This window comes from Streptomyces sp. NPDC015131 (assembly GCF_043079975.1).
Lineage (GTDB): Bacteria > Actinomycetota > Actinomycetes > Streptomycetales > Streptomycetaceae > Streptomyces.
The window spans coordinates 593,611-705,016 of record NZ_JBIBVB010000003.1; the positions used below are offsets into that span (position 1 = coordinate 593,611).

At 73.6% G+C, this 111,406-nt stretch carries 106 protein-coding genes and 2 pseudogenes (2 of these 108 running past the window's edge); 47 read left to right on the forward strand and 61 right to left on the reverse strand.

The features are described 5' to 3' along the window. On the reverse strand, positions 1-859 hold the 5' portion of the coding sequence (locus tag ACF08D_RS13905; protein WP_392222825.1) for a cystathionine gamma-synthase. 296 nt of this gene lie to the left of the window's left edge; 859 of the gene's 1,155 nt are visible here — the first part of the coding sequence; its start codon is at positions 857-859; the stop codon falls past the left edge of the window. A 59-nt stretch (positions 860-918) separates the two neighbouring features. Between ACF08D_RS13905 and ACF08D_RS13910 the strand changes: the two genes are divergently transcribed. From ACF08D_RS13910 to abc-f, 3 genes are all read left to right on the forward strand, one after another. Further along, positions 919-2,028, forward strand: coding sequence for a hypothetical protein (locus ACF08D_RS13910; RefSeq protein ID WP_392222826.1), 1,110 nt, complete (start codon positions 919-921; stop codon positions 2,026-2,028). Between the two features lie 126 nt (positions 2,029-2,154). Next, positions 2,155-2,817: a peptide-methionine (S)-S-oxide reductase MsrA gene (gene msrA / locus ACF08D_RS13915; protein WP_392223193.1), complete on the forward strand. Its 663-nt coding sequence runs from the start codon at positions 2,155-2,157 to the stop codon at positions 2,815-2,817. Positions 2,818-2,990: 173 nt separating this feature from the next. Continuing rightward, on the forward strand, positions 2,991-4,616 hold the full coding sequence (abc-f, locus tag ACF08D_RS13920) for a ribosomal protection-like ABC-F family protein (RefSeq protein WP_392222827.1): 1,626 nt from the start codon (positions 2,991-2,993) through the stop codon (positions 4,614-4,616). Between the two features lie 27 nt (positions 4,617-4,643). On the opposite strand, the gene ACF08D_RS13925 is transcribed toward abc-f, so the two are convergent. Further along, the gene (locus ACF08D_RS13925) at positions 4,644-5,687 is read right to left on the reverse strand and encodes an NAD(P)-dependent alcohol dehydrogenase (RefSeq protein ID WP_392222828.1); all 1,044 of its coding nucleotides are present in this window, start codon (positions 5,685-5,687) and stop codon (positions 4,644-4,646) included. 128 nt (positions 5,688-5,815) lie between these two features. Between ACF08D_RS13925 and ACF08D_RS13930 the strand changes: the two genes are divergently transcribed. Continuing rightward, positions 5,816-6,676, forward strand: a complete 861-nt coding sequence (locus tag ACF08D_RS13930; protein WP_392222829.1) for a helix-turn-helix domain-containing protein — start codon at positions 5,816-5,818, stop codon at positions 6,674-6,676. Between the two features lie 102 nt (positions 6,677-6,778). Here the strand turns inward: ACF08D_RS13930 and ACF08D_RS13935 are convergent, their stop codons facing one another. After that, positions 6,779-8,047, reverse strand: a complete 1,269-nt coding sequence (locus tag ACF08D_RS13935) for an Ig-like domain-containing protein (protein WP_392222830.1) — start codon at positions 8,045-8,047, stop codon at positions 6,779-6,781. Positions 8,048-8,261: 214 nt separating this feature from the next. Then, positions 8,262-8,633: a hypothetical protein gene (locus ACF08D_RS13940; RefSeq protein WP_392222831.1), complete on the reverse strand. Its 372-nt coding sequence runs from the start codon at positions 8,631-8,633 to the stop codon at positions 8,262-8,264. 106 nt (positions 8,634-8,739) lie between these two features. On the opposite strand from ACF08D_RS13940, the gene ACF08D_RS13945 reads away from it, so the two are divergent. Beyond that, the gene (locus ACF08D_RS13945; RefSeq protein ID WP_392222832.1) at positions 8,740-9,015 is read left to right on the forward strand and encodes a hypothetical protein; all 276 of its coding nucleotides are present in this window, start codon (positions 8,740-8,742) and stop codon (positions 9,013-9,015) included. A gap of 37 nt (positions 9,016-9,052) precedes the next feature. On the opposite strand, the gene hutH is transcribed toward ACF08D_RS13945, so the two are convergent. The 5 genes from hutH to ACF08D_RS13970 all read right to left on the reverse strand — a co-directional run bounded on the left by hutH (position 9,053) and on the right by ACF08D_RS13970 (position 14,957). Next, positions 9,053-10,594, reverse strand: a complete 1,542-nt coding sequence (gene hutH / locus ACF08D_RS13950) for a histidine ammonia-lyase (RefSeq protein WP_392223194.1) — start codon at positions 10,592-10,594, stop codon at positions 9,053-9,055. A gap of 64 nt (positions 10,595-10,658) precedes the next feature. Beyond that, positions 10,659-11,870, reverse strand: coding sequence for a diguanylate cyclase domain-containing protein (locus tag ACF08D_RS13955; protein WP_392222833.1), 1,212 nt, complete (start codon positions 11,868-11,870; stop codon positions 10,659-10,661). Positions 11,871-11,946: 76 nt separating this feature from the next. Then, positions 11,947-12,735 (reverse strand): enoyl-CoA hydratase/isomerase family protein, encoded by a 789-nt coding sequence (locus tag ACF08D_RS13960; RefSeq protein ID WP_392222834.1) that lies wholly within the window; start codon positions 12,733-12,735, stop codon positions 11,947-11,949. 29 nt (positions 12,736-12,764) lie between these two features. Then, positions 12,765-13,940, reverse strand: a complete 1,176-nt coding sequence (locus ACF08D_RS13965; RefSeq protein ID WP_392222835.1) for an adenylate/guanylate cyclase domain-containing protein — start codon at positions 13,938-13,940, stop codon at positions 12,765-12,767. A gap of 153 nt (positions 13,941-14,093) precedes the next feature. Continuing rightward, entirely contained in the window at positions 14,094-14,957 is an 864-nt protein-coding gene (locus tag ACF08D_RS13970) for a biotin--[acetyl-CoA-carboxylase] ligase (RefSeq protein ID WP_392222836.1), read from the reverse strand. 111 nt (positions 14,958-15,068) lie between these two features. On the opposite strand from ACF08D_RS13970, the gene ACF08D_RS13975 reads away from it, so the two are divergent. From ACF08D_RS13975 to ACF08D_RS13990, 4 genes are all read left to right on the forward strand, one after another. After that, on the forward strand, positions 15,069-16,670 hold the full coding sequence (locus ACF08D_RS13975; protein ID WP_392222837.1) for an acyl-CoA carboxylase subunit beta: 1,602 nt from the start codon (positions 15,069-15,071) through the stop codon (positions 16,668-16,670). Positions 16,671-16,678: 8 nt separating this feature from the next. After that, on the forward strand, positions 16,679-16,885 hold the full coding sequence (locus ACF08D_RS13980; protein ID WP_392222838.1) for an acyl-CoA carboxylase epsilon subunit: 207 nt from the start codon (positions 16,679-16,681) through the stop codon (positions 16,883-16,885). 80 nt (positions 16,886-16,965) lie between these two features. After that, a complete protein-coding gene (mmpB, locus tag ACF08D_RS13985) occupies positions 16,966-17,094 on the forward strand; it encodes a morphogenic membrane protein MmpB (RefSeq protein ID WP_392222839.1) in 129 nt (42 codons plus the stop codon). A 25-nt stretch (positions 17,095-17,119) separates the two neighbouring features. Beyond that, positions 17,120-17,728, forward strand: coding sequence for a Maf family protein (locus ACF08D_RS13990; RefSeq protein ID WP_392222840.1), 609 nt, complete (start codon positions 17,120-17,122; stop codon positions 17,726-17,728). Positions 17,729-17,739: 11 nt separating this feature from the next. Here ACF08D_RS13990 and ACF08D_RS13995 read toward each other — a convergent pair whose 3' ends face one another. Continuing rightward, the gene (locus ACF08D_RS13995; protein ID WP_392222841.1) at positions 17,740-18,207 is read right to left on the reverse strand and encodes a hypothetical protein; all 468 of its coding nucleotides are present in this window, start codon (positions 18,205-18,207) and stop codon (positions 17,740-17,742) included. A gap of 358 nt (positions 18,208-18,565) precedes the next feature. Between ACF08D_RS13995 and ACF08D_RS14000 the strand changes: the two genes are divergently transcribed. Together ACF08D_RS14000 and ACF08D_RS14005 are read left to right on the forward strand one after the other, a co-directional pair. Further along, complete coding sequence (locus tag ACF08D_RS14000) at positions 18,566-20,320, forward strand: acetyl/propionyl/methylcrotonyl-CoA carboxylase subunit alpha (RefSeq protein WP_392222842.1); 1,755 nt, start codon at positions 18,566-18,568, stop codon at positions 20,318-20,320. Between the two features lie 121 nt (positions 20,321-20,441). After that, entirely contained in the window at positions 20,442-21,050 is a 609-nt protein-coding gene (locus ACF08D_RS14005) for a TetR/AcrR family transcriptional regulator (RefSeq protein ID WP_392222843.1), read from the forward strand. A 47-nt stretch (positions 21,051-21,097) separates the two neighbouring features. On the opposite strand, the gene ACF08D_RS14010 is transcribed toward ACF08D_RS14005, so the two are convergent. Both ACF08D_RS14010 and ACF08D_RS14015 read right to left on the reverse strand, forming a co-directional pair. Then, complete coding sequence (locus tag ACF08D_RS14010; RefSeq protein WP_392222844.1) at positions 21,098-22,060, reverse strand: DeoR/GlpR family DNA-binding transcription regulator; 963 nt, start codon at positions 22,058-22,060, stop codon at positions 21,098-21,100. Between the two features lie 178 nt (positions 22,061-22,238). Further along, positions 22,239-23,678, reverse strand: a complete 1,440-nt coding sequence (locus tag ACF08D_RS14015; protein WP_392222845.1) for an NAD(P)H-quinone dehydrogenase — start codon at positions 23,676-23,678, stop codon at positions 22,239-22,241. Positions 23,679-23,817: 139 nt separating this feature from the next. On the opposite strand from ACF08D_RS14015, the gene ACF08D_RS14020 reads away from it, so the two are divergent. The 4 genes from ACF08D_RS14020 (at position 23,818) to ACF08D_RS14035 (ending at position 28,334) form a co-directional block, all read left to right on the forward strand. Beyond that, the gene (locus ACF08D_RS14020) at positions 23,818-24,255 is read left to right on the forward strand and encodes a gamma-glutamylcyclotransferase (RefSeq protein WP_071965776.1); all 438 of its coding nucleotides are present in this window, start codon (positions 23,818-23,820) and stop codon (positions 24,253-24,255) included. A gap of 204 nt (positions 24,256-24,459) precedes the next feature. Then, complete coding sequence (locus tag ACF08D_RS14025) at positions 24,460-25,284, forward strand: purine-nucleoside phosphorylase (RefSeq protein WP_392222846.1); 825 nt, start codon at positions 24,460-24,462, stop codon at positions 25,282-25,284. Positions 25,285-25,377: 93 nt separating this feature from the next. Beyond that, positions 25,378-27,018, forward strand: coding sequence for a phospho-sugar mutase (locus ACF08D_RS14030; protein ID WP_392222847.1), 1,641 nt, complete (start codon positions 25,378-25,380; stop codon positions 27,016-27,018). 158 nt (positions 27,019-27,176) lie between these two features. Beyond that, positions 27,177-28,334, forward strand: a complete 1,158-nt coding sequence (locus ACF08D_RS14035) for a hypothetical protein (RefSeq protein WP_392222848.1) — start codon at positions 27,177-27,179, stop codon at positions 28,332-28,334. 4 nt (positions 28,335-28,338) lie between these two features. Here ACF08D_RS14035 and ACF08D_RS14040 read toward each other — a convergent pair whose 3' ends face one another. Next, on the reverse strand, positions 28,339-28,926 hold the full coding sequence (locus ACF08D_RS14040; protein ID WP_392222849.1) for a PH domain-containing protein: 588 nt from the start codon (positions 28,924-28,926) through the stop codon (positions 28,339-28,341). A 192-nt stretch (positions 28,927-29,118) separates the two neighbouring features. On the opposite strand from ACF08D_RS14040, the gene deoC reads away from it, so the two are divergent. The 3 genes from deoC to ACF08D_RS14055 are packed head-to-tail and all read left to right on the forward strand — an operon-like array spanning position 29,119 to position 32,403. Beyond that, positions 29,119-30,063, forward strand: coding sequence for a deoxyribose-phosphate aldolase (gene deoC / locus ACF08D_RS14045; protein WP_392222850.1), 945 nt, complete (start codon positions 29,119-29,121; stop codon positions 30,061-30,063). Positions 30,064-30,068: 5 nt separating this feature from the next. Beyond that, positions 30,069-31,502, forward strand: a complete 1,434-nt coding sequence (locus tag ACF08D_RS14050) for an aldehyde dehydrogenase family protein (protein WP_392222851.1) — start codon at positions 30,069-30,071, stop codon at positions 31,500-31,502. Continuing rightward, the gene (locus ACF08D_RS14055) at positions 31,495-32,403 is read left to right on the forward strand and encodes an aldehyde dehydrogenase family protein (RefSeq protein ID WP_392222852.1); all 909 of its coding nucleotides are present in this window, start codon (positions 31,495-31,497) and stop codon (positions 32,401-32,403) included. Before ACF08D_RS14050 ends, ACF08D_RS14055 begins: the two co-directional genes overlap by 8 nt. A 99-nt stretch (positions 32,404-32,502) precedes the next feature. Here the strand turns inward: ACF08D_RS14055 and ACF08D_RS14060 are convergent, their stop codons facing one another. Then, positions 32,503-32,865 (reverse strand): hypothetical protein, encoded by a 363-nt coding sequence (locus tag ACF08D_RS14060; RefSeq protein ID WP_392222853.1) that lies wholly within the window; start codon positions 32,863-32,865, stop codon positions 32,503-32,505. 120 nt (positions 32,866-32,985) lie between these two features. On the opposite strand from ACF08D_RS14060, the gene ACF08D_RS14065 reads away from it, so the two are divergent. Next, complete coding sequence (locus ACF08D_RS14065) at positions 32,986-33,651, forward strand: uridine kinase (RefSeq protein WP_392222854.1); 666 nt, start codon at positions 32,986-32,988, stop codon at positions 33,649-33,651. A gap of 163 nt (positions 33,652-33,814) precedes the next feature. Here ACF08D_RS14065 and ACF08D_RS14070 read toward each other — a convergent pair whose 3' ends face one another. Continuing rightward, positions 33,815-34,540 (reverse strand): SigE family RNA polymerase sigma factor, encoded by a 726-nt coding sequence (locus tag ACF08D_RS14070; protein ID WP_392222855.1) that lies wholly within the window; start codon positions 34,538-34,540, stop codon positions 33,815-33,817. A gap of 149 nt (positions 34,541-34,689) precedes the next feature. On the opposite strand from ACF08D_RS14070, the gene afsQ1 reads away from it, so the two are divergent. From afsQ1 to ACF08D_RS14095, 5 genes are all read left to right on the forward strand, one after another. After that, entirely contained in the window at positions 34,690-35,367 is a 678-nt protein-coding gene (gene afsQ1 / locus ACF08D_RS14075; protein ID WP_392222856.1) for a two-component system response regulator AfsQ1, read from the forward strand. Beyond that, on the forward strand, positions 35,364-36,938 hold the full coding sequence (locus ACF08D_RS14080; protein WP_392222857.1) for an ATP-binding protein: 1,575 nt from the start codon (positions 35,364-35,366) through the stop codon (positions 36,936-36,938). Before afsQ1 ends, ACF08D_RS14080 begins: the two co-directional genes overlap by 4 nt. Next, positions 36,925-37,539, forward strand: coding sequence for a hypothetical protein (locus tag ACF08D_RS14085; protein ID WP_392222858.1), 615 nt, complete (start codon positions 36,925-36,927; stop codon positions 37,537-37,539). Before ACF08D_RS14080 ends, ACF08D_RS14085 begins: the two co-directional genes overlap by 14 nt. A gap of 99 nt (positions 37,540-37,638) precedes the next feature. Beyond that, entirely contained in the window at positions 37,639-38,217 is a 579-nt protein-coding gene (locus ACF08D_RS14090; RefSeq protein WP_392222859.1) for a VanZ family protein, read from the forward strand. Between the two features lie 80 nt (positions 38,218-38,297). Beyond that, a complete protein-coding gene (locus ACF08D_RS14095; RefSeq protein ID WP_073753831.1) occupies positions 38,298-38,498 on the forward strand; it encodes a PspC domain-containing protein in 201 nt (66 codons plus the stop codon). Between the two features lie 72 nt (positions 38,499-38,570). Here the strand turns inward: ACF08D_RS14095 and ACF08D_RS14100 are convergent, their stop codons facing one another. Together ACF08D_RS14100 and ACF08D_RS14105 are read right to left on the reverse strand one after the other, a co-directional pair. Continuing rightward, on the reverse strand, positions 38,571-38,903 hold the full coding sequence (locus tag ACF08D_RS14100) for a hypothetical protein (RefSeq protein WP_392222860.1): 333 nt from the start codon (positions 38,901-38,903) through the stop codon (positions 38,571-38,573). Positions 38,904-39,042: 139 nt separating this feature from the next. Then, the gene (locus ACF08D_RS14105; protein WP_392222861.1) at positions 39,043-40,197 is read right to left on the reverse strand and encodes an adenosine deaminase; all 1,155 of its coding nucleotides are present in this window, start codon (positions 40,195-40,197) and stop codon (positions 39,043-39,045) included. A gap of 99 nt (positions 40,198-40,296) precedes the next feature. Here ACF08D_RS14105 and ACF08D_RS14110 point away from each other — a divergent pair, with 99 nt between their 5' ends. After that, positions 40,297-41,067: an alpha/beta hydrolase family protein gene (locus ACF08D_RS14110; protein WP_392222862.1), complete on the forward strand. Its 771-nt coding sequence runs from the start codon at positions 40,297-40,299 to the stop codon at positions 41,065-41,067. A 7-nt stretch (positions 41,068-41,074) separates the two neighbouring features. Here ACF08D_RS14110 and ACF08D_RS14115 read toward each other — a convergent pair whose 3' ends face one another. Continuing rightward, the gene (locus ACF08D_RS14115) at positions 41,075-42,034 is read right to left on the reverse strand and encodes a LysR family transcriptional regulator (protein ID WP_392222863.1); all 960 of its coding nucleotides are present in this window, start codon (positions 42,032-42,034) and stop codon (positions 41,075-41,077) included. 62 nt (positions 42,035-42,096) lie between these two features. Here ACF08D_RS14115 and ACF08D_RS14120 point away from each other — a divergent pair, with 62 nt between their 5' ends. From ACF08D_RS14120 to ACF08D_RS14130, 3 genes are all read left to right on the forward strand, one after another. Continuing rightward, positions 42,097-43,386: an MFS transporter gene (locus tag ACF08D_RS14120; RefSeq protein WP_392222864.1), complete on the forward strand. Its 1,290-nt coding sequence runs from the start codon at positions 42,097-42,099 to the stop codon at positions 43,384-43,386. Between the two features lie 80 nt (positions 43,387-43,466). Further along, a complete protein-coding gene (locus ACF08D_RS14125; RefSeq protein ID WP_392223195.1) occupies positions 43,467-44,114 on the forward strand; it encodes a L,D-transpeptidase family protein in 648 nt (215 codons plus the stop codon). 68 nt (positions 44,115-44,182) lie between these two features. Then, positions 44,183-45,151: a sigma-70 family RNA polymerase sigma factor gene (locus ACF08D_RS14130; protein WP_392222865.1), complete on the forward strand. Its 969-nt coding sequence runs from the start codon at positions 44,183-44,185 to the stop codon at positions 45,149-45,151. On the opposite strand, the gene ACF08D_RS14135 is transcribed toward ACF08D_RS14130, so the two are convergent. The 12 genes and pseudogenes from ACF08D_RS14135 to ACF08D_RS14190 all read right to left on the reverse strand — a co-directional run bounded on the left by ACF08D_RS14135 (position 45,102) and on the right by ACF08D_RS14190 (position 58,303). Continuing rightward, positions 45,102-45,431, reverse strand: coding sequence for an STAS domain-containing protein (locus ACF08D_RS14135; RefSeq protein ID WP_392222866.1), 330 nt, complete (start codon positions 45,429-45,431; stop codon positions 45,102-45,104). The genes ACF08D_RS14130 and ACF08D_RS14135 overlap by 50 nt on opposite strands. A gap of 114 nt (positions 45,432-45,545) precedes the next feature. Next, positions 45,546-46,823 (reverse strand): thymidine phosphorylase, encoded by a 1,278-nt coding sequence (locus ACF08D_RS14140; protein WP_392222867.1) that lies wholly within the window; start codon positions 46,821-46,823, stop codon positions 45,546-45,548. Positions 46,824-46,942: 119 nt separating this feature from the next. Then, positions 46,943-47,332 (reverse strand): cytidine deaminase, encoded by a 390-nt coding sequence (locus ACF08D_RS14145; RefSeq protein ID WP_392222868.1) that lies wholly within the window; start codon positions 47,330-47,332, stop codon positions 46,943-46,945. Beyond that, positions 47,329-48,600 carry an ABC transporter permease gene (locus ACF08D_RS14150; RefSeq protein ID WP_392222869.1) on the reverse strand — a complete coding sequence of 424 codons (1,272 nt, stop codon included), beginning with the start codon at positions 48,598-48,600 and terminating at the stop codon, positions 47,329-47,331. The genes ACF08D_RS14145 and ACF08D_RS14150 overlap by 4 nt, the downstream gene beginning before the upstream one ends. Then, positions 48,597-49,703 (reverse strand): ABC transporter permease, encoded by a 1,107-nt coding sequence (locus tag ACF08D_RS14155; RefSeq protein ID WP_392222870.1) that lies wholly within the window; start codon positions 49,701-49,703, stop codon positions 48,597-48,599. Before ACF08D_RS14155 ends, ACF08D_RS14150 begins: the two co-directional genes overlap by 4 nt. Continuing rightward, a complete protein-coding gene (locus tag ACF08D_RS14160) occupies positions 49,700-51,235 on the reverse strand; it encodes an ABC transporter ATP-binding protein (protein ID WP_392222871.1) in 1,536 nt (511 codons plus the stop codon). The genes ACF08D_RS14155 and ACF08D_RS14160 overlap by 4 nt, the downstream gene beginning before the upstream one ends. Positions 51,236-51,517: 282 nt before the next feature. Then, a complete protein-coding gene (locus tag ACF08D_RS14165; protein ID WP_392222872.1) occupies positions 51,518-52,561 on the reverse strand; it encodes a BMP family protein in 1,044 nt (347 codons plus the stop codon). A 304-nt stretch (positions 52,562-52,865) separates the two neighbouring features. Further along, complete coding sequence (locus ACF08D_RS14170) at positions 52,866-54,086, reverse strand: amidohydrolase (protein WP_392223196.1); 1,221 nt, start codon at positions 54,084-54,086, stop codon at positions 52,866-52,868. A gap of 206 nt (positions 54,087-54,292) precedes the next feature. After that, positions 54,293-55,351 carry a hypothetical protein gene (locus ACF08D_RS14175; RefSeq protein WP_392222873.1) on the reverse strand — a complete coding sequence of 353 codons (1,059 nt, stop codon included), beginning with the start codon at positions 55,349-55,351 and terminating at the stop codon, positions 54,293-54,295. Then, positions 55,348-56,232 carry an N-acetylneuraminate synthase family protein gene (locus tag ACF08D_RS14180; RefSeq protein WP_392222874.1) on the reverse strand — a complete coding sequence of 295 codons (885 nt, stop codon included), beginning with the start codon at positions 56,230-56,232 and terminating at the stop codon, positions 55,348-55,350. The genes ACF08D_RS14175 and ACF08D_RS14180 overlap by 4 nt, the downstream gene beginning before the upstream one ends. A 104-nt stretch (positions 56,233-56,336) precedes the next feature. Continuing rightward, positions 56,337-57,026 (reverse strand): annotated as a pseudogene (locus ACF08D_RS14185) (cytidylyltransferase domain-containing protein); the annotation flags it as partial. Further along, on the reverse strand, positions 57,023-58,303 hold the full coding sequence (locus ACF08D_RS14190) for a DUF6716 putative glycosyltransferase (RefSeq protein WP_392222875.1): 1,281 nt from the start codon (positions 58,301-58,303) through the stop codon (positions 57,023-57,025). The gene ACF08D_RS14190 and the pseudogene ACF08D_RS14185, both read right to left, overlap by 4 nt. A gap of 178 nt (positions 58,304-58,481) precedes the next feature. Here ACF08D_RS14190 and ACF08D_RS14195 point away from each other — a divergent pair, with 178 nt between their 5' ends. Continuing rightward, positions 58,482-59,459 (forward strand): glycosyltransferase family 2 protein, encoded by a 978-nt coding sequence (locus ACF08D_RS14195; RefSeq protein WP_392222876.1) that lies wholly within the window; start codon positions 58,482-58,484, stop codon positions 59,457-59,459. Further along, entirely contained in the window at positions 59,456-60,784 is a 1,329-nt protein-coding gene (locus ACF08D_RS14200) for a polysialyltransferase family glycosyltransferase (RefSeq protein ID WP_392222877.1), read from the forward strand. The genes ACF08D_RS14195 and ACF08D_RS14200 overlap by 4 nt, the downstream gene beginning before the upstream one ends. A gap of 116 nt (positions 60,785-60,900) precedes the next feature. Here ACF08D_RS14200 and ACF08D_RS14205 read toward each other — a convergent pair whose 3' ends face one another. Both ACF08D_RS14205 and leuE read right to left on the reverse strand, forming a co-directional pair. Then, entirely contained in the window at positions 60,901-61,728 is an 828-nt protein-coding gene (locus ACF08D_RS14205; RefSeq protein WP_392222878.1) for a MerR family transcriptional regulator, read from the reverse strand. A gap of 71 nt (positions 61,729-61,799) precedes the next feature. After that, positions 61,800-62,462 carry a leucine efflux protein LeuE gene (gene leuE, locus ACF08D_RS14210; protein ID WP_392222879.1) on the reverse strand — a complete coding sequence of 221 codons (663 nt, stop codon included), beginning with the start codon at positions 62,460-62,462 and terminating at the stop codon, positions 61,800-61,802. 197 nt (positions 62,463-62,659) lie between these two features. Between leuE and ACF08D_RS14215 the strand changes: the two genes are divergently transcribed. Beyond that, on the forward strand, positions 62,660-63,508 hold the full coding sequence (locus ACF08D_RS14215; protein WP_392222880.1) for a peptidoglycan-binding protein: 849 nt from the start codon (positions 62,660-62,662) through the stop codon (positions 63,506-63,508). 208 nt (positions 63,509-63,716) lie between these two features. Here the strand turns inward: ACF08D_RS14215 and ACF08D_RS14220 are convergent, their stop codons facing one another. The 9 genes from ACF08D_RS14220 to ACF08D_RS14260 all read right to left on the reverse strand — a co-directional run bounded on the left by ACF08D_RS14220 (position 63,717) and on the right by ACF08D_RS14260 (position 71,879). Then, a complete protein-coding gene (locus ACF08D_RS14220; protein WP_392222881.1) occupies positions 63,717-64,799 on the reverse strand; it encodes a hypothetical protein in 1,083 nt (360 codons plus the stop codon). Next, positions 64,799-65,494 (reverse strand): RNA polymerase sigma factor, encoded by a 696-nt coding sequence (locus ACF08D_RS14225; RefSeq protein WP_392223197.1) that lies wholly within the window; start codon positions 65,492-65,494, stop codon positions 64,799-64,801. The genes ACF08D_RS14220 and ACF08D_RS14225 overlap by 1 nt, the downstream gene beginning before the upstream one ends. Positions 65,495-65,759: 265 nt before the next feature. Beyond that, complete coding sequence (locus tag ACF08D_RS14230) at positions 65,760-66,479, reverse strand: hypothetical protein (protein ID WP_392222882.1); 720 nt, start codon at positions 66,477-66,479, stop codon at positions 65,760-65,762. Next, the gene (locus ACF08D_RS14235; RefSeq protein ID WP_392222883.1) at positions 66,476-67,036 is read right to left on the reverse strand and encodes an RNA polymerase sigma factor; all 561 of its coding nucleotides are present in this window, start codon (positions 67,034-67,036) and stop codon (positions 66,476-66,478) included. Before ACF08D_RS14235 ends, ACF08D_RS14230 begins: the two co-directional genes overlap by 4 nt. Positions 67,037-67,142: 106 nt before the next feature. Beyond that, the gene (locus ACF08D_RS14240; protein WP_392222884.1) at positions 67,143-67,394 is read right to left on the reverse strand and encodes a DUF397 domain-containing protein; all 252 of its coding nucleotides are present in this window, start codon (positions 67,392-67,394) and stop codon (positions 67,143-67,145) included. After that, positions 67,391-68,215, reverse strand: a complete 825-nt coding sequence (locus ACF08D_RS14245; protein WP_392222885.1) for a Scr1 family TA system antitoxin-like transcriptional regulator — start codon at positions 68,213-68,215, stop codon at positions 67,391-67,393. The genes ACF08D_RS14240 and ACF08D_RS14245 overlap by 4 nt, the downstream gene beginning before the upstream one ends. Before the next feature lie 188 nt (positions 68,216-68,403). After that, positions 68,404-69,267, reverse strand: coding sequence for a hypothetical protein (locus ACF08D_RS14250; RefSeq protein ID WP_392222886.1), 864 nt, complete (start codon positions 69,265-69,267; stop codon positions 68,404-68,406). A 319-nt stretch (positions 69,268-69,586) separates the two neighbouring features. Continuing rightward, positions 69,587-70,096: a hypothetical protein gene (locus ACF08D_RS14255; protein WP_392222887.1), complete on the reverse strand. Its 510-nt coding sequence runs from the start codon at positions 70,094-70,096 to the stop codon at positions 69,587-69,589. Between the two features lie 133 nt (positions 70,097-70,229). Beyond that, the gene (locus ACF08D_RS14260) at positions 70,230-71,879 is read right to left on the reverse strand and encodes a family 20 glycosylhydrolase (RefSeq protein WP_392222888.1); all 1,650 of its coding nucleotides are present in this window, start codon (positions 71,877-71,879) and stop codon (positions 70,230-70,232) included. A gap of 86 nt (positions 71,880-71,965) precedes the next feature. Between ACF08D_RS14260 and ACF08D_RS14265 the strand changes: the two genes are divergently transcribed. From ACF08D_RS14265 to ACF08D_RS14300, 8 genes are all read left to right on the forward strand, one after another. Then, positions 71,966-72,628 (forward strand): 2-oxo-4-hydroxy-4-carboxy-5-ureidoimidazoline decarboxylase, encoded by a 663-nt coding sequence (locus tag ACF08D_RS14265; RefSeq protein WP_392222889.1) that lies wholly within the window; start codon positions 71,966-71,968, stop codon positions 72,626-72,628. Between the two features lie 135 nt (positions 72,629-72,763). Then, positions 72,764-73,144, forward strand: a complete 381-nt coding sequence (sdhC, locus tag ACF08D_RS14270) for a succinate dehydrogenase, cytochrome b556 subunit (protein ID WP_392222890.1) — start codon at positions 72,764-72,766, stop codon at positions 73,142-73,144. An 8-nt stretch (positions 73,145-73,152) separates the two neighbouring features. After that, positions 73,153-73,632 (forward strand): succinate dehydrogenase hydrophobic membrane anchor subunit, encoded by a 480-nt coding sequence (locus ACF08D_RS14275; RefSeq protein WP_392222891.1) that lies wholly within the window; start codon positions 73,153-73,155, stop codon positions 73,630-73,632. Between the two features lie 22 nt (positions 73,633-73,654). After that, the gene (gene sdhA / locus ACF08D_RS14280) at positions 73,655-75,409 is read left to right on the forward strand and encodes a succinate dehydrogenase flavoprotein subunit (protein WP_392222892.1); all 1,755 of its coding nucleotides are present in this window, start codon (positions 73,655-73,657) and stop codon (positions 75,407-75,409) included. Beyond that, a complete protein-coding gene (locus ACF08D_RS14285; RefSeq protein WP_392222893.1) occupies positions 75,409-76,167 on the forward strand; it encodes a succinate dehydrogenase iron-sulfur subunit in 759 nt (252 codons plus the stop codon). Before sdhA ends, ACF08D_RS14285 begins: the two co-directional genes overlap by 1 nt. 177 nt (positions 76,168-76,344) lie before the next feature. Continuing rightward, entirely contained in the window at positions 76,345-77,541 is a 1,197-nt protein-coding gene (locus ACF08D_RS14290) for a cytochrome P450 (protein WP_392222894.1), read from the forward strand. Positions 77,542-77,552: 11 nt separating this feature from the next. Then, positions 77,553-77,744, forward strand: coding sequence for a ferredoxin (locus tag ACF08D_RS14295; RefSeq protein ID WP_392222895.1), 192 nt, complete (start codon positions 77,553-77,555; stop codon positions 77,742-77,744). Between the two features lie 48 nt (positions 77,745-77,792). After that, positions 77,793-78,572: a TetR family transcriptional regulator gene (locus ACF08D_RS14300; protein WP_392223198.1), complete on the forward strand. Its 780-nt coding sequence runs from the start codon at positions 77,793-77,795 to the stop codon at positions 78,570-78,572. Here the strand turns inward: ACF08D_RS14300 and ACF08D_RS14305 are convergent. Together ACF08D_RS14305 and ACF08D_RS14310 are read right to left on the reverse strand one after the other, a co-directional pair. Beyond that, entirely contained in the window at positions 78,538-79,863 is a 1,326-nt protein-coding gene (locus ACF08D_RS14305) for a metallophosphoesterase (RefSeq protein WP_392222896.1), read from the reverse strand. The genes ACF08D_RS14300 and ACF08D_RS14305 overlap by 35 nt on opposite strands. 12 nt (positions 79,864-79,875) lie before the next feature. Further along, entirely contained in the window at positions 79,876-80,118 is a 243-nt protein-coding gene (locus tag ACF08D_RS14310; RefSeq protein ID WP_392222897.1) for an SCO4848 family membrane protein, read from the reverse strand. 85 nt (positions 80,119-80,203) lie between these two features. Here ACF08D_RS14310 and ACF08D_RS14315 point away from each other — a divergent pair, with 85 nt between their 5' ends. Then, positions 80,204-81,499 (forward strand): D-alanyl-D-alanine carboxypeptidase family protein, encoded by a 1,296-nt coding sequence (locus ACF08D_RS14315; protein WP_392222898.1) that lies wholly within the window; start codon positions 80,204-80,206, stop codon positions 81,497-81,499. On the opposite strand, the gene ACF08D_RS14320 is transcribed toward ACF08D_RS14315, so the two are convergent. The 4 genes and pseudogenes from ACF08D_RS14320 to ACF08D_RS14335 form a co-directional block, all read right to left on the reverse strand. Then, a complete protein-coding gene (locus tag ACF08D_RS14320; protein ID WP_392222899.1) occupies positions 81,432-82,334 on the reverse strand; it encodes a YihY/virulence factor BrkB family protein in 903 nt (300 codons plus the stop codon). The genes ACF08D_RS14315 and ACF08D_RS14320 overlap by 68 nt on opposite strands. Continuing rightward, positions 82,322-82,763 (reverse strand): annotated as a pseudogene (locus ACF08D_RS14325) (GtrA family protein). Before ACF08D_RS14325 ends, ACF08D_RS14320 begins: the two are co-directional and overlap by 13 nt. Beyond that, positions 82,724-83,635, reverse strand: a complete 912-nt coding sequence (locus ACF08D_RS14330; protein ID WP_392222900.1) for a decaprenyl-phosphate phosphoribosyltransferase — start codon at positions 83,633-83,635, stop codon at positions 82,724-82,726. The pseudogene ACF08D_RS14325 and the gene ACF08D_RS14330 overlap by 40 nt, the downstream one beginning before the upstream one ends. After that, positions 83,628-84,296 carry a phosphatase PAP2 family protein gene (locus ACF08D_RS14335; protein ID WP_392222901.1) on the reverse strand — a complete coding sequence of 223 codons (669 nt, stop codon included), beginning with the start codon at positions 84,294-84,296 and terminating at the stop codon, positions 83,628-83,630. The genes ACF08D_RS14330 and ACF08D_RS14335 overlap by 8 nt, the downstream gene beginning before the upstream one ends. A 180-nt stretch (positions 84,297-84,476) precedes the next feature. On the opposite strand from ACF08D_RS14335, the gene ACF08D_RS14340 reads away from it, so the two are divergent. Together ACF08D_RS14340 and ACF08D_RS14345 are read left to right on the forward strand one after the other, a co-directional pair. Then, positions 84,477-85,856, forward strand: a complete 1,380-nt coding sequence (locus ACF08D_RS14340) for an FAD-binding protein (protein ID WP_392222902.1) — start codon at positions 84,477-84,479, stop codon at positions 85,854-85,856. A gap of 70 nt (positions 85,857-85,926) precedes the next feature. Then, positions 85,927-86,697, forward strand: a complete 771-nt coding sequence (locus ACF08D_RS14345) for a decaprenylphospho-beta-D-erythro-pentofuranosid-2-ulose 2-reductase (protein WP_392222903.1) — start codon at positions 85,927-85,929, stop codon at positions 86,695-86,697. 33 nt (positions 86,698-86,730) lie between these two features. Here the strand turns inward: ACF08D_RS14345 and ACF08D_RS14350 are convergent, their stop codons facing one another. Continuing rightward, positions 86,731-87,321 (reverse strand): 2'-5' RNA ligase family protein, encoded by a 591-nt coding sequence (locus tag ACF08D_RS14350; RefSeq protein WP_392222904.1) that lies wholly within the window; start codon positions 87,319-87,321, stop codon positions 86,731-86,733. A 156-nt stretch (positions 87,322-87,477) separates the two neighbouring features. Beyond that, entirely contained in the window at positions 87,478-88,491 is a 1,014-nt protein-coding gene (trpS, locus tag ACF08D_RS14355; protein WP_392222905.1) for a tryptophan--tRNA ligase, read from the reverse strand. Positions 88,492-88,696: 205 nt separating this feature from the next. On the opposite strand from trpS, the gene rocD reads away from it, so the two are divergent. Then, positions 88,697-89,899 carry an ornithine--oxo-acid transaminase gene (rocD, locus tag ACF08D_RS14360; RefSeq protein ID WP_392222906.1) on the forward strand — a complete coding sequence of 401 codons (1,203 nt, stop codon included), beginning with the start codon at positions 88,697-88,699 and terminating at the stop codon, positions 89,897-89,899. Between the two features lie 98 nt (positions 89,900-89,997). Here rocD and ACF08D_RS14365 read toward each other — a convergent pair whose 3' ends face one another. Next, the gene (locus tag ACF08D_RS14365; protein WP_392222907.1) at positions 89,998-91,404 is read right to left on the reverse strand and encodes a PLP-dependent aminotransferase family protein; all 1,407 of its coding nucleotides are present in this window, start codon (positions 91,402-91,404) and stop codon (positions 89,998-90,000) included. A gap of 47 nt (positions 91,405-91,451) precedes the next feature. Between ACF08D_RS14365 and ACF08D_RS14370 the strand changes: the two genes are divergently transcribed. After that, positions 91,452-92,003, forward strand: a complete 552-nt coding sequence (locus ACF08D_RS14370; protein WP_392222908.1) for a carboxymuconolactone decarboxylase family protein — start codon at positions 91,452-91,454, stop codon at positions 92,001-92,003. Positions 92,004-92,048: 45 nt separating this feature from the next. Here the strand turns inward: ACF08D_RS14370 and ACF08D_RS14375 are convergent, their stop codons facing one another. Then, positions 92,049-93,116, reverse strand: a complete 1,068-nt coding sequence (locus tag ACF08D_RS14375; protein WP_392222909.1) for a GNAT family N-acetyltransferase — start codon at positions 93,114-93,116, stop codon at positions 92,049-92,051. Between the two features lie 153 nt (positions 93,117-93,269). On the opposite strand from ACF08D_RS14375, the gene ACF08D_RS14380 reads away from it, so the two are divergent. Beyond that, entirely contained in the window at positions 93,270-96,125 is a 2,856-nt protein-coding gene (locus tag ACF08D_RS14380) for a SpoIIE family protein phosphatase (protein ID WP_392222910.1), read from the forward strand. A 57-nt stretch (positions 96,126-96,182) separates the two neighbouring features. On the opposite strand, the gene ACF08D_RS14385 is transcribed toward ACF08D_RS14380, so the two are convergent. From ACF08D_RS14385 to ACF08D_RS14405, 5 genes are read right to left on the reverse strand one after another with little or no spacing between them, the layout of a single operon-like run. Further along, positions 96,183-97,139, reverse strand: a complete 957-nt coding sequence (locus ACF08D_RS14385; RefSeq protein WP_392222911.1) for an ABC transporter substrate-binding protein — start codon at positions 97,137-97,139, stop codon at positions 96,183-96,185. A 1-nt stretch (position 97,140) separates the two neighbouring features. Further along, positions 97,141-99,045: an ABC transporter permease subunit gene (locus tag ACF08D_RS14390; protein ID WP_392222912.1), complete on the reverse strand. Its 1,905-nt coding sequence runs from the start codon at positions 99,043-99,045 to the stop codon at positions 97,141-97,143. Beyond that, complete coding sequence (locus tag ACF08D_RS14395) at positions 99,042-100,133, reverse strand: glycine betaine/L-proline ABC transporter ATP-binding protein (RefSeq protein ID WP_392222913.1); 1,092 nt, start codon at positions 100,131-100,133, stop codon at positions 99,042-99,044. Before ACF08D_RS14395 ends, ACF08D_RS14390 begins: the two co-directional genes overlap by 4 nt. Then, entirely contained in the window at positions 100,133-101,695 is a 1,563-nt protein-coding gene (locus ACF08D_RS14400; RefSeq protein ID WP_392222914.1) for a GMC family oxidoreductase, read from the reverse strand. Before ACF08D_RS14400 ends, ACF08D_RS14395 begins: the two co-directional genes overlap by 1 nt. 43 nt (positions 101,696-101,738) lie before the next feature. Beyond that, positions 101,739-103,223 carry an aldehyde dehydrogenase family protein gene (locus ACF08D_RS14405; RefSeq protein WP_392222915.1) on the reverse strand — a complete coding sequence of 495 codons (1,485 nt, stop codon included), beginning with the start codon at positions 103,221-103,223 and terminating at the stop codon, positions 101,739-101,741. A gap of 279 nt (positions 103,224-103,502) precedes the next feature. Here ACF08D_RS14405 and ACF08D_RS14410 point away from each other — a divergent pair, with 279 nt between their 5' ends. After that, on the forward strand, positions 103,503-104,771 hold the full coding sequence (locus ACF08D_RS14410; protein WP_392222916.1) for an acyltransferase family protein: 1,269 nt from the start codon (positions 103,503-103,505) through the stop codon (positions 104,769-104,771). A gap of 18 nt (positions 104,772-104,789) precedes the next feature. Here the strand turns inward: ACF08D_RS14410 and ACF08D_RS14415 are convergent, their stop codons facing one another. From ACF08D_RS14415 to ACF08D_RS14430, 4 genes are all read right to left on the reverse strand, one after another. Further along, positions 104,790-105,779: a malate dehydrogenase gene (locus tag ACF08D_RS14415; protein WP_392222917.1), complete on the reverse strand. Its 990-nt coding sequence runs from the start codon at positions 105,777-105,779 to the stop codon at positions 104,790-104,792. A gap of 216 nt (positions 105,780-105,995) precedes the next feature. After that, on the reverse strand, positions 105,996-107,150 hold the full coding sequence (locus ACF08D_RS14420) for a DUF2690 domain-containing protein (protein ID WP_392222918.1): 1,155 nt from the start codon (positions 107,148-107,150) through the stop codon (positions 105,996-105,998). Positions 107,151-107,531: 381 nt separating this feature from the next. Continuing rightward, complete coding sequence (locus ACF08D_RS14425; protein WP_392222919.1) at positions 107,532-108,368, reverse strand: DUF3017 domain-containing protein; 837 nt, start codon at positions 108,366-108,368, stop codon at positions 107,532-107,534. A gap of 35 nt (positions 108,369-108,403) precedes the next feature. Then, on the reverse strand, positions 108,404-109,264 hold the full coding sequence (locus ACF08D_RS14430) for a bifunctional methylenetetrahydrofolate dehydrogenase/methenyltetrahydrofolate cyclohydrolase (protein WP_392222920.1): 861 nt from the start codon (positions 109,262-109,264) through the stop codon (positions 108,404-108,406). 267 nt (positions 109,265-109,531) lie between these two features. Between ACF08D_RS14430 and ACF08D_RS14435 the strand changes: the two genes are divergently transcribed. Continuing rightward, a complete protein-coding gene (locus ACF08D_RS14435; RefSeq protein ID WP_392222921.1) occupies positions 109,532-110,122 on the forward strand; it encodes a hypothetical protein in 591 nt (196 codons plus the stop codon). A gap of 85 nt (positions 110,123-110,207) precedes the next feature. Here the strand turns inward: ACF08D_RS14435 and purH are convergent, their stop codons facing one another. Next, positions 110,208-111,406, reverse strand: partial view of a bifunctional phosphoribosylaminoimidazolecarboxamide formyltransferase/IMP cyclohydrolase gene (purH, locus tag ACF08D_RS14440; protein ID WP_392222922.1) — the 3' portion only. It continues 355 nt past the right edge of the window; 1,199 of the gene's 1,554 nt are visible here — the last part of the coding sequence; the start codon falls outside the window, past its right edge — the gene reads right to left on this strand; it ends in the stop codon at positions 110,208-110,210.

The window sequence follows — 111,406 nt, forward strand, 5'->3', positions numbered from 1 at the left end:
GCAGGCCCGGGTAGAGCACGGAGGTGACCTTGGGGTGCCGGGTCAGCATCTCCGCCACCCGGGTCGCGTTCTCGCTGTGCCGGTCCATGCGCACGGCCAGCGTCTTGATCCCGCGCAGCACGATCCACGAGTCGAACGGCCCGGCCACCGCGCCCATCGCGTTCTGGTGGAAGGCCAGTTCCTCGCCGAGCGTCTCGTCCGCGACCACCAGCGCGCCGCCGACCACGTCGGAGTGCCCACCCATGTACTTGGTCAGCGAGTGCACGACGACGTCCGCGCCGAGCGCCAGCGGCTGCTGGAGGTAGGGGCTGGCGAAGGTGTTGTCGACCACCAGCTTCACCCCGGCCGAGCGGGCCACGTCCGCGAGGGCCGCGATGTCGGTGATGCCCAGCAGCGGGTTCGACGGCGTCTCGACCCAGATCGCCTTCGTACGGTCGGTCAGCGCGTCGCGCACCGCCGCCGGGTCGGAGGTGTCGGCCACCGACCACTCCACGCCCCACCGCGCCACCACCTTCGCGAACAGGCGGAAGGTGCCGCCGTACGCGTCGTTGGGGATCACCACGTGGTCGCCCGGGGCGAGCAGCGTGCGCAGCAGGCAGTCCTCGGCGGCCAGGCCGGAGGCGAAGGCCAGGCCGCGCCGCCCGCCCTCCAGCGCCGCGAGGTTCTCCTCCAGGGCGCTGCGCGTGGGGTTGGCGCTGCGGCTGTACTCGTAGCCGCCGCGCAGACCGCCCACACCGTCCTGCTTGTAGGTGGACACCTGGTAGATGGGCGGGACGACCGCGCCGGTCAGCGGGTCGGCGGTGTTGCCCGCGTGGATGGCGCGGGTCTCGAAGTTCTGGTGGGTGTGCTCGTCGCTCATGGGGCCCGAGCGTAGTCCCGGCGGCCCGGGTCCCCGCGCGCGTCCGGGACAATGGACGCATGGAGATTCTCTGGTTCCTGCTCGCGTTGGGTCTGATCGGCATGGTGCTGGCGCCGTGGCTGATGCGCCGCCGGTCCGGCGGGGGCATCCGCCTCGTCCCGCCCGGGTCCCCGGACGCGGCCGACCCGAGCGCCTACGGCTTCGTGCGCCAGGAGCACCTGGACGTGCGGATGCCGGGCCCGGACGAGGACCTCCTCGACGTCCTGGACGTGGTGCAGCGCACCCAGGACTGGCGGGCCGCCTCCCAGTTGCTGGCCGGCACCGGCAAGGACGGCGAGGTGCGCTGGCAGCGCGTGCAGGCGTTCGCGGGCGCCGCGTCGCTGGAGCTGGCGCAGCGGCCGGGCGAGGGCGGCGCGTGGCTGCGGGCCTGGCGCAGCGAGAAGCCGAAGGACCCGGGCGGGGCCGCGGTGCACGCCGAGTTCCTGGTGCAGCAGGCGTGGCGGTCGTCGTCGGCCGGCTCGGACGACTTCCGGATCATCCTGGAGGAGGCGCGCACGGTCTGCGAGCAGGCCGCGCTGCTGGCCCCTGGCGACCCGGTCCCGTACATCACCGAGCTGGCCGTGGCGCGCGGCCTCGGGTACTCCCACGAGCAGTTCGACCAGGTGTGGGCGAAGGTCATCGACCGGGCCCCGCAGCACATGGGCGCGCACCTGGCGGCGCTGCACTACTGGTGCGAGAAGTGGCACGGCTCCCGGAAGGACGCGGACCGGTTCGCCACCTCGGCCGCCGCGCGCGCCCCGCAGGGGTCGCTGCTCGCCGCGCTGCCGCTGTTCGCGGTCTTCGAGCACCTGCCGGAGGTGGCGATGGTGCAGAACCTCTACGCCACCGAGGTGGTGTCCAAGGCGATGGAGGGCGCGCTGTACGCGGTGCACTCGGCCCGCCCGGACGACCCGATGCTGGCGCACGTCCGCCATCTGCTGGTCCACTTCCTGGTGGGCGCGGAGCGCTGGTCGGAGGCCATGCACCAGCTGGTCCACGTGGACGGCCACATCGGCGCCCTGCCGTGGACGCTGTCGGAGGACCCGGCGGCGCAGTACGCCGTGTACCGGGCGCTGGCGGTGGCGGGGTACGAGGCGAACGGCGGCAGCCCCGCGACGCTGTCGCGCTGACGGGCGGGCGCGCGGGAAGCGGCTCCGGCGGGAGTGGCCGGGGCCGAGGGGCGGGGGCGCGCGGCGGAATTCCGGCGGGCACGCGCGCGTTGTGCGGGTGCCGCCCTCGTGAAGGAGACGACTGTCATGCTGTTCGGCCGCACCCCCGTGCTCCCCACCCCGGACCAGGCCCTGCCCGGCCGCCCGGAGCCCGGGTTCACCGTCCCCTCCCGCCACACCGTCCTCGGCAACCCGCTGCTCGGCCCGTACCCGGCCGGGCTGGAGGTCGCGGACTTCGCCCTGGGCTGCTTCTGGGGCGCCGAGCGGAAGTTCTGGCAGACCGAGGGCGTGTGGACCACCCTCGTCGGCTACCAGGGCGGCCACACCCCGAACCCCACCTACGAGGAGGTCTGCTCGGGGATGACGGGCCACACCGAGGTCGTCCGCGTGGTCTTCGACCCGTCGGTGGTGCCGTACACGGCGCTGCTGAAGCTGTTCTGGGAGTCCCACGACCCGACCCAGGGCTTCCGCCAGGGCAACGACGTCGGCACCCAGTACCGCTCGGCCGTCTACACCCACTCCCCGGCCCAGGCCGAGGCCGCCGCGTCCTCCCGCGCCGCGTACCAGCGGGTGCTGAACGGCTCCGGCTACGGGGAGATCACCACGGAGATCCTCCCCGCCGGCGAACGGCCCTTCCACCCGGCCGAGCCGTACCACCAGCAGTACCTGGACAAGAACCCCGGCGGCTACTGCGGCATCGGCGGCACGGGCGTCTCCTGCCCGATCGGCGTGGCCCCCGCCGGGGGCTGAGGCCGGGCCGGGCCGCCCCAGGCCCGTAAATCCGCTGGAGCCCTCGCGCCCGGGTGCCTACACTCGGGCGCATGGGTTCGTACTACTTCTTTCTCTGATTCCGGGCGCGGACGCCACGGGCGTCCTGTCACGCACCGTCCTGCCCGCCCCCGGACACCTTCAGGGAAAGAACCATGCGCGAGCGCGCCCACGACCCTTCTCAGCTCACTCTCCAGGACGTCTCCAAGGCGTACGGGGACAGGTCCGTCCTCGACGGCGTCACCCTCACCGTCCGGCCCGGCGAACGGGTCGGGGTGATCGGGGAGAACGGCTCCGGAAAGTCCACCCTGCTGCGGCTGCTCGCCGGGCGTGACGTCCCCGACGGCGGCGAGGTGACCGTCCGCTTCCCCGGCGGGATCGCGTACCTCGCGCAGACCCTCGACCTGGACCCGGCGGCCCGCGTACGCGACGCCGTCGACGCCGCGCTCGCCGGGCTGCGGGCCATGGAGCGGCGGCTGCGCGAGGCCGAGGCGGCCCTCGGGGAGGCGTCCGAAGAGCAACTGTCCGCGTACGGAGAGCTGTTGAGCGCCTTCGAGGAGCGCGGCGGCTACCTCGCGGACGCCCGGGTCGACGCGGCCCTGCACGGGCTGGGCGTCGGGCACCTGGGGCGGGACCGGCCGCTGGGCTCGCTGTCCGGCGGGGAGCGGTCCCGGCTGGCGCTGGCCTGCGCGCTGTCCTCGGGCGCCGAGCTGCTGCTGCTGGACGAGCCGACCAACCACCTGGACGGCGAGGCCATGTCCTGGCTGGAGGACCGGCTGCGGGCGCACCGGGGCACCCTGCTGGCCGTGACGCACGACCGGGCGTTCCTGGAGGCGGTCGCCACCGCGATCCTGGAGGTGGACCGGGACACCCGCACCGTGAGCCGGTACGGCGACGGCTGGGCCGGCTACCGCGCCGCGAAGGCCGCCGCCCGCCGCCGCCGGGAGCAGGACCACCAGGAGTGGCTGGACGACCTCGCGGCGACCGGGGCGCTGGTCGAGGCGGCCGGGCAGCGGCTCGCGGCATCCGGGAAGGACCCGCGCGAGGGCTTCGGCAAGCACCGGCGCTCGCACGAGGCGAAGCTCTCCGGCCGGGTCCGGGCCGCGCGCCGGCGGCTGGAGCGGCTGCGCCGGGAACCGGTCCCCGCCCCGCCCGAGCCGCTGCGCTTCACGCCCCGGCTGAGCGCCGGGGACGGGGCCGGGGGCGACGGGACCGCCGTCGAGCTGGACGGTGTGGCCGTCGGCGGCCGGCTGCGGGTGGACGCCCTGCGCGTCGCGGCGAACGGGCGGCTCCTGGTGACCGGCCCGAACGGCGCCGGGAAGACGACCCTGCTGCGGGTGATCGCCGGGGACCTGCGCCCCGACACGGGCACCGTGCGCCGGCCGGTCCCGGTGGGCCACCTCCCCCAGGAGCTGCCGGACCGCCCGGCGCGCGAGCCGCTGCTGGCGGCGTACGCGGCGGGGCGGCCGGGGCTCCCGGAGGACCACGCGGAGGAGCTGCTGGCGCTCGGGCTGTTCCGGGAGGCCGACCTGGCCGTCCCGGTCGCCGCGCTGTCGGTGGGCCAGCGGCGGCGGCTGGAGCTGGCCCGCCTGGTGGCGCGGCCCGCGGGCCTCCTCGTGCTGGACGAGCCGGCCAACCATGTGGCCCTGTCCCTGGTGGAGGAGCTGGAGGCGGCGCTCGCCGGGTTCGCGGGGGCGGTCGTGGTGGTCTCGCACGACCGGCGGTTCCGCGAGGCGTTCAGCGGCGACCGGCTGGAGCTGCGGGCCGGGCGCGTCGTGTGACGGCCGGTCCGCGGCCCCGGGCGGCGGTCAGATCGTCGCGGCGTCGATGACGAAGCGGTAGCGGACGTCGCTCCTCAGCACCCGCTCGTACGCCTCGTTGACCTGGTCCGCGGCGATGACCTCGATCTCGGCGCCCAGGCCGTGCTCGGCGCAGAAGTCCAGCATCTCCTGGGTCTCGGCGATCCCGCCGATCATCGAGCCGGCCAGGGTCCTGCGGCCCTGGATGACGGAGAACAGGTTCAGCGAGACGGGCTCCTCCGGCGCGCCGACGTTCACCAGGGCGCCGTCGGTCTTCAGCAGGCCCAGGTAGGCGTCGAGGTCCAGCGGCGCGGACACGGTGGAGACCACCAGGTCGAAGGTGCCGGCGAGCTTGGTGAAGGTCTCCGGGTCGCTGGTGGCGTGGAAGTGGTCGGCGCCCAGCCTCCGGCCGTCCTCCTCCTTGCGCAGGGTCTGGCTGAGGACGGTCACCTCGGCGCCCAGGGCGTGGGCGATCTTCACGCCCATGTGCCCGAGGCCGCCGAGGCCGACGACGGCCACCTTCTTGCCGGGGCCGGCCTTCCAGTGGGCGAGCGGCGAGTAGAGGGTGATGCCCGCGCACAGCAGCGGCGCGGCGGTGTCGAGGGGCAGCGCGTCGGGGATGCGGACGACGTAGTTCTCGTCGACCACGATGTGGGTGGAGTAGCCGCCGTAGGTCGGTTCGCCGTCCCGGCCGAGGGCGTTGTACGTGCCGGTCATGCCCTCGGCGCAGAACTGCTCCAGGCCCTGGCGGCAGGCGTCGCAGCGGCGGCAGGAGTCGACGAAGCAGCCGACGCCGACGCGGTCGCCGACGCGGTGCTTCGTCACCCCGGCACCGGCCTCGGTGACGACACCGGCGATCTCGTGGCCGGGGACCATGGGGAAGATCCCCTCGCCCCAGCCGTCGCGGGCCTGGTGGATGTCGGAGTGGCAGATACCGGCGTAGGCGATCTCGATCAGTACGTCGTGCTCGCCGACGGCCCGGCGCGGGACGGTGGTCCGCTCCAGCGGTGCGTTGGCGGCGGGGGCTGCGTAAGCGGTGACGTTGGTGGTCATGACGGCAAGCCTGCCGCCGATGCTGTGGATCACCCAGGTCTCTGTCGTTCGTACGACCGCTGTGCGTACCACTGGCGGGGACAGGCTGGGCCCGGGGCCGGGACGTACGACCCGGAATACTTGGAGGCATGGACCAGCGTGCCGAACTGAGTGAGTTCCTCCGCTCCCGGCGGGCCCGGCTGAAGCCGGAGGACGTCGGGCTGCCCGAGTTCGGGCGGCACCGGCGGGTGCCGGGGCTGCGCCGGGAGGAGCTGGCGCAGCTCGCCGGGGTGTCCGTGGCGTACTACACGCGGCTGGAGCAGGGCAACGGCCGCAATGTGTCCCTGGAGGTGCTGGACGCCATCGCCCGGGCGCTGCGGCTGACCGACGCCGAGCGGGACCACCTGACGCACCTGGCGAAGCCGACGCACAAGAAGAAGCGCCGGGCGGGGACGGCCCGCGCGCAGCAGGTGCGGCCGGAGCTGCAGTACCTGCTGGACGCGATGGAGGGTGTGCCGGCGTATCTGCTGGGGCAGCGGCTGGACATCATCGGCTGGAACCGGATGGCGCGGGCGCTGCTGGGTGACTTCGCGGCGCTGGAGCCGCACGAGCGGAACATGGCGTGGCAGGTCTTCCTGGCGCCGGGCGCGCGGGACCTGTACGCCGACTGGGAGGCGAAGGCGGCGGAGGTGGTGAGCGTGCTGCGGATGTACGCGGGGTGCTCGCCGGACGATCCGCGGCTGTCGGCGCTGGTGGGCGAACTGTCGGTGAAGAGCCAGGAGTTCCGGACGCTGTGGGCGGCGCACATGGTGCAGGACAAGGGGCACGGCGCCAAGCGGCTGCGCCATCCGCTGGTGGGCGAGCTGACGCTGGTGTACGAGACGCTGCGGGTGCCGGACGACCACGATCTGGCGCTGGTGACGTACACGGCGGAGCCGGGCTCGCCGTCGGCGGACGCGCTGCGGCTGCTGGCGAACTGGGGCGTGGACGAGGTCGCCGGGGCGCGCTGACCCGGGGCGTACGCCCGCCCGGCGGGTACGGCGAAGGCGGCGGCCCTCCCGGTGGGGAGGAGCCGCCGCCTTCGCCGTGGCGCGGGGGCGGGAGCGGACCGGTCAGACGGCCGAGCCGGCCTTCCACTCGGCCCAGCTCATGTTCCAGCCGTTGAGGCCGTTGTCCGGGGCGATGGTCTTGTCCTTGGAGTTCTTGACGATCACGACGTCACCGACGATCGAGTTGTCGAAGAACCAGGCGCCCGGCTGGCTGGGGTCGTTCGCGCCCTTGGCGTCGTTCAGGCCCACGCAGCCGTGGCTGGTGTTGACCTTGCCGAAGATCGAGTCCGAGCCCCAGTAGTTGCCGTGGATGAAGGTGCCGGACGTGGACAGCCGCATGGCGTGCGGCACGTCCTTGATGTCGTACTCGCCCTTGCCGTCCTTCTTGGTGAAGCCGACGGTCGAGCCGTCCATCCGGGTCTCCTTGAACTTCTCGGAGATCACCATCTGGCCGTTGTAGGTGGGGTTCTCGGGGGCGCCGGCGGAGATCGGGATGGTCTTGACCGTCTTGCCGTCCTGGGTGACGGTCATGGTCTTGGTGGCGGCGTCGACGGTGGAGACCTGGTTGCGGCCGATGGTGAAGGTGACGGTCTTCTGCTGGACGCCGTAGACCCCGTCGGCGCCCTGGACGCCGTCGAGGTCCAGCTTCAGGGTGACCTTGGAGCCCTCGGCCCAGTAGTTCTCGGGGCGGAAGTCGAGGCGCTGGTTGTTGAACCAGTGGCCGACGACCTCCTGGCCGCTGCTGGTGGAGACGGTGATGCCGGACTGGACGGCCTTCTTGTCCGTGATCGCCTTGTTGAAGGTGAGGGAGACGGGCATGCCGACGCCCACCGTGGAGCCGTCCTCGGGGGTGAAGTTCCCGATGAAGCTGTTCTCCTTGGAGACGGTGGTGAAGGAGGAGTTCTCGTGGGCCTCGCGGCCCTCGGAGTCCTTCGCCGACACGGCGATCTTGTAGACGGTGGCGCGTTCGAGCTGTTCGGCGGGGGTCCAGGAGGTCTTGTCGGCGGACATCTCGCCCTTGACGGCCTTGCCCTCCGGGTCGGTCAGGGTCACTTCGGTGAGCGTGCCCTCGCTGACGGTGACCTTGGCGTCGTCGTTGATCCCGGCGTTCTGCGTGCCGTTCTTGGGCGTGATCGTTATTCGGGCCTGGGAGGCGTCCTTCGCGGCGGCGGCGTCGACCTGGGACTGCGACGTCTTCGAGCCGTCGCCGGAGGCGTCGCCCTTGTCCTCCCCGCCGCTGCAGGCCGAGAGCACCAGTACGCCGCCGAGCAGTGCGGACGCGGCCGCCAGGCCCTTGCGCCGCTTGCTGTCCGTCATCACACGCTTCTCCATCGTCGCCGAATCCCTGCCAACAGTCTCAACAACACCCATAACTACCCGTCCCGTTCCCCTTCCGGCACGGATGTGGGGAACACCACTGATCGACGCGCTCCGGTGGGCGGTCGGTTCCCGGTACGGCCGGGGCGCGCGGATCCGCCGGGTGCGGGGCCCGGCCGCGCCTGTCGCGGCGGCGGCCCGGGCCCGGACACGTGACAGGGGTCACACGCTACGGCCGTACGTCGTCGAGGCGGTCCTCCTCCTCGTCCTCCTCGTCCTGGTCCTCGTCCTCATCCTCCTCGTCGAGGTCCCAGAGGTCCGCGCCGGGGTCGTGCTCGACCTTCTCGCTGGTCCACGACGCCTGGGCGAGTTCGACGCCCGGCACCGCGCCGACCAGGTCGACCGGCTCGACGAGGTACGCGAGAGCTTCCGCTTCGTCTTCTCGTACCGCGGACCGGGCGTGCGTACGCTCGTCGTCGGCCATGAATTCGTCGGCCTCCACGCGCTCCAGCGCGGCTCCGGTGAGTTGATCGTCGTCCGTGACTTCCAGCAGCAGTTCCACCCGAAGGCGCACATACCGTGATGTCTCTGAGGGGCTCATATGACGGAGCGTAAGCCGCCGGAGGCCGCGACTTTCCAGCGACCCGCTGTGTTCATTAGCATCGGCGCACCAGCCAATTCTCGGTTCCGCAAGGGGATCTGAATCTGTGTCCGTCGCACGTCGACCGCTGCTGACCGCCACCGCCGCCGGGACCCTGCTCGGCGCGCTGTGGTTCGTCCCTTCGGCCAACGCCACCGCGGAGAGGCCGCCCGCGGAGGCGCCCGGGACGAGAGCGTCCGGGCCCGCACGCGCCGATCTCGCGCTCGCCGACACCGGGGGCGTGGACACCACCCCGTACCTGATCGCGGGCACCGCCTTCCTGGGCGCCGGGACGGGCCTGGTCGCCTTCGCGGTACGCCGAGGGGCGCGCACCGCCCTCTGACGGCGCGCGCCCCGCGCGTGGGTCCCGCCCGCCGGTGTCAGGCCAGCGGGCCGGTGACCTTCTCGACGGCCTCGATGAGCCGGCCTTCGCGGACGAAGGCGTCGGCGGCCTCCAGGTCGGGTGCGAGGAAACGATCCGGCCCGGGGCCCTGGACGCCGGCCGCGCGCAGCGCCTCGACGGCGGCGCGGGTGGCGGGCGCCGGGGTGAGCCCGTGGCGCAGCTCCACGGCCCGCGTCGCGGCGTACAGCTCCACGGCGATGATCCGGCCCAGGTTGGCGACGGCGGTGCGCAGCTTGCGGGCGGCCGACCAGCCCATGGAGACGTGGTCCTCCTGCATGGCGGAGGACGGGATGGAGTCGGCGGAGGCCGGGACGGCGAGCCGCTTCAGCTCGCTGACCAGGGCGGCCTGCGTGTACTGGGCGATCATCAGGCCCGAGTCGACGCCCGCGTCGTCCGCGAGGAACGGCGGCAGGCCGTGGGAGCGGTTCTTGTCGAGGAGCCGGTCGGTGCGGCGCTCGGCGATGGAGCCGAGGTCGGCGGCGGCGATGGCCAGGAAGTCCAGCACGTACGCCACGGGCGCGCCGTGGAAGTTGCCGTTGGACTCCACGCGGCCGTCGGGCAGGACGACCGGGTTGTCGACGGCCGAGGCCAGCTCGCGCTCGGCGACGAGGCGGGCGTGCGCCAGGGTGTCGCGGCCCGCGCCGGCGACCTGGGGGGCGCACCGCACCGAGTAGGCGTCCTGGACGCGCGGGGCCTCGTCCTGCTGGAAGTGGCCGGTGAGCCCGGAGCCCTGGAGCACGGCGAGCATGTTGGCGGCGGCGGCGCCCTGGCCGGGGTGCGGGCGGATGGCGTGCAGCTCGGGCGCGAGGACCTTCTCGGTGCCGAGGAGGGCCTCCAGCGACAGGGCGGCGGTGATGTCGGCGGAGGTGTAGAGCCGGTCCAGGTCGTCCAGCGCCATGATCAGCATGCCGAGCATGCCGTCGGTGCCGTTGAGGAGGGCGAGGCCCTCCTTCTCGCGCAGCTCGACGGGGGCGATGCCGTGCTCGGCGAGCAGCTCCCCGGCGGGCCGGACGCGGCCGTCGGGGCCCTCGGCGTCGCCCTCGCCCATCAGGGTGAGCGCGCAGTGGCTGAGCGGCGCGAGGTCGCCGGAGCAGCCGAGGGAGCCGTACTCGTGGACGACCGGGGTGATCCCGGCGTTGAGCACGTCCGCCATGGTGCGCGCGACCTCGGGGCGGACGCCGGTGCGGCCCGAGCAGACGGTCTTGAGGCGCAGGAACATCAGCGCGCGGACGACCTCGCGCTCGACGGGCGCGCCCATGCCGGCGGCGTGCGAGCGCACGATGTTGCGCTGGAGCCGGGCGCGCAGGTCGGGGCTGATGTGCCGGGTGGCGAGCGCCCCGAAGCCGGTCGACACGCCGTAGACGGGCTCGGGCTTGGCGGCGAGGGCGTCGACGATCTCGCGGGCCTTGGCGAGCGCGGTGAGCGCCTCCGGGGAGAGCTCGACACGGGCGTTGCCGCGGGCCACGGCGATGACGTCACGGGCGGTGGTGCCGGACGTCCCCACCACGACAGTGTGCATATCCATATTCAGCAGCGTACGGACTGAATCCCGACGTGTCACTACCTCGCTTCCCCGGAGCCCCTTACGCCCCGGGCGGCTCCGGAACCGCGCGCTCCGGCGGCGGCGCACCCGCGATCCCGGCGGGCAGCGGCCCCGCCGGGGCGTCCCGGAAGCTGCGGCGGTCCCGGGCGGCGAGCGGCGGGTGGTCCGCCAGGGCCAGCACCGTGCCGTCGCGCCCCGCCACCACCGGCCCGGGCGCCCGCGCCGCCTTGGCCCGGTACTGCGCCGCGTCGGCCAGCCGGAACAGCCGGCTCGCCGACCGCACCGGGCCGATCGGGTCACCGGTCGACGCCACCCCGCAGGCCACGCCCTCGCCCAGCTCCAGGTCCCCGGCGCGCACGCACAGCTCGTGGGCGGCGGCCACCACCTCGTCCGCCGCCGGGCCCTCCGCCACCAGGCAGAACTCGTCGCCGCCCAGCCGCGCCGCCAGCGCCCCGGGCAGCATCGCCCCGCAGTACGACAGGACCGAGCCGAACCGCTCCAGCAGCCGGTCCCCCACGGCGTGCCCGAGCGTGTCGTTGACCCGCTTGAGGCCGTTCAGGTCGCAGACCACCAGGCTGACCACCGTCCCGTCGGCGAGGAAGCGCTCGACGGCCTCGTCCAGCCGCATGTCGACCGCGCGCCGGTTGGCGAGCCCGGTCAGCGGGTCGGTGAAGGCGAGCCGGCGCACCTCCTCCAGCCGCTCGGTCTGCGCGATCCCGGCCGCGACCACCGCCGCGAGCACGGTGGCGAAGTCGGCGTCGTGGCGGTCGAAGACCGGCTCGCCGGCCGGGCGGGCCACATACAGCTCGCCCCAGGCCCGCCCGTGCATCACTATCGGCGCCACGACACAGCAGCCCCGGCCGCGCCGCCGGAGCGCGGCGACCCGCCCGCGCGGGGCGGCGTGCGCCGGGACGCCGGTGCCCTGGGGTCCGGCGGCCGTCTCCACCCAGGCGTCGGGCTCCCCGCCGCCGGCCCACCGCTCGTGCAGGAATTCGGTGATCTCGGAGAACTGGTGGACCGGGTACGTCTCGGAGTCGGGGAACTCCTCCTCGTCGGCCGTCCGCGCGCCCGCGTTCACCAGGACCTTCAGCCGGCCGAGGTCGCGCTCCCACATGGAGAGCGCCGCGAACGAGCCGCCCAGCGCGTCCCGCGCGCCCAGCGCCGCCGCCCGCCACGTCTCGCGCGGCGTGTGCGCCGAGGCCATCGCCTGCGCCAGCGCCACGACGGCGCGTAGCCGGACATCCTCACCCATTCCTCAAGCTTAGGGAGGATTCATGACTTTTCCCTGCCGACGTCGGCCGGTGACCGCCCGGCCGCACCCCGGCGGCTCACTCCCCCGGCCACTGCGGCTTCCGCTTCTCGTTGAAGGCCGCCACACCCTCCGCGCGGTCGCCCGAGAAGGCCACCGACCGCCACGCCGCGTCCTCCACCTCCAGGCCGGCCCGCAGGTCCAGCCCGTGCCCCAGCCGCATGGCCCGCTTGGCCGCCCGCAGCCCGACCGGCGAGTTCGCCGCGATCTCCGCCGCCAGCTCCAGCGCGCCGGTCCGGGCGTCCGCCACCAGCCGGTCCACCAGGCCCAGCGCCGCCGCCTCGTCCGCCGTCACCCGGCGCGCGGTGAAGACCAGCTCGGCCGCGCGCGCGGCCCCGACCCGGCGCGGCAGCAGCTGCGTACCGCCGCCGCCGGGGATCACGCCCACCGACACCTCCGGCAGCCCGACGACCGCCGTCGCGTCGGCCACGATCAGGTCGCAGGCGAGCGCCAGCTCGAAGCCGCCGCCCAGCGCGAAGCCGTGCACGGCGGCCACCGTCGGCATCGGCAGCTCCAGCACGCCGGTGTACGCCCCGCGCGCGAGCGGCCGCTGGCGCACCAGCTCGGCGTCGGTGAGGGAGTTGCGCTCCTTGAGGTCGGCGCCGACGCAGAACGCCCGGTCGTGGGAGGAGGTCAGCACGGTCACCCGGACCGCCCGGTCCTCGGCGAGGGCGGCGCAGGCGGCGCCGAGGGAGCGGGCCATCTCCGTCGAGACGGCGTTCATGGCCTTGGGCCGGTCGAGCACCAGCTCCGCCACGTGCTCATGGCGGCGTACGGCGACGAACTCCCCGAAGCGCTCCTCGGACATGTGTGACCCACCCTCCCGGTTAACGAACGTTAGCGACCGCTGTCCGGGATCCTAGGCTCCCGGCGCGTCAGCAGCCAGGGTTCGATCACCCCGAGGCCGCGCACCGGGCGCTGCCACATGGGCTGGAGGGCGAAGCGGTACGCGGCGGCGGGCGGGGTCTCGCCCTCCTTCTCGGCGCGGGCCGCCTCCTCGGCGGCACGGGCCTCGGACTCCGGCGCCTCGCCGGTGCGCGCCAGCTCCTCGGCGAAGGCCCCGTCGACCAGGACCGCGTCCTTGGGGGCTATCGAGGTGAGCCGGCTCGCCAGGTTCACCGTCGTGCCGAAGACGTCGCCCATCCGGGTCGTCACCGTGCCGAAGGCGATGCCCACGCGGAGCGCCGGCATGGTCTCGTCGTGGGTGAGGGTCTCGATCAGCCGCAGCGCGATCTCGGCGGCGGTGCCGGCGTCGTCGGCCGCGTAGAGCACCTCGTCGCCGAGGGTTTTGATCAGCCGCCCGCCGTGCGCGGCGACCAGGTCGGCCGAGGTGGTCTCGAACGCCTCGACCAGCTCGCCCAGCTCCTCCTCCTCCAGCCGCCGGGTGAGCCGGGTGAAGCCGACCAGGTCCGCGAAGCCGACCGCGAGGCGCCGGTCCACCATCTCCTCGTCGTCGGCGGCCTGCACCACCCGGCCGGTCGCGGCGGCGAGCTGCCGCCGCCACACGTACACCAGGAACTCCTGGAGCTCCGGCAGGAGCAGCTCGACCAGCGGGTATGTGACCTCCGTGCGGGTCATCCCCGGCTCGGGCGGCTCGGTGAGGCCCTCCAGGAAGGAGTCGATCTGCCATTCGGCCAGCCGGGCGGTGGTCTGGCCGGTGGACCGGGCCACCTGCACCGCCATCGGCTCGCTCAGCAGGCCCGCCTCGACCAGACCGGCCAGCCGCCGCAGGGCCAGCACGTCGGCCTCCGTGAGGGCCTTGGCCTGCCCGATGTCGGCGAAGCCCATGGCCCGCCAGAACCGGGAGGCCAGGTCCATGGAGACGCCCGCGGTGCGGGCCGCCTGGAAGGGCGTGTAGCGGCGCTCGGCGCCCAGGATCAGCTGCTCCAGCCGGATCGCCAGGGGGTCGTCGGTCGGCTCCGCCGTGTGGTCGACGACATGGTGGGGGGTGGGGTACTCCGCCCCGCCCGGTCCGGATCCGGACCCGCCCGAGTTCGCGTCGTCGACGGTCACCGGCCGCCTCCTGCCCGTTCCCTGCGCACTGTCCTGCCGATCTGTAGCTGGATCGCGGTCCACGATACGGCAGGTGTGCCCTGGCTCACGTCCCGACGGCGCAGGTCGTGTCCGGTCCGGGCGCCGCGCCGCCCGGAGCCGTACCGTCCGGTCTCAGGCCCCCTGGCGCAGGTGGACCACGTCCCCGGCGCCCACGGCCTCCGGCCGCCCGCCGGGCGGGGCCACCACCAGGCGGCCGTCGCCGTCGACGGCGACCGCCTCGCCGGTGAGGGTCCGGTCGCCCGGCAGCTCGGCGCGCACGGTGCGGCCGAGGGTCGCGCAGCCCGCGGCGTACGCCTCCTGGAGGCCGCTCGCGGCGGGGTCGCCGCCCGCCGCCGTCCACCTGCCGTACCACTCCTCCAGCGCGCGCAGCACGGCCCGCAGCAGCGGGTCGCGGTCGGTGGAGACGGCGTCCGCCAGCAGCAGCGAGCCGGCGGTGGGGACGGGCAGCTCCTCGGCGCGCAGCGAGACGTTGACGCCCAGGCCGACGACGACGCCGTGGTCGCCGGCGCGCTCGGCGAGGATGCCGCCGGTCTTGCGCTCCTCCTTGCCGTCCGGGCCGGCCACCTTCACCAGGAGGTCGTTGGGCCATTTCAGTGCCATGTCGGTGCCGGCGGCGCGGGCCAGGCCGGTGGCGGCGGCGACCCCGGCGAGCAGCGGCAGCCAGCCGAGGCGGCCGGCCGGCACGTCCGGCTTGAGCAGGACGGAGAAGAACAGGCCGGAGCGGGCGGGCGCGGACCAGGTGCGGTCCAGCCGGCCGCGCCCCGCCGTCTGCTCCTCGGCGACGAGCACGGCGCCCTCGGGCAGGGAGGCGGCGCGGGCGCCGAGGTCGGAGTTGGTGGAGCCGGTGGCGGGCACCACGTCGAGCGAGGTCCACAGGGCACCGGGGCGCACGAGGGCGCGGCGCAGCGAGGCGGCGTTCAGGGGCGGCCGGTCGAGGTCCGACCACGGGCTCCCTGCCGGGGAAGAGGGCGTCATGCAAGCCAGCGTAGGTGTGGTAAACACCGCACTGCCGAACGGTGTCGCCCGCCGATACGCTACGGATCAGTAGCCACCTCACCCCGTGACCAGGCAGGGAGCCGCATCCCGATGTCCGAGCCGGCCAAGCTCCAAGAGCCCCAGAACACCGACATCCACACGACCGCGGGGAAGCTCGCGGATCTCCGGCGCCGTATCGAGGAGGCGACGCACGCGGGCTCCGAGCGCGCGGTCGAGAAGCAGCACGCCAAGGGCAAGCTGACCGCGCGGGAGCGGATCGCGCTGCTCCTGGACGAGGGGTCGTTCGTCGAGCTGGACGAGTTCGCCCGGCACCGCTCGACCAGCTTCGGCCTGGAGGCCAACCGGCCGTACGGGGACGGGGTCGTCACCGGGTACGGCACGGTCGACGGCCGCCCGGTGGCGGTGTTCTCGCAGGACTTCACGGTCTTCGGCGGGGCGCTCGGCGAGGTGTTCGGGCAGAAGATCGTCAAGGTGATGGACTTCGCCCTGAAGACCGGCTGCCCGGTGATCGGCATCAACGACTCCGGCGGCGCCCGCATCCAGGAGGGCGTCATGGCCCTCGGGATGTACGGCGAGATCTTCCGCCGCAACACCCATGCCTCGGGCGTCATTCCGCAGATCAGCCTGGTCGTCGGCCCGTGCGCCGGGGGCGCGGTCTACTCCCCCGCCATCACGGACTTCACGGTGATGGTCGACCGGACGTCGCACATGTTCATCACCGGCCCCGACGTCATCAAGACGGTCACCGGCGAGGACGTGGGCTTCGAGGAGCTGGGCGGCGCCCGCACGCACAACACCACCTCGGGCGTGGCGCACCACATGGCGGGCGACGAGAAGGACGCCATCGAGTACGTCAAGTCCCTGCTGTCGTACCTGCCGTCGAACAACCTCTCCGAGGCGCCCGCCTTCCCCGAGGAGGCGGACCTGGCGCCGAGCGACGAGGACCTGGAGCTGGACGTCCTGATCCCGGACTCGGCGAACCAGCCGTACGACATGCACCGGATCGTCGAACACGTGCTGGACGAGGGCGAGTTCCTGGAGACGCAGGCGATGTTCGCGCCGAACATCGTCACCGGCTTCGGACGGGTCGAGGGGTACCCGGTCGGGATCGTCGCCAACCAGCCGATGCAGTTCGCCGGCTGCCTGGACATCAACGCCTCGGAGAAGGCGGCCCGGTTCGTCCGCACCTGCGACGCGTTCAACATCCCGGTCCTGACGTTCGTCGACGTACCGGGCTTCCTGCCGGGCGTCGACCAGGAGTACGGCGGGATCATCCGGCGCGGCGCCAAGCTCATCTACGCGTACGCCGAGGCGACCGTCCCGCTGATCACGGTCATCACCCGCAAGGCGTTCGGCGGCGCGTACGACGTGATGGGCTCCAAGCACCTGGGCGCCGACCTCAACCTGGCGTGGCCCACCGCGCAGATCGCGGTGATGGGCGCGCAGGGAGCGGTCAACATCCTGCACCGGCGGGCCATCGCGGAGGCGGAGGACGTCGAGGGGACCCGGGCCCGGCTGATCCAGGAGTACGAGGACGCCCTGCTCAACCCGTACACCGCGGCCGAGCGCGGCTATGTCGACGCGGTGATCATGCCGTCCGAGACACGGGCGCAGATCGTCAGGGGCCTGCGTCAGCTGCGGACGAAGCGGGAAAACCTGCCCCCGAAGAAGCACGGCAACATCCCTCTGTGAGGAGCCTCATGATCAAGGTCGTACGGGGCAACCCGACCCCCGAGGAGCTGGCCGCCGCCCTGGCGGTGGTCCGGGCGCGCGCCGCCGCCGTCGCGGACGCGCCCGGCGGTCCGGCGCGCGCCCCAGAGGGCTGGTCGGACCCGGCGAGGATCGCCCGCACCCCCCGCCCCCACCCGGGCCCCCGGGCCTGGACCCGCTCCTTCTGGCCCGCGTAGCGCCCCCGGGGCCCGCACGGGGCCGCGCCTGAGTACGCGTACTCAGGCGCGGCCCCGGCCAACGGCCGCAGGATCGGAGGATGCTGTGGTCCGACCCCGAGAACGAACCCCCCGAGGAGATGCGCGCCATGCAGGCCATGCTGCGCCGGGCGGGCATCCTGCTGGCGCTGGCGATGGTCCTGGCGATGTTCGTGGTGGGCCTGCACTGACCGCGCGGTCCGTACGATGGCGGCCATGACCGACCCTCAGCGCCGCCGTCTCGTGCTGGCCTCCGCGTCCCCCGCCCGCCTCCAGCTGCTGCGCCGGGCGGGCCTCGCCCCCGAGGTGATCGTCAGCGGGGTCGACGAGGACGCCTTCACCGCCCCCACCCCCGCCGAGCTGGCCCTCGCGCTCGCCGAGGCCAAGGCCGCCCATGTGGCGGCCCGGCCCGAGGCCGCCGGCGCGCTGGTCATCGGCTGCGACTCGGTGCTGGAGCTGGACAAGCGGGCCCTGGGCAAGCCCGCCGACGCCGAGGAGGCCACCGCCCGCTGGAAGGCCATGCGGGGCCGCGCCGGCATCCTCCAGACCGGCCACTGCGTGTACGACACGGCGGCGAAGCGGTACGCCTCCGCGACCGCGTCCACCCTGGTCCGCTTCGGCGAGCCGTCGGACGAGGAGATCGCCGCGTACGTGGCCAGCGGCGAACCCCTCCATGTGGCCGGGGCGTTCACCCTGGACGGCCGCTCGGCGCCCTTCATCGACGGCATCGACGGCGACCCGGGCAATGTGATCGGGCTGTCGCTGCCGCTGCTGCGCCGGCTGCTGGCCGAGCTGGGGGTGGGCATCACCGAGCTGTGGGGCTGAGCCCCGGCCCGTCACGCGGGGGCCGCGCCGCCGCCCTCCGCGGGCCGTACCGGTTCCGCGGCCGGCGGCGCGGGCTCCCCGCCCGCCTCCGGCGCGTACAGCACCAGCGAGGCGACGACCAGTCCCAGCACCACCATCATCAGGACGAAGGCGCCCCAGCCGACCAGCCCGACCGTCAGGGCGCCCAGCACGCCGTGCGTGATCGCGCAGGACACCAGCAGGATCCGGGTGGGGCGGCCCGGCACCCGGTCGCGGACGCCCGTGCGCAGCAGGAGCACCCCGCACAGCGCCAGGTACGCCCCGAAGACCAGGCCCATGACCCGGATGGCGGTGACCATCAGCCCCGGGTCCAGCCCGTCGAGCGACATCCGCTGACCGCCCATGACCTCGGCGAGGACCATGTGCAACAGCACCAGCCCCGCCGCCTCCAGGACCAGCACGGTCCCGGCCGCCAGCGCCATCGGTCTGCGGGCCACCATGGGCGTCTCCCTGCCTGTCTACCTGCCCCGACGAGTCCGTACGAACGACAGCGCGCACGCTACTGACTGGTAAACCCCGGGACAAGGGTTCCGGCGGGCCGGCAAAGAATCATTCGGCCATTCGTAGGGACTCCACAAAGAAACGGGACGGGTCGCTGACCTTCAAGACAGCGACCCACGACCCGCCCGAGCGTTAGTGTTCCGGCAGGAAGCCCTGCGTAACGTGGTGCGACAAGGGATTTCAGGACTCCACTACGCCTCGAATCACGCTCCGTGTGGGCAAGCTCACCATTGGGGACGGGTCGAAAGGCCGTGTCGGCTGTCCCTAAACTCAGCTTGTTTCAAGGAGGGAGCCATCGTGCGCAAGGTGCTCATCGCCAACCGTGGCGAAATCGCTGTCCGTGTCGCCCGTGCCTGCCGGGACGCCGGGATCGCGAGCGTAGCCGTCTACGCCGATCCTGACCGGGACGCCCTGCACGTCCGCGCGGCCGACGAGGCGTTCGCCCTGGGCGGTGACACCCCGGCCGCCAGCTACCTGGACATGGCGAAGGTGCTCCAAGCCGCCGCCGACTCCGGTGCCGACGCCGTCCACCCGGGGTACGGATTCCTCTCCGAGAACGCGGAGTTCGCCCAGGCCGTCCTCGACGCGGGGCTGACCTGGATCGGCCCGCCGCCGCAGGCGATCCGGGACCTGGGCGACAAGGTCGCCGCCCGGCACATCGCCCAGCGCGCCGGCGCCCCGCTGGTGGCGGGCACGCCCGACCCGGTGTCCGGCGCCGACGAGGTCGTCGCCTTCGCCGAGGAGCACGGCCTGCCCATCGCCATCAAGGCCGCCTTCGGCGGTGGCGGGCGCGGTCTGAAGGTCGCCCGCACCCTCGAAGAGGTCCCGGAGCTGTACGACTCCGCCGTCCGCGAGGCCGTCGCCGCCTTCGGCCGGGGCGAGTGCTTCGTGGAGCGCTACCTCGACAAGCCGCGGCACGTGGAGACCCAGTGCCTGGCCGACCAGCACGGCAACGTGGTCGTCGTGTCGACGCGTGACTGCTCCCTGCAGCGCCGCCACCAGAAGCTGGTCGAGGAGGCCCCGGCGCCGTTCCTCTCGGCCGAGCAGAACGCCGAGCTGTACCGGGCGTCCAAGGCCATCCTCAAGGAGGCCGGCTACGTCGGCGCCGGCACCGTGGAGTTCCTCGTCGGCCTCGACGGCACGATCTCCTTCCTGGAGGTCAACACCCGTCTCCAGGTCGAACACCCGGTCACCGAGGAGGTCACTGGCATCGACCTGGTCCGCGAGATGTTCCGCATCGCGGACGGCGAGGAGCTGGGCTACGACGACCCGGCGGTGCGCGGCCACTCCTTCGAGTTCCGCATCAACGGCGAGGACCCGGGCCGGAACTTCCTGCCCGCCCCCGGCACCGTCACCACCTTCACCCCGCCCACCGGCCCGGGCGTCCGCCTGGACGCGGGCGTGGAGTCCGGCAGCGTCATCGGCCCCGCCTGGGACTCGCTGCTCGCCAAGCTGGTCGTCACCGGCGCCACCCGTGAGCAGGCCCTCCAGCGGGCCGCGCGGGCGCTGGCCGAGTTCCAGGTCGAGGGCATGGCCACCGCCATCCCGTTCCACCGCGCGGTGGTGGTCGACCCGGCGTTCACCTCCGACCCGTTCCGCATCCACACCCGGTGGATCGAGACCGAGTTCGTCAACGAGATCAAGCCCTTCGCCGCCCCGGCCGACACCGAGACGGACGAGGAGCCCGGCCGCGAGACCGTCGTCGTCGAGGTCGGCGGCAAGCGCCTGGAGGTCTCGCTGCCGTCCTCGCTGGGCATGAGCCTGGCCCGTACGGGTCTGGCCGCGGGCGCCAAGCCCAAGCGCCGCGCCGCCAAGAAGTCCGGCTCGGCCGCCTCCGGCGACACCCTCGCCTCCCCGATGCAGGGCACGATCGTCAAGGTCGCGGTCGAGGAGGGCCAGCAGGTGGAGGAGGGCGACCTCATCGTCGTCCTGGAGGCCATGAAGATGGAGCAGCCGCTCAACGCCCACCGCGCCGGCACCGTCAAGGGCCTGGCCGCGGAGGTCGGCGCGTCGGTGACGTCCGGCGCCCCGATCTGCGAGATCAAGGACTGACCGGGCCCCACCGCCCGTCCGAGGGGCCCGCCGGCACACGCCCGGCGGGCCCCTCGCCCTGTGTGCGATGGCATCCTGGGAGGCGGACGGGGGGCGGTACGGGTACGAGGAGGAGCGCCCGATGGGGACGAGCACGGCGGTGGACGGAGCGGCGGCCGACGGGACCGCGGGCGCGCCGCGCCCCATGCGCGCCGACGCCCGCCGCAACTACGAGCGGCTGCTCGCCGAGGCGCGGGCCGCCTTCGCCGAGCACGGCACCGACGCGTCGCTGGAGGACGTCGCCCGCCGCGCCGGCGTCGGGATCGGCACGCTCTACCGGCACTTCCCCAACCGGCACGCGCTGATGAACGCGGTCTTCCAGGACGCCCTGCACACCCTGCTGGAGCGGTCGCGGGACCTGGCCGGGGCGGACGAGCCGTGCACGGCGCTCGTGGAGTGGCTGCGCGCCATCGTCACTCACGCGGGTGAATACCGGGGGCTGGCGCGGGCGCTGATGTCGGCGACGCACGACGCCAGCTCGGCGCTGTCGCAGTGCAGCATGCCGATGTGCGAGGCGGGCGAGCGGCTGCTGGTACGGGCCCAGGAGGCCGGTGCGGTCCGGGCGGACGTGTCGATCGGTGACCTGATGCAGCTCACCAACGCCATCGCCCTGGCCGCCGAGCAGACCCCGGACGACCCCGAGCTGGCCGACCGGCTGCTGACGCTGACGCTCCGGGGCCTCAAGCCGTAGGAGCCGCGGGGCCCGCGGCGGCCGGGGACGGGCCGCCGCCGCACCCGTCAGCGGCGGCGCAGGTCCGCCACCCGGGCGCCGCGCTCCGGGGGCTGGCCGTCCGCCGCGAGGCCACGGAGCTGGGCCCCGCCGGGGTGCCGGCCGCGCTGTCCCGGCAGCGGCACGTCCCGGCGGGCCTGGGCCTGGCGGCCGGGGGGCGGCCCGCCGTCCGCGCCCGCCGCCCCGGGGGCGGCGCCGGCCACGGTGACCTGGACGCCCTGGTCGGCGAGGGCCTGGAGCTCGGTGCCCGCCCGGTCGTCGTGGCCGGGCGGCTCGTCGGTGACCAGCCGGGTGATCAGGTCCGTCGGCACGGTCTGGAACATGGTGTCCGTGCCGAGCTTGGTGTGGTCGGCCAGCACGACGACCTCCGCCGCGGCCTGCACCAGCGCCCGGTCGACGCTGGCCGACAGCATGTTGGAGGTGGACAGCCCGCGCTCGGCGGTGAGCCCGCTGCCGGACAGGAACGCCCGGGAGACCCGCAGCCCCTGGAGCGACTGCTCGGCCCCGCTGCCCACCAGCGCGTAGTTGGAGCCGCGCAGGGTGCCGCCGGTCATGACGACCTCCACCCGGTTGGCGTGGGCCAGCGCCTGGGCGACGAGCAGGGAGTTGGTGACGACGGTCAGCCCGGGGACCCGGGCGAGCCGGCGGGCCAGCTCCTGGGTGGTCGTCCCGGCCCCGACCACGATCGCCTCGCCCTCTTCGACGAGTCCGGCGGCCACGTCGGCGATGGCCGTCTTCTCGGCGGTCGCGAGATGGGATTTCTGCGGGAAGCCGGACTCTCGCGTAAAACCGCCCGGCAGCACCGCACCGCCGTGCCGGCGGTCGAGGAGTCCTTCTGCCTCCAGCGCCCGCACGTCACGCCGCACGGTCACTTCGGAGGTCTGGACGACGCGGGCGAGCTCTCGGAGCGATACCGCCCCGTTGGCGCGCACCATTTCAAGGATCAACTGACGACGTTCAGCAGCGAACACGAAACTGACAGTAACCCCAGCGACCGTTTCTTTGCAGCGGTATGCGCCTATTACGGGAAGTTGCGAACAGACGGACCCGCCAAGTGGTATAGGCGGGCCCGTCCGGGAACGTGCCGTGATCGATCGATGTCCCGACTTGCCGGGGGTTGCCGGGTGTTGTCCGGCGCCGGGCGGCGGATCAGGACTCGGCGGCCGTCTTCCGGGTGTGCAACTGTCGTGCCACCTCGGCGATCGAGCCGGACAGGGACGGGTACACCGTGAAGGCGTTTGCGATCTGTTCCACCGTCAGGTTGTTGTCGACCGCGATCGAGATGGGGTGGATCAGCTCGCTGGCGCGCGGCGCGACGACACAGCCGCCGACCACGATGCCGGTGCCCGGCCGGCAGAAGATCTTGACGAAGCCGTCCCGGATGCCCTGCATCTTGGCCCGGGGGTTGCGCAGCAGCGGCAGCTTCACACAGCGGGCGTCGATCTTCCCGGCGTCCACGTCCGCCTGGGTGTGGCCGACGGTGGCGATCTCCGGGTCGGTGAAGACGTTGGAGGAGACGGTCTTGAGGTTGAGCGGGGTCACCGCGTCGCCGAGGAAGTGGTACATCGCGATCCGGCCCTGCATCGCGGCCACCGAGGCGAGCGCGAACACACCGGTGACGTCACCGGCCGCGTAGACACCGGGCGCCGAGGTCCGCGAGACCTTGTCCGTCCAGATGTGGCCGGACTCCTTGAGCCGTACGCCGGCCTCCTCCAGCCCCATCCCGGCGGTGTTGGGGATGGCGCCGACCGCCATCAGGCAGTGCGTGCCGGAGATGACCCGGCCGTCCGCGAGGGTGACCTCCACCCGGTCGCCGACGCGCTTGGCCGACTGGGCCCGGGAGCGGGCCATCACGTTCATCCCGCGGCGCCGGAAGACGTCCTCCAGCACCGCCGCCGCGTCCGGGTCCTCGCCCGGCAGCACCCGGTCGCGCGAGGAGACCAGGGTGACCCGCGAGCCCAGCGCCTGGTAGGCACCGGCGAACTCGGCGCCGGTGACACCGGAGCCGACCACGATCAGCTCCTCGGGCAGCTCGTCGAGGTCGTACACCTGCGTCCAGTTGAGGATCCGCTCGCCGTCCGGGAGGGCGTCGGGGATCTCGCGCGGGTGGCCGCCGGTGGCGATGAGCACCGCGTCGGCGGTGAGCGTCTCCTCGGTGCCGTCGGCGGCGGTGACGATCACCTTGCGGGAGCCGTCCACCGGCTGGCGGCCGTCGAGCCGGCCCCGGCCCCGCACCACCCGCGCGCCCGCGCGGGTGACGGAGGCGGTGATGTCGTGCGACTGCGCCAGCGCGAGCCGCTTCACCCGGCGGTTCACCTTGCCGAGGTCCACGCCGACGATCCGGGCGGCCTGCTCGATGTGCGGGGTGTCGTCGGCGACGATGATGCCGAGCTCCTCGTGCGAGGAGTCGAAGGTGGTCATCACCTCGGCCGTGGCGATGAGGGTCTTCGAGGGGACACAGTCGGTCAGTACGGACGCTCCGCCGAGGCCGTCGGTGTCGACGACGGTCACCTCCGCGCCGAGCTGGGCGCCCACCAGGGCCGCCTCGTATCCGCCGGGTCCGCCACCGATGATCACGATCCGGGTCACAGGGGTTACGCCTCGCGCTCTCTCACGGCAGGGGGGCACGTACGTACCCCATTGTCCCGCACGGCCCGGTGTGCTTCCCGCCCGGGGCCCTCCAACCTGAACCAGCGCCCACCCCCGGCCCTCCCGTACCCTCGGTCCCATGTCGCTCTACGCCGCGTACGCCGGCAACCTCGACGCGCGGCTGATGACCCGCCGCGCCCCGCATTCCCCGCTGCGCGGCACGGGCTGGCTCAACGGCTGGCGGCTGACGTTCGGCGGCGAGCAGATGGGCTGGGAGGGCGCGCTGGCCACCATCGTGGAGGCGCCGCGCTCCCAGGTGTTCGTCGCGCTGTACGACATCGCCCCCATGGACGAGGACTCCATGGACCGCTGGGAGGGCGTCGGCCTCGACATCTACCGCCGGATGCGGGTGCGGGTGCACACCCTGGACGGCGAGGAGCCCGCCTGGGTGTACGTCCTCAACGGGTACGAGGGCGGTCTGCCGTCCGCCCGCTACCTGGGCGAGATCGCGGACGCGGCGGAGTCGGCGGGGGCGCCGCACGACTATGTGATGGAGCTGCGCAAGCGGCCCTGCTGACGCCCGGCGGGGAGCCCGGCCCGGGGCCCCTTGTCGGAAACGACAAGGCAACGATCCGGGGTCCGTGGGCATCGTCATCTACGCGCGTAGGCAACTTCGGGCTACGCTCTGATGCGTACTGCATATTTTCCGGGGCCGGCCCCCGGACCCCCGGTCCTCCACAGCGGTCCGGGGCGACTGTTACTTCGCGAGGCGAGAGACTCTGTGAACGCAACTGCCACCCCGGACCACCTCCAGGGCGACCCCTACGCCGCCGCCGCCGACGCCGCCGCGCGCCTGCGCGAGCTGACCGGGGCCGACACCCACGACGTCGCCCTGGTGATGGGCTCCGGCTGGGCCCCGGCCGTCGACGCGCTCGGCGCGCCCGACGCCGAGTTCCCGGTCACCGAGCTGCCCGGCTTCCCGCCCCCGGCCGTCGAGGGCCACGGCGGCAAGATCCGCTCGTACAGCATCGGCGACAAGCGCGCGCTGGTCTTCCTGGGCCGTACGCACTACTACGAGGGCCGCGGCGTCGCCGCCGTCGCCCACGGGGTGCGCACCGCCGTCGCCGCGGGCTGCAAGACGGTCGTGCTGACCAACGGCTGCGGCGGCCTGCGCGAGGGCATGCGCCCCGGCCAGCCGGTCCTGATCAGCGACCACCTCAACCTGACGGGCGCCTCGCCGATCGTCGGCGCGAACTTCGTGGACCTCACCGACCTGTACTCGCCGCGTCTGCGCGCGCTGTGCCAGGAGGTCGACGCGACGCTGGAGGAGGGCGTGTACGTCCAGTTCCCCGGCCCGCACTACGAGACCCCGGCCGAGATCAACATGGTCCGCGTCCTCGGCGGCGACCTGGTCGGCATGTCGACCGTCCTGGAGGCCATCGCGGCCCGTGAGGCGGGCGCGGAGGTGCTCGGCATCTCGCTGGTGACCAACCTGGCGGCGGGGCTCTCCGGCGAGCCGCTGAACCACGAGGAGGTCCTCCAGGCGGGCCGCGACTCCGCGGCGCGGATGGGTGAGCTGCTGACGCGGGTCCTGTCCCGCATCTGATCCCCGGGCGCCGGGGGGCGGGCGGCCCCGGCGGCGCCCGCCCCACCGGCGGCCCCCGGCCATCGACACCCACCAGCCAGGAAGGCAGACACCGTGCAGCAGAACCTCATCGCGCAGGCGGAGGCGTGGCTCGCCGAGGACCCCGACCGCGAGACGCGCGACGAGCTCGCGAAGCTGATCGAGGCCCGTGACCTGGACGAGCTGGCCGTCCGGTTCGGCGGCACGCTCCAGTTCGGCACCGCCGGGCTGCGCGGCGAGCTGGGCGCCGGGCCCATGCGGATGAACCGGTCCGTGGTGATCCGCGCCGCCGCCGGCCTCGCCGCGTACCTGAAGGCGGAGGGCCACACCGGCGGCCTGGTGGTCATCGGCTACGACGCCCGCTACAAGTCCGCCGACTTCGCGCGGGACACCGCCGCCGTGATGGTCGGCGCCGGGCTGCGCGCCGCGATCCTGCCGCGCCCGCTGCCGACGCCCGTCCTGGCGTACGCCATAAGGCACCTGGGCGCCGTCGCCGGGGTCGAGGTGACCGCCAGCCACAACCCGCCCCGCGACAACGGCTACAAGGTCTACCTGGGCGACGGGTCGCAGATCGTGCCGCCCGCCGACACAAAGATCGCCGCCGAGATCGCCGCGATCGCGAGCCTGCACGGCGTACCGCGCGCCGAGGACGGCTGGGAGACCCTCGGGGACGAGGTCCTGGAGGCGTACCTGGCGCGTACGGACGCCGTGCTGAGCCCCGGGTCCCCGCGGACCGCGAACGTCGTCTACACGGCCATGCACGGCGTCGGCAAGGACGTGGTGCTCGCCGCCTGGGAGCGCGCCGGGTTCCCCGCGCCGACCCTGGTGGCGGAGCAGGCCGAGCCGGACCCGGCCTTCCCGACCGTGGCGTTCCCCAACCCGGAGGAGCCGGGCGCGATGGACCTGGCGTTCGCCACCGCCCGCGCGGCCCGGCCGGACATCGTCATCGCCAACGACCCGGACGCCGACCGGTGCGCCGTCGCCGTGCCGCACGAGGGCGACTGGCGCATGCTGCGCGGCGACGAGGTGGGCGCGCTGCTGGCGGCCCACCTGGTCGACAAGGGCGTCACCGGCACCTTCGCCGAGTCGATCGTGTCGTCGAGCCTGCTGGGCCGGATCGCCGGGGCGGCGGGCCTGCCGTACGAGGAGACGCTGACCGGCTTCAAGTGGATCGCCCGCGTCGAGGGCCTGGCGTACGGCTACGAGGAGGCGCTGGGCTACTGCGTCGACCCGGGCGGGGTGCGCGACAAGGACGGCATCACCGCGGCGCTGCTGGTCGCCGAGCTGGCGTCGGTGCTCAAGGAGCGCGGCCGGACCCTCACCGACCTGCTGGACGACCTGGCGGTCACGCACGGGCTGCACGCCACCGACCAGCTGTCGGTCCGCGTGGAGGACCTGAGCGTCATCGCGAACGCCATGCGCCGGCTGCGCGAGCAGCCGCCGGCCGCGCTGGCCGGGCTGGCGGTGGCGTCCGCCGAGGACCTCACCCGGGGGACCGACAGGCTGCCGCCCACGGACGGCCTGCGCTACCACCTGGACGGCGCGTACCAGGCGCGCGTCATCGTCCGCCCCAGCGGCACCGAGCCCAAGCTGAAGTGCTACCTGGAGGTCGTCGTCCCGGTCGCCGGCGCCGGCGAGCTGGCCGCCGCCCGGGCGAAGGGCGACGAGGTGCTGGCCGCGATCAAGCGGGACCTGGCGGCGGCGGCCGGCATCTGACGACCGCGGGCGGGGGCCCGTACGGGTGAATTCCGTGCGGCGGCTCTCGCACGGCTCCGGCCGGTACCGGGGGTCACCGAGCAAGGTGACCCCCGGTACCGCAGCCGAGCCCCTGGAGCGCCACCGTGCCGCCGTCGGTGATCATCCCGCGCCCTGCCGTGCCCGCGTCGCGCCGGCCGCCCTCCCCGGCGGGCGGGGGCGTCCGGGAGCGGACGGCCCGCTCGCTGCGGTACGCGGCGCCGGCGCTGCTCGGGTACCTCGCGGTGCGGCTCCTGGGGCTGCTGGTGCTGGCGCGGTGGGCGCACCTCAAGGGGCACGGCGTGTGGCCGGTGCTCGCCTCGTCCTGGGACTCGAACTGGTACCTGGGCATCGCCGACCACGGCTACCAGGACCGGCTGGGCACCGCGTACGACTCCAACAACCTGGCGTTCTTCCCGCTGTACCCGGTGCTGGTCAAGGCGGTCGCGGGGGTCACGCCCGGCTCGCGGGCGTCGGTGGGGCTGGTCCTGGCGGTGGTGTGCTCGCTGGTCGCGGCGTGGGGTGTCTTCGCGGTCGGCGACCGGCTGTACGGGCGCCGGGCGGGGACCGCGCTGGCGGTGCTCTGGGGCGCGCTGCCGGTCGGGGCCGTCCAGTGGATGGGCTACACCGAGTCGCTGTTCACCGCGCTCGCCGCCTGGGCGCTGTACGCGGTGCTGACCGGGCGCTGGTACGCCGCGGCGGCGCTGGCGGTGCTCGCCGGGCTGACCCGCCCCACCGGGATCGCCCTGGCCGCCGCGGTGACGGTGGCGGGGCTGGCGGCGGCGGTCCGCACGCGCGCGTGGCCGCCGCTGGCCGCCGCGCTGGCGGCCCCGCTGGGCTGGCTGGGGTTCGTGGCGTGGGTGGGGGTCCGGCTGGGCCGCTGGGACGGCTACTTCGCGGTCCAGCGGCTGTGGCGCAACACCTGGGACGGCGGCGCGGACACCCTGCGCGAGATGCGGGAGCTGCTGGCCTACGACCGGACGCCGCAGCTCTTCCTGGTGGCGGTGTCGGCGGTGATGGTGGCGTCGGTGGTGCTGTACGCGCTGTGCCTGGCGGACCGCCAGCCGCCGGTGCTGCTGGTGTTCTGCGGGGTGCTGCTGCTGGTGGTGCTGGGCAGTGGCGGGGTGTACTTCCCGCGCGCCCGGTTCCTGCTGCCCGCGTTCCCGCTGCTGGCGCCGGCGGCGGTGGCGGTGGCCCGGGCGCGGCCGGTGGTGGCGGCGCTGGCGCTGGGCTCGGCGGCGCTGTCGTCGGCGTGGCTGGGCGGCTACATGCTGCTGGTGTGGGCGGGGCCGCCGTGAGGGGTCAGACCACCAGGGCGGCGATCAGCCCGGCGAGTCCGGCGAGGGCGGGCGCGATGATCTCGTACGCCCAGCGGACGGTGACGTCGCCCTGGGCGGTGGGCCGGGTGGCGCCGCGCTCGGCCAGTTCGCGCAGGTCGGCGACGGTCTGGTCGGCACCGGCGCTCGGTGCGGCCTCCGGGTCGCCGCCGCCCGCGCGGTCGGCCCGGCGGGCGGCCTTCTTGCGCTCGCGCAGCGACACGGGCACGGCCCAGAGCTGGTAGACGGTGCCGTCGCCGGTCACGACCTCGCTGGAGTACCCGGCGCGCACGACGGCGACCGCCGCCCAGGGCAGCGTGATGGTGCGGAAGGGGTTGCGCACGCGCAGCCGGTCGTCGCCGGCGTACACCACGGGCCGGAAGGTGAAGGCGGCGATCAGCGGCACCACGAGCAGGAGCCCCGCGGCGGCGATCCAGCGGACCCGACCCTCGCCGGTGGCCAGGGCGTCGCCCCCGATCCAGGCGGCGAACCCGAGCAGCAGCAGGCCGCCCACGATCCCCGCGGTGGAGCGGTAGGACCGGTCGGCGTACGTGGGCTCCTGTGGGCTCGTCATGCGGCCGATTCTGCCGCACGGCCCGGGCGTCCACCCGGCCGGAGGGCCGTTGCGCCCGGGGACGGTGTCGCGGGCCGCGCCACGCGTGCGTGACGGACCTCACGCCACCCGGGGCCACCAGCGGTTTTGTCCGGCCCCGGGATTCGGGGCTGTACAGGCCGCTACGCGCGTAGATATGCTCAAGTGGTGACCATGCCCACTGCATCCGCATTCGCTGACGTGACCGCGTCCGACAGCACACTGCGCCGCTTCCTCCACGGGCTGCCCGGCGTCGACGCCGTCGGCCTGGAAGCGCGCGCCGCGTCTCTCGGCACCCGCTCGATCAAGACCACGGCCAAGGCGTACGCCATCGACCTGGCCATCTCGATGATCGACCTGACGACGCTCGAAGGCGCGGACACCCCGGGCAAGGTCCGGGCGCTCGCCGCCAAGGCCGTCAACCCCGATCCGACCGACCGCACGACGCCCCGCACCGCCGCCGTCTGCGTCTACCCCGACATGGTGGCGACCGCGAAGGCCGGCCTGGCCGGTACGGACGTCAAGGTCGCCTCCGTGGCGACCGCCTTCCCCGCGGGCCGCGCCGCCCTCGACGTGAAGCTGGCCGACACCCGGGACGCCGTCGCGGCCGGGGCGGACGAGATCGACATGGTGATCGACCGCGGCGCGTTCCTCGCGGGCGACTACCTGAAGGTGTACGAGGAGATCGTGGCCGTGAAGGAGGCCTCGGGCGACGCGCGCCTGAAGGTCATCTTCGAGACCGGCGAGCTGTCCACGTACGACAACATCCGCCGCGCGTCCTGGCTCGGCATGATCGCGGGCGCGGACTTCATCAAGACCTCGACCGGCAAGGTGGGGGTCAACGCCACCCCGGCGAACACGCTGCTGATGCTGGAGGCGGTCCGCGACTTCCGCGCGCAGACCGGGGTGCAGGTCGGGGTGAAGCCCGCGGGCGGCATCCGGACCACCAAGGACGCCATCAAGTTCCTGGTCCTGGTCAACGAGACCGCGGGCGAGGACTGGCTGGACAACCACTGGTTCCGGTTCGGCGCGTCGAGCCTGCTCAACGACCTGCTGATGCAGCGTCAGAAGCTGGCCACCGGACGTTACTCCGGTCCCGACTATGTGACGGTGGACTGATCACGATGACCAAGTTCGAGTACGCACCCGCCCCCGAGTCCCGCTCGGTCGTCGACATCGCGCCGTCCTACGGCCTGTTCATCGACGGCGAGTTCACCGACGCCGCGGACGGCAAGGTCTTCAAGACCGTCTCCCCCGCCACCGAGGAGGTCCTCTCCGAGGTCGCCCGCGCCGGGGCCGAGGACGTCGACCGGGCCGTGAAGGCCGCCCGCCGGGCGTTCGGGACGTGGTCGGCGCTGCCGGGCGCCGAGCGCGCCAAGTACCTCTTCCGCATCGCCCGGATCATCCAGGAGCGCAGCCGCGAGCTGGCCGTCCTGGAGACCCTGGACAACGGCAAGCCGATCCGGGAGACCCGCGACGCGGACCTCCCGCTGGTCGCCGCGCACTTCTTCTACTACGCGGGCTGGGCCGACAAGCTGGACCACGCCGGGTACGGCGCGAACCCGCGCCCGCTGGGCGTGGCCGGCCAGGTCATCCCGTGGAACTTCCCGCTGCTGATGCTCGCGTGGAAGATCGCCCCGGCGCTCGCCACCGGCAACACCGTGGTGCTCAAGCCCGCCGAGACGACCCCGCTGTCGGCGCTGTTCTTCGCGGACGTCTGCCGCCAGGCGGGCCTGCCGAAGGGCGTCGTCAACATCCTCCCGGGCTACGGGGACGCGGGCGCCGCGCTCACCGAGCACCCGGACGTGAACAAGGTCGCCTTCACCGGCTCCACCGCGGTCGGCAAGGCCATCGCCCGCCAGGTCGCCGGCACCCGCAAGAAGGTCACCCTGGAGCTGGGCGGCAAGGGCGCCAACATCGTCTTCGACGACGCCCCGATCGACCAGGCCGTCGAGGGCATCGTCACCGGCATCTTCTTCAACCAGGGCCAGGTCTGCTGCGCGGGCTCCCGCCTCCTGGTCCAGGAGTCGGTCCAGGACGAGCTGCTGGACGCCCTCAAGCGGCGCCTGTCCACGCTGCGCCTCGGCGACCCGCTGGACAAGAACACCGACATCGGCGCGATCAACTCGGCCGAGCAGCTCGCCCGCATCACGGCCCTCGCCGAGACGGGCGCGGCGGAGGGCGCCGAGCGCTGGTCCCCGGAGTGCGAGCTGCCTTCCTCGGGCTACTGGTTCGCCCCCACGCTGTTCACCAACGTCACCCAGGCGCACACCATCGCCCGGGACGAGATCTTCGGCCCGGTCCTGTCGGTGCTGACGTTCCGTACGCCGGACGAGGCCGTCGCCAAGGCCAACAACAGCCAGTACGGCCTGTCCGCCGGCATCTGGACGGAGAAGGGCTCCCGCATCCTCGCGGTGGCGAGCAAGCTCCGCGCCGGTGTCGTCTGGGCCAACACGTTCAACAAGTTCGACCCGACCTCGCCCTTCGGCGGCTACAAGGAGTCGGGCTTCGGCCGCGAGGGCGGCCGCCACGGCCTGGAGGCGTACCTCGATGTCTGACACCCACGAGCACAACCGTCTGAGCGTCTTCAAGACCTACAAGCTGTACGTCGGGGGCAAGTTCCCCCGCAGTGAGAGCGGCCGGGTGTACGAAGTGCAGGACCACAAGGGCAAGTGGCTGGCCAACGCGCCGCTCTCCTCCCGCAAGGACGCCCGTGACGCGGTCGTCGCGGCGCGCAAGGCGTTCGGCGGCTGGTCGGGCGCGACCGCGTACAACCGCGGCCAGGTCCTCTACCGGGTGGCCGAGATGCTGGAGGGCCGCAAGGGCCAGTTCACGCACGAGGTGGCGCACGCGGAGGGGCTGTCCAAGTCCAGGGCGGCCGCGGTCGTCGAGGCGGCCGTCGACCGCTGGGTCTGGTACGCGGGCTGGACCGACAAGATCGGCCAGGTCGTGGGCGGGGCGAACCCGGTCGCGGGCCCGTACTTCAACCTGTCCACCCCGGAGCCGACCGGTGTCGTCGCGGTCGTCGCCCCGCGCGAGTCGTCCTTCCTGGGCCTGGTCTCCGTCGTCGCCCCGGTGATCGCCACCGGCAACACCGCGATCGTCGTCGCCTCCGAGAAGGCCCCGCTGCCCGCGCTGTCGCTGGGCGAGGTGCTGGCCACCTCGGACCTGCCGGGCGGTGTCGTCAACGTCCTGTCGGGCAGGGCGGCCGAGATCGCCGCGCCGCTGGCCGCGCACCAGGACGTCAACGCCATCGACCTGACGGGCGCGGACGCGGAGCTGGCCCGCGAGCTGGAGATCGCCGCCGCGGACAACCTCAAGCGGGTCCTGCGCCCCCAGGCCGTGGACGGCGAGGACTTCACCGCCGACCCGGGCACCCACCGCCTGACCGCGTTCCTGGAGACCAAGACGGTCTGGCACCCCACCGGCTCCCTGGGAGCCTCCGGTTCCGCGTACTGACCGGGACCCCGCAGGCGAACGGCCCCGCCTCCCCTCCGTCCGGGGGAGCCGGGGCCGTTCCCGTACGCCGGGGCCGTTCCCGTACGTACGTCGGGCGTCCTAGCCGGGGACCACGCCGCCCAGCAGCGGGCCGGCGACCGGCAGCTGGGGCGCGCTGGTCACCGAGCCGGTCAGCGCCGTGGTGTCCAGCGGCCGGAAGTCGGCGACCTGGGTGCCCACGCCGTTGTCGAGCGGGTCGACCCCGGTGCCCGCCAGCGGGTTGACCTTCAGGTTCTTGGCCACGCCCGTCACATGCGGCACCGCGCCCATGGTGCCCTCCAGGGCGGCCTGGGGGTCCGTCTTCGGGAGCTGGGGCACCTGCGGCGGCTGCACCACGGCATGCGCGGCGCCCCCGGTGACCCCGAGGGCGGCGCCCAGCGCCGAGACGGTGAGCCCGGCCCTCAGCAAGGTCTGACGTGTCATGGAAGCTCCTGCCGGCTGCGTAACGTGTCGGGTACGCACCGTATTTGAGATGTGATGCTGGATACCAACGAGCCCCCGGCGGGGTAACCCGACCGGGTCAATGGTTCAGACTGGTGTCCCGTGAGTTCCCAAACCGCCCCGGCCCGCGTCGTTCTGCTCACGGGTCCCTCCGGCTCCGGCAAGTCCTCCCTCGCGGCGCGCAGCGGCCTGCCCGTGCTGCGCCTCGACGACTTCTACAAGGAGGCCGGCGACCCGACCCTCCCCCTCGTCCCCGGAAGCCGGGACGTCGACTGGGACTCCCCGCTGTCCTGGGACGCGGACGGCGCCGTGGCCGCCATCGCCGAGCTGTGCGCCACCGGGCGCACGTCCGTGCCGGTGTACGACATCGCCACCAGCTCGCGCGTCGACCGCGAGGTCCTCGACATCGAGCGCACCCCGCTGTTCGTGGCCGAGGGGATCTTCGCGGCCGACATCGTCGACCGGTGCCAGCACCTCGGAGTCCTCGCGGACGCCCTGTGCCTGCGCGGCCGGCCGTCCACCACCTTCCGCCGCCGGCTGCTGCGGGACCTGCGCGAGGGGCGCAAGTCGGTGCCGGTGCTGCTGCGCCGGGGGTGGCGCCTGATGCGCGCCGAACGCGCGATCGTCACCCGCCAGACCGCCCTGGGCGCCCACCCCTGCGACAAGGCCGAGGCGCTGGGCCGACTGGCCGCCGCCGCGGCCGGCCGCCGCCGGACGCCGGCCACCGCCGTGCCCGCCCCGGCGGACCGCGCGCCGGAACCGGCGTAACGCGCCCGCGGAAGCCCGCGCGGCGCGTCACCCGGACGCGGCGAAGGGCCGGACAGGACCCCCCGTCCTGTCCGGCCCTTCACCATGTCCCCCGTGAGCCCCCCTCGGCCCCCGTTTCCCCGGCGCCCCCCGGCGTCCTCCGGGGCCCCCGTTCCCCCCGCCCTCAGGCCACGAGCTGGCCGAAGGACTCCTCCTCGTCACGGCCGAAGCTGAGGACCTCGTCCTCGCGCAGCCGGCGCAGGGAGCGCCAGATGCTCGACTTCACCGTGCCGACACTGATGTCCAGGATGTCCGCGATCTCCGGGTCCGTACGGCCTTCGTAGTAGCGCAGCACCAGCATGGTGCGCTGCAGTTCGGGCAGCCGGGCGAGCGCCTGCCAGAGCACGGCGCGCAGCTCGGTGCCGCGCATCGCGTCGGTGTCGCCGGCGGACTCGGGGAGTTCCTCGGTGGGGTACTCGTCGATCTTCCGCCGCCGCCAGGCGCTGATGTGCAGGTTCGTCATGGTGCGGCGCAGGTAGCCGCCGACCGCCGCCTTGTCGCTGATGCGCTCCCAGGCGCGGTACGTCGAGAACAGCGCGCTCTGCAGCAGGTCCTCGGCCTCGAACCGGTCGCCGGTGAGGTGGTAGGCGGTGGCGTACAGGGAGGCGCGGCGCTCCCTCACATAGGCGGTGAACTCCGCCTCGGTGAGGCTGGTCCGCTCCCCCGCGCCCTCCCCGTACCCCGCTCCCCCGTCAGCCACGGCGACCATGTAGGGCGCCTTGTGGTGCTGACGCCCGGCGCTGCGAACACACCCCCGCACGTTCACCGCGCCGGACTTCTCCGTGCTCCGCGTGACGTCGTGGAGACGCGTGACAACTGCGCTTGAGGTGGTGCTGTGCAGTGCGTTCATCGCGCGCCCCCCGTCGTTTGGAGTCTGCTTCGGTTCGTGTGCCAACGAGCTTGCCCGGGGCACTTCATAGCGGTGTCCCCCGACTGTCACAGAGCTGTCACAGGCCCCGGCGGTCGAACTGTCCGGCCACGATGGGACAGAATGACGGCGTGCCTTTCCTGTTGCTGATCGAGGACGACGATTCCATCCGCACGGCCCTCGAACTCTCGCTGTCGCGCCAGGGCCACAAAGTGGCCACCGCGGCGACGGGCGAGGACGGCCTGCAGCTGCTGCGCGAGCAGCGGCCGGACCTGATCGTGCTGGACGTGATGCTGCCCGGCATCGACGGCTTCGAGGTGTGCCGGCGCATCCGGCGCACCGACCAGTTGCCGATCATCCTGCTGACCGCGCGCAGCGACGACATCGACGTGGTCGTCGGCCTGGAGTCGGGGGCGGACGACTATGTCGTCAAGCCGGTGCAGGGCCGGGTGCTGGACGCGCGGATCCGGGCGGTGCTGCGGCGCGGCGAGCGCGAGTCGACGGACTCGGCGACCTTCGGGGCGCTGGTGATCGACCGGTCGGCGATGACGGTGACGAAGAACGGCGAGGACCTGCAGCTGACGCCGACGGAGCTGCGGCTGCTGCTGGAGCTGTCCCGCCGCCCCGGCCAGGCCCTGTCCCGGCAGCAGCTGCTGCGGCTGGTGTGGGAGCACGACTACCTCGGCGACTCGCGGCTGGTGGACGCGTGCGTGCAGCGGCTGCGGGCGAAGGTGGAGGACGTGCCGTCCTCGCCGACGCTGATCCGTACGGTCCGCGGTGTGGGTTACCGGCTGGACGTGCCTGCGTGAGGCGGACGAGTCTGCGGCTGCGCCTGGTCGTGGTCTTCGCCCTGGTCGCGCTGACGGCGGCGGCCTCCGCGTCGGGGATCGCGTACTGGCTCAATCGCGAGGCGGTGCTCCAGCGCGCGCAGGACTCGGCGCTGAACAACTTCCGCCAGGAGATGCAGCGGCGGGCGGCGACGCTGCCGCTGCGGCCGACGGAGGAGGAGCTGCGGCGGACGGCGGAGGAGATGTCGTCCGGCGGTGTGGGGTACGGGGTGGTGCTGCTGGGCGAGCGGGCCCGGGGCAAGCCGATCGTGGGGGTGTCGGACCCGGACCGGTTCACCATGGACGACGTGCCGATGTCGCTGCGGGCCGCGGTGAACGAGCGGCAGGAGCTGACGGACGGCAACGACTTCCCGTACCACCTCTACTGGCAGCGCACGGAGCGGGACGGCACGCCGTACCTGGTGGGCGGGACGCGGATCGTGGGCGGCGGGCCGACGGGCTACATGTTCAAGTCGCTGGAGCCGGAGCGGCAGGACCTGAACTCGCTGGCGTGGTCGCTGGGCATCGCGTCGGCGCTGGCGCTGATCGTCTCGGCGCTGCTGGCGCAGGCCGCGGCGACGACGGTGCTGAAGCCGGTGCACCGGCTGGGCGAGGCGGCGCGGCGGCTGGGCGAGGGTGAGCTGGAGACCCGGCTGCGGGTGTCGGGCACGGACGAACTGGCCGATCTGTCGCGGACGTTCAACAGCGCGGCGGAGAGCCTCCAGAAGAAGGTCGCGGACATGAGCGCCCGGGAGGAGTCCAGCCGCCGCTTCGTCGCCGACATGTCGCACGAGCTGCGGACGCCGCTGACCGCGCTGACCGCCGTGACGGAGGTGCTGGAGGAGGAAGAGGACGCCCTCGACCCGATGATCGCGCCCGCCGTGAAGCTGGTGGTCAGCGAGACGCGGCGGCTGAACACGCTGGTGGAGAACCTGATGGAGGTGACCCGCTTCGACGCGGGCACGGCCCGGCTGGTGCTGGACGACGTGGACGTCGCCGACCAGGTGACGGCCTGCGTGGACGCGCGGGCCTGGCTGGACGCGGTGGAGCTGGACGCCGAGCGCGGCATCATGGCGCGGCTCGACCCGCGCCGCCTCGACGTGGTGCTGGCCAATCTGATCGGCAACGCCCTGAAGCACGGGGGGTCGCCGGTGCGGGTGTCGGTGCGCACGGCGGAGGACGACCTGTTCATCGAGGTCCGGGACCACGGGCCGGGCATCCCCGAGGACGTCCTGCCGCATGTCTTCGACCGGTTCTACAAGGCGAGCGCCTCCCGGCCGCGGTCGGAGGGCTCGGGTCTCGGGCTGTCGATCGCCATGGAGAACGCGCTGATCCACGGCGGTGACATCACGGCGTCCAACTCGCCGGACGGCGACGGGGCGGTGTTCGTGCTGCGGCTGCCGCGCGACGCGTCGCGGACGGCCGACGGCACGAGCGGTACGCCCGGTACGGCCGGTTCCGGCGGTGAGGGCGGCGCTACCGGTGGTACGGCGGGCGGTGCGGCGGGCGGCCGGGAGGAGCGACGGGAGGGTGGCGGTGATGGCGGTGCGTGAGCGGCGCGGCGCGGTCGCGCTCGCGGTGGTGGCCCTGGTCGCCGCGCTGGCCTCGGGGTGCGGCATCCGCACCACGACGGTGCCGGTGGACGCGGGGGCCGCGCCGTCGCGGCTGCCGTGCAGCGTGTCCGGCGGGACGATGGCGTCCGGGGCGCAGGCGCAGCCGGTGCCGGTCCGGGTGTATCTGGTGTGCGCCTCCGGGATGGAGGCGGTGGACCGGTCGATCGCGGAGACCGGCGACAAGAACCCGGCGGCCAATCGGGTCCTGGTGGCCCGGGCGCTGCTGAACCAGCTGCTGGCCGAGCCGGCGGCGAGCGAGCGGGAGGCGGGGTTCGCCACCTCGGTGCAGGGGCCGCTGACGGTGTCGGCGGGGCGGCCGGGCGACCCGGCGGGGACGCTGCGGCTGAGCCGCCAGCCGGAGGACCTGCCGGCCGCGGCGCTGGCCCAGATCGTGTGCACGTTCGCGGAGAACGGCACGGTGGCGTCCGGGAGTTCGGCGGTGCTCGGCGGCCCGGGGTCGTACCCGGTACGGCGCTACGCCTGTACGGCCGGGCTGAAGGAGCGCCCGGACTCGGCGGTGCCCACCCGCCCGGTGTCCTGACCGGCGCCTGACGGTGCGGGTCCGGCGGGCGGCGGTGCGGGGCCCGGCGGGGCGGGGTGGAGCGGAACCGATCCTGCCGGTGGGTGCGTCTTGGGGGGCGTGCAGCGTCATGGTTCGGGCGGCAGTGCCGTCATCCGCTTCCGCGTGGCGGGGCTCGTCCTCCTCGTCGCCCATCTGGTGCTCGTGGGGTGGCTGACGCTCCGGCCGCGCGACGTGATGTGGGTGACGGCGGCGAATCTGGAGCCGCTGGCGGGGATCAGGGCCGATCTGGCGCTGAGCCCGCTGGAGGCGGCGAGACGGATCGGCGAGGGCCTGGCGCTGCTGGCGCCGCTCGGGGTGCTGCTGCCCATGGCGGGCGGACGGCTGGACGTGTCCCCCTGGGCGTCCCTCGCGCGTACGGTGATGGCCGGCCTGGTGGTGTCGCTGGGCATCGAGCTGGGGCAGACCGCGATCCCGGGGCGGGTCGTGGACGTGGACGCGCTGCTGCTGAACACCGCGGGGGTGGCGCTGGCGCACCTCGCGGTGGTGCCCGCGTGGCGGAGCCGGCTGCGGCGCCGGGAGCGGCCCGGCGGGTCCGAGGGGCACGGCGGGGGCCGGGGCCGGACGGTGGCCGTCCTCCGGGAGGACGTCCCTCAGGGTGGCACCCCGAGGATTCCCAGGGTCGGTATCGCCCCGTAGTCCGACGTTTTGTCCCCCGCCTCGGGGCGAGGATGAGAGTACGGAACGCAACGACGACGCCTCTCGCGAAGGAGCCCACCATGGCCGCACTCGTCCGCCCCCGTGACGGCAAGATGATCGGCGGGGTGTGCGCAGCGCTCGCCCGGCGCTTCGGCACCTCCGCGACGACGATGCGGGTGATCTTCGTGGCCTCGTGCCTGCTGCCGGGGCCGCAGTTCCTGCTCTACCTGGCGCTGTGGATACTGCTGCCGTCGGAGAAGGCCGCCAAGCCGGCCTGGTAGTCACCGGCCGCGCACGCGAGGGGGCGCCCACCATTGCCGGTGGGCGCCCCCTTCCGCGTACGGGCGTGTCGCTCAGGCGCCGAGGCCGGCGACGGGCAGCGAACCGCCCACGGGCAGGCCGCCGAGGAGGCCGGTGGCGGTGGCGGGGTCGATCGGCAGGCCCTGGAGGGAGGCGTTCTTGGTGGCGGCGCCGGTCAGCTCCTGGCCCGTGGCGAGCAGCTCGGTGGCGTTGTTCGGGGCCTGCTCGACGGCGCCCTGGACGACCGGCACCGCGGTGGCGGTGGCGGCGCCCAGCGCGGCGCCGGTGGGTGTGGTGGTGGCCGCGGAGGCGGTGCCGGCGGCGGTGGCGGCGAACGCGGCACCGAGGGCGGCGACACCGAGGGTCTTGGCGGCGGACTGCTTCATCGAATGTCGTCCTTGCGAGAGCTCGGGGAAAGAGGGGAAAGATGAGCGGCTCTGCAACTTAGCCATCGCCGCACAGGCCCCGCAAACACCCGAAACGGCCGGGTCGTGGAATTTCCCGGCCGTTCGAGGACTGCTCCCTTCAGGGCTTCTCCGGCGAGGATTCGCTGGTCGCGGCGGTCTGCCGGAACAGCCATTCGGACTTCAACTCGGCGTATCCGGGCTTGATCACATCATTGATCATCGCCAGTCGTTCATCGAAAGGAATGAAAGCTGATTTCATTGCATTGACGGTGAACCACTGCATGTCGTCGAGCGTGTAGCCGAACGTCTCGTTCAGCAGCTCGAATTCGCGGCTCATGCTGGTGCCCGACATCAGCCGGTTGTCGGTGTTGACGGTGGCCCGGAAGTGCAGGGAGCGCAGCAGCCCGATGGGGTGCTCGGCGTACGAGGCGGCGGCGCCGGTCTGGAGGTTGGAGGTCGGGCACAGCTCCAGCGGGATCCGCTTGTCGCGCACGTACGCGGCCAGCCGGCCGAGGGTGACGGTGCCGTCCCCGGCGACCTGGATGTCGTCGATGATGCGCACCCCGTGCCCGAGGCGGTCGGCGCCGCACCACTGGAGGGCCTGCCAGATGGACGGCAGCCCGAACGCCTCGCCCGCGTGGATGGTGAAGTGGTTGTTCTCGCGCTTGAGGTACTCGAAGGCGTCGAGGTGGCGGGTGGGCGGGTAGCCGGCCTCGGCGCCCGCGATGTCGAAGCCCACGACGCCCAGGTCGCGGTAGCGGTTGGCCAGTTCGGCGATCTCCAGGGCGCGGGCGGCGTGCCGCATGGCGGTGAGCAGGGCGCCCACCCGGATGCGGTGGCCGTTGTCCCGGGCGCGCCGCTCCCCGAGGCGGAAGCCCTCGTTGACGGCCTCGACGACCTCTTCGAGGGTGAGCCCCTTGGCGAGGTGCTGCTCCGGGGCGTAGCGCACCTCCGCGTACACCACCCCGTCCTCGGCGAGGTCCTCGGCGCACTCGGCGGCGACGCGCACCAGGGCCTCGCGGGTCTGCATGACGGCGCAGGTGTGCGCGAAGGTCTCCAGATAGCGCTCCAGCGAGCCGGAGTCGGCGGCCTCGCGGAACCAGAGCCCGAGCTTGTCCGGCTCGTGCTCGGGCAGGGACGTGTAGCCGGTGGCGTCGGCGAGGTCGAGGACGGTGCCGGGGCGCAGTCCGCCGTCGAGGTGGTCGTGGAGCAGCACCTTGGGGGCGCGGCGGACCTGGTCGGCGCGGGGGATCTCGGGTGTCTGGCTCGTCATTTTCGAACTGTAGCCCCTACGCGCGTAGAGGGGGGCCGATACGTAACAGTGACCGCCCGTACGGCTCGCGCACCCGCCGGCTTCTGAGACTGTTCTGCCATGGCACACCACGCACTCGTAGGGACGGGGGGCGCGCGGGCGCCCAGGCTGGGCGGGCCGGTGGGGAGCGCCGCCCCCGCGGTGGGCGGCGTGGTGCTGCTCCTGCCGGACGGCGAGCCCGCCTCGGAGCGGGGCCCGTCGCCCCGCGCGTACGCGGCGGCCCTGGCGCCCGCGCGCCGGCTGGCCCGGGCGGGGCGGGCGGACGGCCTGGTGGCGCACGTGGTGCGCTACCGCGGGCGCGGCTGGAACGCCCCGGACGCCCGGCTCGCGGCGGACGCCCGCTGGGCCGCCTCGGAGGTCGTACGCCGGTACGGCGACGTCCCGGTCTGCCTCGCCGGGCGCGGCATGGGCGGCCGTGCGGCCCTGCGCGCGGCCGGCCACACGGCCGTCCACGCGGTGCTGGCGCTCGCGCCCTGGCTGCCCGAGGACGACATGGCGGCGCCACCCGAACCGGTGAAACAGCTGGCGGGCCGCCACGTCCTGATCGTGCACGGCACCAACGACGCCCGTACCGACCCGGAGTTGTCCTACCGGCTGGCGGAGCGGGCCAAGAAGGTCAACCGCGACACCTGCCGCTTCGAGGTCCACTCCGATGGCCACGCCCTGCGCGAGCACCGGGCCGAAGTGGCCGCGCTGTCGGCCGACTTCGTGCGCGGCGCCCTCTTCCACCACCCCTTCGCCCGCCCCCTGGCCGACGCCCTCGCCGCACCCCCGCCCCTGGGCCTGCGCATGCCCCTGGCCTCCGGCTTCGGCGGGACGCGGGGGCGGTAGGGACGGCCTACTCCGGTTCGCCGAGCAGGCGGCCCCGGCGGGAGAGCAGGAAGCGTTTGAAGGCGGCCACCGGGGGTGTGTCGGGGTGGCCGTCCAGCCAGGCGACGCCGATCTCGCGGGCGGCGCGGGGGGCCGTGACGGTGAGTTCCACGACGCCGGGGCGGGGCACCGCGGGCGGCGGGAGCAGGGCGACGCCGAGGCCCGCGGCGACCAGGCCGCGCAGGGTCTCGGCCTCCTCGCCCTCGAAGGCGATCCGGGGCGAGAAGCCCGCCTCGGCGCAGAGCGCGTCGGTGATGCGGCGCAACCCGTAGCCGGGCTCCAGGGTGACGAACGTTTCGTCGGCGGCCTCCGCGAGGCGGACGCGCTTGCGGACGGCCAGGCGGTGGTCGTCCGGGACGACGAGCCGCAGCCGCTGCTCGTCCAGCCGGCGGGCGACCAGGTCGGGCGCGTCCGGCACGGGCGAGGTCAGGCACAGGTCCAGGTCGCCGGCGCGCAGCCGCTCGATCATGGCCTCGCCGTAGTTCTGGACGAGCGTGAAGCGGACCCGCGGGTGGTCGACCCGGAAGGCGCGGATCAGCCCCGGGACGGTCTCCGAGCCCATGGTGTGCAGGAAGCCGAAGGCGACCCGCCCCGCCGAGGGGTCGGCGTCCGCCCGTACCGCGTCGGCGGCCCGCTCCACCTCGGCGAGCGCCCGCTCGGCGGACACCAGCAGGGTGCGGCCCGCCGGGGTGAGCGAGACCGTGCGGCCCCGGCGGGCGAACAGGGTGACACCCAGGTCCTGTTCGAGCCGGACCACCGCCCGCGAGAGCGTGGACTGCGGCACCCCGAGATCCTGCGCGGCCCGCGTCACATGCTCGTGGCGGGCCACGGCCGCGAAGTACGCGAGCCGGGGAGCGAGCAGCAGGCCCATGTCGTCTTCGTTACTGTTCGGTGACAGCCACTCTCGTGAGCTGTGGTTATGCGCCATGGGAACGATTAAAGCCGTTCCATGCATTGGACGCATGAAGTCGCCGTGCCTACGGTCGGTGTATGCCTTCCGCCAGTACCGGGGCGGCCGCCACCGACGCGGTCGCCGACACCCGACTCTCCCCCGGCCGGCCCGGCTACCGCCGGACGAGCCTCGCGCTCTTCGCCGCCGGAGTCGCCACCTTCGCCCTCCTCTACTCGACACAGGCCCTGCTCCCGGCCGTCTCCGCCGACTTCGGCGTGAGCGCGTCGGCCGCCAGCTGGACCGTGTCCGCCGCCACCGGCGCGCTCGCCCTGTGCGTGCTGCCGCTGAGCGCGCTGTCCGAGCGGTTCGGCCGCCGCGCCCTGATGACCGGGTCGCTCGCCGTCGCCGCCGTCGTGGGCCTGCTGGTGCCGTTCGCGCCCAGCCTGGAGTGGCTGGTGGCGCTGCGCGCCGTGCAGGGCGCCGCGCTCGCGGGCGTGCCCGCGTCGGCGATGGCGTACCTCGCGGAGGAGGTGCGGCCCAAGGCGCTGGTCGCGGCGATCGGCCTGTTCGTGGCGGGCAACAGCATCGGCGGGATGAGCGGCCGGATCGTCACCGGCTGGGCCTCCCAGCTGTGGGGCTGGCGCGCCGGGCTCGCGGCGGTGGGGCTGCTGGCCGTGGTGTGCGCGGTGGTCTTCCGGCTGATGATCCCGAGGGCTCGGCACTTCACGCCCGGATCGCTCGACCCGCGCGCGCTGGCGCGGACGGTCCGTACGCACCTGTCCGATCCGCTGCTGCTGCGGCTGTACGCGATCGGCGCGCTGTTCATGACGGTTTTCGGCGCCGTCTACACGGTGATCGGCTACCGGCTGGTCGAGGCGCCGTTCTCGCTGCCGCAGGGCGTGGTGGGCTCGGTCTTCCTGGTGTACCTGGTGGGTACGGTCTCGTCGGCCGCCGCCGGCCGGCTGGTCGCCCGCCTGGGGCGGCGGGGCGCGCTGTACCTGGCGGTGACCACCACGGCGGCGGGCCTGCTGCTGTCGCTGGCGGACACCCTGCCGGCCGTCCTGGCGGGCCTGGTGCTGATCACGGCCGGCTTCTTCGCCGGGCACGCGGTCGCCTCGTCCTCGGTGAGCCGCACCGCGCGGACCGGCCGCGCCCAGGCGTCGGCGCTGTACCAGTCGGCGTACTACCTGGGCAGCAGCGCGGGCGGCACGCTCGGCGCGGTCGCCTTCCACGCCGGCGGCTGGGCGGGCACGGTCCTGCTGGGCCTGGTCGCGGTCCTCGGCGTGGTGTCCCTGACCCTTTACGGCACCCATGCCGCGCGTGTGGAGAACCGTAAATCCCGCGAGAAGTACAACCGCGCGGCTGCTCCGAGCGTCCTAAGGGCATAGAAGAAACAGGGGCTCCAAGGGGAGTGGTGAACGTGGGTGGGACACGCAGACGGGTGGGGGCCGCGCTCGGCCTCGCGGGCATGATCGTGCCGCTGACGGTGGCGCTGGGCGCGTCACCGGCGCAGGCGGCGTCGTGCACGACGTCGACCGGGCCGTACCAGAAGCAGGTCGAGAAGTTCATGGGCCGGCCGGTGGACGGGAAGCAGTCCGCCGCCGACTGCAAGGCGATACAGACCTTCCAGCGGTGGCACGGCATCACGCCGGCCATCGGGTACGCCGGGGAGGTCACCTGGCGCACCATGAACACGATCAACCAGCAGCGCGCGGCGGGCAAGAACCCCAACGCGGCCAAGGCGTGCCCCACCAACAAGGGGCGCATCGCGTGCGTGGACCTGACCCGGCAGCTCAGCTGGATCCAGGACGGCGCCAAGCTGGTGTACGGGCCGGTGCCGGTGCGCACGGGCCGCGACAAGTACGAGACGCGCACCGGCTCGCGGAAGATCTACCACCGCAGCATCAACCACTGGTCGACGCTCTACGACGTGCGCATGCCGTACGCGCAGTTCTTCGACGGCGGGCAGGCGTTCCACAGCGTGGGCGTCTCGATGTACAACCCGCCCGGTTCGCGCGGCTGCGTCAACATGCGGGACGCGGACGCCAAGGCGTACTGGAACATGCTGAAGAACGGCGACGACGTGTTCGTGTACGGGCGCAAGCCCGGAACCTGACCCGCGTTGTCAGTCCCCTGCTGTAGCTTCCGTGATGAGGCATCGGAAGCGCGACAGGGGTGGACGCGATGACGGACGTGGCGAGCGGTGTGGCGGAGCTGGAGCGGTACCGGACCGAGCTGACCGGGTACTGCTACCGCATGCTGGGGTCGGCCTTCGAGGCGGAGGACGCCGTCCAGGACACGATGGTCCGGGCGTGGCGGAGCTTCGAGAAGTTCGAGGGCCGGTCCTCGGTGCGCTCCTGGCTGTACCGGATCGCCACGAACGTCTGCCTGGACGCGCTGAACGCGGGCAACAGGCGGGCCCGGCCGATGGACCTGACGGCGCCGGTGCCGGTGGCGAAGGCGCAGCTCAACTCCCGTCCGGAGGTCACCTGGCTGGAGCCGGTGCCGGACGGACGGGTGCTGCCCGCGGTGGCCGACCCGGCGGAGGCGGCCGTGGCGAAGGAGACGGTGCGGCTCGCGTTCGTCGCCGCGCTCCAGCACCTGCCGCCCAAGCAGCGGGCGGTGCTCATCCTGCGCGAGGTGCTGGCCTGGAAGGCGAGCGAGGTCGCGGAGCTGCTGGGCACGACGGTCGCCTCGGTCAACAGCGCGCTCCAGCGGGCGCGGGCCACCCTGGCGGAGTCCGAGCCGGCGAGGACCGACACGGCCGACCCGCTCGACGAGGAGCAGAGAAAGCTGCTGGACCGCTATGTGGCCGCCTTCGAGGGGTACGACATGGCGGCGCTGACCGCCCTGCTCCACGAGGACGCCACGCTCTCCATGCCGCCCTACGACCTGTGGCTCCAGGGGCACGACGACATCGTGGGCTGGATGCTGGGCGTCGGCGAGGTGTGCCGGGGCTCGCGGCTGGTGCCGGTGGTGGCCAACGGAACGCCCGCGTTCGCGCACTACCACCCGGACCAGGAGGGCGGCTTCAGCCCATGGGCGCTCATGGTCATCGAGATCGCGGACGGGAAGGTCTCGGGCATCACGTCCTTCCTGGACGTCAAGCGCTGGTTCCCGCTGTTCGATCTTCCGGAGCGGCTGGAGGCATGACCAGCAGGTCGGTGAGCCCGACCAGCTCCAGCAGCATCCGCAGCTCGGGCCCGGCGCCGGTCACCGCCATCCGCCGGCCCAGCCGCCGCGCGGTGAGGCGCAGCCGGGCCAGCGCCTCGACGGTGGCGAGGTTCGGCCTGGTCACGGCGCCGACGTGGCAGACGACGTCGGCGCCGCCCCGCTCACCGAGCAGGGCGGCCAGCTCCTCGCACAGCCGGGGCACGTCGGCGGGCTCGACCAGCCCGGCGACCCGGAAGACCTCGGGATCAGTGGTGTCCACAAGGAGGCAGACCGGCGGCGGGTACGGAACTCATCGGGGCGCCCCGCGCGAGGGGCCGCCCGCGATGCCGAACGGGACCGATGGGCGTCCCTCGGTCCCGTTCCTCCCCGCGGGTCAGGCGATGCGCTCCAGCACGACCGGGGTCGGCTCGTGCGCCGTGCCGGGGGCGGCGATGTCGTAGGCGCCGTCCAGGGACTTCAGGGCGTAGTCGAACTTCTCCGGGGTGTCCGTGTGCAGCGTCAGCAGCGGCTGGCCGGCCGTGACCGTGTCGCCCGGCTTGGCGTGCAGTTCGACGCCTGCGCCCGCCTGGACCGGGTCCTCCTTGCGGGCGCGGCCCGCGCCGAGGCGCCAGGCGGCGACGCCGACGCCGTACGCGTCGAGGCGGGTGAGGACGCCCGAGGCGGGGGCGGTGACCACGTGCTGCTCGCGGGCGACCGGGAGGGCGGCGTCCGGGTCGCCGCCCTGGGCGGCGATCATGCGGCGCCAGACGTCCATCGCGGAGCCGTCCGCGAGGGCCTTCGCCGGGTCGGCGTCCTTGAGGCCGGCCGCGTCGAGCATCTCGCGGGCGAGCGCGAGGGTCAGCTCCACGACGTCGGCGGGGCCGCCGCCGGCGAGGACCTCGACGGACTCGCGGACCTCCAGGGCGTTGCCCGCGGTCAGGCCGAGCGGGGTCGCCATGTCGGTGAGCAGCGCGACGGTCTTCACCCCGTGGTCGGTGCCCAGGCCCACCATGGTGGAGGCCAGCTCGCGGGCGTCGGCGAGGTTCTTCATGAAGGCGCCGGAGCCGACCTTCACGTCCAGCACCAGCGAGCCGGTGCCCTCGGCGATCTTCTTGGACATGATGGAGGAGGCGATCAGCGGGATCGCCTCGACCGTGCCGGTGACGTCGCGCAGCGCGTACAGCTTCTTGTCCGCCGGGGCGAGGCCGTCACCGGCGGCGCAGATGACCGCGCCGGTGGTGTCGAGGACGTCCAGCATCTCCTCGTTGGACAGCAGGGCGCGCCAGCCGGGGATGGACTCCAGCTTGTCGAGGGTGCCGCCGGTGTGGCCGAGGCCCCGGCCGGACAGCTGCGGCACGGCCGCGCCGCACGCGGCGACCAGCGGGGCGAGCGGCAGGGTGATCTTGTCGCCGACGCCGCCGGTGGAGTGCTTGTCGGCGGTGGGGCGGGACAGCGAGGAGAAGTCCATCCGCTCGCCGCTCGCGATCATCGCGGCGGTCCAGCGGGCGATCTCCGTCCGGTTCATGCCGTTCAGCAGGATCGCCATCGCGAGCGCCGACATCTGCTCGTCGGCGACCTCGCCGCGGGTGTAGGCGTCGATGATCCAGTCGATCTGGTCGGGGCTCAGCTCGCCCCGGTCCCGCTTGATGCGGATGACGGAAATCGCGTCCATGGCGTAGGTGGTTCCTTCCAGCGGGTGGGACTGTCCTGTGCGCGACTCTACGCGCATAGAGAAAGAGCGGGGAAGAAGGACGACCCCTCCGCGGACAGCGCGGAAGGGTCGTCCCGTCATCATCCGAGGTGCTGCGGCCCGAACGCCTGCGGCAGCATCTCGGCGAGCGTGAGCACGCCCTCGGGGGTGTCCAGCAGCAGCTCGTCGCCGCCGAACTCGTACAGCAGCTGGCGGCAGCGGCCGCACGGCACCAGGACCGCGCCCCGCCCGTCGACGCACACGAAGTGCGTCAGCCGGCCGCCGCCGGTGGCCTGGAGCTGGGAGACCAGCCCGCACTCGGCGCACAGGCCGATGCCGTACGAGGCGTTCTCCACATTGCACCCGGTGACGGTGCGGCCGTCGTCGGCGAGGGCCGCCGCGCCCACCGCGTAGCCCGAGTACGGGGCGTACGCGTGGGACATGGCCTCGCGGGCGGCGGCGCGCAGCGACTCCCAGGCGTCGGGGGTCACTTGCCCTGGCCCTTCTTGTAGGGCATGCCGTCCGCCTTGGGCATCCGCAGGCGCTGCGCGGACAGCGCGAGCACCAGCAGGGTGGTGACGTAGGGCGCGGCGTCCACGAACTGGCTGGGCAGCGCCTCGGTGAAGGCGTACCAGATGAACAGGCCGACGGCCACGACGGTGGCCACGGTGGCGCTCACGTACTTCTTCTTGTAGAGCTGCCAGACCGTCATCAGGATCAGCAGGATCGCCAGCAGCAGGAGCATGGCGTGGACGTTCTCGGCGCCGCCGCGCAGCTTGAGGCTGTCGGTGAAGCCGAAGAGGCCGGCGCCCAGCGCCATGCCGCCCGGCATCCAGTTGCCGAAGATCATCGCGGCGAGGCCGATGTAGCCGCGGCCGCCGGTCTGGCCCTCCTGGTAGATGCCGGTGGAGACGATCGCCAGGAAGGCGCCGCCCAGGCCCGCGAGGCCGCCGGAGACGACCACGGCGATGTACTTGTACTTGTAGACGTTGACGCCCAGCGACTCGGCGGCGATCGGGTTCTCGCCGCAGGAGCGCAGGCGCAGGCCGAACGCGGTGCGCCAGAGGATCCACCAGGTGGCGGGGATCAGCAGCAGCGCGACGACGGTCAGCAGCGACAGGCCGGTCACCAGGCCGCCGAGCACACCGGCGAGGTCGGAGACGAAGAACCAGTGCTTGGCCTGGAGGTCGGCCAGCCCGTCCGAGAGGCCGGGGACGGTGATGCGGTCGATCGCGTCGATGCGCGGGGACTGCTTGGAGGAGCCGCCCTCGGCCTCGGCGAAGGTGAAGTTGGCCAGGTAGCGGGTGAGGCCGGTCGCCAGGATGGTGATCGCCACACCGGAGACGATGTGGTTGACGTTGAAGGTGACCGTGATGATCGCGTGCAGCAGGCCGCCGAGCGCGCCGCCGGCGATGCCGAGCAGGACGCCCGTCCACGGGCCCCACTGGTAGCCGGCCCAGGCCCCGAAGAAGGTGCCGAGGATCAGCATGCCCTCGAGGCCGATGTTGACCACGCCGGCCCGCTCGGACCACAGACCGCCGAGACCGGCCAGGCCGATCGGCACGGCGAGCTGGAGGGCGCCCGCGACCTGGCCCACCGAGGTGAGGTCGTTGGCGCCGCTGATCACCCGGACCAGGGAGAACAGCAGGAGGCCGCCCGCGATGATCAGCAGGATGACCGGCAGGGACAGTTTGCGGCGTCCGCCGCCCTTCTTCGGCGCCTGCGCCGCGGCCGAAACCGTGCTCGTGGACTCGCTCATGCCGCCACGTCCTCCTTCTTCTTGGCCTGGGCGGCAAGCTCCTCGCCGACCTTCTGCTGCTGTCGGCGCAGCCCGTACTGGCGGACGAGCTCGTAGGACACGACCACCGAGATCACGATCAGGCCCTGCATGATCGTGGCGATCTCCTTCTCGTAGCCGTACTGGTCCAGGGAGGCGGAGGCCTTGTCCAGGAAGGCGACGAGCAGGGCGGCGAAGAAGATGCCGATGGGGTTGTTGCGGCCGAGCAGGGCGATGGTGATGCCGGTGAAGCCGATGCCCGCGGGGAAGCTGAAGCTGTACGTGTGGGTCTGGCCGAGCAGCAGCGGCAGACCCGTCAGACCGGCGACGGCACCGGAGATGAGCATCGCGGTGAGCACCATCTTCTTGGCGTCGACACCGCTCGCCTGGGCGGCCGAGTCGCTGGCGCCGGTGGCGCGCAGGTCGAAGCCGAAGCGGGTGCGGTTGAGGACGAACCAGTAGACGATGCCGAGCGCGAAGGCGACGAAGGTGAAGCCGTAGATGGTGCCGCCCTCGACGTCCAGGCCCGGGACCCAGCCCGACTCGGCGATCTCACCGGTCGTCAGGTCGTTGGAGCCGGCCGCCTGCACGCCCAGGTTCGCCGGCAGGATCAGCCAGGCGATCAGGCTGGTGGCGATGGCGTTCAGCATGATCGTGGAGACGACCTCGCTGACGCCCCGGGTGGTCTTGAGGATGCCCGCGATACCGGCCCAGAAGGCGCCGACGAACATGGCGACCAGGACGATCAGCAGCACGTGCAGCGGCCCGGGCAGCTCGACGGAGGCACCGACGACCGCGGCGAGCATCGCCGCGAGGCGGTACTGGCCGTCCACGCCGATGTTGAAGAGGTTCATCCGGAAGCCGATGGCGACCGCCAGCGCGGCGAGGTAGTACGTGCCGGTCTGGTTGAGGATGAGCACCTGGACGTCGGTGAACTCGGCGTTCTCGACCATGATCCGGTACGGCTCGAACGGATTGCGGTCCGATGCGAGCAGCACCACGGACGTGAGCAGGAAGGCCACGACCAGGGCGAGCGCCGGGCCGGCCAGGCCCAGGAGCATCCGGTCCTTGTCGAATTTCCTCATCGGCCCTCACCGTTCTCGTTGTGCTCGAGGTGGCCGGTGGCAGCGCCGGTCATGGCCGAGCCCAGCTCCTCGGGGGTGATCGTGGCGGGGTCCGCGTCGGCGACCAGCCGGCCGCGGTACATCACCCGCAGGGTGTCGGAGAGCCCGATGAGCTCGTCCAGGTCGGCGGAGATCAGCAGCACGGCCAGCCCCTCGCGGCGGGCCTCGCGGATCTGGTCCCAGATCTGCGCCTGCGCGCCGACGTCCACACCGCGGGTGGGGTGGGCGGCGATCAGGAACTTGGGGGCGTGGCTCATCTCCCGGCCGACGATCAGCTTCTGCTGGTTGCCGCCGGACAGGGAGGCCGCGGTGACGTCGATGCCGGGGGTGCGCACGTCGTACTCGCGCACGATCCGCTCGGTGTCCTTGCGGGCGGCCTTGGTGTCGAGGATGCCGCGCCTGCTGTTGGGGGCCTCGGTGACATGGCCGAGGATGCGGTTCTCCCAGAGCGGGGACTCCAGCAGCAGGCCGTGGCGGTGGCGGTCCTCGGGGATGTACCCGATGCCGCCCTCACGGCGCTTGCGGGTGGGCGCGGTGGAGATGTCGGTGCCGTCGAGGGTGATGACGCCGGCGTCCAGGGTGCGCAGCCCCATCAGGGCCTCGATCAGCTCCGTCTGGCCGTTGCCCTCGACACCGGCGATGCCGACGACCTCGCCCTTGTGGATGGTGAAGTCGATGCCGTCGAGGACCTCGCGGACCACGCCGTCGGGGTCGACGGCGGTCAGCCGCAGGCCGTCGACGGTGAGCATCGGGACGTCGGTGACGGTCGACTCCCGGGTCTCCGGCGAGGGCAGCTCGCTGCCGACCATCAGCTCGGCGAGCTGCTTGGTGGTCGTGGTGCGCGGGTCGGCGGTGCCGACGGTGGTGCCGCGCCGGATGACGGTGATGTCGTCGGCGACGGACAGCACCTCGCCCAGCTTGTGCGAGATGAAGATGACGGTGAGGCCCTCGGCCTTCAGCTCCCGGAGGTTGGCGAAGAGCGCGTCGACCTCCTGCGGGACGAGCACCGCGGTCGGCTCGTCCAGGATCAGGGTGCGGGCGCCGCGGTAGAGGACCTTGAGGATCTCCACGCGCTGGCGGTCGGCGACGCCCAGCTGCTCGACGAGCGCGTCCGGGCGGACGTTCAGCCCGTAGGCGTCCGAGATCTCCCGGATCTTCTTGCGGGCCTTGGCGCCGATGCCGTACAGCTTCTCGCCGCCGAGGACCACGTTCTCCAGGACGGTGAGGTTGTCGGCCAGCATGAAGTGCTGGTGCACCATGCCGATTCCGGTGGCGATGGCGTCGGCGGGGCTGGCGAAGGAGACCTGCTTGCCGTCGATCGTGATGGTGCCCTCGTCCGGCTTCTGCATGCCGTAGAGGATCTTCATCAGGGTCGACTTGCCGGCACCGTTCTCACCGACGAGGGCGTGCACGGTGCCCTTGCGGATGGTGATGTCGATGTCGTGGTTGGCGACGACGCCGGGGAAGCGCTTGGTGATGCCGCGCAGTTCCACGGCGGGAGCAGCCGGCGGCGTTGACGGACTGGACGCGTTGATGACGCACTCTCCTTGGCGGGGAAGGAGCTTCAGGAGCGGGGGCAGGGGGCGAGGGCGGTACGGGGCAGGGGCAGGAGGCGAAGTTATCGCGCCGTACGGGGCTCTACGCGCGTAGCGACGACGAAGGGGGAAAACCCGGGGAGACCCCGGGCTCCGGGTCCGGCCCGGACATGCTCCGGGTCCGGAGGGACGGCGCCTGCCGCCCCTCCGGACCCGCGGACCAGGGTTCCGGCCGCGCGGTTACGGCGCGGTCTTGACCGTGATCTTGCCGGCGATGATGTCGGCCTTGGCCTTGTTCACCGCGGCGGTGACGTCGGCCATCTTGGTGAAGGCCGGGTTGGAGGTGGCCAGGCCCACGCCGTCCTTGTCGAGGCCGTAACGGACCTCGCCGGACTGCGGCTTGCCGTCCTTGACCGACTTGATCAGGTTGTAGACCGAGTCGGAGACGTCCTTGGTCACCGAGGTGAGGATGTACTCCTTGTAGGCCGCGAGGCCCTTCTGGTTGTACTGGTCGGAGTCGACGCCGATGGCCCACTTCTTGGCCTTGGCGGCGGCCTCGATCGAGCCCGAGCCGGCGAGGCCGGCGGCGGCGTAGATGACGTCGGCGCCCGCGTCGATCTGGCCCTCGGCGGCGGCCTTGCCGAGGTCCGGCTTGGCGAAGCCACCGAAGTCCGGCGGCTGCGTCAGGTACTGGACCTTGACGTTGACGTTCTTCTTGGTGTCCTTGACGCCCTGGACGAAGCCCGCCTCGAACTTCTTGATCAGCGGGGTCTCCACACCGCCGATGAAGCCGACGGTGTTGGACTTGGTCACCTTGGCGGCGGCGACGCCGGCCAGGTAGGAGCCCTGCTCCTCGTTGAAGACGAGGTTGGCGATGTTCTTGCCGGTCTTCGAGGTGTCGTCGATGAGGCCGAAGGTGGTCTTCGGGAACTTCGGCGCGACCTCGGCGATGGCCGGCGCGTAGGCGAAACCGACGCCGATGACGGGGTTGTTGCCGGCGCGGGCCAGCTCCGTGAGGCGCTGGACCTTGTCCGGGTCGCCCTCGCCCTCGCTGGGCTCGGCTTCCTTGCCCGTGACGCCGAGGTCCTTCTCGGCCTTCTCCAGACCGGCGTAGGCGGCGTCGTTGAACGACTGGTCGCCACGGCCACCGATGTCGTACGCGATGGCTGCCTTGTCCTGGTTGTCGCCCGCGTCGGACGACGACTTTCCGCCACATGCCGTGGCGCTGAGTGCGAGTGCCGCGGACGCGACGCCCACGGTTGCGATCCTGGTGATCCGGCGCAAGGGAGGCTCCTTCGACCTGACCTAAGCGCCTCTTCTCGGCGCTGGTTTCGCGGCGATCGTAACGCGCGTAGATGTCAGGTAAAGGCCTGTTCGGTAGCCGTTATCAGATCGACGCGAACAGCCGATGGCGCTCGCCCGACTGCCACGTCGCGTAGCGGTTACCTGCCGGTAGGTGACCGGAAATGGGCGGTCGTACGGGGCCAGGGCCCGGGCCGCCCGGCCCCCTGGGGGGCGGGCGTTCCCGCCGTGCGCGGGAGGGGGCCGGAAGGGGCCGGAACGGGCCGTGCGGGGTCGCCCGGGACGGTCAGAGGGCGCCGTCGATGAGGGCGGCGGCGGTGAACAGCTCGACGCCCACCTGGATGGCCCGCTCGTCGATGTCGAAGTTGCCCCGGTGCAGGTCCAGCCGGGCGGTGTCGCCCGGGCGGCGGACGCCCAGCCGGGCCATCGCGCCGGGGACGTGCTCCATGTACCAGGAGAAGTCCTCGCCGCCGAGGCTCTGCTCGGTGTCCTCGACCGCGTACGCGCCGCGCCGCGCGGTCATCGCGTCGTGCAGCAGCTGCGCCACGGTGGCGTCGTTGACGACGGGCGGGACGCCCCGGACGTACTCGATCTGGCACTTGGCGCCGTGCAGCGTGGCCACCTCGTCGATCGCCGCGTACACCTGGTCGGGGGCGTGCCGCCACGCCTCCAGGTCCAGGCAGCGGACCGTGCCGCCCAGCTCGGCGCGCTGCGGGATGACGTTGGGAGCGTGGCCCGCCTCGATGCGGCCCCAGGTCAGGACGAGCCCGGAGCGGGTGTCGATCCGGCGGGAGAGCAGGGCGGGGGCGTCCACCGCGACGCGGGCCGCCGCGGTGACCATGTCGGTGGTCAGGTGGGGGCGCGCGGTGTGGCCGCCGGGGCCGTCGAGGGTGACCTCCAGCCGGTCGCAGGCGGAGGTGATCGGGCCGGTGCGCAGCCCGATGCGGCCGACGTCCACCCGGGGGTCGCAGTGGACGGCGACGATCCGGCCCACGCCGTCGAGGACGCCCGCGTCCACCGCCGAGATCGCGCCACCGGGCATGACCTCCTCGGCGGGCTGGAAGATCAGGCGCACCGGGCGCGGCAGCAGGCCCTCGCGGGCCAGACCGGCCAGGACGAGGCCGGTGCCGAGGACCACGGTGGTGTGGACGTCGTGGCCGCAGGCGTGGGCGCGGTCGGGCACGGTGGAGCGGTAGGGGACGTCCGTCTTGGTGTCCGGGATGGGCAGGGCGTCGATGTCGGCGCGGATCGCCAGCATGGGGCGGACGCCGTCCCAGCTGCCGATGTCGCACGTCAGGCCCGTGCCGCCGGGGAGGACCCGGGGGCTGAGCCCGGCCGCTTCGAGGCGCGTCTTGATCGCCGCGGTGGTGCGGAACTCCTGGAAGCCCAGCTCGGGGTGCATGTGTACGTCCCGGCGGAACGCGATCAGCTCGGCGCGCATGCTCTCTGGCAGCGCGCCGAGGAGGGGCGTATCGCCGGGAACGTCTGTTTCGGGGTCGCGGGACATCACCTTGTTCACCCCTGAAAGGGTAGGCGCGTTTCGCCCTCAACTAACGTGTGATCTACAAAACTTCAGCCCGATAGGGGAAAGAAACCCTGCGCAGCGGGCATGACGGCCGGGTCAAGTGGGTAAGCTCACGCGTTTTCCGACGTTTTGTCGATCTCCCCCGATCGGATCCGGTCAGGCGTTCGCGGCGGTACGGGGACGGGGCCTCACGCTCCGGTGAGCGACAGGCCGTGCGCCGAGCGTGCCGATTCGGCCACGCCCGCGAGGAAGCCCCGGGCGCGCGGGGAGGCGGTCTCCCGCAGCCACTCGGGGGCGATCTCGCACACGGTGATGGTGACCCCGCTGCCCGCCAGGGCGGCCGGCAGGGTGTGCACCACCGTCGAGGGGAAGCTGAGCACCGTGCGGCCGACCGGGCCGCGCCGGGCGGTCAGCTCCAGCGGCAGGTCGGGGCGGACGATCTCCAGCCCGGTCTCCACGGCGATCCGGTGCAGCTTCGCCACGCTCTCGCGCCGGTGGGCGAAGTAGCGGGTGGCGCCGTGGGCGGCGGCCAGCGCGGCGACCGCGCCCGTGTAGCGGCCGGGGTCCACCACGCCCGTCTCGACCAGCGAGGTGCCCACCAGGTCGGCGCCCCGGGTCAGCCGGGGCGGGCCGAAGCGGGCGCGGGTCCAGGCGAAGGTGTTGGCGGTGACCGAGGTGCCCTCGGGGGCCTCCACCGGCAGCGCGGTGAAGATCTCCACGGCGCGCCGCCGCCCGGGCGCGAACCGGCGGCGGGCCAGCGCGGTGACCGGGGCGAGGGCCAGCTCGCGCGGGGTGCGCGCCCCGCGCCGGTGCCAGCGCACCAGCCGTTCGCCCCGGGCGAGCTGGGCGGCGAACTCCATGGTGGCCGTGCCGTCGTCGACGACCGTGAGCGCCCGCGGGCCGAACAGCGTCAGCAGGAGCTGGACGTACCGGGAGAACGGGTCGCCCACGATCACCCGCTCGGCCCGCAGCAGGGCCGGGCCCAGCTCCCGCAGCGCCTTGGGCAGCGCGCCCCGGCCGCCGCGCGCCTCCTGCCAGCGCACCGCGATCCCCTCGTCCCGGGCGAGCTGCGCCATCCGCCGCAGCTGGCCGCGCGACATGGGGTCGGTCGGCGACAGGACGACGACGAGCAGGCCGGACCGGCCGCCGTGGTGGGCCCACTCCAGGACGTTGAGGAGCTGGACGGGGCTCTCCACGAAGGCGAGGTTCGGGGCGGACGCGGGCCGTTCGGCCTGGGCGGCGGTCATACCGCGGCCGGGACGCGGCGGAGCTTCTTCATGGGGGCCAGCTCCGACTCGTACACCCGCTTCACCCCGTCGCCGAGCGCGGTCTCGATGGTGCGGATGTCGCGTACGAGGCGGGCGAGGCCGCCGGGCTCGACGGAGGCGGCCTGGTCGGAGCCCCACATGGCGCGGTCGAGCGTGATGTGCCGCTCCACGAAGCAGGCGCCGAGGGCGACGGCCGCGAGGGTGGTCTGGAGGCCGGTCTCGTGGCCGCTGTAGCCGATGGGGATGTTGGGGTAGTCCCGCATCAGGGACTGGATCACCCGGAGGTTCAGCTCCTCGGCCCGCGCCGGGTAGGTGGAGGTGGCGTGGCAGAGCAGGATGCTGTCGCTGCCGAGGACCTCCACGGCGTGGCGTATCTGCTTGGGGGTGGACATGCCGGTGGACAGCACGACCGTGCGGCCCGTGGCGCGCAGGGCGCGCAGCAGCTCGTCGTCGGTGAGGGACGCGGAGGCGACTTTGTGCGCCGGGAGGTCGAACTTCTCCAGGAAGGCCACCGCCTCGGTGTCCCAGGGGGAGGCGAACCAGTCGATGCCGCGTGCGCGGCAGTGCTCGTCGACGGCGCGGTACTCGTCCTCGCCGAACTCCACGCGGTGGCGGTAGTCGATGTACGTCATGCGGCCCCAGGGGGTGTCGCGCTCGACGTCCCACTGGTCGCGGGGGGTGCAGATCTCGGGGGTGCGCTTCTGGAACTTGACGGCGTCGCAGCCCGCGTCGGCGGCGGCGTCGATCAGGGCGAGGGCCGTGTCCAGGTCGCCGTTGTGGTTGATGCCGATCTCGCCGGTGATGTAGACGGGCTCACCGGGGCCGGCGGTACGGGTGCCGAGGGTGCGGAGGCGGTTCATGGGGGTCCTTCACTGCGGTGTGACAAGCGGACGGGGCGTACGGGAATCGGGGTGGCGGGGGCGGCCGGGGGCGGGGTGACGGGGGCGGCGGGGGCCTGGGGGGCCGGCGGGTCCAGCAGCGGGGCGAGCAGCCGGGCGCGGGCCAGGTCGTGCGGGTCGTCGATCTCCAGGACGCGGGCGGCGTCGGTGACGACCAGCGCGGTGCGGCCGAAGAACCGGTGGCGGTGGGTGCGGAAGCCCCGGGCGTCCATGCCGTACGCGGCGCCGGTCTCCAGGTACTCGGGCTCCCGGTCCTGGCGCCGGGGGCGGTGCGCCCGGTCGTGGTTGACCCCCCGGGCGTCGTCCTCGCCCCGCCACAGGAAGCCGTGGGAGGGGGCGACCGTCAGGGCGGTGTCCGCGCCGGGGCCCAGCACCCGGGCGGCGACACCGTCCACGTCGGCGGCCGTGACGAACGGGCTGGTGCACTGGACGAGCAGGACCGCGTCGACCGGGCGGGCGTGCACGGCCTCGAAGGCGTCCATGGCGTGCAGGACGGCCGACTCGCTGGTCGCCGTGTCGCCGGAGAGCCCGGCCGGCCGGTGCACGGCCTCCGCGCCGGCGGCGCGGGCGGCGGCCGCGACGGCCGGGTCGTCGGTCGACACGACCACGTCCGTCACCCGCCGGGCGCCCAGGCAGGCGCGGACGGCGCGGGCGACGAGCGGGACGCCCCCGACGGCGGCCAGGTTCTTCCCGGGCACGCCCTTGGAGCCGCCGCGCGCGGGGATCACGGCCAGCACCGTGGGCCGGGGTGTCACAGCTCCCCCAGGCGCCGTATCGCGGGGGCGACGCGCTGCACGCCCTGCCGGTACAGGCCCCGCGCCGCGTCCCGCAGCACCCGGCGGACCGGGCCCGCGGCGGCCGGGCCCCCGGGCGCGTCGAGCCGGTGGCGGGCGAGGACCCCGGGCAGGTAGCCGGGGGCGGTCGCCCGGGTGTAGTAGGGCGCGACCGGGGGCAGCGACGGCGCGTCCAGCAGGTCGAGGAGGCGCGCCCGTGCCGCGTCGAAGGCCCGGGCGTAGGAGCCGTCCGCCGCGACGCCCTGGTCGGCCAGCCACGCGGCGTCCGGCCGCGGCCGGTGGCCGCCGTCGAGGGCGTCCCAGGAGGTGAGCAGCCCGGAGCCGATGAAGTGGTGGTTGCCGAGGGCCTCGCGGACGCCCAGGTCGGTGAGGACCGCCGTGGGGACGCCCCGGTGCAGGGCCTCCAGCGCGGCCGTGGAGGAGACGGTGACCAGCAGGTCGGCGCGGTCCAGCACCTCGCCCATGTGCCCGTGCACCAGCCGGAGGTTCGGCGGCGGGGAGGCCCGGCCCGGCGCGGCCAGCTTCTGGTACGGGTGCTCCTCGATGTGCGTGGTGTGCTCGCCGGGCCGGGAGCGGAGCTTCAGCAGCACCTCGCGGTGCGGGTGCAGCCGGGCGTGCTCGGACAGCCGCCGCAGCAGGTAGGCGCGGTCGGCCCGGTCGGCCGGGACCGACGGCTGGGCGGCGAACACCACGGTGTCCCGGCCGGGTTCGGGGGCGTAGGGGGCGCCGCCGAGGAAGGGCAGGGCCGCCTCGGTCACCGCCGACGGGTCGGCGCCGACCCCTTCGTACACCGCCCGGAAACGGCGGGCGTCGGCGGCCGAGTTGGCGAGGACGAGGTCGGCGCCGTGGCGCAGCAGCAGCCCGTCGGCGAGCTTCTCGTACACGACGCCGACATAGCCGGTGACGATCACCGGGCGGCGGCCGGGCAGCCGCCCGGACAGGCCCTCCAGCATCGCCCGGACGCCGCCGCCGACGAGCGCGAGGACCACCACGTCGTACCCGCCCCGGCGGACCTCGGCGAGGAACTCCGCGCCGGTGACCTCCGCCGGCGGGTCCAGGTCCGCGCCCACCTCGGCGAGCTGCCGGGCGGTCGGGGTGGCCCGGCCGCGCAGCACGAAGCCGGCGACCCGGGCCCCGGGCGGGCTGAGGCGGCGCGCCGTCAGGGCGCCCCATTTCCATCGGGTGTCGGAGTCCGCGAGTACCGCGACCCGCACCGCTGCACGGTTGCGTGGTGACACGCCGAGGACGTTAGGAAGGCACCCCGGCCGCCCGGCCCAACTCGGCCGCAACAAACGGTGAACAGCGGTCGGCGGCAATTCCCCGGCGGCCCGGTTAAGAAGTGCGCCGCCCAGTGTTCACCGCGCATCCCCGCGCCGGTGGCTCGCCGCGACCGCCGCCGCGCCTACCGTCTCGCGGGTGGTCAAGCTCTCCGTCGTCGTGCCCTTCTACAACGTGCAGGAATATGCTCCCGACACTCTGTCGAGCCTGCGCGCCAATGCCCGTGAGGACTTCGAATTCCTGCTCGTCGACGACTGTTCGGCGGACGGGACCCCGGAGCTCCTCACCCGCGCCGCGCGCGAGCTGCCGGGCGCGGTGCTGCTCACCCACTCCCGCAACGGCGGGCTGGCCACCGCCCGCAACACCGGGATCGACGCGGCGCGCGGCGAGTACCTCGCCTTCCTGGACGGCGACGACTGGCTGGCGCCCGGTCACCTGAGCCGGGTCCTCGCCGCGATCGAGGGCCTGGGCTGCGACTTCGTCCGTACCGACCATGTGCGGTGCGAGGGCAGGGCGCGCTCGGTGCGCAGGGTCCCGGTGGGGCGGCGCGGGGAGGTGCTGCGCCCGCGCGACGCGATCCTGCCGGCCGGGCGGCCGACCTCGGTGGACTACCCGTACGCCTGGGCCGGGATGTACCACCGGCGGCTGGCGGACCGGGGGCTGCTCCACTTCACCGACGGGCTGCGCACCGCCGAGGACCGGCCGTGGATATGGCGGCTGCACCGCGAGGCGGATTCCTTCGCGGTCGTCGGCGCGCTCGGCGTCTTCTACCGGCGCGGGGTCTCCACTTCTCTCACACAAATCGGCGACGTGCGTCAGCTGGATTTCCTCCGCGCTTTCGATCAGGTGCTGGCGGAAACGGCGGACGACCCCGAGGCGGACATTCTGCTGCCGAAAGCGGTGCGCACCTATTGCGCGATCATCGCCCATCATCTCCATGCGTCGGAACGCTACGAACCGCCGGTCGCCCGGCAATTGCGCAGGCTGGGCGCGGCGGCGCTGAAACGGATGCCGCAGGCCGTGCTGGACGGCGCCCTCGACTCGATGGACGCCGGGCGGGCGTCCCGGCTGCGCAGGCTGCGCCGCCGTCCGGTACCGGCGGAGGCCACCGTATGACCACGCAGATCTTCTACGCCTCCACCCTCTACGGCGCCGTGACGCTCGCCGCCGCGCTGGACAGCGGGTGCTTCCCGCCCGCCGGCCGGCGGCTGCTGGTGGTGGCCGCCACCGGGGCGGTGCCCGAGACGGCCGTGGCGCCGGACCGGGCGCCCGGGTTCGCGCGGCTGCGCGACCGCTTCGACGCCGTACGGTCGTGGAACGACGCCGTGGCGCCCTTCCACCCCGGCGGCTGGTCGCCCCGGCCGGACGACGTGCCGCTGTGGGAGCGGTACCTGCGGCTGCTGTGGGGGCTGGGCGAGGACGAGCCGGTGGAGCTGATCGTGGAGTCCCTCCAGGTGGCGCCCGCGCTGAGCATCGCGCAGGTCTTCGCGGACGCCCCGCTCGACGTGTACGCGGACGGGCTGATGAGCTACGGCCCGACGCGGGTGCGGCTGGACCCGCTGGTCGGCGAGCGGGTGCGCCGAGTGCTGCACCTGGACCTGGTGCCGGGGCTGCGCCCGCTGCTGCTGGCGGAGTTCGGGGCGGTGCCCGAGGTGGTGCCGTCGGAGGCGTTCACCAAGGTGGTGGCCGAGCTGGCGGAGGAGGCGGACGGCGCGGCCGGTCTCCCGGAGGGCGCCGCGCTGCTGCTGGGGCAGTACCTGTCCGCGCTGGGCATCCTCACGCCCGCCGAGGAGGAGGCCCTCCATCTGCGCATGGTGCGGGGCGCGGTGGCGCGCGGGCACCGGCGCCTGGTCTTCAAACCGCACCCGGCGGCCCCCGCCGCCCGGTCGCGGGCGCTCTCGCGGGAGGCGGCGGCGCTGGGCGCGGAGCTGACCGTGCTGGAGGCCCCCGTCCTCGCCGAGGTGCTGTTCCGGCGGCTGCGGCCCGCGCTGGTGGTGGCGTGCTTCTCGACCGCGCTGTTCACGGCGGACCGCTTCTACGGCGTGCCCGTCGCCCGGGTGGGCACCGGGCCGCTGCTGGACCGGCTCGCCCCGTACCAGAACAGCAACCGGGTCCCGGTGACCCTCGCCGACGCGCTGCTGCCCGGCCTGGAGGAGGCCCCCGCGCCGGGGCCCGGCGGGGTGCCGGACCTCGCCGGGCTCCTCGCGGCGGTGGGCTACGCGATGCAGCCGCAGGTCCGCCCGGACCTGCGCCCGGAGGCGGAGCGGTACCTCTCCGCGCACCGGGACGCCCGGACCCTGCGCTACTTCAAGCGGCGCCGCCTCACGGTGCTGGGCCTGCCGGGCGGCCTCCCGGCGCCCCGCAACGCGGCGGTGCGCCGGGCGGCCCGGCGGGTGGTCCGGCGCACCCGGCGCCTGAAGCGCGCCCTGCTGCGCGCGTGAAGCGCACTCTGCTGCGCGCGTGAAGCGCACTCTGCTGCGCGCGTGAAACACGCCCGCGCCGCTCGCCTGAAGCACGCCCTCCTCCGGAGGCGAGAGCCCGTCGTACTGACGGGCCGTCAGGCCGGGACGATGGGCTCCTGGATCTCGGTGACCCACTCCGACTCGTCCGGGGACCACTCCAGGTACAGCTCGCGCGAGTAGCCCGCCGAGCGGTAGCCGTTGGTGTCGATCCAGGTGGCCAGCGTCTGGATGGTGGGCAGCAGCTCGGTCATCGGGCCCCGGTGGACGACGGTCGCCGCCCGCTCCAGGCCGGGCAGCTCGACGATCTCCACGTCCGGGACGGCGCTCACCCCGGCCGGGACGGTCATCCCGGCGTGGACGACGATCGAGCCGTCGCCCTCCGGGGCGTCCTCGTAGTAGGCGATGCCCGGTCCGGCGCAGCTCAGCGCCCCGGCGGCCTCCAGCCGGGCGCACAGCTCCTGGTAGAGGGGCGTGATGACCGGCCCGATCTGCTCCGGTCCGAAGCCGGCGGCGACGGCGGTGAGCACCGCCAGCCGGGCGCCCGGCACACTCTTGACGACGACGTCCTGCGTGGACATGTGTCCCTCGCTCTCGATGGCCCGGAGCCTCGCCCCGACCTGCGCCAGCCGTGCCGCCGCGTCGCTCATGGCGGACTCCAGCTCGGCCCGGCGCAGCCGGAGCATCCCGCGCAGCTCGTCCGCCCCGACCTCCTCGTCGAGGATCGAGCGGACCTGGTCCAGGGTGAAGCCGAGGTCCTTGAGCGCGATGACGCGGTTGAGCCGGGCGAGCTGGGCCGCCTCGTAGAAGCGGTAGCCGCTGTGCGGGTCGACATGGGCGGGGTGCAGCAGTCCGACGGCGTCGTAGTGGCGCAGCATCCGGACCGACACCCGGCCGTGTCTGGCGAAGTCTCCGATGGTGAACATGGTGTCTCCTACGACACGGCCTCACACGGTGTGAGGGTCAACCCCGCCCCGGCCGGGCCCGGCGGCGGCGGTCAGGCCGTGCTGCTCAGGGACAGTTTCACCGCGAAGCCGAGGAAGAGCGCGCCCGCCGCCGAGGTGGCGGTGGCCGACAGCCGCCGGCGGCGGCGGAAGGCGGCGGCCAGGTGGGTGCCGGTGAAGATCAGCAGCGTGAGGTAGAGGACGCTGGCGGCCTGCGCGAGCGCGCCGAGCACCACGAAGGACAGCGCCGGGTACTGATACGCCGGGTCGACGAACTGGACGAAGAAGGCGATGAAGAACAGGATCGCCTTGGGGTTGAGCAGGCTGATCACGAAGGCCCGCCGGAACGGCCGCTCGGCCGCCGCCGCGGGCCCGTCCGCGCCGCCCGCGGCCTCGGCCGCCCGCTCCCGCCGGGTCCGCCACATCGCCCAGGCGGCCCGGAGCATGCCGACCGCCAGCCAGGTCAGATAGCCGGCGCCGGCGAACTTCACGATCCCGAAGAGCACCGCGTTGGCCTGGAGCAGCGAGGCGACCCCGGCCGCCGACAGCGTCATCAGCACGGTGTCGCCGCACCACACGCCGGAGGCGGCGACGTACCCGGTCCGGACGCCGCGCCGGGCGGCGACGGACAGCACGTACAGCGAGTTGGGCCCCGGGAGAAGAATGATCAGGGCGAGGCCCACGAGGTAGGTCGGCAGATCGGTGACACCCAGCATGAGGCGGAGTGTCGCACAGCGGTACGAGATCCCGCCGCCGGATTCCGGATCGCGGAACAGGCCCGTACGGCGCGTACACCCCTGAACGTCGCGCGTACACCGCTGCACCTCGCGCGTACACCGCTTGTCCCGCGCGTGCAACCAAGTGCACCCGTCGCGCATCCCTTAGTACACGTCATCACACTCGGGGGGCTTCCATGCAGCACCGTACGTCCGGCATACGCAGAGCGGTTCTCGCCGCCGCGGCCGTCACTCTCGCGGCCACCGGCTGCACCACCCAGGCCGTGGGGGCGGCCTCGGCGCCGTCGGCCGCGGCCACCGCCTCTCCGTCGCCGTCGTCGGGGGCGTCCGCCGCGGGCGGCTCCGGCCCGGCCGCCTCCGCCTCGCCGGTGGCCGCCGATCCGGCGCGGGCGGACGAGGTGCTGATGGCCGAGGGCACCGAGACGGAGCAGGTGCGGGAACTCCAGGCGCGGCTGCGGCAGCTCGGCCACTTCCACCGCAGCCCCACCGCCTTCTACGGCTCGATGACCGCCAAGGCGGTCTCCGCCTTCCAGGGGAAGCAGGGCCTGCCGGAGACGGGCAAGGTCGACGGGACGACCTGGGCGCGGCTGACGGCCGGGTCGCGCACCCCGACCGCCGGGGAGCTGCGCCCGCCCACCACCAATGAGCTGGACAAGCCGGACGAGCGCTGTATGACGGGCCGGGTGCTGTGCATCAGCAAGGAGAGCCGGACCCTCGCCTGGATGATCGACGGCAAGGTCGTCTCGGCGATGGACGTCCGCTTCGGCTCGGAGAACACCCCGACCCGCGAGGGCACCTTCAAGGTGGACCGCAAGGAGCGGGAGTGGGAGTCGACGCTCTACCACACGGCGATGCCGTACTCGATGTTCTTCAGCGGCGGCCAGGCCGTGCACTACTCGTCGGACTTCAAGGCCCGCGGCTACAACGGCGGCTCGCACGGCTGCGTCAACGTCCGGGACAAGGAGCGGCTCGCGAGCGTCTTCGGCCAGGTGAAGGTCGGCGACAAGGTCGTCGTCCACTGGTGAGGCGCCAAGCGCGCGGGGAGGAAAGGGGGCGCGGGCGGGACCGGGGGAACGTGTCCCGCCCGCGCCATGTGCGCTGAGCCGTAGGTACGGGGGGAACCCCGGCTCCTTGCGCTGCCGATGACCAGTCGGCTCACTCAGTACTGCGCCACGGGACGGAAAAACGTCACACCCGTCCGGAAAAAATTTCCGGCCGCCGCATCACCGCAGGTCAGAAGGCCAGGCCCGTGGGGCGCACGGAGAGCGCCGGAGCGAGCGGGCGCCAGGACATCGACGGCCGCGCCGCCTCCGAACCACCACCGCCGCCACTGCCCCAGCCGGTCCCGCCCGCGCCGCCGCCGTGGCCGCCCCCGCCGCCGGCCGGGCCGCCCTGGCCGGAGCCGCCGTCACCGGCACCACCGCCGGAGGAGCCGTTCTGCCGGTCGTCGAAGGCCAGCACCTTGTCGCACAGCAGCTTGATGTACGCCGCGCCCCGGGCCTCGTCGGCCAGCCGCTCGCGGCGGTCCAGGTCGAGGCTGCCCTCCCGGAAGTCGCGGCAGTCCTCGACCGTACGGGCCAGCCAGCCGTCGCCCTTCCCGGCGGAGCCCGCCACCCCGGCGGTGCCGGACTCGTCCGGTTCCGCCCCCGGGCCCGTGCCCGCGCTCGCCGGGTCGCCCGGGTCGCCCTCGGGCCGGCCGCCCGTGCCGTCGCCGCCGCCGACCGTCCCGGGGGCGGGCGTCCCCTCCGGGTCCGGCCGCCCCGGTGTCCGGTCGGTGCCCTCGCCGGGCGTCGCCGGAGCGGTGGGCGGCACGTCCCCGGGCTCGCCCGGCGTACCGGTCACGGCGTCCTCCCGCTCGCCGGACGCCTCGCCCGCCGACCCGGTGCCCGGCGTCTCGGCGGCCGACACCGACGAGGCGGGCAGCGGCTCGGGCTCGCCGCCCAGCACCGGCAGCACCCCGGCGCCCGCGCCCACGGCGACCCCGCCCACGGCCAGTCCGGCGACCGACGCCGCGAGGCCCCAGCGCACGGGCCGCGCCCAGCGCACCCGCCCGCGGGCCACCCGCACCTCCCGCACGCCCGGCACGTCCCGCGCGCCCGGGGTCCACGGCGCACCGGACGCCCGCGCCGCGCGGAACGCCGCCAGCGCGGCCTCCTCGCCGGGCAGCGCCTCCTCCGCCGGGCGGGCCCCGGCGCGCAGGGCGTCCAGCGCCCGGCGCACCTCCCGGGCCCGCCGCTCCTCGGGGCCGGCCGGTTCGCCCCGCAGCAGGGCCTCCGCCGCGTCCAGGTCGAGCCATTCATCCCGCTCGTCGGCCATCACATGTCCCTCTGCGTCCGCGAGCGCCAATGCGTCACAGGGGTGCGCACCCGGGAGACCGTCCGCCGCTCGGGCTGCGGCGGTACGGCGCCCAGCGCGGCGGGGGCCTTCGCGCCCCCGGTCGAGGCGGCCGGTTCCGGGCCGCCGTCGGCGTCCAGGAGTTCGGCCAGCTTCTTCAGTCCGCGGTGGGCGGCGGTGCGCACCGCACCGGGCCGCTTGCCCAGTGTCCGTGCGGCGCTCTTCGCGTCCAGCCCGACGACGACACGCAGGATGACGGCCTCGGCCTGGTCCTGCGGGAGCTGTGCGATCAGATCCATCGTGCGGCCGGTGGCCAGGGACTCCATGGCCTCGGCCGCGGTGTCGGTCTCGGCCGGCTTGTCCGTCAGTTCCGTCTCGTCCCCGCCGATGGCGGGGCGGCGGCCCCGCATCCGCAGGTGGTCGAGCGCGCGGTTGCGGGCGATACGGGCCGCCCAGCCCCGGAAGCGGTCGGCGTCCCCGGTGAAGCGGTCGAGGTCGCGGGATATCTGCAGCCAGGACTCCGACGCGACGTCCTCCGCGTCGGCGTCGCCGACCAGCGTGCGTATGTAGCCGAGGAGCCGCGGATGCACGGCGCGGTACACAGCACGGAAGGCGTCCTCGTCCCCGTCCTGCGCCGCGAGCACCGCGGCGGTCAGCTCCGCGTCGTCCCCCAGCACTCCCACTACCCGTTCGTCATCGCGGCTGGTCACCGCCGTCGCTACGCTCCGCGCGCAGCGCCACGCTACGTGGTCGCCCGGCATGGCGTCCACGTCTTGTACAACTTGCAACTTCACCTTGACCACCTGCGGTGTGACAGAAAACGCACCCGTGGCGCTGATAGGAGTACGGGGCCGTACCGCGGACCCGTGGAAGACGGCCGGGGCCTCTCCTGTGGGGGGTGGCGGCCCCGGTCGTCCTCCGCCCGCTCAGCGGGCGCGCCGGTCATGACCTGCGGGAGTGCTCCTTCTCCCGGCTCTCCCGGCCCTTCTCATGGCCCCGCCCCTTGTCCTTGTCACGGCCGTCGTCACGGTCGTCGTCGCGGCCCTTGTCGCGGCCCTTGTCGCGTTCTCCGTCACGTTGCCCGTCGCGCTCCCTGCTGTGGCCCTTGCGGGAGTCCTTGCCGCCGGCTTCCTTCGTACGGTCCTTCTGGCCGTCCCGGTTCTGCCGGCGATCCTCCTGCTCCGGCTGGTCCGGGCGGGCGCTCCGCCGCGTGGGAGAGGGCGCCGCTCCGGAGGGGTCCTTCTTACCGCTTCCGGCGCGCTCATTCTCGCGCGCCGGGGGTTCGCCCCCTCCACCGGGAGTCCGGTACGGGGACGAGGGCGAGGTCACCGCCGTCGGCGCCGGCCCCGGCGTCACCGCGCCGCCGCCGTCGCCGCCCGTGAAGGGCGCACGGATCGCCCCGGTCTGCGCCGCCACCGCGACGCCGCCCAGCAGCACGGTCACCGCCCCGGCGAGCGCCCCGGCCCGCAGCCCGCACCACCGGCGCCGCCGCCGCACCGCCACCCGGTCGCCGCCCGCGTCCCGCGCCTCCCGCGCCGCCCGGAAGGCCGCCACCGCCCGCTCCTCGCCCGCCGGGTCGGGGTCACCGTCCCGTACGAGCGCCGCGAGCAGCACGGCGGCCACCGCGCCGTCGTCCCCGCGCGGTCTGCTGTCCCTGCTCATCTGCCGACTCCGCCCTGGGCCAGTCGCCCGGCGAGTTTCCTCAGGCCCCGGTAGGCGGCGGTTCGCACCGCCCCGGGACGCTTACCCAACACGCGCGCGGTCGCGGGGCCGTCCAGTCCGACGACCACCCGCAACAGCACCGCTTCGGCCTGCTCGCGCGGCAGGCCCCTGATCATCGCGAGCGTCCGCTCGGTCGACAGGCTCTCCAGCGCCTCGGCCGCCGTGTCCTGACCGGACGGCAGGTCCAGCGCGTCCTGCTCGATGCCCGAGGTGCGGGGGCTGCGCTTCAGCCGCCGCAGGTGGTCGAGCGCGCGGTGGCGGGCGATCGTCGCCGTCCACGCGCGGAAGCCCGCGCCGTCGCCCCGGAACCTGCCGAGGTCCCGCGCTATCTCCAGCCAGGCGTCGGCGGCCACGTCCTCGGCGTCGTCGCCGACCAGTCCGCGCACGTATCCGAACAGCCCGGGGTGGACCAGCCGGTAGACGCGCGCGAAGGCGACCTCGTCCCCCCGCTGGGCGCGCTCCACGGCAGCGCCGAGTTCCGCGTCGTACGCCCCCACACTCCCCTCTGCGTCCGGGGGCGGGGAAATGTCACATCAGGGCCCGGGCGCGCCGGAGCCGCCGTCCGCCGCGCGCGGTGGTGCGCGGCGGGCGGGCGGCGGCCGATCAACGGCCGGTGGCCGTCGCGAAGGTGACGAAGGAGGACCAGGCACCCGGCGCCAGCGCGAGCTGGGGCCCGGCGGGCACCTTCGAGTCCCGGACGTGGACGGTGGAGGGGCAGGCGGCGACCTCGACGCAGCTGTCGCCAGAACCTGTGCTGTAGCTGGACTTGCGCCAGGAAAGGGCGATTTCGACGCAGCTGTCGCCGTCGCCCCCGCTGTAGCTGCTCTTGAACCAGGTCAGTTCGTGGGTGCTCATAGCGCTCCTCGCAGTCGCGACAGCAGGCCCCGGGAGTCATCCGGAGTGAGGGCCTGCGCCCGCAGTTTCCCATAGCGCATCTGAAGCACGCCGACCTCTTTCGGATCGACGATCAACTGACCGGTCCGCTGCCCCTCGCAGTAACCGACCCACTGGTGCTCGGGCGCCGCAGCCAACTGAATCGGCCCGTCCAGCGCCGTATGGTGCCCCCGCTCCAGCGGGAGCACCTGCACCGCCACGTTCCGCAGCTCGGTGACCTCCAGCAGGTGGTCCAGCAGCTCCCGGGTGACCTCCGCCCCGCCCACCCGGTGGTGGAAGAGGTGCTCTTCGAGGATGAAGCTGTACGCGGTGTTGGGCCGGTCCCGCAGTAACCGCTGCCGCTCCAGCCGCGCCGTCATCTGGTCCTCCACCTGCTCGTCGCTCAGCGGCGGCAGCTGGCCCCGGAACAGCACGCGGGCGTACGCCTCGGTCTGCAACAGTCCCGGGATCACCCGCGGTTCATAGGTGTCGAGCGTGATCGCGGACGCCTCCAGGAGCGCCCACGTCTGGAACCATATGGCCAGCCCGGGCTTGCGGGTGAGGTGCTGGGACGCCTTCCGCAGCGCGCCGAAGGCGTTCAGCGCCTCCTCGGCCCGCTCCACGAACTCCCGTGTCGGAAAGCGCCTGCCCTGTTCGACGGAGGCGAGGTAGTGCGCCGAGTAGCCCATGATCTGCGCCAGTGCCTCCTGGGTGAGGCGGGCGTTCTCGCGGAACGCCTGGAGCACGGCGCCGAATGTCCGCAGGCTCTCGGACCGTTCGGGTTCGGTGATGCCTTCTGTCATGCCGGTGACCCCCGGGTCTTCCTGGTCCATCCCGTGGCGGGTCACCCATGCTCACAGCACCGGAGGCGCGGCGTCCACCCAGAGCACCCGTACAGTCACTTTCTGTACGGGTCGGGTACCGGTCCTCGCGGCCGCCGCACAAGAACGGGGCCGGGGCGGTGAGTTCCGCCCCGGCCCCGGTCAGGTGCTCAGACGACGGGGTCCTCGAAGCCGGGCTCCTCCAGGCCGCCCTCCTCGAACTCGGCGCCGTCCATGGCCGGTCCGGCGAACATGCCCTGCATCAGGCCCGCGATGTCCAGCTCCTTGGCGCCGGCCGGGGCGGTGGGGCGCTCGCCGCCGCCGATCCGCATGACCAGGCCGAACTTCTTGACCTTGGCGTCCTCGGCCAGCTTGGCGAGGTCCACGCGGACCTCCTTCAGCTCGCCGTTCTTGAGCGCGAAGTCGGCCGTCACCTTGGCGTCGGGAGCCTCCTTCAGCTCCTTGTCCGTGGGCAGGTCCATGCCGGTCGGCAGTTCCTTGGCCAGCGGGCGCAGCTCGCCGACCAGCTCGGTGACGAGAGTGCGGAAGGGCGCGGTGGCGGTGATGTGCTCGGTGCCGTCCGCGTTCTTGCCGGTGGCGAAGTCGACCTCGTTCGCCACGACCTTGCGCAGCGAGTCGAGCAGCTTCTCCTGGGTCTTGGCGTCCAGGGTGGGCTCCGGCGAGGGCTTCCCGGCGGGCCCTCCGGCGGTCTCACCGGCCGCCTTCTCCGCGTCCTTGGTGTTGAACTTGACCCACTTGCCCTCCAGCACGTCCTTGAACGCGCCGGCCTCCGGGGGCAGCTCCTTGGCGTCCGGCATGGGCTCACCGGCCACCTTCTCCAGGGCCTTGGGGTCGGTGCGGAGGTAGGCCCAGTCCCCGACCTGCCGCAGCTCGGCGAGGGTCCCCTCCGGGGTGGTGACCTTCATCGCCGCCCCGGTGTAGTCCTTCTCGCCGGACTGGTCGAGCGGCTTCTTCGACTCGATGGTGAAGCTGAACTTCGCGCCCGCGAGCAGGTCGGCGGCCTCGTCGGGCATCTCCTCGCCGGGCGCCGGGTCCGACGAGGCGTCCAGCGCCTTCAGCGAGGCGGCGTCGGTGTCGAGGTCGATCTCGAAGGAGAGCGACTTCTCCTTGCCGAGCTTCTCGAACGCCTGGTCCAGCTTCTTGCCGGCGGAGAGCTGCTCGGCCGTGCCGCAGGCGGCCGAACCCGCCAGGACGGCGCCGACGACTGCGGTGGCGGTCAGGGTCTTGCGTATGGCGGTGATGATGGTCTCCTCGTCGATGCGATCACGGCGTGATCGCTGAGGAGACTCCTCACCGGCGCGCAGGGTTGCACCGAAAGCGTGCTCGATTACGTCACAGCCCGCGCTCCCGGCGGGAGACCACGGCCCGCAGCACCCGCCGCGCCTCGGCCGAGACCTCCAGCACCGGCCGGAGCCCGGAGGCCGGGCCCTCGGACGGCGCGGCGGCGAGGAAGTCCAGGACCTGCGCCTGGCGCCGCTCCTCCGCCTCGGCCAGGGGCCGCCCGCCCAGCCCCTCGTGCAGCTCCAGGGCGGTGGCCGCGCAGGTGCGGGCCCAGGCGCGCAGTGCGGCCGCGTCCCAGGAGGACGGGGCGGCGCCGATCATCTTCCGTACGAGGACGGTGCCGTCGGCGTCCGCGACCCGGGTTAGCACGGCGCGGACCTCCCCGAGCCGGTCGGTCCAGCCCGTACCGCCCTCGGAGACGCACGCCCACAGCGGGCGCAGCAGGTCGTCGGGCGCGTCGCCCAGCAGGGGGAGGCACCGGTCGAGGCAGGCCAGGGCGGAGGCCGCCACGTCCCGCTCGTCGTCGGTCTCGTCGATCCGGTGCTGCGCGCTCTGACTCATGGCCGTCTCCCGTCGCGGACGCGGTACGTGTTGTACTGCGCCGCCTGGCCGGATTTCATCACTGCGTGTGGCGGGAAACCATGGGTTGAGCGACGACCGGGCCCGGCCGCCCGGGCACATCACCCCGGCCGTGTCAGGCACCACCGCCCAGTTTCCGCCCCAGCTCCTGGAACTGTGCCCAGGTCAGCTCGGGTGCGGCCGGGTCCCAGAGCTTCTGGGCCGTCGCCCGCAGCGGCATCCGGATGCCGTCGGCCACTTGCGCCTGGGTCTGGGCGTCCGCCAGGTCGCACCAGACCGCGAACCGGCCGCCGAGGATCTGGCCCGCGTACCGCTCGGGCACGGCCGACGAGCCGCGCAGCACCAGCGGGGTCCACTCCTCGTAGATGCGGCGGCCGGTGGGGTAGGTGAACTCGTTGGGCTCGCCGAGCACGTAGTAGAGGTACTCGTCGTTGAGGTTCACCACCTTGCGGCCCTCCTGGAGGTACTCGACGGGCTCGCGGGCGCCGATCTCCTTTCCGGTCCAGTACTCCACCTCGATGCCCTTGTCCGCGGTGACCTCGCCGCCCGCGAAGAAGCCGTCGTTCCACGCCTTGGCCGTCTTCTTCGCCTTGTTCGCCACGGCCGCCCGGTCGTTCAGCCAGCCGGTGGCCAGGTCCTCGACGGTCGCGTTCGCGCCGAACCTCTGCCGCGCCGCCTGCGCGAGCTGCGGGTAGGAGGCGGCCGGGTCGCGCACGGTCAGCGCCTGGTACTCGTCGGCCCCGACGTGGAACCAGGGGCCGGGGAAGAGCGCGGCGTACTCGCGGATCAGGTCGTCGACGACCTTCGCCGACTCGGCCTTGGAGATGTCGATGGCGCCCTGCCGGGGGGTGCCCTGCACATTGCGGAGCTGGAGCTGCGGGTACGCGCGCAGCACGGCGCCGAGGTGTCCGGGCGAGTCGATCTCGGGGACGACGGTGATGTGCAGCCGGGCGGCGAGCGCCAGGATGCGGCGGACCTGCGCGGTGGTCAGGTGGTCCCGGGAGACGACCTCGGGGTGGGTGGTCGACTGGACGCGGAAGCCCTGGTCGTCGGAGAAGTGCAGGACCAGCTGGTTCATCTTGAGGTCGGCCATCTCGCGCAGCCGGGCCTCGATCCAGGAGGCGTCGAAGTGCTTGCGGGCGATGTCCAGGTTCAGCCCGCGCTGCGGCTTGCCGGGCCGGTCGCGGATCACGCCCTCGGGGACGGTCCCGCCGGAGCGGAGCGCCTGCTTGACCGTCCGGGTGCCGTAGAAGGCCCCGGCCTGGTCGGGCGCGGATATCCGGACCCGGCCGTCGCGGGTGGTCAGGGTGTACGACTCGGGGCCGCCGGCCTGCCCGGTGTTCAGCGCCAGCTCGACGTCGCCGGGCCGGGGCGCGGTCTCGCCCCGGTAGGCGGCCTTCAGCTCGCCGGCCAGCAGCCGGGCCTCGTCGGCGAGGACCCCGCTGCCCTTGGCGACGACCACCGCGGTGCCGGCCGCGGGCTTCCAGCCGGGGCCGCGGGCCGCCTCGTGCTCGCGCACGGAGGGGATGGTGCGCGGCTCGGCGGAGAGCGGATACGACTGAATAGGTGACGGCGTGGCCGATGGCGTGGCCGATGGCGTGGCCGACGGGTCGGGTGTCGGCGCGGTGCTCGCGGGGCCGGCGGGCGCCGACGCGCCCCCGTCGCCGTCGCCGCCCTGTCCGCATCCCGCCACGGCGAGGGACAGGGCCACGGCCGCGACCAGACCCCCTGTGAAATGCCGGTTCACACGCTTACCTCCGTCCATGGGCGTCCATGGGTGTACGGAAACTCTCCCTTCCGAGTGAACTTCTCGCATCTCCCGCACCGCTTGCGCTCACCCTGGGTAATGTTGTGCCCCTTCCCTCACAGCTCTCTCACACGTCCCGCTGCCCACCCGAGGAGCCCACGCTGTCCGGCGATTTCCCCGCAGGCGCCCCGGAGCGGCCGTCCTCCGGCGCGCCCACCCGCGCGGGTACCACGCGTACCGGCGCCATACCCGTCCAGAGCTGCGGCGCGCCCGCCCGCGAGGGCCTGGTGCGGTTCAACGCCGCGCCCCCCGGCGAGGCCGAGGCGGCCCTGCTGGCCTGCTGCGGCAGCCGCCGGTGGGCCCGCCGGATCGCCGCCCACCGCCCGTACCCCACGCTGGACGCCCTGCTCGCCGCCGCCGAGGAGGCCGGGTACGACCTGGCGGGCGCCGACCTGGACGAGGCGCTGGCCGACGAGACCCCGGTGGACCTCCCGCCGGGCACGCCCGCCGCCGCCCGCACCGCCTGGGAGGCGGCGCACGCCGAGTACGCGAGCCGCTTCCGGCACGCCTTCGTGATCTGCCTGGACGGCCACCGGCCCGAGGAGCGCCTCAACCACGCGCTGTCGGCCATCCACACCCGGATGAGCCACCCGCCGGAGAAGGAGCGGGGGATCGCCGCCGAGGAGCTGTGCCGCCTCGCTCGTGCCCGTTTGTCCCGTCTGATCGGACGAACCGGTGCCCCGGGTAGCCCGTCCGTGCCTGTTTGATCACACCTGAGGACCCCGCGCGAGGGATCCGACAAGTCGTCGCTACGATGACCGGGGCCGGTGGACCGTACCCGGCCGGGTCAGACCGACATCGAAGCCGGCCGACCCTGATCCCCGCTCCCGGAGGGTTTTTCCGTGCCGGCTGGAACGCTGTACCGCGGCCGGGAAGGCATGTGGTCGTGGGTGGCTCATCGAGTCACCGGCGTCCTCATCTTCTTCTTCCTGTTCGTACACGTGCTGGACACCGCTCTCGTCCGCGTCTCCCCCGAGGCGTACGACGAGGTCGTCGCCACCTACAAGACGCCGATCGTCGCGCTGCTGGAGTACGGCCTCGTGGCCGCCATCCTCTTCCACGCGCTCAACGGTCTGCGTGTGATCGCCGTGGACTTCTGGTCCAAGGGCCCGCGCTACCAGAAGCAGATGCTCTGGACCGTGATGGGCATCTGGTTCGTCCTGATGGTGGGCGCCCTGTACCCCGTCCTCGGCCACGCCGCGCGCGAAGTGTTCGGGAGCTGATGTCAGAGATGTCCACTGATCTCACCAAGTCCGCCGTCGGCCCCGTCGAAGGCGTGGGGCTGTACGACGCCGACAACCCGGCTCCCGTGATCGAGCCGCCCCGCAAGCGGACGGGGAAGACCCCGAAGTCCACCCGCGGCAACTTCGAGATGGCCGCGTGGCTCTTCATGCGCCTGTCCGGTGTCGTGCTGGTCGTCCTGGTCATCGGCCACCTGCTGATCCAGCTCGTGCTGGACGGCGGCGTCTCCAAGATCGGCTTCGCCTTCGTGGCCGGCCGCTGGGCGTCCCCGTTCTGGCAGGTCTGGGACCTGCTGATGCTGTGGCTGGCGATGCTGCACGGCGCCAACGGCCTGCGTACCGTGATCAACGACTACGCCGAGCGCCCGAACACGCGCCTGTGGCTCAAGGGCCTGCTGTACACCGCCACGGTGTTCACCATCCTTCTGGGCACGCTGGTGATCTTCACCTTCGACCCGAACATCCGCTAGGCACGGGGCTGAGGAAATCCGCATGAAGATCCACAAGTACGACACCGTCATCGTCGGCGCCGGCGGCGCGGGCATGCGCGCGGCCATCGAGGCCACGAAGCGCAGCCGTACCGCCGTGCTGACGAAGCTGTACCCCACCCGCTCCCACACGGGCGCCGCGCAGGGCGGCATGGCCGCCGCGCTGGCGAACGTGGAGGAGGACAACTGGGAGTGGCACACCTTCGACACGGTCAAGGGCGGTGACTACCTGGTCGACCAGGACGCCGCCGAGATCCTGGCGAAGGAGGCCATCGACGCCGTCCTCGACCTGGAGAAGATGGGCCTGCCGTTCAACCGGACCCCGGGCGGCACCATCGACCAGCGCCGCTTCGGCGGCCACTCCCGCAACCACGGCGAGGCCCCGGTCCGCCGGTCCTGCTACGCCGCGGACCGCACCGGCCACATGATCCTCCAGACGCTGTACCAGAACTGCGTCAAGGAGGGCGTGGAGTTCTTCAACGAGTTCTACGTCCTGGACCAGCTGATCACCGAGGTCGACGGCGTCAAGAAGTCGGCCGGTGTGGTCGCCTACGAGCTGGCCACCGGCGAGATCCACGTCTTCCAGGCGAAGGCCGTGATCTACGCGTCCGGCGGCACCGGCAAGTTCTTCAAGGTGACCTCCAACGCGCACACCCTGACCGGTGACGGCCAGGCCGCCTGCTACCGCCGGGGCCTGCCGCTGGAGGACATGGAGTTCTTCCAGTTCCACCCGACGGGCATCTGGCGCATGGGCATCCTGCTGACGGAGGGCGCCCGCGGTGAGGGCGGCATCCTCCGCAACAAGGACGGCGAGCGCTTCATGGAGAAGTACGCGCCCGTCATGAAGGACCTCGCGTCGCGTGACGTCGTCTCCCGCTCCATCTACACGGAGATCCGCGAGGGCCGCGGCTGCGGCCCCGAGGGCGACCACGTCTACCTGGACCTGACGCACCTGCCGCCGGAGCAACTGGACGCCAAGCTCCCGGACATCACCGAGTTCGCCCGGACCTACCTCGGCATCGAGCCCTACACGGACCCGATCCCGATCCAGCCCACCGCGCACTACGCCATGGGCGGCATCCCGACCAACGTCGAGGGTGAGGTCCTCAGCGACAACACCACCGTCGTCCCGGGCCTGTACGCCGCGGGCGAGGTGGCCTGCGTGTCGGTGCACGGCGCCAACCGCCTGGGCACCAACTCGCTGCTGGACATCAACGTCTTCGGCAAGCGCGCCGGCATCGCCGCCGCCGCGTACTCCGCCACGGCCGACTACGTCGAGCTGCCGGAGAACCCGGCCCTCTTCGTCCAGGAGCAGGTCGAGCGCCTGCGGAACTCCACCGGCAGCGAGCGGGTCTCGGTGCTGCGCAAGGAGCTCCAGGAGACGATGGACGCCAACGTGATGGTGTTCCGCACCGAGCAGACGATCAAGACGGCCGTCGAGAAGATCGCCGAGCTGCGCGAGCGCTACCTGAACGTGTCCATCCAGGACAAGGGCAAGCGGTTCAACACGGACCTGCTGGAGGCCATCGAGCTGGGCAACCTGCTCGACCTGGCCGAGGTCATGGCCGTCTCTGCGCTGGCCCGCAAGGAGTCCCGCGGCGGTCACTACCGCGAGGACTACCCGAACCGCGACGACGTCAACTTCATGCGCCACACCATGGCGTACCGCGAGGTCGGCGCCGACGGCTCCGAGACCGTGCGTCTCGACTACAAGCCCGTCGTCCAGACCCGCTACCAGCCGATGGAGCGTAAGTACTGATGGCAACCCCGACCCTGGAGAAGCGGGAAGCCGGCTTCGCCGACTCCCCGTACATCACCGCCACCTTCCGGATCCGCCGCTTCAACCCCGAGGTGTCGGAGCACGCGGTCTGGGAGGACTTCCAGATCGAGATCGACCCCAAGGAGCGCGTCCTCGACGCCCTCCACAAGATCAAGTGGGACGTCGACGGCTCGCTGACCTTCCGGCGCTCCTGCGCGCACGGCATCTGCGGCTCCGACGCGATGCGGATCAACGGCAAGAACAGGCTCGCCTGCAAGACGCTGATCAAGGACATCAACCCGGAGAAGCCCATCACGGTCGAGGCCATAAAGGGCCTGACGGTCCTCAAGGACCTGGTCGTGGACATGGAGCCGTTCTTCCAGGCGTACCGCGACGTAATGCCCTTCCTGGTCACCACGGGCAACGAGCCGACGCGTGAGCGGCTCCAGTCCGCCGAGGACCGCGAGCGGTTCGACGACACCACCAAGTGCATCCTGTGCGCCGCGTGCACGTCGTCCTGCCCGGTGTTCTGGAACGACGGCCAGTACTTCGGCCCGGCCGCGATCGTCAACGCCCACCGCTTCATCTTCGACTCGCGCGACGAGGCCGGGGAGCAGCGACTGGAGATCCTCAACGACAAGGACGGTGTGTGGCGCTGCCGCACCACGTTCAACTGCACGGACGCCTGCCCGCGCGGTATCGAGGTCACCAAGGCGATCCAGGAAGTGAAGCGCGCGCTGATCACGCGCCGCTTCTGACGCTTCCCGTTCGTCCCCCCGAAGGGCCCGCTTCCGCGACGGAGGCGGGCCCTTCGCCGTGCGTCCCGCCCGTTCTCCCTCGTCCCGGTGGTTTGGCCGAACTACGCGTAGACCGGATGGATGCCTGGGGCATGTAGTGGGACCGGCAGTCCGAATCCCGTCGTCTGCGAGGCCCTCATGACGGAAGCCGTAGCCTTTCCCCAGAACCGCACCTGCCCCTACCACCCGCCCGCCGCCTACGATCCGCTGCGCCGGGAACGGCCGCTGTCCCGGGTCACGCTCTACGACGGCCGCTCGGTGTGGGTCGTCACCGGGCACGCCGCCGCCCGCAGTCTCCTGTCGGACCAGCGGCTGTCCACCGACTCCACCAACGCGGCCTTCCCGATCTTCGCGGAACGGGTCGCCGCCGTGCGCGACCGCCGTCCGCGCCGTACGGCCCTGCTGGGCGAGGACGACCCCGTCCACCACGTACAGCGGCGGATGCTCATCCCGAGCTTCACGCTCAAGCGCACGGCCGACCTGCGCCCGCGCATCCAGCAGGCGGTGGACGAGCTGATCGACGCCATGATCGAGCAGGGGCCGCCGGCCGAGCTGGTGTCGGCCTTCGCCCTCCCGGTGCCGTCCATCGTCATCTGCGACCTGCTGGGCGTGCCGTACGCCGACCACGACTTCTTCGAGGAGCAGTCGCGGCGGCTGCTGCGGGGCCCGACGGCCGAGGAGATCGAGGACGCCCGCGACCAGCTGGAGGGCTACATCGGCGACCTGGTTGAGCGGAAACGCGACAAACCCGGGAACGGCGTCCTGGACGACCTGATCGCCCAGCAGCTCGCCCACGGCCACCTCGACAAGCAGCAGGTGGTGGAGCTGGCCACGATCCTGCTCATCGCGGGGCACGAGACCACGGCGAACATGATCTCGCTGGGCACCTTCACCCTGCTCCAGCACCCGGAGCAGCTCGCCGAGCTGCGGTCGTCCCCCGAGCTGATGCCGACGGCGGTGGAGGAGCTGCTGCGCTTCCTGTCGATCGCGGACGGGATGCTGCGGGTGGCGAAGGAGGACATCGAGATCGAGGGGGTGACGATCCGCGCGGACGAGGGCGTCGTCTTCTCCACCTCGGTCATCAACCGGGACACCACCGCCTACCCCGAGCCGGACACGCTGGACTGGCACCGCTCCGCCCGCCACCACGTCGCGTTCGGCTTCGGCATCCACCAGTGCCTGGGCCAGAACCTGGCGCGGGCGGAGATGGAGATCGCGCTGCGGACGCTCTTCGACCGGCTCCCCGGCCTGCGGCTGGCGGCACCGGCCGACGGGATTCCGTTCAAACCCGGGGACACGCTCCAGGGGATGGTCGAACTCCCCGTCACATGGTGAGGATGGACCTCATGGACATTCTGATCGACAAGGACGTCTGCATCGGCGCGGGCCAGTGCGCCCTGACCGCGCCGGACGTGTTCACCCAGGACGACGACGGCTTCAGCGAGCTGGTACCGGGCCGCGAGGACGGCGCGGGCAGCCCGCTGGTCCGCGAGGCGGCCCGGGCCTGCCCGGTGGGCGCGATCAAGGTCTCGGGGTAGCCCCGGGGGGCGGGGCGGGGCACGACTAGGCTCGGGGCCGTGACGGACGTGAACGACGACACCCGGGGCCCCGGGCCCGCCCGGCCCGCCCCGCCCCCGCGGGCGGGCCGGGCCCCGAAGGCCGCCAAGAGCGAGCAGACCCGCACGCTGATCCTCGAGACCGCGCTCCGGCTCTTCCAGGAGCGCGGCTACGACCGGACCACCATGCGGGCCATCGCCCAGGAGGCGGGGGTGTCCGTCGGCAACGCCTACTACTACTTCTCCTCCAAGGAGCACCTGGTCCAGGGCTTCTACGACCGGCTGGCCGCCGAGCACGAGGCGGCCGTCCGGCCCGTCCTGGCGGGCGACGGCGACCTGGCCGTACGGATCAGGGACGCGCTGCTGACCTGGCTGGACGTGGCCGAGCCGTACCACCCCTTCGCCACCCAGTTCTTCAAGAACGCCGCCGACCCGGAGAGCCCGCTCAGCCCGTTCTCGGAGGAGTCGGCCGCCGCGCGGGACGCGGTGGTCTCCATCCACGCGCGGGTGCTGCACGGCTCCGGCACCAAGGTCGCGCCGGAGCTGGCCGAGCAGCTGCCGCACCTGATGTGGCTGATGCACATGGGGCTGGTGCTGTTCTGGGTGTACGACCGGTCGGACGGCACCGAGCGCAGCCGCCGCCTGGTCGAGCGCACCGCGCCGCTGGTGGCCCGGGCCGTCGCGCTCTCCCGCTTCCGGGTGCTGCGCCCGCTGGTGCGGCAACTGCACGGGGTGCTGGAGGAGTTCCTGCCCGGCGCGGCGGCCGGCCGGGGCGTCACGCCTGCTTCGACGCCAGCTCCACGAGCGTGATGTCGGACGGCGCGCCGACCCGGACGGGCGGGCCCCAGGCGCCCGCCCCGCGCGACACGTACAGCTGGGTGTCGCCGTACCGCTCCAGCCCGGCGACGGTGGGGTTGGCCAGCTCCGCCAGGTAGTTGCCGGGCCAGAGCTGGCCGCCGTGGGTGTGGCCGGACAGCTGGAGGTCCACCCCGTGGCGTACGGCCTCGTCGATGAGGACCGGCTGGTGGGCCAGGAGCACGGCGGTGCGCGCCCGGTCGCGGTCGCCGAGCGCGGCGGCGAAGTCGGGGCCGTCGCCGTAGTTCTCGCCCGCGACGTCGTTGACCCCCGCGAGGTCGAAGCCCGCCAGCTCCACCCGCTCGTTGGGCAGCGGGCGCAGGCCCAGCTCCCGCACGTGGTCGACCCACTGCGCGGCGCCGGAGAAGTACTCGTGGTTGCCGGTCACGAAGAAGGAGCCGTCCCGGGCGCGGAGCCGCGCCAGCGGTTCGGCGGCCGTGCCGAGGTCCTCGACGCTGCCGTCGACCAGGTCGCCCACCACCGCGATCAGGTCCGGCTGGGTGGCGTTCACGGCGTCGACGATGCGCTGGGTGTGGGCGCGGCCCAGGATCGGGCCCAGGTGGACGTCGCTGACGACCGCGATGCGGTACCCGTGCGCCCCGCGGGCCAGCTTGGCGAGCGGTACGGTGACCCGCTTGACCCGGGGGCCGCGCAGGACGCCGTACGTGCCGTGGCCGACCGTGCCCAGCGCCGCGGCGGCGGCGGCCCCGCCGACCACCCGTGACACGAACAGCCGACGCGATACGGGTGAGACGGGAGCGGCCCCGGGCCGGGCCTCCGGGGCGGGCGGCTCACCGGCCTCCGCGGCCGGCCCGGCGGGCGGCTCGGTGACCGGCTCGGCAGTCGGCTCGGCGGGTTCGGCGGCCGGCTCGGCGGGCCCGGCCGCCACGGCTACCGGCACCGGGGCGGACGCGGCCCGCGCGCGGTCCCGGCGCTCCAGGGCGCGGCGCAGCAGCGGCCGTACGGCCTCCCCCACCACCAGGGCGAGCACCACGTACAGCAGGACCGCCAGCCACAGGAAGCCCGGCCAGGACACCACCTGCTGGAGCCGGAAGGGCACTCCGGCGCGGCCGGCCGTGAGCGCGGCCAGCGACAGCAGCGGCAGCACGACCAGGGCGACGGTGCCCAGCCGGCGGGCCGTACCGCCGGGCGAGGTCACGTCCCGCACCAGGCGGCGCCAGACGTACCAGTGCACAGTGGCGAGCAGAGCGATCACCACGACCAGGACCAGCAGAACGACCCACACGGGACCGGCCCCCTATCCGGCGCGGCGCGCGGCGCGCACCCCACGCAACCCGATGGCGCCCACGACCGTCCCCAGAACAAAGGACGTGATGGCGAGCAGCAGATGCACCCAGAAGTAGGCGGTCGGGTCGCCCGCGTCGTCGAAGGCGAGACCGCTGCCGTCGTTCCAGAGATTCTTGACGAAAGTGATCCAGATGAACCAGCTCCACACCCCGAAGGCGAGCAGGAACCAGGAGGCGGAGCGACCGAGCTTCATGGGTTCAGTATCGCCACCGCCCGCCGGGCGCCTCCCGCGGGGTGGGGTGCCGGTGCCGCCGGGGGCCCCCTGTACGTTCTCGTCCGTGCCCGCTTCGAAGAAGACCGCCGTGAGGAAGTCCGTCGCGGCGCTCGCCGCCGCCGCGCTGCTGCCCGTCCTCGCCGCCGCGCCCGCCGCCGCGGCCCCCCGGGCGGACGAGGAGGAGAAGCAGCCGAAGCCGCCCGCCGTGATGTCCACGGTCGGCGGGCTGAAGCTCGGCAGGCCCGGTACGCAGGTGAACCTGGTGCCGGGGGTGCCGGTGCTGCCCAAGGAGGTCACGGGCCGCTCCTGGATCGTGGCCGACGCGGAGAGCGGGGACGTGCTGGCCTCGCACAACGCGCACTGGCGGCTGCCCCCGGCGTCCACGCTGAAGATGCTGTTCGCGGACACGGTGCTGCCGAAGCTGCCCCGGAACCGGTCGCACACGGTCACGCCCGGGGAGCTGGCCAAGGTCGGCGAGGGCTCCAGCCTGGTCGGGGTGAAGGAGAAGCAGGCGTACACCGTGCACGACCTGTGGCTGGGTGTCTTCCTGCGGTCCGGCAACGACGCCGTGCACGTGCTGTCCGCGATGAACGGCGGCATCGGCAAGACGGTCAGGGACATGAACGAGCGCGCCGCCGAACTCCAGGCGCTGGACACCCATGTGGTGTCGCCGGACGGCTACGACGCGGCGGGCCAGGTCTCGTCCGCGTACGACCTGACGCTCATCGCCCGCAGCGGGATGCAGAACAAAGACTTCCGGGAGTACTGCTCGACGCCGCGCGCGGCCTTCCCCGGCGAGGTCAAGCCGGGCAACAAGAAGCGGTCGACGTTCGAGATCCAGAACACCAACCGGCTGCTGACCGGGGACTACGGCATCCCGGCGTACCAGGGGATCGCCGGGGTGAAGAACGGCAGCACCACGCACGCGGGCGCCACCTTCACCGGGGTGGCCGAGCGGAACGGCAGGGTGCTGCTGGTCACGGTGATGAACCCGTCCGCGAAGGAGGGCCACGCCGTCTACAAGGAGGCGGCCCGCCTGCTGGACTGGGGCTTCACGGCGGCCGGGAAGGTGAAGCCGGTCGGCGAGCTGGTGCCGCCGAAGTCGGCGGGCGCCGGCTCGGGGGCGGACGCGGGCGGCGGCACCGGGCAGACCCGGCCGGACGGCGGCGGCCAGGCGGCCGGCGGTGACGGCGGGGCGACGGTCGCGGCGGCCGGGGGCACGAACGGGGCCGGGACGGCGCTGGTGGTGGCCGGCGGGGTGCTGGTGCTGATGGCGGGCGGCTGGTTCATGGTCAACCGGCGGTGGCCGCTGCCCGATCTGGTGCGTCGTCGTCGCCGGGACGGGTCCGGGAACGCGTAGCGGTCCAGGCGGCGCAGAACAGCAGCAGCTTGGCGGTGAAGTTGATCCAGAGCAGCAGCGCCACCGGGACGCCGAAGGCGCCGTACATCGACTTCGCCGCCACGTCGCGCATATAGCCGCCGAGCAGCAGCTTCAGCGCCTCGAAGCCCACCGCGCCGATCAGGGCGGCCACGGCGAGGCGGCGGCGCGGCGGGTGGACGCCGGGCAGCAGGCTCAGCACGTACAGCAGGATCAGGAAGTCGGCGAGCACCGCGACGGCGAGGGCGACGGCCTGGAGCAGCACGCCCCCGGCGCCGCTCTCGGAGATGCCGATCCGCTCGGCGGTCCAGCCGACGGTGGTGGAGCCCAGCCACGAGGCGGCGAGCGAGGCGAGGCCGGTGGCGCCCAGGCCGAGCAGGATCACCGCGTCCTTGCCCTTGCGGACGACCGGGTTGCCCTCGTCCCGGTCGTCGATGCGCCACACCGCGCGCAGGCAGTCGCGCATGGAGCCGACCCAGCCGATGCCGGTGAACAGCAGCAGGGCGCCCGCGACCAGGCCGACGGTGCCGGCGTTGGCGACCAGGGCGTCCAGGTCGAGCTGGTCGGAGATGCCGGGCACCTGCTCGGCGATCTTCTCCTCCAGGGTGCGCAGCTGCTCGGTGCTCAGCAGCGCGGCGCCGACCGCCGCGGCCACGGTGATCAGCGGGAAGAGGGCCAGGAAGCTGATGAAGGTGATGGCGGCGGCCAGCCGCGTCCAGTGGGCCGCGTCGAGGGTCTCGTACGAGCGCCACGCGTGGGTCCGCATCAGGCGGGCGGCCCAGGGGCCGATGACGGGAAGCTTGGTCAGCCAGTCCATGACGTGCCTCTACCCCCTGGTGCCGAAGACGAGTGCGCGGGTGCCCCAGTAGCGGACGCAGGTGGCGAGGGCCATGCCCACGCCCAGCCCGGAGACGGTGTCGGCGAGCGGGGAGGTCAGGCCGAGGACGTGGTGCGAGGTGGCGAGGCAGGCGAGCTGGACGGCGGCCCCGGCGAGGTTGACGCCGAAGAAGGCCCCGTACTGGCGCAGATGGAGGCCGCGGCGGTAGGTGCCCAGGGCGTTGCCGAGGTAGGCGACCGTGCAGCCGGCGAGGAAGGCCAGCGCCTTGGCGGGCAGCGGGTCGAGGTGCGGCCGGAGGGCGAGGAAGAGGGCGAGGTCGGCGGCGTACGCGAAGCCGCCGGCGATCAGGAAGCCGGTCGCCTCGCGCCTCACGGGTCGGCCACCGCCATCCCGTACATGGCGAGCCAGGCCAGCCCGATGACGGCGAGCGGGCGGTCGCGCAGGACGACGTCCTCGGGCGCCCCGGCGGTGCCGCGGTCGGCGAAGACCGCGTAGCGCAGCACGGCGAGGATGAAGGCGATGGTGGAGAGCTGGCGCCAGGTGCCGCTGTGCTCCAGGGCCCACAGGCAGTAGCCGAGGACGGCGACCCCGGCGGCGAGCTGCCAGACGAAGCGGAGGTAGCCGGTGGTGTACTCGGTCAGCAGGACGCGGGTGGCGCCGTCCCGCCCGGCCATCTGGACGGCCTCGGAGTAGCGCTTGGCGGCCACCATGAACAGGGCGCCGAAGCCGGTGGTGATGAGGAACCAGCGCGACAGCGGGATGCCGAGCGCCACCCCGCCGATCATGGCCCGCATCACGAACCCGGTGGTGACCACGGCCAGGTCCACCACCAGGACGTGCTTGAGGCGCAGGCAGTACGCGAGCTGCATCACCAGGTACGCGGCGAGCAGCGCGGCCGTCAGGGGGTTGCACAGGGCGGCGGCGCCGGTCAGCGCCCCGAGCGCGAGGAGGGCGCCGGTGCCGTACGCCACCGGGACGGGGACGTCGCCGGCGGCGACCGGGCGGCGGCACTTGACCGGGTGGGCGCGGTCGGCGTCGGCGTCGCGGGCGTCGTTCACCAGGTAGACGGCCGCCGCGGCGGCGGTGAACAGGGCGAAGACCAGGGCCAGTTGGAGGGCGGTGTGCCGGGAGGCGAGCTGCCCGGCGGCGGCCGGGGCGGCCACCACCAGCAGGTTCTTGACCCACTGGCGGGGCCGGGCGGTGCGGAGCAGCCCCAGCGGCAGGACGGCGACCGGGGGCACCGGGCGGGTGACGGCCGCGGCGACGGTCGGTTCACCCATGGGGGCCTCCGGGGCGGACGGCGGTGAGGCTGGTGCGGCCGGTGCGGCTGGTGCGGGCTGTGGGGCCGATGCGACTGGTGGGGCTGGTGCCGTCTGTGCAGAAACGATCCGCCAGGTCCCCGAGCGCCCAGGTCCGGCCCAGCCGGGCCGTGGCGGCGCCGAGCAGGGCGCCGGCCGCCACGTCGCTCGGGTAGTGCACCCCGAGCACCAGCCGGGACAGGCACATCGCCGCCGCCACCGGCGCGCCCACCCGCAGCGCACCCGGGCGCAGCGCCCCGAAGGCCACGGCGGCGGCGACCGCCGAGGCGGCGTGCGAGCTGGGGAAGGAGTGCCGCCCCAGCACCGGGCGCGGCAGCCGGCCCGCCCGCGCGGGCGCCTGCCGGGCCGACGGGGGGCGGGGGCGGCGTACGAGCCGTTTGACGGCCGTACCGGTCAGATGGGCGGCGGCCGTCAGCCCCGCCGCCCGCAGCCAGGCGCCGCGCCGGGGCGGGTCGGCCGCCGCGCCGAGGAGGCCGGCCGCGAGCCAGAGCGCCCCGTGCTCACCGGCGTACGACAGCGTCCGCGCGGTCCTCTCGACCACCGGCCGGCGGTGGCCGCAGGCGTGCAGCGCACCCAGCAGCCGGCGATCGGCACCCTCCCACCGGGCGCCCGCGTATCGCATCCTCCGCCACCCCTTTCGTCGGTCCCGTGGACGGGAGCACCACGGCCGACTCTCGCCTGCCGGGGGGCGAAGGACGCGGCAATCTTTCATGACACTCGTTTAATCACCCATTTCGGCGAGCCGGACGACGCGGCCGACAAACCCGTCAAACGACGCAAGTACGGCGATACGGTCGCCCCTATGCCGTCCCCGTCACTCCCCCTCCCCGCACCCGCCGAGCGCATCGAGCCGGTCACCGGCTGGGGCCGCACCGCGCCCACCGCCGCCCGGGTGATCCGCCCCCGCAGCTACGAGGAGGCCGCCGCGGCCGTCCGCGCCTGCGGGGCGCGCGGAAGCATCGCCCGGGGCCTCGGCCGGGCCTACGGCGACGCCGCGCAGAACGCGGGCGGGGCCGTCCTCGACATGACCGGCCTCTCCCGGGTCCGCTCGGTCGACGCCGAGGCCGGGCTGGTCGTCTGCGAGGCGGGCGTCAGCCTGCACCGGCTGATGGAGGTGCTGCTGCCGCTCGGCCTGTTCGTCCCGGTCACCCCCGGCACCCGCTACGTCACGGTCGGCGGGGCGATCGGCGCCGACATCCACGGCAAGAACCACCACGTCTCCGGCTCCTTCGGCCGCCATGTGCGGTCCTTCGAGCTGCTGACGGCCGACGGCACCGTGCGCACCGTGCCGCGCGGCACCGGCCTGTTCGACGCCACCACCGGCGGCATGGGCCTGACCGGGGTGATCCTCTCCGCGACCGTGGAGCTGCTGCCCGTCGAGACGTCCTGGATGTCGGTCGACACCGAACGCGCCACCGACCTCGACGACCTGATGGCCCGCCTCACCGAGGGCGACGACGCCCACCGCTACTCGGTCGCCTGGATCGACCTCCTCGCGCGCGGCGCCGCCACCGGCCGCGCGGTCCTCACCCGGGGCGACCACGCGCCGCGCGCCGCGCTGACCCGGCGCGCGCTGCGCGACCCGCTCGGCTTCCGCCCCGGCCGGCTGCCCGCCGCGCCCGCGTACGTGCCCGAGAGCCTGCTGAGCCGCCCGGCGGTCGGCCTCTTCAACGAGCTCTGGTACCGCAGGGCGCCCCGGCGGCGCACCGGGGAGCTGCAGCGGCTGTCCGCCTTCTTCCACCCCTTGGACGGCGTCCCCCACTGGAACCGGGTGTACGGGCGCGGGGGCTTCGTGCAGTACCAGTTCGTCGTCGGCCACGGCCAGGAGGAGACCCTGCGCCGCGTGGTGCGCCGGATCGCGCGCCGGGGCTGCCCGTCCTTCCTGGCGGTCCTCAAGCGGTTCGGCGCGGCCGACCCCGGCTGGCTGTCCTTCCCGGTGCCCGGCTGGACGCTCGCCCTGGACATCCCGGCCGGGCTCAGCGGCCTGGGCGCCTTCCTCGACGAGCTGGACGAGGAGGTGGTGGGCGCGGGCGGGCGCGTCTACCTCGCCAAGGACTCCCGGCTGCGCCCGGACGCGCTGCGCGCCATGTACCCCCGGCTCCCCGACTTCCGGGCCCTGCGCGCCGAGCTGGACCCCCGGGGGGTCTTCACCTCGGACCTCGCCCGCCGCCTGTCCCTGTGACCCGCGTGGTCCGCCCGTACGCACCGCCGCCCGTGAACCGCCGCCTGCCCGTGTGAAGGAGTACGCCGTCATGAAGGACGCCTTCGGCGCCCCCCAGTCCCTGCTCGTCCTCGGGGGCACCTCCGAGATCGGGCTCGCCACCGCCCGCCGCCTGATCGCCCGCCGCACCCGCACGGTGTGGCTGGCCGGGCGGCCCTCCCCCGCCCTGGAGGCCGCGGCGGCGTCGCTGCGCGAGCTGCGCACCGGGGAGGACCCGGTGACCGTCCGCACCGTCCCCTTCGACGCCCTGGAGCCCGCCGCGCACGAGGAGGTCCTCGGCAAGGTCTTCGCCGAGGGCGACATCGACATGGTGCTGCTCGCCTTCGGCGTGCTGGGCGACCAGGGCCATGACGAGGCGGCGCCGCTGGCGGCCGTCCGGGTCGCCCAGACCAACTACACCGGCGCCGTGTCGGCCGGCCTGACCTGCGCGAACGCCCTGCGCGCCCAGGGCCACGGCTCCCTGGTGGTGCTGTCGTCGGTGGCCGGCGAGCGGGCCCGGCGGGTCAACTTCATCTACGGGTCCAGCAAGGCGGGCCTGGACGCCTTCACCCAGGGCCTCGGCGACGCCCTGCACGGCACGGGCGTCCACGTCATGGTGGTCAGGCCCGGTTTCGTACGGACGCGGATGACGGCCCGGCTGGAGGACGGGCCGATGGCGACCACCCCGGAGGCCGTGGCGCACGCCATCGAGCAGGGCCTGTGGCGCCGCTCGGAGACGGTGTGGGTGCCCGGCGCGCTCCGGCTGGTGATGACGGTCCTGCGGCACCTGCCGCGCGCGCTCTTCCGGCGCCTGCCGGTGTGAGGCGCCGGGTACGGGCGGCGGGCGGCCGGGCCGTCAGGTACGGGAGCCGGCCGGCTCGTCCACGGGTGAGCCCTGGGCGGGCACGGACGGCGCCGGGCGGCCGCCGCCGAACGCGTACTCGGACAGCTTCCGCCACACCCCGTCCGCGCCCTGCTCGTAGAGGGCGAACGAGCCGACGGTCCAGGCGGCCTCGAAGTCGGTCAGCTCCTCGTACGCCCGGTCCATCGCCTCCTCGGCGATGCCGTGCGCGACCGTGACGTGCGGGTGGTACGGGAACTGCAGCTCCCGCTCCAGCGGTCCGGACGCCTCCCGGACCCGCTGCTGGAGCCAGGAGCAGGCCGCCGCGCCCTCCACGACCTGGACGAAGACGACCGGCGACAGCGGACGGAAGGTGCCCGTGCCGGACAGCCGCATGGGGAACGAGCGGGAGGCCGCCGCGACCCCCGCGAGGTGCGCCCGGACCGCCGGCAGCCGCGCCGCGTCGACCTCGGTCGGCGGGAGCAGCGTGACGTGCGTGGGGATGCCGTGGGCCGCGGGGTCACCGAAGCCCGCGCGCCGCTCCTGGAGCAGGCTGCCGTAGGGCTCCGGGACCGCGATCGAAACGCCGAGCGTTACGGTCCCCACGTCGTTCTCCTCAGGTGTGATCGGTATGGGTGGGCGGGTGCGCGGGCCGCCGGTGGCGGTCCGCCGCCGTCAGCCGCCAGTGTGGCGGCTGGACCGGCCGTGTGACCAGAGCGTCCGGGACCGGCTCCGCGCGCCGGTCCCGGTGCCCGGGCACGGTCAGTGCTTGGCGGGCAGGAAGCCCACCTTCTGGTAGGTCTGGGCGAGCGTCTCGGCGGCCACCGCGCGGGCCTTCTCCGCGCCCTTGGCCAGGAGGGAGTCCAGCGTCTCGGGGTCGTCCAGGTATTCCTGGGTGCGGTTCCGGAACGGGGTCACGAAGTCGACCATGATCTCGGCGAGGTCGGTCTTCAGCGCGCCGTACATCTTGCCCTCGTAGCCCCGCTCCAGGTCGGGGACGGAGGTGCCGGTCAGCACGGACATGATCGTCAGCAGATTGCTGACGCCCGGCTTGTGCTCGGGGTCGAAGCGGATCACGGTGTCGGTGTCGGTCACCGCGCTCTTCACCTTCTTCGCGGTCGCCTTCGGCTCGTCCAGGAGGTTGATCAGGCCCTTCGGGGTGGAGGCCGACTTGCTCATCTTGACCGAGGGGTCCTGAAGGTCGTAGATCTTCGCGGTCTCCTTCAGGATGTACGGAGCGGGGACCGTGAACGTCTCACCGAAGCGGGTGTTGAACCGCTCCGCGAGGTCGCGCGTCAGCTCGATGTGCTGGCGCTGGTCCTCGCCGACCGGCACGTGCTGGGCCTGGTACAGCAGGATGTCGGCGACCTGGAGGACCGGGTACGTGAAAAGGCCGACCGTGGTGCGGTCGGCGCCCTGCTTGGCGGACTTGTCCTTGAACTGCGTCATGCGGGACGCCTCGCCGAAGCCGGTCAGGCAGTTCATCACCCAGGCGAGCTGCGCGTGCTCGGGGACGTGGCTCTGGACGAAGAGCGTGCAGCGCTCGGGGTCGAGCCCGGCGGCCAGCAGCTGGGCGGCGGCGAGCCGGGTGTTGGCCCGCAGCTGCGCCGGCTCCTGCGGGATGGTGATGGCGTGCAGGTCGACGACCATGTAGAAGGCGTCGTGGGTCTCCTGGAGCGCCACCCACTGCCGGACCGCGCCGAGGTAGTTGCCGAGGTGGAAGGAGCCGGCGGTGGGCTGGATCCCGGAGAGCACGCGAGGACGATCAGAGGCCATGTCCCTCATTCTCTCAGTTGCCGCCGACAGGTCGGGAACGCCCGGGGCTGAGACGCCCGACACAGCCGCCGCCCCCGGCCCGGCCCTCACGTCCGTACGGCCGGGCCTTCCCGTACGTACGGGCGAGGTTTCCCCGTCCGTACGGCGAGCGACGATAGAAAGGGGCGCCACTCCCGCCCCACGCCGCAGAACGAACGGAGAACCCGTGTCGAGAACACAAGAGGCGATCGCTTCCGCGGAGGCGCACAGCGCGCACAACTACCACCCGTTGCCGGTCGTCGTCGCGTCGGCGGAGGGCGCCTGGATGACCGATGTCGAGGGGCGCCGGTACCTCGACATGCTCGCCGGGTACTCGGCGCTCAACTTCGGGCACGGCAACCGGCGGTTGATCGACGCGGCGAAGGCGCAGCTGGAGCGGGTGACGCTGACGTCCCGGGCGTTCCACCACGACCGGTTCGCGGAGTTCTGCGAGCGGCTGGCGGACTTCTGCGGCATGGAGATGGTCCTGCCGATGAACACCGGCGCGGAGGCGGTGGAGACGGCCGTCAAGACCGCCCGCAAGTGGGGCTACCGCGTCAAGGGCGTCCCGGACGGCACGGCGAAGATCATCGTGGCGGCGGACAACTTCCACGGCCGGACGACGACGATCGTGAGCTTCTCCACCGACCCCGAGGCGCGGGCGGACCACGGCCCGTACACCCCGGGCTTCGAGATCGTGCCGTACGGGGACCTGGCGGCGATGGACGCGGCCATGACGGAGAACACCGTGGCCGTGCTGCTGGAGCCGATCCAGGGCGAGGCGGGCGTGCTGGTGCCGCCCGCCGGGTACCTGCCGGCGGTCCGGGAGCTGACCCGGCGGCGGAACGTGCTGTTCGTCGCGGACGAGATCCAGTCGGGCCTGGGCCGCACGGGCCGCTCCTTCGCCTGCGAGCACGAGGGCGTCGTCCCCGACATGTACCTGCTGGGCAAGGCGCTGGGCGGCGGTGTGGTGCCGGTGTCGGCGGTGGTCTCGAGCGCCGAGGTCCTGGGCGTGCACCGGCCGGGCGAGCACGGCTCGACGTTCGGCGGCAACCCGCTGGCGTGCGCGGTGGCGCTGGAGGTGCTGGCGATGCTGGGCACCGGTGAGTACCAGCAGCGGGCGGCGGAGCTGGGCGACCACCTCCACCAGGAGCTGGGGCTGATGGTGGGCGGCGGGGCCGTGGAGCGGGTCCGCGGCCGGGGCCTGTGGGCCGGGGTGGACATCGTGCCGTCCCTCGGCTCGGGCCGGGAGATCTCGGAACGGCTGATGGACCGGGGCGTCCTGGTGAAGGACACCCACGGCTCCACCATCCGGATCGCCCCGCCCCTGGTGATCAGCAAGGAGGACCTGGACTGGGGCCTGGAGCAGCTGCGCCAGGTGCTGCGCTGAGCCTGTGCCTTCCGCGGCGGGGCCGTTGGCCGGGCGGGAGCCATCGGCCGGGCGCCGGGGCCTTTGACCGGGCGCCCGCGCCGGGGCCTTCGGCCGGGTCAGGGCAGGGCGCGGCAGAGGGCGTCCAGGGCGCCGGGCCAGGCGCTGTCCGTCGGGGTGGCGTAGCCCACCACCAGCGCGTCGCGGCCGGGCGGGACGCCGGGGTGCCGGTAGCGGTCCAGGCCGTGGAGGGCGAGGCCCTGCCAGGCGGCGGCCTGGACGACGGTCCGCTCGGTGCCCGGCGGCAGCTCCAGCACCGCGTGCAGGCCCGCCGCGATGCCGCTGACCCGTATGTGCGACGACCGCTCGGCGAGCGCGGCCACCAGCTGGTCGCGCCGCCGGCGGTAGCGCAGCCGCATGCTCCGCACATGCCGGTCGTACGCGCCGGAGCGGAGGAACTCCGCCAGAGTGAGCTGGTCCAGGGTGCCGGTCACCCAGTCCGAGGTGCCCTTGGCGGCCAGCACCTCGCCGACCAGGTCCTCGGGCAGCACCATCCAGCCCAGCCGCAGCCCGGGCGTCAGGGACTTGCTGGCCGTGCCGAGGTACACGACCCGCTCGGGATCCAGGCCCTGGAGGGCGCCGACCGGCCGGCGGTCGTAGCGGAACTCGCCGTCGTAGTCGTCCTCCAGGACCAGCCCCCCGGTGCGCCGCGCCCAGTCGACGGCGGCGGCCCGCCGGTCCGGGGGCAGCGCGCCGCCCAGCGGGAACTGGTGGGCCGCCGTGATGAGCAGGGCGCCCTGCCGGTCCAGGTCGCCGGTGCGGGTGCCGTGGTCGTCGAACGGCAGGGCGGGGGTGCGCAGTCCGGCTCCGCCGAGGAGGTCCCAGTGGACGTCGAGGCCGTACGACTCGACGGCGACCTCCCGCACCCGGCGGTCGCGCAGCACGCGGGCCATCAGCCGCAGCCCGTGCACGAATCCGGCGCAGATCACCACGCGGTCGGGGTGGGCGTGCACGCCCCGCGCGCGGGCCAGGTAGTCGGCGAGGGCGGCGCGCAGCTCGGGCCGGCCGTGCGGTCCGGCGTAGCCGAGCGCCTCGTGCGGGGCGGCGGTCAGCGCCCGGCGGGACGCCGTGAGCCACGCGTCGCGCGGGAACGAGCCGAGGTCGGGGGTGCCGGGGCACAGGGTGTGCGCGGGCGGGCGCCGCACCGGGGGGCGGCGCCCGGCCGGGGCGCGGGGCCCGGCGGCCGGCCCGGGGCGGGGGGCGGTGCGCCGCGCCACCCGGGTGCCGGAGCCCTGCCGGGCGGTGAGCCAGCCCTCGGCGACCAGCTCGGCGTAGGCGTCGGCGACCGTGTTGCGGGCGACGCCCAGGTCGGCGGCGAGGGACCGGGAGGACGGCAGCCGTGTCCCGGGCGCCAGCCGCCCGCTGCGCACGGCCTCCCGCAGCGCCTCCATCAGGCCGGACCGCAGCCCGGGGCCCCGCAGCTCCAGATGGAGGTCCGCCCCGGAAGTGGCCCAGGAATCCGTCATGGGAATGGACCATACCGGTGCGCCACTGAGCCCCTAGGGTCGGACGCATGACGACAGAGACGACAGAGACGACAGAGACGACGGAGTACCCGGCCCACACGCGGGCGACGAGCGAGTACGCCCCCGAGCACAGCCCCCGGCTGGCCTGGGCGGAGCGGGCGCCGGAGGTCTACAAGGCGATGGTCCGGCTGGACGCGGCGGCCCGGCAGGGCATCGACCCGGTCCTGCTGGAGCTGGTCAAGATCCGGGCCTCGCAGCTCAACCACTGCGCCTACTGCCTGGACATGCACACCAAGGACGCCCTCGCGGCCGGCGAGTCGGTCGACCGGATCGTGCAGCTGAGCGCCTGGGAGGAGTCGCGCCACTTCTACACGGAGCGGGAGCTGGCGGCGCTCGAACTGACCGAGGCCGTCACGGTCCTGACGGACGGTTTCGTCCCGGACGAGGTCTTCGCGCGGGCCGCCGGGCACTTCGACGAGACGGAACTGGCCCATCTGGTCGCCGCGATCAATGTGATCAACGCCTGGAACCGGTTCGCCGTCACCACCCGGATGGTGCCGGGCCACTACACGCCGGGGCAGCACCGGGCCGCCAAGTAGCGCGGGCGGCGGCCCGGTCGGCCGGGGCGGTCGGCCGGGGCGCCGTCAGCCGGTGCGGCGCAGCTCGTGGACCGTGCCGGCGCCGTCCGCGCGGACGCGGGTGAAGCCGGCGCGGGCGAGGACGGCCTCGGAGGCGGTGTTGCCGGGCTCGGTGGTGGCGCGCAGGGCGCTCGCCTCCGGGCGGGTGAGGGCCCAGTCGGCGAGGGCGCGCAGGGCCTCGGTGGCGTACCCGTGGCCGCGGGCGCCCTCCACCAGGTCGTAACCCACCTCGGCGTGGCCGTCGGCGTCCGGGGCGGCGTGGAAGCCTATGGCGCCCACCGCGCGGCGGTCGGCGGCGCGGACGATGGCGTAGGTGCCCCAGCCGCGGCGGTAGCCGCCGTCCTCGTGCGCCCGGGCCACGATCCCGCCGGCGACGCGGGTGCCCTCGGGCGGGCCGCCCGGCGCCCAGACGACGTTGCCGCTGCCGCCGGCGTGCAGGTCGGCGGCCGCGTCGGGCAGCACCTCGCACAGCAGCAGCCGCTCGGTGCGCAGGAGTTCGGCGTACCAGCGCCAGGCGGTCTGGCGGGGCAGGCCGTCCGCGTCGGCCCGGCCGGTGGCCCACAGCAGGGTGTGCCACGGGTCGTCGCCGACGACCGGGAGGTGCGGGAAGATGCTGTCCAGGACGCGGGCGCAGAGGCCGGCGGGGGCCGGGGGGGCCGGAACGCCGAGGGCGCCGGTGACGTCGTAGGTGTGCAGCAGCGCCTCGACCACGCCCATGGCCGCGAAGCCGTCCGGTCCGGCCATGCCGTACGGGTGCCAGGCGCGGACGTCGCCGGGCGTGGTGCGGACGGCCGAGGACAGCAGGCCGCCGGTCGCCTTCAGCACGTGGATCAGCCCGGCGGGCCCGGTGCCGGGCGCGGCGGTGATGTCGAAGGGGACGTAGGAGTCGTCGGTCGGGCCGGTCAGCTGGGCGGCGTAGCCGAGGAAGCACGAGGCGATGTGCACCGCCGTGTCGTGGCAGCTCCACTCCAGCCCGGCGGCGGGCGCGTCCCAGTCGCGGTCCGCCACCCCCTCCAGGGCACGGGTCGTGTACGCGACCGCCTCGTCGATGTCGGATGCCCCCATGATCGTCATACCGGCGACCCTAGGACCGCGCGGGGCGGCGGGGCCATCGGTTTCCGGCCGTCAGCCTGTCCGGCGGGCCGCTTGTGTCCGGCGACCCCGGGGGCCGACCGCCCCCGAGGCCACGACAGCACATGGTTCGATATGCCCGATTATCCTGGCTCTGTGGACGATCACGGTGAGCAGAGGCCGCCCGGCGCCGGAGTGCGCCCGGAGATCCTCGCCTCCTGGCGGCGCTCGGAGTCGCTCGGGATCGGCGCCGAGGGCGCGCCGCTGCCGGTGGAGGGCGACCTCGACCCCGAGTCCCGGCTGATCCGGGCGGCCGCGCCGGTGCTCGACCAGCTGTGCGAGCGGTTCGCGGGGCTGCCGGTCACGGTGGCGCTGGCCGACGCCCGCGCGACCCTCGTCGACCGGCGGGGCGACCCGGCGGGGCTGGAGCTGATGGACGCCGCCTCCCTGGTGCCGGGCGCCAACGTCGACGAGCGGTTCATGGGCACCAGCAGCGTCAGCATGGTCCTCAGCACCCGGGCGCCCTTCGTGGTGGTCGGCCACGAGCACTTCCTGCACAGCCTCAAGGAGCTGACCTGCATGGCCGCCCCGGTGCGCGACCCGGTGGGCGGCACCGTGCAGGGCGCGGTCAACCTCTCCGTACCGAAGGACCTGGCCGAACCGGGCATGGCCCTGGTCCTCCAGGCCGCCACCGAGCGCATCGGCGCGCGCCTGCTGGAGCTGAGCACCGCCCGGGAGCGCGGCCTGATGCGCTCCTTCCTGCGGGCCCGGGAGCGCGGCGGGCACGGCCGGCTCCACCTGGGCTCCGGCGAGCTGGCCCCCTACGGCACGGCCGCGCCGCCGCTCGCGCCGGACGAGCGGCTGGCGCTGCTGGAGAGCGCCATCGACCTCATCGGCTCCCCCGCCACCGCGCTGGCGGAAGTGCCGCTGGCCGGCGGGCGGGTGGCCACCCTGCGCCGCCAGGAGCTGCGCCACGGCGAGGCGGAGGGCGCGGCGGTGGAGGTCAGCTTCGGCGACGGGCGCGGCGAGGGTGGAGGCGGCAGCGGCCGGGGCGGTGCCTCGCATCCTCCCCCGGCTGGGGACACGCCCCGGACCGGCCCCGCGCCCGAGCCCGAGGAGCCCGGCGGCTCCGGCGGGCACCGGTCCGACGCCTGGCTGCTGCTGGTGGGCGAGCAGGGCGTGGGCCGCCTCGCCGCCGAGGCGCGCGGGCGGCTGTCGCTGCTGAACGAGGCGGGGGTGCGCGTCGGCACCACCCTGGACATGCGGCGCACCGCCGAGGAGCTGGCGGAGATCGCCGTGCCCCGGTTCGCCGACCTCGTGGTGGTCGACCTGGTCGCGGGCGCCCTGGAGGGCGAGGACCTCCCGGCCGGCCCGCCCGCCCCCGGGACGGCGCTGCGCCGGGTGGCGGCACGCCCGGACAACGCGGGCGGCGCGGACGGGCCGGGTGAGGCGGGCGGCGCCGGTGAGGCGATCGCCACCGGCGGGCCGGGCGGGCCGGGCGGGCCGGGCGGGCCGGGTGAGGCGATCGCCACCGGCGGGCCGGACGGAGCGGGCGGGTGGCCGCCCGGGTCCCCGCAGGCCCGGTGCCTGGCCACCGGGCGGCCGGTGACCGACCTCGTGGACGCCGGGCCCCTCGGCCCCGGGCAGCACGCCTACCTGGGCGCCCCGCTGCGGGCGGGCGACACCGTGCTGGGCGTGGCCGGATTCCACCGGCGCGGCAGGCACCGCCCGTACGAGCAGGACGACCTGGTCCTGGCGGGCGAACTCGCCGCCCGTACCGCCATCGCCCTCGACAACGCCCGCCGCCACCACGGCGAGCACCGGGCCTCGCTGGCCCTCCAGCGCAGCCTGCTGCCGCGCGCCACGCCCCGGGTGTCGGCCGCCGGGCTCGCCCACCGGTACCTGCCGGCCGACGCGCACGCGGGCGTGGGCGGCGACTGGTTCGACGCGATACCCCTGTCGGGCATGCGGATCGCCCTGGTCGTCGGGGACGTGGCCGGGCAGGGCGTCCAGGCGGCGGCCACCATGGGCCGGCTGCGGACCGCCGTCCGCACCCTGGCGGCCATGGACCTGCCGCCCGAGGAGGTCCTCGGCCACCTGGACGACCTGGTCGGCCGGGGCGACGACCCGCTGGGCGGACCGGCCGGCGAGATGGACCCGGCCACCGGGGCGACCTGCCTGTACGCCGTGTACGACCCGGTCACCTGCCACTGCACGGCCGCCCGCGCCGGCCACCCGCCGCCCGCGCTGCTGCCGCCGGGCGGCCCGGCGCGGCTGCTCGACCCGCCGGCCGGACCGCCGCTGGGGCTCGGCGGCCTCCACCCGTACGAGTCCGCCGTGTTCGCCCTCCCGGAGGGCAGCCTGCTGGCCCTCTACACGGACGGGCTGCTCAAGGAAGCCCGCGGCTTCGGGCGCACCGACCCCGAGGCCCGTGTGGACCGGTTCCTGAGGGCGCTCGACGGGCCGCCGGACGCCCCGCTGGAGGGTGTCTGCGACCGGGTGACCGCCGCCCTGCTGCCGGACGGCCCACGCGACGACGTGGCGCTGCTGCTGGCCCGGACGCGCGCCCTGCCCGAGGACCGGGTGGCGGCCTGGGAGCTGCCCTCGGACCCCTCGATGGTCGCCCGCGCCCGCGAGCTGACCCACCGTCAGCTGGTCGAATGGGACCTGACCGAACTGGACTTCAGCACCGGCCTGGTGGTCAGCGAGCTGGTCACCAACGCCATCCGGTACGGCGGCGACGGCCCCGTGTGCCTGCGCCTGCTCCGCGACGGGGCGCTGATCTGCGAGGTGTCTGACCGCAGCAACACCTCCCCGCGCATCCGCCGGGCGGCGACCACCGAGGAGGGCGGGCGCGGGCTGTTCCTGGTGGCGCGGTTCACCAGGAGCTGGGGCGCCCGTTTCATGCCGCAGGGCAAGACCGTCTGGGCCGAGCAGGTCCCGCCCCGCGGGCGCGGCGCCCCGGAGCCGGACGAGGAGACGCTGCTGGCGATGTTCGACGACCCCGGCTGAGCGCCCCGGCCTCCCGGCCCCGGGATCGTTCCCGGGGCCGGAGGGCATGGGCCGCCGTCACGGCAGCCAGGCGCGCCAGGTGGGCTCGTTGGCCTTCACCCACTTCTCCGCCGCCTCCTCGGGCGACAGCTTCTGCTCGGCGATCATCAGCGCCACCTCGTTCTGCGCCTCCGTCGTCCAGCGGAACTTCTTCAGGAAGGCCGCCGCCTCCCCGCCCTTCTCGGCGAAGTCGGCGTTGAGGAACTTCCGCAGCGGCGTGTGCGGGTAGGCGCAGGCCACCTTGTCCGGGTCGGCGTCGCAGCCCTCCTTGTACGCGGGCAGCTTCACCTCCGTCATCGGCACCTTCTCGAACAGCCACTGGGGCTTGTACCAGTACGTCAGGAACGGCTTCTTCTCCTTGGCGAACTGCTTGATCTGGGTGATCTGCGCCGCCTCGGAGCCCGCGAAGACCACCTTGTAGTCCAGGCCGAGGTTCTTCACCAGCGCCTTGTCGTTGGTGACGTACGACGGCGAGCCGTCGAGGAGCTGTCCCTTGCCGCCGCTCTCCGCGGTGCGGAGCCGGTCGGCGTACTTGTCGAGGTTCTTCCAGTCGGTGACGTCCGGGTGCGCTTCGGCGAAGTACGTCGGTACGAACCAGCCGATGTGACCGGTCACGCCCAGCTCGCCGCCGGGCGCGATGGTCTTCTTGTCCTCGACGTACCGCTGCTCCTGCTCCGGGTGGCCCCAGTCCTCCAGAAGGGCGTCCACCCGGCCCTGGCTGAGCGCGTCCCAGGCGGGGACCTCGTCGACCTGGACGGTGTCGACGCGGTAGCCCAGCTCGTGCTCCAGCAGGTACTTCGCCACGGCGACATTGGCCTGGGCGCCCACCCACGACTGGACGGAGAGGGTGACCGTTTTCGCCCCCTCGGCGGCGGCGTAGGGGGACGCCTGCCTGGTCATGTCGGCCGCGCCGCAGCCGGTGAGGGTCACCAGGGCGAGCGCCCCGGCGGCGAGGGCGGTCGTGCGCGTACGCATCTCACGCCTCCTTTCCGGTCGGCTGGGTGACCCGGTCGAGCATCAGGCCCAGGCAGACGATCGCGGCGCCGGCGACCAGACCGGTCGCCAGGTCGCCCTGGGCGAGGCCGAAGACCACGTCGTACCCGAGCGCGCCACCGCCGACCAGGCCGCCGATGATGACGACGGCGAGGACCAGGACGACCGCCTGGTTGACGGCGAGCAGCAGCGCGGGCCGGGCGAGCGGCAGCTGCACCTGGCGCAGTTGCTGCCAGCCGGTGGCGCCCAGCGAGCGGGCGGACTCCAGCGCGACCGGGTCGACCCCGCGCAGGCCCTGGGTGGTGATGCGGACGACGGCGGGCAGGGCGTACACCACGGCGGCGGCGACCGCCGGGGCGCGGCCCACGCCGAACAGCGCGACCACCGGGATCAGGTAGACGAACTGCGGCATGGTCTGGAAGACGTCCAGGACCGGGCGCAGGGCCCGTTCCAGCCGGGCGCTGCGCGCGGCGGCGACGGCGGTGCCGAAGCCCAGGACGAGGGTGACGGCGACGGCGGCGAGCACCTGGGAGAGGGTGTCGAGCGACGCGTCCCACACTCCGAGGACCCCGGTGGCGGCCATCGCGGCGACGGCCGTCAGCGCGGAGCGCCAGGTGCCGACGAGCAGCGCCAGCACTCCGACGGCCAGCAGCAGCGCCCACCAGGGCAGCGCCTGGAGGCCGTCGCGTACGGGGTCGAGGACCCAGCCGGTGAAGCCGGCCGCCCAGTCGGCGGTGCCGCCGACGACCGGGACGCCCGAGTAGAGGTGGGCGGTCATCCAGTCGACGGCGCGGTTGACCGGCTCGGCGATGCCCAGGTGCCAGGCGGCGGGCCAGGACGTCCCGCCGGCGAGGCGTCCGGCGACGGCGGCGGCGACGGCCGCGGCGCCCCACAGCGGCCAGCCGCGGGCCGCGAGCCCCGCGTGCGGGCGGGCGCCCGTGGCCGTACGGTCCAGGACGACCGCGAGCAGCACGATCGGGATGCCGGCGGCGAGCGCGGCGCCCACGTCCACGGAGGCGAGCGCCTGGTAGACGCGGTCGCCCAGGCCGCCGGCGCCGATGACCGACGCGATGACGGCCATCGACAGCGCCATCATGATCGACTGGTTGACGCCCAGGAGGAGTTCCCCGCGGGCCAGCGGGAGGCGGGCGGTGAGCAGCCGCTGCCGGCCGGTGGCGCCGAGCGAGGCGGACGCCTCCAGGACGCCGGGGTCCGCGCCGCGCAGACCGAGCGCGGTGAGGCGGGCCATGGGCGGCGCGGCGTAGACGACGGTGGCGAGGACGGCGGCGGGGACACCGATGCCGAAGACCAGGACGACCGGCAGGAGGTACGCGAAGGCGGGCAGCACCTGCATGGTGTCGAGCACCGGCCGCAGCGCCCGGTAGGTGCGGTCGGAGAGCCCGGCGGCGAGGCCGAGGAGGGCGCCGAGGGCGACGGACGCGGCCACCGCGACGATCATCAGGGCGAGGGTCTGCATGGTGGGGACCCACATGCCGAGCAGCCCGCAGGCGGCGAAGGCCGCGACGGCGGTGGCCCCGAGGCGGGGACCGGCCGCCCGCCAGGCGAGGAGCCCGGCCGCGGCGGTGACTCCGGCCCAGCCGGCGGCGAGGAGCATCAGGTAGACGGCGCGCACGGACAGCACGACGGCGTTGCTGACGTGGCCGAGGAAGTGCAGGAACAGCGGGTGGCTGTCGCGGTTGTCGATGATCCAGTCGCTGGCGGAGCCGAGCGGTCCGGACAGGTCGACGGAGAGGGAGGCGGGCCAGCTGCCGCGGCCGGCGAGGAGGAGGCCGAGCGGGGCGATGACGAGGGCGGCGGCCAGCGGCCAGTAGCGGCGCACGGCGGCCGGCAGCCGGGTCTGGGCGGGGGCGGTCACGGCTGCGGTCATGCCGCCGCCTTCCTCACGGGGACGCCCGCAACGACCGAGAGCAGTCCCTCGTGGTCCACGACGCCCACGCAGCGGCCCGCGTCGACGACCCGGACCGGTCCGCCGCTGCGGGCGACGGCCTCGATGGCCTCGGACACGGTGGCGCCGGGCGCGACGGCCGGGCCGGACTCGGCGTCCCCGGCGCACGGCGGGCGCATGGCGGAGCGCACGGTGATCACCTGCTCGCGCGGCACGTCCCGGACGAAGTCGCGTACGTAGTCGTCGGCGGGCGAGCCGACGATCTCCTCGGGCGTGCCGAGCTGCACGATCCGCCCGTCGCGCATCAGGGCGATGCGGTCGCCCAGGCGCAGCGCCTCGTTGAGGTCGTGGGTGATGAAGACCATCGTGCGGCCCTCCTCGCGGTGGAGCCGGACGACCTCCTCCTGCATGTCGCGCCGGATCAGCGGGTCGAGCGCGCTGAACGGCTCGTCGAACAGGAGGACTTCGGGGTCCACGGCGAGGGCGCGGGCGAGCCCCACGCGCTGCTGCTGGCCGCCGGAGAGCTGGCCGGGCCTGCGCTCCTCCATACCGCCCAGGCCGACCTTGGTGACGACCTCGGCGGCCCTGGCGCGCCGCTCGGCGCGGCCCATGCCCTGGATCTCCAGGCCGTACGCCACATTGTCGAGGACCGTGCGGTGCGGCAGCAGGCCGAAGTGCTGGAAGACCATGGCGGCGCGGTGGCGGCGCAGTTCGCGCAGGCGCGCCTTGTCCATGGACAGGATGTCCTCGCCGTCGATGGCGACGCTGCCCGAGGTGGGCTCGATGAGCCGGGTCAGGCAGCGGACGAGGGTGGACTTGCCGGAGCCGGACAGGCCCATGACGACGAACACCTCGCCCTTGCGGACGTCGAAGGAGACGTCCCGGACGGCCGCGGTGCAGCCGGTGCGCTCGCGCAGCTCGGCCGCGGGCAGCGCGGCGAGTTCCGGCGAGCCGGGGACGCGCTCGGCCTTGGGGCCGAAGACCTTCCACAGGCCCTCGACCGAGAAGACCGGCGCCGGGCCGGAGTTCGGGTCGGGGCTGGTATCACCGCTGATCTTGTCACTGTTCATCAGGCACCGCCTCCCAGCAGTTCCGCCGCCTTTTCGCCGACCATCAGCACCCCGATCATCGGGTTGACGGCGGGCATGGTCGGGAAGACGGACGCGTCGGCGATCCGGATGCCGTCGAGTCCGCGGATCCGCAAGTCGGGTCCGACGACCGCCTGTTCGTCGTCCACCGCGCCCATGCGGCAGGTGCCGGCGGGGTGGTAGACGGTGTGGGCGACCTTGCGGGCGTACTCGCTCAGCTCCTCGTCACCGGTGACGTCGGGGCCCGGGCAGACCTCGCGGGTGAGCCAGCCGGCGAGCGGCTCGGTCTTCGCGATCTCGCGGGCGATGCGGATGCCGTCGACCAGGGTGCGGGCGTCGTAGTCGTCCTCGTCGGTGAAGTACCGGAAGTCGAGGGCGGGCTTGACCTCGGGGTCGGCGCTGGTGAGGTAGAGCCGGCCGCGGCTGCGCGGCTTGGGGATGTTCGGGGTCATCGACACGCCGTGCGCGGGGCGTTCGTAGCCGAGGCGCTCGGGGTTGTCGGTGAAGGGGATCTGGTAGAAGTGGAACATCAGGTCCGGGCCCCGGGACTCGGGGTCGCGGCGGACGAAGAGGCCCGCGTCGCTGTCCATGGCGGAGTTCTCGGGGATGGGCCCGTCGGTCTCCCAGACGATGACCGACTCGGGGTGGTCGAGCAGGTTCTCGCCGACGCCCGGCAGGTCGTGGACGACGGGGATGCCGAGCCGTTCGAGGTCCTCGCGGGGGCCGATCCCGGAGTGCAGCAGCAGCCGGGGCGTGTCGACGGCGCCCGCGCAGACCAGGACCTCGCGGCGGGCGGTGACGAGCCGTTCGGTGCCGTCCTTGGCGCGGACGTGCACCCCGGTGGCGCGGGTGCCGTCCAGCTCCAGCCGGTACGCCCAGGTCTCCAGCATCAGGTGGAGGTTGGCGCGCTCGTCCATGACCGGGTGCAGGTAGGCGACCGACGCGGACGAGCGCTTGTTGTCCTCCGGGTGGTACGCGAGGTCGAAGAAGCCGACGCCCTCGTGGAACGGCTTCTTGTTGAACCCCTCCACGCGCGGGACGCCGAGCGCGGCCTGGGCGGCGTCGACGAAGTCCCGGGCGATGGCGTTCCGGTCCTTCTCGTCGACGGAGACGATGTTGTTGAGGAGCTTGCCGAAGTACCGGTCCATCGCGGCGGCGTTCCAGCCCTCGGCGCCCGCCTCCTCCCACTCGTCCCAGTCGGACGGCAGCGGCTTGAAGGAGATGAGGGTGTTGTGCGAGGAGCAGCCGCCGAGCACCCGGGCGCGGCTGTGCCGGATGTGCGAGTTGCCGCGCGGCTGCTCGGTGGTCGGGTAGTCGTAGTCGAGGTCGCCGCCGAGCAGGCCCATCCAGCGGCGGAGGGTGAGCACGTCGGGGCGGTCGACGTCGGAGGGGCCGCCCTCGATGACGGCGACGGTGACGCCGGGGTCCGCGCTGAGCCGGTGCGCGATGACGGAGCCGGCGGTGCCGCCGCCGACGATGACGTAGTCGTACTCGGCGCTCGCTGCGCTCTCGGCGTGCTCGGTGTGCTGGGTGTTCTCGGTCAATGTGCTGTTCCCTTGTCGTCCCTGTCGTCCCCGCGCGGCCGGTTCAGCCCGCGAACCAGCGCACGGGGCGCGGGGCGAGGTTCTGGTAGACGTGCTTGGTCTCGCGGTACTCGGCGAGCCCGGCGGGGCCGAGCTCGCGGCCGATGCCGCTCTTGCCGAAGCCGCCCCACTCCGCCTGCGGCAGGTAGGGGTGGAAGTCGTTGATCCAGACGGTGCCGTGGCGCAGCCGTCCGGCGACGCGCCGGGCGCGGCCGGGGTCGGCGGACCAGACGCCGCCGGCCAGGCCGTACTCGGTGTCGTTGGCGAGGGCGACGGCCTCGTCCTCGGTGCGGAAGGTCTCGACGGTGAGGACCGGGCCGAAGACCTCCTCGCGCACCACGCGCATGGTGCGGTGGCAGCGGTCGAGCACGGTGGGGCGGTAGAAGTAGCCGGGGCCCTCGGGCCGTTCGCCGCCGGCGCGCAGGACGGCGCCCTCGGCGAGGGCGGAGGCGACGTACTCCTCGGTGCGGGCGAGCTGCTGGGCGGAGACCAGGGGGCCGCACTCGACGCCCTTGTCGGTGCCGCGCCCGAGGCGGATCTTCTCGGCGCGGCGGGCCAGTTCGGTGACGAACCGGTCGCGCAGGGACTCCTCGACGATCAGGCGGGAGCCGGCCGAGCAGACCTGGCCGCTGTGGATGAAGGCGGCGTTGAGCGCCTGGTCGACGGCGGTGTCGAAGCCCTCGTCGGTGGCGCAGGCGTCGGCGAAGACGACGTTGGGGTTCTTGCCGCCGAGTTCGAGGGCGACCTTCTTGACGCTGTCGGCGGCGGCGCGCATCACCTTCGTACCGCTGACCAGGCCGCCGGTGAAGGACACCAGGTCGACGTCCGGGTGTTCGGACATCCGGGCCCCGACGGGGTCGCCGGCACCAGTGACCAGGTTGGCCACGCCGTCCGGGAGGCCGGCCTCGGCGAGGAGCCGGACGAGGGCGACGGTGGTGAGCGGGGTGATCTCGCTCGGCTTGATCACGAAGGTGTTGCCGGCGGCGAGCGCCGGGGCGACCTTCCAGCTGGCCTGGAGGAGCGGGTAGTTCCAGGGGGTGATCAGCGCGCAGACGCCGACCGGCTCGTGCACGACGACGCTGTGGACGTCGGGGCTGCCGGCGTCGACGACCCGGCCGCCGCTCTCGTTCGTCACGAGGTCGGCGAAGTAGCGGAAGGCGTCGGTCACGCAGTCGACGTCGACGCGGCCCTCTTCCAGGGTCTTTCCGGCGTCGCGGCTCTCCAGCAGGCCGAGGCTCTCGCGGTCGCGCTGGAGCAGGTCCGCGACCCGGCGCAGCAGCGCGGCCCGTTCGGCGACGGGGGTGCGGGGCCAGGGACCCTCGTCGAACGCGGCGCGCGCGGCGGCTATGGCGGCGTCGGTGTCCTCGGCCCCGCCCTCCGCGACGACCGCGAGGGTCGTGGCGTCGGCGGGGTCGAGGATCTCGCGGGTGGCTCCGGTGGCGGCGTCCCGCCACTCCCCGCCCACGTGGATGGTCTTCTGGTCCGACACGTCGCGTTTCGCCTTCCGTTCCCGTGGGTTGTGTCACCGACCGTGGTCGGCGACCGGGGTCCCTGCCCCCGGGAACGGAAACCATGCGCGAAAGTGGGTTTGGTCACTCCCGGCCTGGGTAGCCGCGCGATCGCGCTGCGTCGCGGTCAGTTGGCGCGGGCGGCCTCGCACACGTCGCCGAGATTCTCCATCTCATAGCTTTTTCGCACTGATCCGAATGGATGACCGGTCCCGGCGTCGCTCCCGGCCCGGGCGTCCGGGCCGACCTAGGGTGCGTCCATGCGCAGCAGCGACGACCGCGTCTACCTCGCCCCCGTCGACCACCTGCGCGCCGTCGCCGCCGTGCTCGTCGTCCTCTACCACGGCTGCCAGCTGCTCAGCGCGAGCGCCGGGGGCCACCGCTTCGTCCCGGCGACGGACTGGCTGTACTCGGCGAACCCGGCGGCCACCCTCGTCTTCGAGGGCCACACCGGTGTGGCGCTGTTCATGGTCCTGTCCGGCTTCATCTTCACCGTCGGCGCCTACGGCCGGCCGGTCCGCTACGGCCGCTTCCTCACCAACCGGCTGCTGCGGATCTACCCGCTCTACCTGGTCGTCGCGCTCCTCGGCCTGGCCACCCAGGTGACCCTGCCGACCTTTCAGGACCTGCTGCGCGTCCTGACGTTTGCCACGCCCGCGCAGCCGTACGGCGGCGTCTTCTGGACCCTCTGCGTGGAGATGCAGTTCTACCTGGTCTTCCCGCTGCTGGTCCGGCTCCTCGCCGAGCGCGGGCCCGGCGCCCTGCTGCGGCTGCTGGGGGCGGTGTTCCTGCTGCGGGCGCTGGTGTGGCTGAGCAGCCCGGTTCCCGAACCGCACACCGCGGCGCTCTACCTGGGCCTGGCGGGGCGGATCGACCAGTTCCTGCTGGGCATGCTGGCCGCCTGGGCGTACGTCCACCACCGGGAGCGGCTGCGGGCCCGGTGGCTGCCGCCGGTGGCCCTGGCCCTGGCGCTGGGGCTGCTGTGGTCCTTCAACCAGGTGCACGGCTTCGTGTCCGACAGCCCGCTGAAGCTGGCCTGGAGCGGGGCGGAGGGCGCGGTGTGGGCGCTGGTGGTGGCGGCGTACGTCGCGGGGCGGCGAAGCGCGGCGGGAGGCCGGTTCTCCCGGCTGCTGGCGCGGCTCGGGGAGGTCAGCTTCTCGGTGTACCTGACGCACTTCATGGTGCTGACGGTGATCGGCGAGTACGTGTACGGGCGGTTCCCCGCCGGGCTGCCGCCGGTGTGGTCGGCCTTCGCGGTCACGCTGCTGGTGGCCCTGCCGGTGACGGTGGCGCTGTCGTTCGTGACGTACCACGCGATCGAGCTGCCGTTCCTGCGCCTGCGCCGCCCCTACCTGGGCGCCCCGGCTCCCGTCGTCCCGCCGGCTCCCGGAGTCCCGCCGGCCGGCGGTGACCCGGCCGAGGGCCTGCCGGCGGGTGGCGTACCGGCCGGTGGTGTGCCGACGAGCGGCGTACCGGCGGGGCCGGAGACACCGCGCCCCCGGCAGCGCGAGGGCGACCGGGGGCGGTGAGACGGCGGGGCGTACGGGTCAGAGCAGACCGAGACCGCGGACCGCGTCGCGCTCCTCGGCCAGCTCCTGCACCGAGGCGTCGATGCGGGCGCGCGAGAACTCGTTGATGTCCAGGCCCTGGACGATCTCGTACTTCCCGTCCTTGCAGGTGACCGGGAAGGAGGAGATCAGGCCCTCCGGGACGCCGTAGGAGCCGTCCGACGGGATGCCCATGGAGGTCCAGTCGCCCTCGGCGGTGCCGTTGACCCAGGTGTGGACGTGGTCGATGGCGGCGTTGGCGGCGGAGGCGGCCGAGGAGGCGCCACGGGCCTCGATGATCGCGGCGCCGCGCTTGGCGACGGTCGGGATGAACGTGTCGGCCAGCCACTGCTGGTCGTTCACGACCTCGGCGGCGTTCTTGCCGGCGATCTCCGCGTGGAAGATGTCCGGGTACTGGGTGGCCGAGTGGTTGCCCCAGATCGTCAGCTTCTTGATGTCGGAGACGGCGGCGCCGGTCTTGGCGGCCAGCTGCGAGATCGCGCGGTTGTGGTCCAGGCGGGTCATCGCGGTGAAGCGCTCCGCCGGTACGTCCGGGGCGGCGGCCTGCGCGATGAGCGCGTTGGTGTTGGCCGGGTTGCCGACGACGAGGACCTTGATGTCGTCCGCGGCGTGGTCGTTGATGGCCTTGCCCTGCGGCTTGAAGATGCCGCCGTTGGCCTCCAGCAGGTCACCGCGCTCCATGCCCTTGGTGCGCGGGCGGGCGCCCACGAGGAGGGCGACGTTGGCGCCGTCGAAGGCCACGTTCGGGTCGTCGGTGATCTCGATGCCCCGCAGCAGCGGGAAGGCGCAGTCGTCGAGCTCCATGGCGGTGCCCTCGGCGGCCTTGAGGCCCTGCGGGATCTCCAGGAGGCGCAGCTTGACCGGCACGTCCGCGCCGAGCAGGTGGCCGGAGGCGATGCGGAAGAGCAGCGCGTAACCGATCTGGCCGGCCGCGCCGGTCACGGTGACATTCACGGGAGTGCGGGTCATGGCGGTCTCCGTAAGACGACTGGCGGTGGGGGTCCCTGCCCCAGGTGCTGGACATCCCCCCGACCGATCAGTGCCTCGCGATCGGTGAATCATCGATCGGTGTCTCGATGTGAAGAGATATCCAGCGGTCAGGCTATCCGACCCGGACCCCCCTCAACCCCCGCCCCCTTGTGTCCCGGCTCACTGCCCGGCTCACTGCCGAGCTCACCGCTGGGTTCACTGCTGACCGGTGCAGCCCTCGGTGCCGCTCGCCAGGGTGGCGCACGCCTTCGGCTCGGTGCCGTCGGCCGCCGCGACCATCGGCGTGTAGGCGTCGGTGTCGATCTTCACCGCGCCGTTCTGCGTCGAGCCGCCCGCGCTGATGGTGACCTTGTCGCCGGCCACCGCCTCGCTGATACGGGCCCAGGCCGCCCCGCACGTCTTGCTGTAGCGGACCTCGACCTTGGTGGTGCCGACGGTCACCGAGGAGGCGGTGGTGACGAGCGGGCCGCCGCACCCCATGGCCTCGGGGTCCTTGCCGGTGCAGTCGGCGCCGCTGCACTTGACCCCGGCGGGGAGGTCCTTGGGGGCACTGGCGCTGGGGGTGGTCGCCGCCGGCTGCTCGGCGGCCTTCCCGGCCGGGTCGTCCCCGCCGCCGAGCCCGGACAGCAGGACCACCGCGGCGACGACCAGCAGGGCGCCGACCACTCCGGCCACGATCAGGGCCGTCCGGCGACCGCCGCCGCGCGGGGCGGAGGAGCGGTGCCCGGAGGAGGGGGCGGGGGCCGGGGCGGGGGCGTGCTGGGGGGCGCGGGCCGTCTTCGACGCGCCGGGGCCCCGGGGGGCGGGGCCGTTGGGGCCGCCGTCGGCGGGTATGACGGACGGCCGCGGGCCGGTGCCGGTGCCGGCGCTGCCAGTGCTGCCGGGGGCGGTGCCAGTGCCGGTTCCGGTTCCGGCGCTGCCGGGGGCGGGAGCGGGGGCGGGGGTACGGCCCGGGGGCTTCTTGGCGCCCGCCCGCGACGAGCCGTCGGCCGCCGGGCCCGCGTCGCCGCCGAACTCTCCCAGGGCCGCGCGGGCCTGGGAGATGCGTATCGCCTCCATCGTCATGTCGTGGCGCATCTCGGCGCGGCTCCAGGCGCGCTCCGCCAGCTCCCACATGGTGGTGAGGTGCACCGGGTTGGTCCCGGTCACCTCGGCCAGCGCGACGATGGCCCGCTTGGGCGCGAGGAGCCGCCCGTTCAGATAGCGCTCCCACGACGTCTTGCTGTACCCGGTGCGGTCCGACACCGCGGCGACGCTCAGACCGCTGCGGTCCACCAGCCGGCGCAGCTGACTCGCGAACTCCTTGACCTGCGGGTCGAGTTCTTCCGGTAGCGCCTTCCAGCGAGGCATTGCTTCCCCCTTGTCCCCCCGTACGTGCCTGATGTGCTCCCCGCGCTGCGTGCCCCCTGGTACCTCCCGGCGCTCGTGCGGAGTCCACCGGGAGGGATGCGCGGAGCCAGGATGTCAGTTCCTGAACCGGGGGCGCACGGGCGCATTCGGAACACGAGCGTGCCCCCTTACGCGCTCCTGTCCTGACTGCCGCCCCAGTTTCGCATCCGTTGCGCCCCGCTCACACCATGCCGGAATGGTCACTTCCGTGCCACAGGCCCCGGACATGGCTTGATCGCAGTTGGCGGGTGCATGACGCTTATACGCAGGTCACGGCGCCCGTCCTGCTCGGGGGAGAGGACGGGCGCCGTGACGGACGTGCCGCGTCTCACACCGCCGGCGCTACCGCACGGCGAAGCGGACGGCGTCCTCCAGGATGGGGACTTCCAGCCACGCGCCGGGCTGGGTCATCAGGGCGAGCAGCACGATGCTGGTGCCGAGCACCCCGTACGCCGCCATGTCGGTGAACCGCGACCGGACGGCGAGCATCCCGACCGAGGGCAGGGCCCGGCGCAGCGCGGCGCCCGTGAGCAGGGCCGCGCCGATGAGCAGCGCCCCCACGCGCGGCGCCTGCGGGAAGGCGTCGAACCCCACGACGACCAGCCCGAGCGCGGTCAGCCCCAGCACGGTGAGCAGCGGCCACTGGCGGGCGGGCGCGGGCGCGTCGCCGGGCGCCGCCCTGCCGCCGCCCTCCGGCCGGGCGGTGTCCCGCGTGACGGCCGGCGGCCGGCGCGACCCGCCGCCCCGCCGGGCGCCGGCGGCCCCGGCACCGGCGTCGGCGGCGGTGCCGTCGGCGGCGGCGGTGCCGTCGGCGACGTCGGCGGTCGCATCCGGTTCGCCGGACTCGCCGTGCGGGGCGCCGGGTTCGCCGGTGTCGCTGGACGCGCCGGGGGTGCCGGTGCCGCCGGGCGTACCGGGCCCGGCGGGGGCGCCGGTGCCACCGGACTCACCGGCCGTACCGGACTCACCGGGCGTACCGGACCCGCCGGGTGTGCCGGTGCCGCCGGCCGTACCGGACTCACCGGGCTCGCCGGGTCGGCGCCCCGCGTCGCCGTGCGGGCCGCCGGACTTACCGGGCGCACCGGACTTACCGGCCGCACCGGGCTCGCCGGGCTCGCCGGCCGTGCCGGGGCCGGGGTCCGCCGGGGTGGCGGGGTCGTCGTTCGCCCGTACGCCCATGGGGTCGCCCTCTCTCCGTCCGGTCGCCGTCCGGCTCAGCGCGCGGCGGCCGCGCGCTCGGCCGCCTCGACGACGTTCACCAGCAGCTGGGCCCGGGTCATCGGGCCGACACCGCCCGGGTTCGGGGCGCGCCACCCGGCGACCTCGTTGACGCCCGGGTGGACGTCCCCCATGATCTTGCCGCTCGCGTCCCGGCTGACGCCCACGTCGAGCACGGCCGCGCCCGGCTTGACGTCCTCGGGCTTGATCAGGTGCGGCACGCCCGCGGCGGCCACGATGATGTCGGCGCGCCGCAGGTGGGCGGAGAGGTCCCGGGTGCCGGTGTGGCACTGCGTGACCGTGGCGTTCTCCGACTTGCGGGTGAGCAGCAGCGGCATCGGGCGCCCGATGGTGGTGCCGCGGCCGACCACGACGACCTCGGCGCCGCGGATCTCGACGCCGTGGGCGCGCAGCAGCGTGATGATGCCGTTGGGGGTGCAGGGCAGCGGCGCGGGCTCGTTGAGCACCAGGCGCCCCAGGTTCATCGGGTGGAGTCCGTCCGCGTCCTTGGCCGGGTCCATCAGCTCCAGGATGCGGTTCTCGTCGATGCCCTTGGGGAGCGGGAGCTGCACGATGTAACCGGTGCAGGACGGGTCGTCGTTCAGCTCGCGGACGACCGCCTCGATCTCCTCCTGGGTGGCGGTGGCGGGCAGTTCGCGCTGGATGGAGGCGATGCCGACCTCGGAGCAGTCGCGGTGCTTGCCCGCGACGTACTTCTGGCTGCCCGGGTCGTCGCCGACCAGGATGGTGCCGAGGCCGGGGGTGATGCCCCGCTCCTTGAGGTCCGCCACGCGGGCGGTCAGGTCGGACTTGATCGCGGCGGCGGTGGCCTTGCCATCGAGAATCTGGGCGGTCATGAGCCCATCCTCGCGGATGACCCCGTCGCGGTTCCACTTCACGGGCGGTGACGGAGGGGCCGCGGGGGCGGAAGGGGCGGCCGGTCCCGTGGCGGAGGTTGCACTTGCACAACACCCTGAGTATCCGACTGGACAAGAAGTCGATGATACGACCACGATGATCCGCGCAGTGCCGCGGGCAGTGCCGGGGGGCAAACCGCTCAAAAGTACGTGAAGTTCCTCCGCTCGGACCGCGCCGTCCCCGCACATCAACGGAGGAAACCCGCCATGAGCTTCGGCGACCCGAACAATCCCTATGGGCAGCCGCAGGGCCAGCCCCAGCAGCCCGGTTACGGCTACCCCCAGCAGGGTCAGCCCCAGCAGCCCGGCTACGGCTACCCGGCCGCCCCGCCCCCGCCGGCGTACGGCGCGGGCTACCCGGGCGGCGCGCCCATGACGATGCCGGGCCTGATGCAGACGGCGCGTGTGCTGCTCTTCATCGTCGCCGGTCTCCAGATCATCATCGGCATCGTCCTCGCCTTCGTCATCGCGGCGGCCCAGGACGTGTCGGACTCGGTGGGCGCGGGCAACGCCACGGACGGCCTCGCCGGGCTCGGCTTCCTGATGGTGATCATCATGCTGGCCTTCGCGGGCCTGGCCATCTTCCTCGGGGTCAAGTTCTCCAAGGGCGGCAACGGCATCCGCGTCACGACGATCGTCTACGCCGCGCTGTACCTGCTGCTCAGCATCGCCAACTTCGCCGGTGGCGAAGCCTCTTCGGCGGTCGGCGGCATCATCGGTCTCGCCATCGGCGGCATCATCCTCGCCTCGATGGTCACCAGCAGCGCCAGCCAGTGGTTCAACCGCCCGCGTTACTGATACGCGCGCCACACGCACGAACGAAGGCCGTGACCCCCGCCGCGAAGCGGGGGTCACGGCCTTCGCCGTACGGTCCGGTCGGGCGTCAGTGGAAGAAGTGCCGCGTCCCGGTGAAGTACATCGTCACCCCGGCCGCGCGGGCCGCCTCGACGACCTGCTCGTCGCGGACCGAACCGCCCGGCTGGACCACGGCCTTGACGCCCGCCGCGGTGAGGATCTCCAGGCCGTCCGGGAACGGGAAGAACGCGTCGGACGCGGCGTACGCGCCCCGCGCGCGCTCCTCGCCCGCGCGCTCCACCGCGAGCTTCGCGGAGTCCACGCGGTTGACCTGGCCCATGCCGACGCCGACGCTCGCGCCGTCCTTGGCGAGCAGGATGGCGTTGGACTTGACCGCCCGGCACGCCTTCCAGGCGAAGGCCAGCTCCGCCAGTTCGGCCGGCGACAGGGCGTCACCGGTGGCGAGGGTCCAGTTCGCCGGGTCGTCGCCGTCGGCCTGGAGGCGGTCGGTGACCTGGAGCAGCGCGCCGCCGTCGATGGGCTTGACCTCGACGGGGTTCGCGGGCGCGCCCTCGGCGCGCAGCACGCGGATGTTCTTCTTGCGGGCCAGGACCTCGACCGCGCCGTCCTCGTACCCGGGGGCGACGATGACCTCGGTGAAGATCTCGGCGACCTGCTCGGCCATCGCCACGGAGACCGGGCGGTTCACCGCGATGACCCCGCCGAACGCGGAGAGCGGGTCGCACGCGTGGGCCTTGCGGTGCGCCTCGGCGACGTCGGCGCCGGTCGCGATGCCGCACGGGTTGGCGTGCTTGATGATGGCGACGCAGGGCTCGGCGTGGTCGTAGGCGGCCCGGCGCGCGGCGTCGGTGTCCGTGTAGTTGTTGTACGACATCTCCTTGCCGTGCAGCTGCTCCGCCTCGGCCAGGCCGCCCGTGCCGTCCACGTACAGCGCGGCGCCCTGGTGCGGGTTCTCGCCGTAGCGCAGGACGTTGCTCCGGGTGTACGTCGTGCCGGTGAAGTCCGGGAAGCCGCTGTCGTCGGCGGCGGCGTACTCGTCGGCGAACCAGGACGCGACGGCCACGTCGTACGCGGCGGTGTGCCGGAACGCCTCGGCGGCCAGGCGCTTGCGGGCCGTCAGGTCGAAGCCGCCGCCCTTGACGGCGTCGAGGACGTCGGCGTACCGCGCCGGGGAGGTGACCACCGCGACGGAGGGGTGGTTCTTGGCGGCGGCCCGCACCATGGAGGGGCCGCCGATGTCGATCTGCTCGACGCACTCGTCGGGCG

Coding starts and splice junctions, on each gene's coding strand:
- ACF08D_RS14020 (WP_071965776.1), top strand. CDS start 23,818: ATGTCGCTCTACGCCGCGTACGCCGGCAACCTCGACGCGCGGCTGATG.
- ACF08D_RS14420 (WP_392222918.1), bottom strand. CDS start 107,150: ATGCCTCGCTGGAAGGCGCTACCGGAAGAACTCGACCCGCAGGTCAAG.
- ACF08D_RS14040 (WP_392222849.1), bottom strand. CDS start 28,926: ATGACGAGCCCACAGGAGCCCACGTACGCCGACCGGTCCTACCGCTCC.
- ACF08D_RS13980 (WP_392222838.1), top strand. CDS start 16,679: ATGATCAAGGTCGTACGGGGCAACCCGACCCCCGAGGAGCTGGCCGCC.
- abc-f (WP_392222827.1), top strand. CDS start 2,991: ATGCGCGAGCGCGCCCACGACCCTTCTCAGCTCACTCTCCAGGACGTC.
- ACF08D_RS13975 (WP_392222837.1), top strand. CDS start 15,069: ATGTCCGAGCCGGCCAAGCTCCAAGAGCCCCAGAACACCGACATCCAC.
- ACF08D_RS14050 (WP_392222851.1), top strand. CDS start 30,069: ATGACCAAGTTCGAGTACGCACCCGCCCCCGAGTCCCGCTCGGTCGTC.
- ACF08D_RS14395 (WP_392222913.1), bottom strand. CDS start 100,133: ATGAACAGTGACAAGATCAGCGGTGATACCAGCCCCGACCCGAACTCC.
- ACF08D_RS14060 (WP_392222853.1), bottom strand. CDS start 32,865: ATGACACGTCAGACCTTGCTGAGGGCCGGGCTCACCGTCTCGGCGCTG.
- ACF08D_RS14085 (WP_392222858.1), top strand. CDS start 36,925: ATGGCGGTGCGTGAGCGGCGCGGCGCGGTCGCGCTCGCGGTGGTGGCC.
- ACF08D_RS13925 (WP_392222828.1), bottom strand. CDS start 5,687: ATGACCACCAACGTCACCGCTTACGCAGCCCCCGCCGCCAACGCACCG.
- ACF08D_RS13940 (WP_392222831.1), bottom strand. CDS start 8,633: ATGAGCCCCTCAGAGACATCACGGTATGTGCGCCTTCGGGTGGAACTG.
- ACF08D_RS14200 (WP_392222877.1), top strand. CDS start 59,456: ATGACCACGCAGATCTTCTACGCCTCCACCCTCTACGGCGCCGTGACG.
- ACF08D_RS14430 (WP_392222920.1), bottom strand. CDS start 109,264: ATGACCGCCCAGATTCTCGATGGCAAGGCCACCGCCGCCGCGATCAAG.
- ACF08D_RS14240 (WP_392222884.1), bottom strand. CDS start 67,394: ATGAGCACCCACGAACTGACCTGGTTCAAGAGCAGCTACAGCGGGGGC.
- ACF08D_RS14415 (WP_392222917.1), bottom strand. CDS start 105,779: ATGACCCGCACTCCCGTGAATGTCACCGTGACCGGCGCGGCCGGCCAG.
- ACF08D_RS14230 (WP_392222882.1), bottom strand. CDS start 66,479: ATGAGCAGGGACAGCAGACCGCGCGGGGACGACGGCGCGGTGGCCGCC.
- ACF08D_RS14110 (WP_392222862.1), top strand. CDS start 40,297: ATGGCACACCACGCACTCGTAGGGACGGGGGGCGCGCGGGCGCCCAGG.
- ACF08D_RS14310 (WP_392222897.1), bottom strand. CDS start 80,118: ATGAAGCTCGGTCGCTCCGCCTCCTGGTTCCTGCTCGCCTTCGGGGTG.
- ACF08D_RS14345 (WP_392222903.1), top strand. CDS start 85,927: ATGAAGGACGCCTTCGGCGCCCCCCAGTCCCTGCTCGTCCTCGGGGGC.
- ACF08D_RS14255 (WP_392222887.1), bottom strand. CDS start 70,096: ATGAGTCAGAGCGCGCAGCACCGGATCGACGAGACCGACGACGAGCGG.
- ACF08D_RS14335 (WP_392222901.1), bottom strand. CDS start 84,296: ATGCGATACGCGGGCGCCCGGTGGGAGGGTGCCGATCGCCGGCTGCTG.
- ACF08D_RS14120 (WP_392222864.1), top strand. CDS start 42,097: ATGCCTTCCGCCAGTACCGGGGCGGCCGCCACCGACGCGGTCGCCGAC.
- msrA (WP_392223193.1), top strand. CDS start 2,155: ATGCTGTTCGGCCGCACCCCCGTGCTCCCCACCCCGGACCAGGCCCTG.
- ACF08D_RS14100 (WP_392222860.1), bottom strand. CDS start 38,903: ATGAAGCAGTCCGCCGCCAAGACCCTCGGTGTCGCCGCCCTCGGTGCC.
- ACF08D_RS13910 (WP_392222826.1), top strand. CDS start 919: ATGGAGATTCTCTGGTTCCTGCTCGCGTTGGGTCTGATCGGCATGGTG.
- ACF08D_RS14390 (WP_392222912.1), bottom strand. CDS start 99,045: ATGACCGCAGCCGTGACCGCCCCCGCCCAGACCCGGCTGCCGGCCGCC.
- ACF08D_RS14410 (WP_392222916.1), top strand. CDS start 103,503: ATGCGCAGCAGCGACGACCGCGTCTACCTCGCCCCCGTCGACCACCTG.
- ACF08D_RS13970 (WP_392222836.1), bottom strand. CDS start 14,957: ATGACGCCCTCTTCCCCGGCAGGGAGCCCGTGGTCGGACCTCGACCGG.
- ACF08D_RS14385 (WP_392222911.1), bottom strand. CDS start 97,139: ATGCGTACGCGCACGACCGCCCTCGCCGCCGGGGCGCTCGCCCTGGTG.
- ACF08D_RS14155 (WP_392222870.1), bottom strand. CDS start 49,703: ATGAGGAAATTCGACAAGGACCGGATGCTCCTGGGCCTGGCCGGCCCG.
- ACF08D_RS14290 (WP_392222894.1), top strand. CDS start 76,345: ATGACGGAAGCCGTAGCCTTTCCCCAGAACCGCACCTGCCCCTACCAC.
- leuE (WP_392222879.1), bottom strand. CDS start 62,462: ATGCTGGGTGTCACCGATCTGCCGACCTACCTCGTGGGCCTCGCCCTG.
- ACF08D_RS14055 (WP_392222852.1), top strand. CDS start 31,495: ATGTCTGACACCCACGAGCACAACCGTCTGAGCGTCTTCAAGACCTAC.
- hutH (WP_392223194.1), bottom strand. CDS start 10,594: ATGCACACTGTCGTGGTGGGGACGTCCGGCACCACCGCCCGTGACGTC.
- ACF08D_RS14285 (WP_392222893.1), top strand. CDS start 75,409: ATGGCAACCCCGACCCTGGAGAAGCGGGAAGCCGGCTTCGCCGACTCC.
- ACF08D_RS14115 (WP_392222863.1), bottom strand. CDS start 42,034: ATGGCGCATAACCACAGCTCACGAGAGTGGCTGTCACCGAACAGTAAC.
- ACF08D_RS13935 (WP_392222830.1), bottom strand. CDS start 8,047: ATGGAGAAGCGTGTGATGACGGACAGCAAGCGGCGCAAGGGCCTGGCG.
- mmpB (WP_392222839.1), top strand. CDS start 16,966: ATGCTGTGGTCCGACCCCGAGAACGAACCCCCCGAGGAGATGCGCGCC.
- ACF08D_RS14250 (WP_392222886.1), bottom strand. CDS start 69,267: ATGCCCGACGAGGCCGCCGACCTGCTCGCGGGCGCGAAGTTCAGCTTC.
- ACF08D_RS14125 (WP_392223195.1), top strand. CDS start 43,467: ATGATCGTGCCGCTGACGGTGGCGCTGGGCGCGTCACCGGCGCAGGCG.
- ACF08D_RS13960 (WP_392222834.1), bottom strand. CDS start 12,735: ATGTCCGAGGAGCGCTTCGGGGAGTTCGTCGCCGTACGCCGCCATGAG.
- ACF08D_RS14330 (WP_392222900.1), bottom strand. CDS start 83,635: ATGGGTGAACCGACCGTCGCCGCGGCCGTCACCCGCCCGGTGCCCCCG.
- ACF08D_RS13990 (WP_392222840.1), top strand. CDS start 17,120: ATGACCGACCCTCAGCGCCGCCGTCTCGTGCTGGCCTCCGCGTCCCCC.
- ACF08D_RS14435 (WP_392222921.1), top strand. CDS start 109,532: ATGAGCTTCGGCGACCCGAACAATCCCTATGGGCAGCCGCAGGGCCAG.
- ACF08D_RS14140 (WP_392222867.1), bottom strand. CDS start 46,823: ATGGACGCGATTTCCGTCATCCGCATCAAGCGGGACCGGGGCGAGCTG.
- ACF08D_RS14175 (WP_392222873.1), bottom strand. CDS start 55,351: ATGACCGCCGCCCAGGCCGAACGGCCCGCGTCCGCCCCGAACCTCGCC.
- ACF08D_RS14320 (WP_392222899.1), bottom strand. CDS start 82,334: ATGGACTGGCTGACCAAGCTTCCCGTCATCGGCCCCTGGGCCGCCCGC.
- ACF08D_RS14070 (WP_392222855.1), bottom strand. CDS start 34,540: ATGAACGCACTGCACAGCACCACCTCAAGCGCAGTTGTCACGCGTCTC.
- ACF08D_RS14105 (WP_392222861.1), bottom strand. CDS start 40,197: ATGACGAGCCAGACACCCGAGATCCCCCGCGCCGACCAGGTCCGCCGC.
- ACF08D_RS14220 (WP_392222881.1), bottom strand. CDS start 64,799: ATGGCCGACGAGCGGGATGAATGGCTCGACCTGGACGCGGCGGAGGCC.
- trpS (WP_392222905.1), bottom strand. CDS start 88,491: ATGGCCTCTGATCGTCCTCGCGTGCTCTCCGGGATCCAGCCCACCGCC.
- ACF08D_RS14295 (WP_392222895.1), top strand. CDS start 77,553: ATGGACATTCTGATCGACAAGGACGTCTGCATCGGCGCGGGCCAGTGC.
- ACF08D_RS14375 (WP_392222909.1), bottom strand. CDS start 93,116: ATGACGATCATGGGGGCATCCGACATCGACGAGGCGGTCGCGTACACG.
- ACF08D_RS14260 (WP_392222888.1), bottom strand. CDS start 71,879: ATGGACGGAGGTAAGCGTGTGAACCGGCATTTCACAGGGGGTCTGGTC.
- ACF08D_RS14170 (WP_392223196.1), bottom strand. CDS start 54,086: ATGTCCCGCGACCCCGAAACAGACGTTCCCGGCGATACGCCCCTCCTC.
- ACF08D_RS14180 (WP_392222874.1), bottom strand. CDS start 56,232: ATGAACCGCCTCCGCACCCTCGGCACCCGTACCGCCGGCCCCGGTGAG.
- ACF08D_RS14245 (WP_392222885.1), bottom strand. CDS start 68,215: ATGACAGAAGGCATCACCGAACCCGAACGGTCCGAGAGCCTGCGGACA.
- ACF08D_RS14095 (WP_073753831.1), top strand. CDS start 38,298: ATGGCCGCACTCGTCCGCCCCCGTGACGGCAAGATGATCGGCGGGGTG.
- ACF08D_RS14215 (WP_392222880.1), top strand. CDS start 62,660: ATGCAGCACCGTACGTCCGGCATACGCAGAGCGGTTCTCGCCGCCGCG.
- ACF08D_RS14370 (WP_392222908.1), top strand. CDS start 91,452: ATGACGACAGAGACGACAGAGACGACAGAGACGACGGAGTACCCGGCC.
- ACF08D_RS13930 (WP_392222829.1), top strand. CDS start 5,816: ATGGACCAGCGTGCCGAACTGAGTGAGTTCCTCCGCTCCCGGCGGGCC.
- ACF08D_RS14340 (WP_392222902.1), top strand. CDS start 84,477: ATGCCGTCCCCGTCACTCCCCCTCCCCGCACCCGCCGAGCGCATCGAG.
- ACF08D_RS14130 (WP_392222865.1), top strand. CDS start 44,183: ATGACGGACGTGGCGAGCGGTGTGGCGGAGCTGGAGCGGTACCGGACC.
- ACF08D_RS14425 (WP_392222919.1), bottom strand. CDS start 108,368: ATGGGCGTACGGGCGAACGACGACCCCGCCACCCCGGCGGACCCCGGC.
- ACF08D_RS13955 (WP_392222833.1), bottom strand. CDS start 11,870: ATGGGTGAGGATGTCCGGCTACGCGCCGTCGTGGCGCTGGCGCAGGCG.
- ACF08D_RS14150 (WP_392222869.1), bottom strand. CDS start 48,600: ATGAGCGAGTCCACGAGCACGGTTTCGGCCGCGGCGCAGGCGCCGAAG.
- sdhA (WP_392222892.1), top strand. CDS start 73,655: ATGAAGATCCACAAGTACGACACCGTCATCGTCGGCGCCGGCGGCGCG.
- ACF08D_RS13995 (WP_392222841.1), bottom strand. CDS start 18,207: ATGGTGGCCCGCAGACCGATGGCGCTGGCGGCCGGGACCGTGCTGGTC.
- ACF08D_RS14275 (WP_392222891.1), top strand. CDS start 73,153: ATGTCCACTGATCTCACCAAGTCCGCCGTCGGCCCCGTCGAAGGCGTG.
- ACF08D_RS14205 (WP_392222878.1), bottom strand. CDS start 61,728: ATGTTCACCATCGGAGACTTCGCCAGACACGGCCGGGTGTCGGTCCGG.
- ACF08D_RS14005 (WP_392222843.1), top strand. CDS start 20,442: ATGGGGACGAGCACGGCGGTGGACGGAGCGGCGGCCGACGGGACCGCG.
- ACF08D_RS14365 (WP_392222907.1), bottom strand. CDS start 91,404: ATGACGGATTCCTGGGCCACTTCCGGGGCGGACCTCCATCTGGAGCTG.
- deoC (WP_392222850.1), top strand. CDS start 29,119: ATGCCCACTGCATCCGCATTCGCTGACGTGACCGCGTCCGACAGCACA.